This window comes from Pseudomonas sp. H3(2019), assembly GCF_007713465.1.
Lineage (GTDB): Bacteria > Pseudomonadota > Gammaproteobacteria > Pseudomonadales > Pseudomonadaceae > Aquipseudomonas.
This window is the reverse complement of sequence record NZ_VMSG01000009.1, coordinates 113405-207523: the sequence shown is the minus strand read 5'-3', so window position 1 is coordinate 207523 and position 94119 is coordinate 113405. Positions and strand designations below refer to the sequence as shown.

The window sequence follows — 94119 nt, the reverse complement described above, 5'->3', positions numbered from 1 at the left end:
AGGTTGATAATAAGGACGAGGCGCACCTCTCGCAGGTGCGAAGCTATACCGTTACAACTGCTGCGGTGGTGAAGCCGACAATTGGCGAAGTGAAGGACTCCGCAGGCGCGCCGGTCGGCAATCCCGGCACGACCACCCAAACGCCGTTGAAACTCACAGGCACGGTAGCGGCGGGGGAAGCGGTCAAGATTTATAACGGCTCGACTCCGCTGGGCGATGGCAAGTCGACGGGGGCCACCACGTGGGAGTTTGAAACGGGGACCTTGCCTCCAGAAAAGTATGTGTTCAAAGCCATAGAGCAGGATGGCGATGAGCTGGAATCAGACACCTGGACCGTTACCGTCGAAGCGCTGTCGACGGAAAACCCCGTCGTCAATTCAGTCAAGGAAATATCGGGTGCGGATGTTCCCCATGGCACCACAACCCTCACTCAGACGGTGAAGCTGAACATCAAGGCGGGCGCGAACGAAGAACTTGAGTTTTTTGTCAATGGCGTCTCAAAGGGTAAAGAAACTGCGGATGCGCAGGGTGATTTGGAGTACACGCTGACCGATCTGGATCTGGAAGAGCAGGATCTGACGGTGAAAGGCGTTGCCAGCGGATTGGTATCGGATACCTGGACGGTAATCAGAAAAACGGCCCCCTCCAACGGAACACTTGCCATCACCGCCTCCAAAGGCCCTCAACGCAAGGAAGTCCCTCGCGGAGGTGCTACCACATCTGACACCATCACCCTTCACGGTACAGCCGGATTTTCGAAGAACATCACAGCTTATGATGTCTTTACTCCGCTGGAGACGGTTGAGTCTGATCGAAACGGGTATTGGAGTATGTCCCTGAGCGGTTTAAAGGCGTATCGCTACTTTTTCGCGCTGAGTGCCCGCGACGCGCCGATGCTTTGGCCACTGGAGGTATTCGCGGTTGGAACACCGATTATCGAGCAGGTGACTGACCTTAAGGGTACGACACTCATCCCGCCTTACGACGAAACCTCCGGGCAGGCGTTTACGCTGCGAGGCTCGGGTACTGCGGGAGGGGAGATCAACGTCCATGAGCTTCTCAGCGACCAAATAATCAAGGCTATTAAGGTCAACGCGCAAGGTCAGTGGGAATGGACTGCACACATCGGTGCGGAGCCCAGGGAGTATCACTACGTAGCCTCAGCACCCGACGAAGTCGCGCGGAAGTCCAATCTCTATCGCGTGCGCAAGGTCGCGCCGGCGAAGTAATGGAGTATTGATCCGGTATGCGCTGACAACGGTCAGCGTATTGGCGCCGGGTGCCAGATGAACGTCAACGCCGCTGCTGATGTTGCGGCGACTCTTGCGAGATGGAGATTGCTCATGACTGCTCAAGTTACCGCTCCTCAAACACGCGCTCCTATCCCGGATCTCGACCCATTGACGGTCGAGCCGGTGTTGAATGACAGCGATCTGGACTCGATCAACACCTCCCTCCGGTTCAGGGCGCTGATACCTACGGAGAAACTGCTGCCGAGTGACAAGTTCTATGTCGAGATTGCGGGCGAACCCGGCACCCCGGACGGTGGACAGTACAAAAGCGAGCCGCTGTCACTAGGGTCGAGAAACCCCAGGATTGTGAATTTGAAGAAGGAGGTCGTTGCGTTCCTTCTGGGCAAAAAAATGATGGTGACGTACACGATCGTACGGGACAGTGAGGACGATAAAACCTCTGAGCCGCCACTGGAACTCAACGTGCTCCCTCTGCCAAAGAGTGAGTTGAAAGCAGCGCTGATCCGTGAGGCGGAGAACGACGGTAACGGGCCCGGACTGGACCTGACCGGCAGTTCCAATGACCTCACGCTGCGCTTGGGAATCTGGCCGCTGATTGCCGAAAAGCAACGATGCTGGGCTCGCCTGGAGGGCAAGAAAGCCGGCGATGTGGATCACCCGCTCACCGTGCTGCTATCGGAGCCAGTGGATGGGGCCTGGATCACTCGCGGTTACCGCGAGGTGAAAGTGCCTTATGACTATTTCAGGGCGTTACTCAATGGCTCGCCGTTGAAGGTCATTGTCAGGGTCGCGCTGAACCAGGAGGACGATGAGGATCAGGCGTTTGATTTCGAGGAGCGGGTCTATACCGTTAAAAACGTCGCCGAGGTAGTCAAACCGGCCATCACCCAGGTGACGGATTCCAAGGACAATCTCGTTGCCGACAAGGGCGAAACCACCGACACCACCCTGAAGCTGGAAGGCACTGCGGGGGAGGGTGCGACGGTGGAGATTTTCGTTGGAACCGACTCGAAGGGCACGGTCACCGCTGAAGGCGGGGTGTGGAAGCACGAGCTGACCGAACTGAGCCCGGGCACGCACGAGATCAAGGCGGTCGCCAGCGGACAGGACTCCAATACCTGGACCGTGAAGGTGAACGAGGACGCAGTGATATTGGCAATCACCGCAATGACGGACTCCAAGGGCGCTTCTATCGCCAATAATTGGGCGACTATCGATACGACGGTGAAACTCAAGGGCACGGTTGCCGAGGGGGGAGTAGTCGATGTTTATGATGGGGCTGCGCTGCTGGGCGAGGCCAGAACTATCGGTACCCAATGGGAGTTCGACGCGAGCGAATTAAGTGTCAAACGCTACGCCTTCAAAGCAAAAAAGCGCGATGGCAGCCAGCCAGAATCGGATATCTGGAGCGTTACAGTCGGTACTCCTTACATATCTACGGGAAGTACTCCCAATGGCGAGCGCTCTCCGACTGAAGCGGTTTCGCTTGCTGGCATTGCAAAGCCTGACCAAATGGTTGTGTTTTATTACCAAGGGAATGAGCTGACGAGAACTCAGGCTTCCCCCAATGGCGGTTGGGCTGTTCAAGTAACGTTGATCTCGATGTTCAATACCTTCACGGTGGGGGAGCCCGGAGGAGAGCTGCGGTCACCGTCATGGAGCATGTATTTTGATTTAAGACCGTAATATTTCAGGACGCAGCACATTCACGCTGACTAGGTAAGGTTGACGGTGTGACTGCTTAATTCCCGCTCAACCATGACGTATTAAAAAGCCCACTGAGGATCACTCCTCCAGTGGGCTTTGTTGTACCTGTCTGCCATCACTTACGGCGCAAACGGCATCACCCGCTTGTGATGGGTCTTGCGATACGTATCGCAGATGATCCTGAACGCTTCTTCACGCACCGGCTCACCGTGCAGGAATGCGTCGATCTCGGCATAGGTCACACCGTGGGACGCTTCATCCGGTTTGCCAGGCGACAGGTCTTCAAGGTCGGCGGTCGGCACCTTTTCCACCAGCGACTCCGGTGCGCCGAAGCTGCGGGCGATGGCCCGGACCTGGTTTTTCACCAGGCCGCTCAGCGGCGCGAGGTCGCAGGCGCCGTCACCGAACTTGGTGAAGAAACCCATCACCGCTTCTGCCGCGTGGTCGGTGCCGATCACCAGGCCGTGGGCGGCGCCGGCGATGGTGTATTGCGCGACCATGCGCATCCGCGCCTTGGTGTTGCCCAGCACGAAATCCACCGAGACTGCGTGCTTGCCTTCGAAGGCGGCGACTTCACTGGCCAGCGACTTGACCGCCGGGCCGATGTTCACGGTGTGGCGCTCATCCGGGGCGATGAAGTCCACGCAGGCCTGCGCATCGTGTTCATCGAACTGGGTTTCGTACGGCAAGCGTACGGCGATGAACTTGTAGCCCGCGTCACCGCTGCGCTCACGTAACTCGCGCATGGCCCGTTGGGCCAGAAGCCCGGCGGTCAACGAGTCGACGCCACCGCTGATGCCGAGCACCAGGGTCTTGAGCCCGGAATTGACCAGGCAATCCTGGATAAAGGTAATCCGCCGTGCGACTTCAGCCTCCAGGGCTGCCGGGTTTGCGAAGGGCGGTTGGACCTTGAGCTGTTCAGCAATCTCACGCTGTACGGCTTGCATGAATTCACTCCTTGCTTGATGTGCCAGAGAGGGCGGCAGGTACTTGAAACACATGTCGCAAATAGGCGACGAAATTCGGGTCTTTGCAGTGTGTCTTGCCGGCCTCATCGGAAATCTTGGCGACGGGCTGACCATTGCAGGCCGTCATTTTAAGCACGATGCTCATGGGTTCGACACCCGGAATATCGCAGGTCAGGTTGGTGCCAATACCGAAGCTGACATTGATCCGACCACGCAACGCGCGGAATATCTCCAGCGATTTTGGCAGCGTCAGGCTGTCGGAGAACACCAGCGTCTTGCTCATCGGCTCGATACCGAGCTTATGGTAGTGGGCGATGGCTTTTTCGGCCCAGGCAATCGGGTCCCCGGAGTCATGGCGCAAACCGTCGAAAAGCTTGGCGAAATACAGGTCGAAATCGCTCAGGAAGGCATCGGTGGTGATGCAGTCGGTCAGGGCGATCCCCAGCAGGCCGCGGTATTCGCGAACCCAGCAATCGAGGGCGGCGCTCTGGCTGTCGATCAGTCGCGGGCCGAGTTGCTGGTGAGCCATGATCCATTCGTGAGCCATGGTGCCGAGCGGCTTCATGCCCAGCTCGCGGGACAGGTGCACGTTGCTGGTGCCGACGAAACGTCCGGGGAAATCGTGCTTGAGCACGTTCACCACTTCTTCCTGCACGCGGAAGGAGAAGCGCCGGCGAGTGCCGAAATCCGCCACCTGCAGGTGCGAGAGCTCGTCGGCGCTGGCATTGGCGCTCAACCAGTCGAACTTGCGATAGAGCTGCTCGCGGACCTGTTCCATGACAATTTCACGGTAGCGATAGCGGTTGCGCACTTCGCTGACCACCGCCAGCAGCGGCACTTCGAACAGAATCACATGCAACCACGGCCCGCGCAGACGGATGAACAGCTCGCCGTTCTCGATGCCGGTGTGGATGTAACGCAGGTTGAAGCGGAACAACCCGAGAAAACGCAGGAAATCCGGCTTCAGGAAACTGATGCGCTCCAGAAAGCTCAACTGATCGTTGCTCAGGCTCAGTTCAGCCAGACGTTCGATCTGAAAACGAATCTCCGCCAGGTACGGGCGCAGGTCCTCGCTATTGCGGCAGCGGAACTCCCATTCGACTTCAACGTTGGGGTAGTTGTGCAGCACCGCCTGCATCATGGTCAGTTTGTAGAAGTCGGTGTCGAGCAGGTTCTGCACGATGCGATCGGCAAACACACTCTCGCTCATAACGGGAATCTCCAGGCTGGCCGCCGCTGACGGCAGCGACGTTTCAGCTGTTTCAATGAATGGGACTAGTGGCGCATATCGGTGGGCTGTATTGCCAGTGTTTTTTTGATCAGGGTTAAGCCGTTACACAGTCCGTAGCAGCTGGCGAAGCCTGCTGCTACGGGATCTTTGTTGTTCTTACGACAATGGGCTATCGATCTGCTCCAGCATCCACTTCACAAAATCGCGCACCTTTGGCACTTCCGCCGAATGTTCGGGGTAGGCCAGGTAATAGGCATCGTTGCTGGGCATTGCGTGCGGCCAGGGGATAACCAGTTTGCCGTCGGCCAATTCCTCTTCCACCAGGAACCGTGGCAACAGGGCGACGCCACAGCCGACTTGTGCGGCGCGGATGCACATATAAAAGGTTTCGAAACGCGGGCCGTGATAGCTGTGCTCGGTCTGGTAACCCTGACTGTCGAACCAATCGTGCCAGGCCTGAGGACGCGAGGCATTTTGCAGCAATACCAGATCGCTGAGTTGCGTTGGGTCAGTAAATGGCTGCTCCGGCAGGCTGCCCGGTGCGCAAACCGGCACCAGCTCTTCGCCAAACAGCTTCAGGCATTCGGTACCGGGCCGCGAACCCTGACCGAAATAGAACGCCAGGTCGCTGCGCCCTTGCAGCAGGTCGTCGGCTTCCTGCTCGTTACACAAGTCCAGATGAATATGCGGATGACGCAGGCGCCAGCCTTTCAGGCGTGGCACCAGCCAGCGAGCGCCAAAGGTTGAAGGCGTAGACACGCGCAGTACTTCGGTCTCACCGCCGTAGGAACGCAGGTAGTGGGTCGACATCTCGACTTGTGTGAGGATTTTTCGCACTTCAACCAGGTACAAATCCCCGGCCGGAGTCATTTGCAGGCGTCGGCGTACCCGGCGAAACAGCAGGTGCTGCAACAGCTCTTCGAGTTGCGCGACCTGTTTGCTCACGGCGCTCTGGGTCAGGTTCAGCTCTTCGGCGGCGCGGGTGAAGCTCAGGTGACGAGTGACCGCTTCGAAACACTGCAACGCGGTGATCGATGGCAAGTGGCGTTTATTCAGCATGGGTGGGCCCTTGTTCTTGTTGCAACGCTTTGCATGAATAAACGGAATGATATCTCGCTTAATCGTCGTTTGTTGGCAAGTCTCGGGGCGGCTACAACTATAGGCCTGAAGCCCCTTGTCAGCGGGCTGTGAATTTTCTGCTTTTCACGTTGAAGGAGTGACCCATGGTTGCCGCATTGCTTGATCGTTTGGGGGTGAACCCGGCCCTGTACCAGAACGGCAAACAGCCCGTGCATTCACCGATCGATGGCAGCCATATTGCCTCCGTGAACTGGGAAGGCGCCGCTGAAGTCGAGCAGCAGGTCAGTCGCGCAGAGCATGCGTTCGACCTGTGGCGCAAGGTTCCGGCACCGCGTCGTGGCGAACTGGTGCGTCAGTTCGGCGAAGTACTGCGCGAGTACAAGGCCGATTTGGGCGAGCTGGTGTCCTGGGAAGCCGGCAAGATCACTCAGGAAGGCCTGGGTGAAGTTCAGGAAATGATCGACATCTGCGACTTCGCCGTCGGTTTGTCCCGCCAGCTGTACGGTTTGACTATCGCCTCCGAGCGTCCGGGTCACCACATGCGTGAGTCCTGGCATCCGCTGGGCGTGGTCGGGGTGATCAGTGCGTTCAACTTCCCGGTTGCGGTCTGGGCCTGGAACACCACGCTGGCGCTGGTCTGCGGCAACTCGGTGATCTGGAAACCGTCGGAGAAAACCCCGCTCACTGCACTGGCCTGCCAGGCGCTGTTCGAGCGTGTATTGAAGAACTTCAGCGATGCACCGCAATACCTCAGCCAAGTGATCATCGGTGGCCGCGATGCCGGTGAAGCGCTGGTAGACGACCCGCGTGTGGCCTTGATCAGCGCCACCGGCAGCACCCGCATGGGCCGCGAAGTAGCGCCGAAAATCGCCGCACGCTTTGCTCGCAGCATTCTGGAACTGGGTGGCAACAACGCAATGATCCTCGGCCCAAGCGCCGACCTCGACATGGCTGTGCGGGCGATTCTGTTCAGCGCAGTCGGCACCGCCGGTCAGCGTTGCACCACCTTGCGTCGCCTGATCGCCCACGAGTCGGTCAAGGAAGAGATTGTCACCCGCCTCAAGGCCGCCTATTCCAAAGTGCGCATCGGCCATCCGCTGGAAGGCAATCTGGTCGGCCCGTTGATCGACAAACACAGCTTTGAAAACATGCAGGACGCGCTGGAACAAGCCTTGAGCGAAGGCGGCCGGGTGTTTGGCGGCAAGCGTCAGCTCGAAGACAAGTTCCCGAACGCCTACTACGTTTCGCCGGCCATCGTCGAAATGCCGGAGCAGAGCGATGTAGTGCGCAGCGAAACCTTCGCACCGATTCTGTACGTGGTTGGCTACAAGGACTTCGCCGAAGCATTGCGCCTGAACAACGCGGTGCCACAAGGCCTGTCGTCGTGCATCTTCACCACTGATGTGCGTGAGGCCGAGCAGTTCATGTCGGCGGTGGGCAGCGACTGCGGCATCGCCAACGTCAACATCGGCCCGAGCGGCGCGGAAATCGGCGGCGCCTTTGGCGGTGAGAAAGAAACCGGCGGTGGTCGCGAGTCCGGCTCCGATGCGTGGCGCGGTTACATGCGTCGCCAGACCAACACCGTCAACTACTCGCTGGAGTTGCCGCTGGCCCAAGGGATTACCTTCGACTAAGCCCCGGATGATTGTTCCCACGCGCAGCAAAGGAATGCAGCCCGTGACGCTCCGCGTCACATCAAGAGCGGACGCAGAGCGTCCGGTGAGGCATTCCCACGCAGAGCATGGGAACGATCAGGCTGCGTCGTTTTTGGTTGGGCTTACATTTTCGGAGTCTGGCGATGCCGTTACGCGAAGAATGCTTATGGGAAAAACTGACGCCGCAACGGCCTGACCGGGCGACGCTCAAGGGCGAGGTGACGGCGGACGTCTGCGTGATCGGCGCCGGTTTTACCGGTTTGTCAGCGGCGGTGCATTTGCTGGAACAGGGTAAAAGTGTCTGCGTGCTCGAGGCCAAGCGCTGCGGGCAGGGCGGTTCGGGGCGTAACGTCGGGTTGGTGAATGCCGGGATGTGGATTCCCCCGGACGAGATCGAAGCCGGGTTCGGCGAAGCGATCGGCAGCCAGCTCAATCGCATGCTCGGCGCGGCGCCTTCGCTGGTGTTCAGCCTGATCGACAAATACACCATCGATTGCCAGCTACGCCGCGAAGGCACGCTGCACATGGCGCACAACGCCCGTGGCGAAGCCGATCTGCGCAGTCGTGAAGAACAATGGAAGCGCCGCGGCGCGCCCGTGGAGTTGCTGACCGGTGCGGCGTGCGAGCAGGCCACCGGGACCAAAAAGATTGCCGCCGCGTTGCTCGACCGCCGTGCCGGCACGCTCAATCCGATGGCCTACACCAGCGGTCTGGCCAAGGCTGCTGCGGACCTGGGAGGGCAGCTCTTCGATCATTCAGCGGTGACCCGGCTTGAACGTCAGGGCCAACGCTGGTCGGTGCAAACCGACGCCGGTTCGGTCATGGCCGAGCAGGTGGTGATCGCTTCCAACGCCTACACCGAAGGCGACTGGACTGAACTGCGGCGCAGTTTTTTCCCCGGTTATTACTATCAGGTGGCATCAAAGCCGCTGACCGAAGAAGCCGCGCAACTGATCCTGCCCGGCGGCCAGGGTTCCTGGGACACCCGTCAGGTACTCAGCAGTATCCGTCGCGACAAAGACGGCCGGTTGTTGCTCGGCAGCCTGGGCAACGGCAATCAGAAACCCACCTGGTTCCTCAAGGCCTGGGCCGACCGGGTTCAGCAGCATTATTTCCCCTACCTCAAACCGGTGGACTGGGAATGCTCCTGGACCGGTTGCATTGCTTTTACCCCCGATCACTTGATGCGCTTGTTCGAGCCGGCGCCCGGTTTAGTGGCCGTCACCGGTTACAACGGCCGTGGTGTGACCACGGGCACGGTAGTCGGTAAAGCCTTTGCCGATTATTTGTGTAACGGAAATCCTCAGGCGCTACCGATTCCCTTCGCACCCATGCAGCCACTGGCCGGGGTGGGCCTGCGCAGTTGTCTGTACGAGGCCGGTTTTTCGCTCTATCACGCGGGCCAGTGCCTGCGGATTGTCATCTGATCAAGGAAATATGTTGCGCGAAGCGGCGCTTTTTGGCGCAGCGACTAGCCTGTAATGGTGCGGGTTTGTAGCAGTTGCGCACCAGCAGTGTGCAGTTCGGTGACGCACGTTGTTACAGGCTGGTTGCACGTCGTTTGGCGCCGCGGTTGCAATGATGGCGCGCTAGGGTTGCGCCTCAGAAAATAAATGGTTTCACCTTCCGCGGTTTAGACGGTTGCACGCCCAATGAAAAAGGGCTCGAAACAGTCGAAATAACAATAAAGCAGCGACTTTTTGAAGAATAAAAAACCGATGGCACGCCACTTGCTCTGCGCTTGTAGCTGAATCAAAGCTTCCGCTGAAGTTGCTGTGCTAACTAAAAAAACCTCAGGAGCACCATCACATGTCGCAGACGTTTTACAGGAAAGGTTTTCTGGCACTCGCAGTTGCTACTGCATTGGGTGTTTCTTCGTTTGTTCAGGCGGATGTCAAACTTGGTGTGGCAGGTCCGATGACCGGTCCTAGCGCTTCCTTCGGCTTGCAATACATGAAAGGCGCGCAAGCGGCGGCGGATGCAATCAACGCCAAGGGCGGCATCAACGGCGAAAAAATCGTACTGGTCCAGGGCGATGACGCCTGCGAACCGAAACAGGCTGTAGCCGTCGCGAACAAAATGGTCCAGGACAAGGTGATCGGCGTGGTCGGGCACTTCTGCTCGTCGTCGACTATCCCGGCTTCCGAGGTCTACTCCGACGCCGGCATCATCGCAATCACCCCGGGCTCTACCAACCCGACGGTCACCGAGCGCGGCCTGCCCGCCATGATGCGTATGTGCGGACGTGATGACCAGCAAGGTATCGTCGCGGGCAACTACATTGTCGACGTCCTGAAAGGCAAGAAAGTTGCCGTCATCAACGACAAGGACACCTACGGTAAAGGCCTGGCGGACGCAACGGCCAAGCAGCTGACCGCGCGTGGCGTGAAACCGGTTCTTGAAGAAGGCCTGACCCGCGGCGAGAAAGATTTCAGTGCCCTGATCACCAAGGTCCGTTCGGTAGGGGCTGATGTCCTTTACTTCGGTGGCCTGCACCCGGAAGCCGGTCCACTGGTGCACCAACTGCGTGAGCAAGGCCTGAAAGACGTCAAGTTCATGTCCGATGATGGCATCGTCACCGACGAAATGGTCACGACTGCCGGTGGTGCTCCTTACGTCGACGGCGTGTACATGACCTTCGGCGCTGACCCGCGCCTGATTCCAGACAGCAAGGCTGTCGTGGATACCTTCCGCAAATCCGGTTACGAGCCTGAAGGCTACACCCTGTACGCCTACGCCTCGGTGCAAGCCCTGGCTGCCGGCTTCAACGGCGCCAAGTCGAACAAAGGTGAAGAAGCCGCCAAATGGCTCAAGGCGCACCCGGTGGAAACCGTGATGGGCAAGAAGGAATGGGATAGCAAGGGCGACCTGAAAATCTCCGACTACGTGGTTTACCAGTGGGATGCCGCGGGCAAATACCACCAGCTGGACAAACAGAAGTGAGATAAGCGCACCGCCAGGTCCGGGCCTCTCGATATCCTTCGTGGGGCCCGGCTTGAGTCATGGGTTCTGCAACCATGCCGACCCGGTATTTTTCTTCTGAGCCACATGAACCTGGCCAGGTGCGCCTCACAAGGGCTCATCGACACCGGGTTCGCGGTGGCCTCTCGAGTTAGTGAGAGTGCATGATGGACGGTATTTTCCTGCAACAAGTTATCAACGGTTTGACCCTCGGATCGGTCTACGGCCTGATCGCCATCGGCTACACAATGGTCTACGGCATCATCGGCATGATCAACTTCGCCCACGGCGAGGTGTACATGATTTCCGCGTACCTGGCGGCAATCAGCCTGGCTCTGCTGTCCTGGTTCGGTGTCGAATCCTTTCCGCTGTTGATCCTCGGTACTCTGCTGTTCACGGTCTTCGTGACCGGTGTGTATGGCTGGGTCATCGAACGCATCGCTTATAAACCGCTACGCAACTCCACCCGACTGGCACCGCTGATCAGTGCTATCGGCGTTTCGCTGATCCTGCAGAACTACGCACAGATCGCTCAGGGCTCACGGCAACAGGGTATTCCTACGCTGCTGAGCGGTGGGCTGAGATTCGATATCGGTACGGGTTTCGTGCAGATCACCTACACCAAGATCTTTATTCTGGTCGCTGCGTTTATCGGGATGGCCCTGCTGACCTACATCATCAAATACACCAAGTTGGGGCGCATGTGTCGTGCCACCCAACAAGACCGCAAGATGGCCTCGATCCTCGGGATAAACACCGACCGGGTGATCTCCTACGTGTTCATTATCGGTGCGGCCATGGCTGCGCTGGCGGGTGTCTTGATCACGGTGAACTACGGCACCTTCGATTTCTACGCCGGCTTCGTGATCGGCATCAAGGCCTTCACCGCTGCGGTGCTCGGCGGGATTGGCTCGCTGCCTGGCGCCATGCTCGGCGGGATCATCCTCGGCGTTTCCGAGTCGCTGTTTTCCGGCGTGATCAACTCTGACTACAAGGACGTCTTCAGCTTCTCGCTGCTGGTACTGATCCTGATTTTCCGTCCTCAAGGCCTGTTGGGTCGCCCACTTGTGGCGAAGGTGTAAGCATGTCCGACACTAATAACAAACCTATCGATGTGAAAAAAAGCCTGATCGACACGGTTCTGGCCGGGTTGATTGCCCTGATTGTCTTCGGCCCGATCGTGGGCGTAGTGCTTGAAGGTTATAGCTACAATCTGCAACCGACGCGTGTGGCCTGGATGGTCGGGGCGGTGATGCTCGGGCGTCTTGCCTTGAGCCTGTTCATGCAGACGGCCAAGGGTGAGAAGGTTCAGCAACGCTTCGAAATCGTCGGCTCCGGCGTGCATGTGCTGGCACCTGATTTCAAGTCGCGGCTGCGCTTCATCATTCCGGCGTTGATCGTGATCGCTATCGTGTTCCCGGTCTTCGCCGACAAGTACCTGCTGACGGTGGTGATCCTGGGCTTGATCTACGTGTTACTGGGCCTTGGCCTGAATATCGTGGTCGGTCTGGCAGGTCTGCTCGACCTGGGTTATGTGGCGTTCTACGCCATCGGTGCGTATGGCCTGGCACTGGGTTATCACTACCTTGGCCTGGGCTTCTGGACCGTGTTGCCGCTGTCGGCACTCATGGCGGCGATGGCCGGATGCATCCTCGGCTTTCCGGTGTTGCGCATGCACGGTGACTATCTGGCCATCGTGACCCTGGGCTTCGGTGAAATCATTCGCCTGATACTGACCAACTGGCTGTCCTTCACGGGCGGGCCTAACGGCATGCCGGTGCCATCACCGTCGTTTTTCGGTATCGAGTTCACGCGTGTGGCGAAGGATGGCGGGATACCCTTCCATGAATTCTTCGGGACCGAATACAACCCGAACATCAAGTTCATGTTCATCTATGCCGTGTTGTTCCTCGTCGTGATGCTGGTGCTGTACATCAAGCATCGCCTGACCCGAATGCCGGTCGGGCGTGCCTGGGAGGCCTTGCGCGAAGATGAAATCGCCTGCCGCGCCATGGGCCTCAACCACGTACTGGTCAAGCTGTCGGCCTTTACCCTGGGGGCTTCCACAGCCGGTCTGGCGGGTGTGTTTTTCGCCAGCTATCAAGGTTTCGTCAACCCGACCTCGTTCACCTTCTTCGAGTCGGCGTTGATCCTTGCCATCGTCGTACTCGGCGGCATGGGCTCGACCGTCGGCGTGGTGATCGCCGCGTTCGTGCTGACCGTCGCCCCGGAACTGCTGCGTGGCTTCGCCGAATACCGCGTGTTGCTGTTCGGCATTCTCATGGTGTTGATGATGATCTGGAAACCGCGCGGCCTGATTCGTATCAGCCGTACCGGCGTGACCCCGCGTAAGGGTGCCTTGACTGAGAGGAGCGCGTCATGAGCGATGAAGTCATTCTCTCGGTAGAGAACCTGATGATGCACTTCGGCGGCATCAAAGCCCTGAGCGACGTCAGCCTGAAGGTCAAGCGTAACTCGATCTTCGCGTTGATCGGCCCCAACGGTGCGGGCAAGACCACGGTGTTCAACTGCCTGACCGGTTTCTACAAAGCCTCTGGCGGGCATATCGAACTGAACACCCGGGGTGTCAAAACCAACGTCATCAAGATGCTCGGGGAACCGTTCAAGGCGACCGATTTCGTTTCACCGAAACGCTTCGTCAATCGCCTGCACTACAAGATGTTCGGCGGTACGCACCTGATCAACCGCGCCGGCCTGGCGCGGACCTTCCAGAACATTCGCCTGTTCAGGGAAATGTCGGTGATCGAGAACCTGCTGGTGGCTCAGCACATGTGGGTCAACCGTAACCTGGTGTCCGGCATTCTCAACACCAAAGGCTACCGCAAGGCCGAAAGCGATGCCCTGGACCATGCCTTCTACTGGCTGGAGGTGGTCGATCTGGTGGACTGCGCCAACCGCCTGGCCGGTGAGCTGTCCTACGGTCAGCAGCGCCGCCTGGAAATCGCCCGGGCCATGTGCACCCGGCCCAAGATCATTTGCCTGGACGAACCGGCGGCGGGCCTCAACCCGCAGGAAACCGAAGCGCTCAGCGCGATGATTCGGCATCTGCGCGACGACCACGACATTACGGTGGTGCTGATTGAACACGACATGGGCATGGTAATGAGCATTTCCGACCACATCGTGGTGCTGGACCACGGCAACGTGATCGCCGAGGGTAACCCGCAAGCGATCCGCAACGATCCGAAAGTGATTGCCGCCTACCTGGGTGCTGATGAAGAGGAGCTGGTATGACTCAACCGATCCTCGAACTGAAAGCGATCGACGTGTTCTACGGGCCGATCCAGGCCCTGAAAAAGGTCTCGCTGCACATCAACGAAGGCGAAACCGTCAGCCTGATCGGTTCCAACGGTGCCGGCAAATCGACGCTGCTGATGTCGATCTTCGGTCAGCCACGCGCGGCTGGCGGGCAGATCGTTTATCGCGGCGTGGACATCACCCACAAGTCGTCGCACTACATCGCCTCCAACGGCATTGCCCAGTCGCCGGAAGGGCGGCGGGTGTTCCCTGACATGACCGTCGAGGAAAACCTGCTGATGGGCACGATCCCGATTGGCGACCAGTACGCTGCCGAGGACATGCAGCGCATGTTCGAGCTGTTTCCACGGCTCAAGGAGCGGCGCAATCAGCGGGCGATGACCATGTCCGGTGGCGAGCAGCAAATGCTCGCCATTGCCCGGGCATTGATGAGCCGGCCCAAATTGCTGTTGCTCGACGAGCCAAGCCTGGGGTTGGCGCCGATTGTGGTGAAACAGATCTTCGCTACCCTGCGCGAACTGGCGGGCACCGGCATGACCATCTTCCTGGTCGAGCAGAACGCCAACCACGCGCTCAAGCTGTCGGATCGGGCCTACGTGATGGTCAACGGTGAAATCCGCCTGAGCGGCACTGGCAAGGAGCTGCTGGTGAACGAAGAGGTGCGTAACGCGTATCTGGGCGGTCATTGACTCTGCTTGATGCTGCTGATCGTTCCCACGCTCTGCGTGGGAACGCCTCTCCGGATGCTCTGCGTCCGCTTTTGTGACGCAGAGCGTCACCGGCTACATTCCCACGCAGAGCGTGGGAACGAGAGCTTCCGGCCGCTATCCACAATCCAATCTGGGAATTGTGGAAAACAATATTCGCAACCTGTTAAAGCGCGACATAAAGCCGCTGCAAATAGCTGTTTTTCCACAGTTTTGACTTGTCCCCGTTTGCTGTGGAACTGGCTGTGGGTAACATGGGAGCAACTGCTTGAAGGCCTTTAACGGCATGGCTTGCAGGGTTGTGGTTGTTTTTTGATCAGGCATTTTTCAGCGGCCTTGAGTAAGCCTTGTCAACCTTTTTGTTGCCGCTGCCCGGCGGCTGAACAGTCGTTGCGCAGCCTGTGGATAAGTCTGTGGTTAAACTCTGGAAAGACTCGGCAAAGGGCCGTAATGACTGGCGTGTAGCCATCGTCTCGGTGACTGCTCGGTCGCACCGACCGACGCTGGCTACACTTGTCAGTGCCCAGGTCAAGCAAAAAACTTTCAGATCTGCCCGCAAAGCCTTGTAGATCGCGCGTCTCAAGGTTTGCACTTGCCCCCAAAGACTGTGGACGGGGCTGTGGATAAGGTGCGTGCAGTTGGCTACGAGCCAGAGCAGCCAAGGCCTGGCAGCAGTTGAGCGTTTTTTGTACAGCGAACATGACAGAGTTTTCATTTTCGCGGTTTTGGGTTCAGGTACTCTGCGCGCCTTGGCGCCCCCGAATGGGCGCTCGTCATTTGACGACATGGAGCCATTGCATGACCGATAGTCCCGCCTTTGCTCCTGTCGAGCCCGTCAGTCCGATGCGTCGGCTGCTCAAGCGAATGGGCTACGACCTGGCCGTGATGGATCTCGGCGGACGGGGACTGGCACTGATCGGCGGGCTGCTTTTACTGGCCTGGATCAGCTCCGGCATCTACAAGGTTCAGCCGGATGAACAGGGCATTGTGCTGCGCTTCGGGCGCTGGCAGCAGACCGCCGAATCCGGGCTGCACTATCACTTGCCCTATCCTGTCGAAACCGTCCTGTTACCCAAGATCACTCAGGTCAATCAGTTGCAACTGGGCACCAGTACCAGTGTGCAGAGCGCTGCGACCAATGGCGCGCGCGACAAGCAGATGCTCACCGGTGACGAAAACATCGTCGAAGCCGATTGCACGGTGTTTTGGCGAATCAAGGACGCGCGACTCTACCTGTTCAAAATCAGCGACCCGGAGCGCTCGGTGAAACTCGCGGCCGAAAGCGCGCTGCGCGAGGTGATTGGGCGTACGCCGATTCAGTCGGTGATGTCTGACAAGCGTGCGCAGATCGCCGATGAAACCCGCGACTTGCTGCAGCAATTGCTGGACCGCGAACAGGCGGGGATTCTCATCACCCAGGTGCAATTGCAACGGGTCGATCCGCCGCCGCAGGTGATCGATGCGTTCAACGATGTGCAGCGAGCCCGCGCCGACCAGGAGCGCGCCCGCAACGAAGCCGAAGCCTATGCCAATGACGTGATACCCCGTGCCCGTGGCGACGCGGCGCGTATCACTCAGGAAGCCGAAGCTTATCAGGCGCAGGTCGGCAACCTGGCCGAGGGCGAGGCCAAGCGGTTTCTCTCGGTCTACAACAGCTACGTGCAATCCAAAGACGTCACCGCCTGGCGGCTGTACATGGAGAGCATGGATGAAGTCCTGAAAAAAGCCTCCAAAGTCATCATCGATTCTTCCGGCAAGGGCATGTCCGGGGTGGTGCCGTACATGCCGCTGAGCGAGCCTGGCAAACCCCAGCAAAAGGACGCCCGACTATGAACCGCACCGTCAAATGGTTGGCCGCAGCGGTCGTCGCGATTGCGCTCTGGGCGTTGGCCGCGTCGGCCTATGTCGTCGATGAATCGCAACAGGCACTGATCATCCGCTTTGGTGCACCGATGGGCGTGGCCGGGGAGCCGGGGCTCAAGTTCAAGGTGCCGTTCAGCGACTCCATCGTGTTTTACGACAGCCGTCTGCAAACCCTGGCATCGCCGGCCGAGCAAGTGATTCTCGGCGATCAGAAGCGGATCGAGGTCGAGACCTATACGCGTTTTCGCATTAGCGACCCGCTGCGGTTTTATCAGGCTGTCGGGACCCTGGATCAAGCCAATGCTCAACTGACGCAAATGGTCAGCTCCTCGTTGCGCCGTGAGTTGGGTGAGATATCGCTGCGTTCGCTGTTGTCGCCGGCCCGTCAGCAGGAAGTCGCGATCATCGAGAAAGACGTGGCCGACAAGGCCCGCGCACTCGGCATCGAGGTGACGGAGGTGCGTCTGCATCGCGCTGATCTGCCGCTGGAGGCCAGTCAGGCGATTTACGACCGGATGAAGTCCGAGCGCCAGCGCGAAGCCAAGGAGCTGCGCGCGCAGGGCTTTGAATGGGCCCAGCAAATCCAGGCCAAGGCCGACCGAGATCGCACGGTGTTGCTGTCCGAAGTTCAGCGCCAGTCGGCAATCACTCATGGTGAGGCCGATGCAGCGGCTAACCAGATTCTTTCGGCGGCGTTCAGCAAAGACCCGGAATTCTACAAGTTGTACCGCTCGTTACAGACCTACCGTCAGGCGCTGTCTGACAGTCAGCCGATGTTGGTACTGACGCCTGATGCTGCGTTTCTCAAGCAGTTTCGGAACGGGCCGGCAACGACCAGCGGCAAGTAGCGACGGCCATGAGTGATCTGTGTGCAGGACACCGGCCTGAGCGGTTCGCTGGGATGATGTTCCGATGACGCCGTCTTTTGCCAGGAAACCGCTCGATGTTATTTGATGGTGCGCTGCATGCGCTGAGCATGGTCTTTGAGGTGTTCCTGCTGGACTTGATCCTGTCGGGCGACAACGCGTTGGTGATTGCCCTGGCCTGTCGCGGGCTGCCGCCGGATCAACTCAAGCGGGCTGTATTGATCGGCACCAGCGGCGCCATCGTTCTGCGGACGTTATTGACCACGCTGGCCGGCTGGTTACTGCTGGTGCCGTGGCTCAAGCTGATCGGCGCGCTGCTGTTGCTGGTGATCGCCATACGGCTGCTGACCGAGGAAGAGGCCGGCGAAGAGGGCGATTCGTCAGGCGGTTCGCCGCAGACGCTGGGCGGCGCAGTGGTCACGGTGCTGACCGCCGACCTGATCATGAGCATGGACAACGTGGTCGGTCTGGCGGCGGTGGCTCAGGGCAGTGTCTTTTATCTGGTGCTGGGCTTGCTGTTGAGCGTGCCGCTGCTGATGTTCGGCAGCCTGCAAATCACTCGGTTGCTACAGCGTCAGCCGGTGCTGGTGTCGATTGGTGCGGCACTGCTGGGCTATGTCGCGGGGGACATTGCGGTCTCTGATCCGGTGGTCGTGGGCTGGGTCAACAGCCAGTCGCCGGCGCTCAATCAAGTGGTGCCCTTGCTGTGTGCGGTGTATGTGGTCCTTCAGGCCCGAATCATTCTTCGGCAACGTGCGCGGTTGCCCAAACCTGCGGTCATGCAGCCGGTTGCACGGGAGGTCAGGTTTCAGCAACCGGTCAGCGAACCGGTTACGTTGCCTGTGGTGAAGCCCGAGGTGGTCCTGAGTGCATCGCCCGCGCCTGCAATTGAAGCGTCCAGTGATGAGCCACGGCGGCGCCTGTTCGGCGATTACAACGGGCTGGCGACGGTGTTGGCGGGGCTTGCCGGTATTTTCGTGATCAGTGCTGCGTTGTATAGCCTGGTGGGCGGATTGTCCGGTGGCCTGCTGCCCACGCCGCAAAAGGAGTATGCGTATGTCTGCACCGGGGCAAGCACCACCCTTTACTATCGACCCGGCGGCAGCACGATCCGGCTCGTCACGGGTGGCGGTGAGGCCACCGGTTACGTGAGGTACAAGACCATTCTCTGGCAAACCCCGCAGAGCGCCCTCAAGGACCTGCACCTGAGGCTCCCCGGCGAGATCGAGAAAACCAGCGCCACGGTCGTCACCCTCAATGGCGGCAGCTTCTCGCAGATCCAGTGTGCGCGCAGCCTGTGACGTAACCATCAATGACCCGGTTGCCGCTGTGCTCCGGGCCGGGCATGCTGCTGGTTGAGTTTTTATTCCAACGGCTGCGTATCAGCCCAAACCAGGAGAACACGATGTCCAACACCCTGTTTATTACCGGCGCGACGTCCGGTTTTGGTGAAGCCTGTGCCCGTCGTTTTGCCGAGGCCGGCTGGAAACTGGTGCTGACAGGCCGTCGTGAAGAGCGTCTGAATGCCCTGTGCGCCGAATTGTCGAAGCAGACCGAAGTCCATGGCCTGGTGCTGGACGTGCGTGACCGCAAGGCCATGGAGGAGGCGATCGCCAACCTGCCGCCGTCGTTTGCCAAGCTGCGCGGGCTGATCAACAACGCAGGCCTGGCCCTGGGTGTAGACCCGGCGCCCAAGTGTGACCTGGACGACTGGGAAACCATGGTCGACACCAACATCAAGGGCCTGATGTACAGCACTCGCCTGCTGCTGCCACGCTTGATCGCCCACGGTCGCGGTGCCGGGATCATCAACCTGGGTTCCATCGCCGGCAACTACCCGTACCCGGGCAGCCACGTGTATGGCGCGACCAAGGCGTTCGTCAAACAGTTCTCGCTGAACCTGCGCTGCGACCTGCAAGGCACCGGCGTACGGGTGAGCAACATCGAGCCGGGCCTGTGTGAAAGCGAGTTTTCGCTGGTGCGTTTTGGCGGTGACCAGGCGCGCTACGACGCCACTTACGCGGGCGCCGAGCCGATCCAGCCGCAGGACATCGCCGAGACGATTTTCTGGGTCCTCAATGCCCCGGCGCACATCAACATCAATCGTCTGGAATTGATGCCGGTGAGCCAGACCTGGGGCGGGTTTGCGATCGATCGCAGTAGCAAGGCGTAAGTGTAGCGAGGGGGCTTGTCGGAGCAGACTCAGCCGAAATATTCGGTGAGCCCGCGATAACAGGTCGCCAAATGGTATGGCGTGGTCGACGGCATGTCCGGGCGGCTGACCGCGCCATCCCTGTCCAGGCACTCGTACCAGCCACCGGCATGCAGGAAGCGCTGTTGCAAGGCGTTCAATTGACGCTCAATCAACGCCTCGCTGTCCGGATGCAAAGTCAGGGCGCGCAGGTATTCTGCCTGGGCCCAAATGCGCTGGGTCTCATCACGTGGTCGGCCGTCCAGTTCAAGGTCGAGCATGGCTCGCACTGCGCCCGTTTGCTGATTAACGCCCAATTGCTCGGTGAACGGGAATGCGCGGGTCAGCGAGGCGTGCAGTTTTGATCCGCGCAGCAACGCCGATGACTCCAGCAGGAAGAACCATTCGAATTGATGCCCCGGCTCAAACCAGTTATCCACAGCCCCCAGCGGTTTCTCCATCATCACCCCGTGCTGCGGGTCGATGAAGTGCTTTTGCATCGCCCCGCACAGTGCATTGAGCGCGGCCTCGACCGGGGCATCGTCGCGTACTGACAGCGTGGCGAGGAACGCTTCGGCCAGATGCATCAGCGGGTTCTGCAACGGCCCGGACTTGAGCGATGACCAGTTGCGGTCGAGGCTGGCTTCGTACAGACCGTCGTCTGTGGCGAAACGTTGAGCGACCACTTCCAGCGCGGCATTGAGCACCGATTCCACCAACGGCTCGCGAACCTTGGCCCAGTAATGGGCGCAGGCAAACAGAATGAAGGCGTGGGTGTAGAGGTCTTTACGCTGATCCAGCGGCGCGCCATGGGCGTCGATGCTGTAGAACCAGCCGCCGTGTTCGGCATCGTGGAAATGCCGTTGCAGGGAGCGAAACAGCGCAGCGGCGCGCTCTTCGGCAGCCGGTACGTCACCGATCAGGCTGGCGAACAGGTACAGCTGCCGCGCGCAGGCCATGGCCCGGTAGCGTTGTGGCGGCAATGGCCGGTGTTCGGCGTCCAGCGCTTCATACGGCAGCGCCATGTCTGAGTTCCAGCCGGGGCCTTGCCAGAGCGGCACGATCACGTCCTGGAAGTGCTGCTGCACAGTGGCGAACAGGGCGGTCAATTCAGGCTGGGAGGCGGAGCGGGGAGCATCGGGCATTGGCTGGCGTCGTCACGGCAGGAGTGTTTGCGCGACATGGTAGCAGAGAGTGGAGCATACGATCGTTCCCACGCAGAGCGTGGGAACGATCAGCATCAGGTGTCCGGTTTCAGCCGGCGAGCAACCAGACTCCGGTTGCCGCTGAAGCAGCGCCGGCCAACCGAACCAGCGGCGCAGCCGCCTGAGGCAATACGCGCACCAACGCATAACCGGCAGCATGCAGGGTTGCGGTCGCAGCGACGAAGCCAGCGGCATACGCCCAAGGGCTGGACATGTCCGGCAGCTCCAGGCCATGCGCCACGCCGTGGAACAAGGCAAACAGTGCTGTCGCGCCAATCGCCAGGCTCAACGGTGGACGCACCGCCAATGCCACCGCCAGGCCCAACGCGAGCACCGAAGCGGCAATCCCGCTTTCCAGCGCAGGCAGGTTCAAGCCCTCAAACCCGAGCATTCCGCCGATCAGCATGACGCCGACGAAGGTACACGGCAGCGCCCAGCGCGCGGCGCCCTTTTGTTGCGCGGCCCACAACCCCACGGCGAGCATCGCCAGCAAATGGTCGAGCCCGCCAATCGGATGGCTGATGCCGGCCAGCAAACCGTTGTCGCCATGGCCCGGGTGGGCGAAGGCCAGTGCGGGCGTGAGCAGCAGGGCTGCGGCGGCGAAGATGCGTTTGAGTGTCATGAGTAAGCTTCCTTGTTGATAACGCCTGTGGATAAGTTTCAGGCTGCGGTCAGCAGCCCCTGGCGTTCGATGAAGGCGATGATTTCCTCAAGGCCCTGGCCGGTTTTCTGATTGCTGAAGACGAACGGCTTGCCGCCGCGCATGCGTTGGGTGTCGCTGTCCATCATCGACAGCGATGCGCCTACCAGCGGCGCCAGGTCGATCTTGTTGATCACCAGCAGGTCGGATTTGCAGATCCCCGGTCCGCCCTTGCGCGGCAGCTTGTCGCCGGCCGAGACATCGATCACGTAGATCGTCAGGTCCGAGAGTTCCGGGCTGAAGGTCGCCGACAGGTTGTCGCCACCGGACTCCACCAGAATCAGATCGAGGCCGGGAAAGCGCCGGTTCAGTTGATCCACCGCTTCGAGGTTGATCGACGCATCTTCGCGGATCGCCGTGTGCGGGCAACCGCCGGTTTCCACGCCGATGATCCGCTCGGGGGCCAGGGCTTCGTTGCGTACCAGAAAGTCGGCGTCTTCGCGGGTGTAGATGTCGTTGGTGACCACTGCCAGGTTGTAGCGATCACGCAACGCCAGGCACAGGGCCAACGTCAGCGCGGTTTTGCCGGAACCGACCGGGCCGCCGATACCGACGCGCAGAGGTTGTGTGTTCATGTGATTCTCCAAAGTAACAGGCCCTAGGAACGGAACAGACGGCTGTACTGGCGCTCATGGGCCATGCACGCCAGAGACAGGCCGAAAGCGGCGCTGCCGTAGTGTTGAGGGTCAAGGCTTGAGGCGTTCTGCTGAGCCTGTTGCAGCAGCGGCAGCAGTTCGCTGGTGAGGCGTTGCGCGGCTTGCTGGCCCAGCGGCAGGGTTTTCATCAACACCGCCAATTGATTCTCCAGCCAGCTCCAGAGCCAGGCGGCGAGTGCGTCTTGCGGGCTGATCTGCCAGGCGCGGGCGGCCAGCGCCCAGCCGAGGGCCAGATGCGGTTCGCTGCGTTGTGCGAGAAAGCTGCGGGCGGCGTCATCCAGTTCCGGTAAGCCGTTGAGCAGTTGCTGCAGGGAATAGCCCATTTGCCGGCTTTCCTGATGCAGCTCACGGGTTTCCCGGCTGGCGCGGTGTTCCTCACAGCGTTGCAGCAACTGTGGCCAGTCTTCATTGGCGGCGGCGGTGCAATGGGCGAGCAACAGTGGCGCTTCGAAACGCGCCAGGTTGAGCAGCAACTGATCGCTGATCCAGCGTTTCGCGGATTCCGGGTCGCTTACGCGGCCGTTATCCACAGCCATTTCCAGGCCTTGGGAATAGCTGTAGCCGCCAATCGGCAATTGCGGGCTGGCCAGACGCAGCAGTGCCCAGGCCGGGTTCACGTGCGGATGCCGAATTGGTGCAGTTTCGGCGGATAGTTGAAGTCCTCGTCGCCGTGCCGTGAATGGTGATGGCCACCGCCATAGGCGCCGTGCTCCGGCTGGAACGGTGCTTCGATGTTTGCGGTCTGCGCGCCCAGCTGTTCGAGCATGGCTTTGAGCACGTAGTCGTCGAGCAGGCGCAACCAGCCGTCACCGACTTGCAGGGCAACATGGCGGTTGCCCAGGTGATAGGCGGCTCGGGTCAGTTCGAACGTGTTGGCGCAGGTGACGTGCAGCAGTTGCTCGGGGCGGGCACAGACGCGGACGATGCGGCCGTCTTCGGCCTCCAGGCATTCGCCGTCGTACAGCGGCGGCTGCCCGCGCTCCAAAAACAACCCGACGTCTTCACCTTCGGCACTGAAACAGCGCAGGCGACTTTTACTGCGTGCCTCGAAGTTCAGGTGCAACTCGGCGGCCCAGACGGGTTGAGGGTCGATTCTGCGATGAATCACCAGCATTGGGGGGCTTCCAGCAATAGACAATGCTCAGGCTAGAGCAAGGGGCTTGCCAATCGGACGAGACGTAGGAAAACCCTGTCAGAGCGTAGAAGATGTCTCTGAATGTTGCGGGATTTAGGGGGGGGCGCTGGGTGATATTGGTGCGTGGCACTCCGGCGCGCACCAAATTACAGCGCGGCTGATTGATCGTTCCCACGCTCTGCGTGGGAATGCCTCCGGTGACGCTCTGCGTCACGCCGTCAAAGGGACGCGGAGCGTCCCGGGCTGCATTCCCACGCGGGAGCGTGGGAACGATCAGCACTCTGCGTAGGAACGATTACTCTGTACTGCCCAACCCTTGCCAGTGTTTGAGACCGATAAAGATAAAGCGCAGTTGCTGAGTGATCTTCGCCTGTGGCGTCAGGTGCGCGGGCAAGGCTTCGGCGGGCGGGTCGATGATATCGGGGAGGGTGGCGAAAACGCTTTTGACGATCAGGTCGGCCATGACCGATAACCCGGAAAAATCGAGGTGTTGCAGTTTGGGCATCAAGGACAGGTCGGCGGCCAGGTCCGAGCTGATGTTTTCGCGCAGTTTGCCGATGGCCAGACGTACCGGCAGCGAGCCGCCATATTGTTCGCGCGCCAGAAACAGGAACTGCGAACGGTTGGCCGTGACCACATCAAGGAAAATTCGCACCGAGGCATCGATGATTCCGCCCATGACGAATTCATTGTGGCGCACCAGGCGAATGGTTTCGCGGAAGGTCTGGCCGACTTCGCTGACCAGTTCCAGCCCTAGCTGATCCATATCGGCAAAGTGCCGGTAGAAACCGGTCGGGACAATACCAGCGGTTTTCGCCACTTCACGCAGGCTCAGGCTGCCGAATCCTCGGCCGCATTCCATCAGGTGGCGGGCAGCGTCCATCAAGGCGTTGCGGGTCTGTTGTTTCTGTTCGGCGCGGGGCAGCATCAGGCGGCTGGCTTCTAATCAAGGACAGCGGCGCACTCTAGCAAATCAGCTTTGCTGGCGTCGAACTTGAGTAAAGGAAGGTGGGGCGGGGAGTGCGAGCTACATAAAGTCAAAGCCCGATCCAGGAGATCGGGCTTTTTTCCGGGCCAGCATGGCCTTAGCTCAGGCTAGCGTTGCGTTCGATCACACGGTCACCACCACCTTCAGCCAGGGTTTGGCCTTGTGGGGTGCGATCGGAGCCGTCGGAAGCCAGGGTCTGACCTTGTGGGGTGCGATCGGAGCCGTCAGCAGCCAGGGTCTGACCTTGTGGGGTGCGATCGGAGCCATCGGCAGCCAGGGTCTGACCTTGTGGAGTGCGGTCGGAGCCGTCAGAGGCAAGGATCTGGCCTTGTGGTGTCTTGTCGTAACCATCCTGAGTAATCAGGCCTTTTTCTTTCAGACGTTCGTTACCGTTGGCACCGTCGGCAACCGTTTGGCTATACGCCGAATGGCTGGATTTGACTTGCGGAGTTGCCTGATCGGCAGCTGGCAGGGCAAAAGCGCTGCTGGCTAACATCGAAAGGGTCAGGCTAAGCAGTAATTGGCGTTTCATGATGGGCTGCTCCTTGGGAGGGCTATAAAGTGGGTACGAAGCTAATGCTACTCTCGATAAGTCGATATAAAAGTTCATAAAGACAATGGTAATAATCAACGGAATTGATTGTTCGGCGGGAAGCCTCTAGATCGGACGTTTCCGGGGAACATTTTTGCACTGCGGTGGGTATTTTCGACTCACTTGCGCGACGGAAAAGTGCGAGGGCGGGTAACGGAAGCTGGCTGATCGGTCAATAAAATTGGTTTTTTATGCCCGAATGGAAGGGGTGTTAAACCTGCGAGCCATTTGTCAGTCGTAATCTCTATAATCCGCCGATTTCTGGCCTACCGTTTCATATGTGCGTCGCAGTTCGGGCGCTGAGTCGTAATCAGGAGCTCTGTGCAATGACGCGCACTCGTAAAATTCTGGCTTGGGTTGTTGGCAGTCTCGTGCTGCTGATGGCCCTGCTGGTGGTGATCATCGCGTTTTTCGACTGGAACCGGATCAAACCGCCGCTCAACACCAAAGTCTCCGAGGAACTGCACCGCCCCTTTGCCATCAACGGCAACCTGACGGTGGCCTGGAAACGTGAAGTCGATGAAGGCGGTTGGCGCGCCTGGGTGCCGTGGCCGCATGTGGTGGCCGAGGACTTGAGCCTGGGCAATCCGGACTGGTCGAAAAAGCCGCAAATGGTCAGTCTCAAACGCGTCGAGTTGCGGGTCTCGCCGTTGGCGCTATTGGCGCAGCGGGTAGTGATTCCGCGCGTTGACCTCACCGAACCCAATGCCGATCTGCAGCGCCTGGCCGATGGCCGCGCCAACTGGACCTTCAAGTTCGATCCGAAAGACCCGAACGCCGAACCGTCCCGCTGGGGGGTAGACATAGGAGCAATCGGCTTCGACAAGGGCCATGTCACGCTCGATGACCAGACCTTGAACACTCAGATCGACCTGCTGATCGACCTGCTGGGCAAGCCGATTCCGTTCAGCGACATCGTCGGTGATAAAGCCGCGAAGAAAGCCCTGGAGAAGGGTTCGGCGCCACAAGACTATGCGTTTGCGCTGAAGGTCAAAGGCCAGTTCCACGGTCAGAAGCTTGCGGGCGAAGGCAAGGTCGGTGGGTTGCTGGCATTGCAGGACGCGGCCAAGCCGTTCCCGTTGCACGCGCAGGTGAAGATTGCCGATACCAGCGTCGAGCTGGCCGGTACCCTGACCGACCCGCTGAACCTCGGTGCGCTGGACCTGCGACTGAAACTGGCCGGCACCAGCCTGGGCAACCTTTATCCGTTGACCGGCGTACCGCTGCCGGCTTCGCCGCCTTACACCACTGACGGTCACTTGATCGCCAACCTGCGCCAGTCGGACGGTGCGACGTTCCACTACGAGGCATTCAACGGCACCATTGGCAGTAGCGATATTCACGGCGACCTGACGTATGTCGCCAGCCAGCCACGGCCCAAGCTCAGTGGCACGGTGGTCTCCAATCAACTGTTGTTCGCCGACCTCGCGCCGTTGATCGGCGCCGACTCCAACGCCAAGCAAAAGGCCCGAGGCGGCGAAAGCAAGCAGCCAGCGGACAAGGTGTTGCCGGTCGAGGAGTTCCATACCGAGCGCTGGCGCGATATGGACGCCGATGTCGAATTCACCGGTAAACGCATCGTTCAAAGCGAAAAGCTGCCGTTTACCGATCTCTATACGCACCTGGTGCTCAACGATGGTCAGATCAGCCTGGAGCCGCTGCGCTTTGGCGTAGCGGGCGGCAAGCTCGATGCGCAGATCCGTCTGAACGGCCTTGCCACGCCGTTGGAAGGACGGGCGAAACTGACGGCGCGCGGCTTCAAACTCAAGCAGCTGTTCCCGGGCTTCGAGACGATGAAAACCAGCTTTGGGGAACTCAACGGTGACGCCGACCTCGCAGGTCATGGCAATTCGGTGGCGGCATTGCTGGGCAGCGCCAATGGCGATCTGAAGCTGTTGATGAATGATGGTGCGATCAGTCGTCAACTGATGGAGCTGGCCGGGTTGAACGTCGGCAATTATGTGGTCGGGAAAATCTTTGGCGACCAGGACGTGAAGATCAACTGCGCGGCGGCCGACTTCGACGTCAAGACCGGTCTGGCGACCTCCCGGCTGTTTGTGTTCGACACCGAGAACGCGATCGTCTACATCGACGGCACCGCGAACATGGCCAGTGAGCAGCTCGACCTGACCATCACGCCAGAGTCCAGGGGCGTGCGGCTGATCTCGTTGCGTTCGCCGCTGTATGTGCGTGGTAAGTTCATCAAGCCGGATACCGGCGTGAAGGGTGTGCCGCTGATGTTGCGGGGCGCGGGGATGGTGGCGCTGGGCGTGATTGCCGGTCCGGCGGCGGGGCTGCTGGCACTGGTGGCGCCGAGTGGTGGCGAGCCGAATCAGTGCGCCCCCTTGTTGGAGCAGATGAAGGCGGGTAAGGCGCCGAAGACCGTCAAGGGTTAAAGCAGGCACCGATAGCCGCTTTGAGCGCTAATGGAGTTCGAAGCGCCATTGATGCATTGCATGCCCTTGGCGCTTCAGTCTTTCATTTAGTGTATTGGTGCAGTTGGATTTATGTGAAAAAGGTGGGTGTCTACCGTGCTACCCAGCTTTCCAGTCACCTGGTTTCTGACGGTTTCGTACTTGTCTTCCAGCAGACTGGTAGACCACAAGAAGGTTTCAGGGTCGTCAAGAATGGTCCGTTGGGAAATCACTTGGTCAAGAATCGTGATGTCAACGGCGCTGTAGCTTTTGAATGAAATGTGAAGTGAAAGGGTTGTTTTGTTTTTACAGACGATTGTCAGGAGTGTGCTGATGGTAAAGGTTGTTCTTTCAGCAGCTACAGGATTGCCCGGGTTAGCGGATGGAACGTTTTCTCTTTGAATTTTGTTCAATATTGCCTTAACGATCGGGGAGTCGTCAGGCAGCTGTTTTATGATGGAAAATGCATTGCCAAGCTGTTGTAGTTGCTCTTCCCGTAGCGCACTGGATAAACCGATTTTTGCAAGAGTCAAAACACTCGAGGGTTCTTTTTTGATTCGGCGATTCCCAAAGCTGTTGAGCGACCAGAACAAGGTGCTGAGAGTCTTTTTATAGGAGGCAAACCACGTGTTTGGCGTGCTGTTGGCGACCAGTTGTGCCAGTAGGCTGGAATACAGAGTGTCTTTCTTGAACCTTTCGGAGTGTGAGCCGTAAAAAAGTGTAATGTTTCCATCGGCGACGTAAATGTCGGGGGGCATAGAGGTCATAAAAACTCCAGATAAATGAAGTGAAAGCGCATGAGCAGGAACAGAGGCCGTGAGTACTCACTGGCCCCGGTTTTTATCAGTTTGCTTGAGTGTGATTATTGAAAACCTGGAATGCCGTCCAGGAAGTCTTCGGCAGCCTGGCCAAGCTTCCTGAGAACGGAAGCACGTACTTGGTCATAGACATCCACGTTGAGATAAACGGCCGATGCTGCCGATTTTACAGCGGTGGATTGAGTGGTCGACTTCCACCAGAGGATGCCCCGTTTGCTTTCCCTGACATCCACGGATGTGCAGTTAAGAACCATCATTGGCGAGCCTTCGCGGGTTTGCCAGACGGGGGACATGTCAAACTTGGCCTCATAGCCAATTTTGGCACCGCGATTGTAGATACCGATCAGCCCCTGATCATTTTTGACGCCTTCCACGGCTTTGCCGGTGAGCGCCAGCAATTGAGGGGCGTTAGCGCCCACCAGGCCCTGAAGTATCTCAAAGGCTACGGCGTCCATGGTGAGTGCGGTTTTTCGGATAGTTACATTCTTGACTTGGGCCGCCTGAGTGATCCAGCCGAGTTTGGCAAGGCTCTCGGTGTAATACTTATACCACTCGTGCAGTTGCTTGATTGGGTCATACAGTTGTGATGCGGCGTTTTGAACTAGCAATTTACAGTTATCAACATCTTTACGGTTTTGCTCCGAGACGCCGGGCATGTAAATGTTCATCATCTCCGGACCGACCGTGCCGCTTTCTTTGTTTGGGTCGATCGGTGCGCTGAATGTTGCGCTTCGGGGGGTGAGCTTGTTCGATGCTGGTAAAGCAGGAAGTGTATCAAGAAATTCGAGGCGGTCTTCAATGTGCATGATTAGAGTCCTTGTTGTTTGATTGCAGACTTCTTGTCTGTGGTTTGAAATATAAACAACTGAGGTTTTAAGTCGAGCGTGCGTTTGTAACTCGATGATTGTTGTGGAGCGTTTATGTGGCTATTGGTTTAAGGTTTTGTTGTTTTTCTGAGGTGTATAAAAATTATCTTTCGTGATTCAGCTGCGATAAGACAGCGCTGTTGTTACTGATATTCGAGACGGTCCAGCATGTCGTCGGCGTGTTCGCTACTTAAGGTCCGAGTGATGGGTGTGAAGTAACGAGCCGGAAATGTCATAGACTGTTCGTGAAGGTGTCATCTTCGGTGGCGATGCTTGAGGCCGACGTCTTGCATCCCGCCTTGGGCCTTCTTATCGATTACAAGGATGTCCGCCCATGTCGCAAGAGACCGCCACGCGTTACCCCTTGGTGCTGGTCCCGGGAATGTTCGGCTTTATTCGCCTGCTGTTCTACCCCTACTGGTACGGGATCATCCCGGCACTGCGCCGGGGTGGGGCGACCGTGATTGCGGTACAGGTTTCACCGGTCAACTCCAACGAAGTGCGCGGTGAAGAGTTGTTGGTGCAAATCGATGAAATATTGCGCGAAACCGGAGCGGGAAAAGTCAATCTGATCGGCCACAGCCAAGGCTCGCTGACCGCCCGTTACGCTGCCGCCAAGCGCCCGGACCAGGTAGCCTCGGTGACCTCGGTAGCGGGGCCCAACCATGGCTCGGAGCTGGCGGACTACCTGCACAAACACTGTCCGCCCGACAGTGCGAAAGGCCGTGTGCTGAGCGCGTTGTTGCAACTGGTCGCGTGGTTGATGGGCCTGCTGGAAACCGGTTATCGCAGGCATAAATGGCCGGTGGATGTACAGGCCTCGCACAATTCGCTGACCAGCGAAGGGGTCGCGCTGTTCAATCAGCGTTATCCACAGGGATTGCCCGAGACTTGGGGCGGGCATGGGCCGGAGTTGGTCAATGGCGTGCGCTATTACTCGTGGTCCGGGACCTTGCAATCGGGCAAGACCGACCGTGGCGGCAACCTGTTCGACGGCACCAACCGCAGCTGTCGGTTGTTCGCCACCACCTTTGTTCGCGAGGTCGGGCATTGCGACGGCCTGGTCGGTCGCTACAGCTCGCACCTTGGCACGGTGATTGGCGATGAATACCCGCTGGATCACTTCGACATCGTCAACCAGACGCTGGGGCTGGTGGGCAAGGGCGCCGATCCGGTGCGGTTGTTTATCGAGCATGCGCAGCGGTTGAAGGCGGCGGGGGTGTAGTCGATAGACCGCGTGATCGCTCATCGCGAGCAAGCTTTGCTCCTACGGGGATCTGAGGCGCTCTTGTAGGAGCAAGGCTTGCCCGCGATGGCGTCAGATCAGGCGACGCTGACCTTGCGGCCCAACACCAAAGTCCAGCGCTCCGAAAGAATCACCCCACCCAATGTCAGCACCCCACCCACCAGGTGATACAGCGCAAGTTGCTCATGCAGCACCACCGCCGCAATCAATGCGGTAATCAGCGGCAGCAGGTTGAAGAACAGCGTGGTTCGGCTTGGCCCCAGACGCACCACCGCTTGCATCCACGCCAGTGGCGCGAGCATCGAGGCCAGCAGGCAGGCATAAAGCACCAGTGGAATGTTCTGCAAGGTCGGGCCGACTTTGGGCGAGGCCAGGAACAGCGGAAACAGCACCACCACCGCGACCAGCACCTGCAAATACAACAACACCAGCGGTGGTAGGCGCAGCTGCCATTTTTTCAGCAAGGTGCTGTAGACCGCATAGGCCAGGGTCGCGATCAGCATCAGCGCATCGCCCAGGTTGACCCCGTGTTCCAGCAGCGCGCCCAGACTGCCGGACGACACCACCACCAGCACGCCGGCAAACGACAGCACCGCACCGGCCAGCGCGCCGGCGGTCAGCCGTTGGCCGAGGCTGATAATGGCCATGGCCAGCGACATCAACGGCATCAGCGACAGGATGATGCCCATATTGGTGGCCGAGGTCAGCGTTGCGGCGAAGTAAGCCAGGCTTTGGTAGACCGCCATGCCGAGCACGCCGAGGACGAAAATCTTGCCCAGGTTCGGGCGAATCACCGCCCAATGGGTCATGACCGGTTTGAGCATGAACGGCGTGAACAGCATCCCGGCAAGCAGCCAGCGATAGAAACCGATCTCGGCGGGAAAGATCGCGCCGACCGCCAGTTTGTTGATCACGGTATTGCCGGCCCAGATGAAAATTGCCAGCAGGGGATAAGCGTATTGCATGGGAAAAACCAGAACGTTAATGAAGCGCAATTATCTGCCTGTCTGGATGCGCGCCTATACTGCGATCCAGACAATCTGCCCCTGATGACGGACAGCATGAACAGTAAACACATCGATCTGCTGGATTTCAGCGAACTGCCGTCCCCTGTGTACTTCCGCTATGCCGACTTCGATGCTCACCGCTTTGCCTCGGCTCACCGTCATCCGTGGGGCACGCTGGAGTATTCGGCCCACGGCGTATTGCACATGGACATCGGCGGCAGCCGCTTCATGTCGCCGCCGCAATACGCGGTGTGGGTGCCGCCGCACACCGAGCACAGTTTCTACAGCAACCAGCCGATTAACTACCGCGCTGTTTGCCTCGCGCCGCCACTGTGCCGCGATCTACCGCAGCAGGCCTGCACGCTGGCGATCAGTGACATTCTCAAGGCGATCCTCAAGGACTTCGCTGCCCGCGACGTAAAGATCCCCGAGCGCCCGGCCGACAAGCGCCTGGCCGAGGTACTGATCGATCAGCTTCAACAAGCGCCGGTGCATAACTGTTATTTGCCTTACGCCAGCAGCACCGGATTGCTCAGTGTGCTCGAAGCCTTGCAGGCATCGCCCGGCGACAACCGGCCATTGGTGCAGTGGGCGGAGCAGATCCACGTCAGCGAACGAACCCTGGCCCGGCAATGTGTTCGGGAACTGGGCATGAGTTTCGGTGAGTGGCGCCAACGCTTGCGTTTCCTCGCCTCGATCGAAGCACTGGACAGCCCGCGCAGCATTCAGGAGATCGCGTTCGATATGGGGTACAGCACGTCGTCGGCGTTTATCGCGATGTTTCAGCGTCAGGCCGGCTGCACGCCGGAGCAGTATCGACGGACCACGCTGGATAGTAGGTGAAGGTGTAACGGGCTTTGTCTACACTCCCCTCGAGGCCGCGCCCATCGGCGCGGTGACAAGGAGAAAACTCCATGAAGATGCTGCGTATCCCTTTGTTGATGATCGGTCTGCTGCTCTGTTCCCAGGGCTTTGCCGCTACGGCTCAACAGAACAAAATGACCACCTGCAATGCCGACGCCACCGCGAAAGCCCTCAAGGGTGATGAGCGCAAAACCTTTATGAGCACCTGCCTCAAAGCCGCGCCGGCAGCGGAAGCGGCCAAGCCCATGACCCCTCAACAAGAGAAGATGAAAACCTGCAACGCCACCGCCACCACCCAGGCGCTTAAAGGCGATGCGCGCAAAACCTTCATGAGCGATTGCCTGAAGAAAAAATAAGCTGCGCTCCCCCGTGCCCCTCTGTAGGAGCAAGGCTTGCCCGCGATAGGGTCACCGCGGTGGAACTGACAGACCGCGTCATCGTTCATCGCGAGCAAGCTTTGCTCCTACAGTGGTGAAGTCATCCGCTCGCTTCAATGTCGGAAGGCTGGCAGACTGCCAATCCTTTAACGCCGTTTGTTTTGAGGCTGTATGCCAACGTTTTCTCAGCGTCACGTGTTGCTGTTGGTCAGTTGGGTGATCATTTTTGGTGGGCTACTGCTGGTGATACCGCTGCGACTGTTGCCCAGTCTGCTGGCCGGGTTACTGGTGTTCGAACTGGTCAACATGCTCACCCCGCAGCTGCAACGGCTGATCGAAGGGCGGCGCGCACGCTGGCTGGCCGTGGCCTTGCTCGGTACGCTGGTGGTCAGCGTACTGGCGCTGATTTTTGCCGGTGCTATCAGTTTTCTGCTGCATGAAGCGGAAAACCCCGGCGCTTCCCTGGACAAATTCATGCTGGTGGTCGACAAGGCACGCGGTCAGTTGCCTCCGTTCATCGATGCTTATCTGCCGGCCAGCGCCGCCGAGTTTCGCGTGGCTATCGGCGAATGGTTGAGCAAGCACCTGAGCGATCTGCAACTGGTCGGCAAAGATGCCGCGCACATGTTTGTCACGTTGCTGATCGGCATGGTGCTGGGGGCGATCATCGCCTTGCAGCGCATCCCTGACCTGACCCAACGCAAACCCCTGGCGGCGGCACTGTTCGATCGTTTGCACCTGCTGGTTCAAGCGTTTCGCAATATCGTCTTTGCGCAGATCAAGATTTCCCTGCTCAACACTTTTTTTACCGGGATCTTCCTGGCGGTGATCCTGCCGCTGTTCGGGATCAAGCTGCCATTGACCAAAACCCTGATCGTGCTGACCTTCCTGCTGGGCTTGTTGCCGGTGATCGGCAACCTGATGTCCAACACGCTGATCACCATCGTCGGTTTGTCGCTGTCGATCTGGGTTGCGGTGGCGGCGCTGGGCTACCTGATCTTTATCCACAAGCTGGAATACTTCCTCAACGCGCGGATCGTCGGCGGGCAGATCAGTGCCAAGTCCTGGGAGTTGCTGCTGGCAATGCTGGTGTTCGAGGCCGCGTTCGGCCTGCCGGGGGTGGTGGCGGGGCCGATTTATTACGCGTATCTGAAGAGCGAGTTGAAGCTGATCGGGATGGTCTGATTCCGCAGATGTATTGCCTGGACTGACCTCATCGCGAGCAGGCTCGCTCCCACAGGGGAATGCGATTAACTGTGGGAGCGAGCCTGCTCGCGATTGGGGGCACCTCGGTTTCGGATCAGGCCTGAGTGCCGTAACGCTTCATGGCCTCGATCGCCAACCCGCTGCCGATGCTGCCGAAGATGTTCCCTTCCACATGCTGCGCATTCGGCAGCATCGCCGACACGCTGTTACGCAGCGCCGGAATCCCGCTCGAACCACCGGTGAAGAACACCGTATCCACCTGATCGACCCGCACATTGGCGTCGTTCAACAGCTGAGTGACGCTGTTGCGCACCCGCTCCAGCAGGTTGTCGATGGCCGACTCAAACAGTGCCCGGCTCAGCTCCACGCTCAAACCCGGCTCGATCCGGTCCAGCGGCACGTGGCGACTGTCGGCGTGGGTCAGCTGGATCTTGGTTTCTTCCACTTCCATCGCCAGCCAGTGCCCGGCGCGCTGGTCGATCAGCTTGAACAGGCGATCGATGCCGCCGGTGTCTTCGATGTCGTAACGCATGCTGCCCAGCGCCAGGGTCGACTTCTGCGAGTACACCGAGTTGATGGTGTGCCAGGTCGCCAGGTTCATGTGGTGGCTGGTGGGCATGTAGGCACCGCTCTTCATCCGGCTGCCATAGCCGAACAGCGGCATCAGGCCCTGCAGACTCAGTTGCTTGTCGAAATCGGTCCCGCCGATGTGCACGCCGCCCGTGGCGAGGATGTCGTCGTGACGGTCATCGTGGCCACGACGCTCAGGGGACAGCCGCACCAGAGAGAAGTCCGATGTACCACCGCCGATGTCGACGATCAGCACCAGCTCTTCCTTTTCGATGGTCGACTCATAGTCGAACGCTGCGGCAATCGGTTCGTACTGGAACGAAACGTCCTTGAAACCGATGGCGCGGGCTACGTCCACCAGGGTGTTTTCGGCTTCCTGGTCGGCCATTTCATCGTCATCGACGAAAAATACCGGACGCCCCAGCACCACTTCTTCGAATTCTCGACCGGCGGCGGTCTCGGCACGCTTCTTCAACTGGCCGATGAACAGCCCGAGCAAGTCCTTGAACGGCATTGCCGTGCCCAGGACGCTGGTATCGTGCTTGATCAGCTTGGAACCCAGCAGGCTTTTGAGCGAGCGCATCAAGCGGCCTTCGTAGCCTTCCAGGTACTCGTGCAGCGCCAGCCGGCCGTACACCGGGCGGCGTTCTTCCATGTTGAAGAAAACCACCGACGGCAGGGTGATTTTGTCGTCCTCCAGCGCGATCAGCGTTTCCATGCCAGGGCGCAGCCAGCCGACAGTGGAGTTGGACGTGCCGAAGTCGATACCGCAGGCACGGGCCGGAGATGCGTTTTTCATGTCTTTCGAGTTCCGGTTAAAAAACGGCCGCGCAGTGTATGTCAGAGCGGCGCAGAATCGAAGGCCGACTATCCGCTAAATTCAGGTCATCGCTCACTTGAAAGACTATCCTTGTTCCCCAAACTTACAGGCATGGCCTGGCAGCCACTCCGCGATCAAGTGATCCGCCCCGGCTGCCGATAAACTTCAGATGTGCTGCCCGATCACATTCTTGAGATCGGTCAAGCCTGCGACAGCCAATCAGTGCATGCTGTGTCTGGCTGCGTGATATCGATAACGGATGGTGATTCCCTCGATGGACTTCAAAGACTATTACAAGATTCTCGGTGTGGAGCCGACCGCTGACGATAAGGCGATCAAGGCCGCCTATCGCAAGCTGGCGCGCAAATACCACCCCGACGTCAGCAAGGAAAAGGACGCCGAGGCCAAGTTCAAGGACGCCTCGGAAGCCTATGAAGCGCTGAAAAGCGCCGACAAGCGCGCCGAATACGACGACTTGCGCAAATACGGCCAGCACGGCCAACCGTTCCAGGGCCCGCCGGGTTGGCAGCGGCGTGGCGGTGCGGGTGGCTTTGGCGGTGGTCAGGACAGTGGCGATTTTTCGGACTTCTTCAGTTCGATCTTCGGTAACCGTGGCCCGGGTTTCGGGGGTGGACAGTCTGGCCGCAGTGCCGGTCGTCGAGGACAAGACGTGGAAATGGAATTAGCGGTTTTTCTGGAAGAAACCCTGTCGACCGAATCGAAAAAAGTCAGCTTCCAGGTGCCGCAGTACAACGCCACCGGCCAGCATGTCAGCAACACCAGCAAAAGCCTGAACGTAAAAATCCCGGCCGGCGTGATCGACGGCGAGCGCATTCGGCTCAAGGGCCAGGGCGCACCGGGTGTTGGTGGCGGCGCCAATGGCGACCTGTACCTGACCATTCGTTTTGCGCCGCACCCCAAATTCGACGTTGAAGGCGAGAACCTGATCATCACCTTGCCGCTGGCCCCGTGGGAGCTGGCGCTGGGTGCAGAGGTCGCGGTGCCGACCCTGACCGGCAAGATCAACCTGAAAGTTCCAGCCGGCAGCCAGAACGGCCAGCGCATGCGCGCCAAAGGCCACGGCCTGCTGAACAAGGCCGGGCAACGCGGTTATCTGTTCGTGCAGCTCAAGGCGGTGATGCCCAAACATACCGACGATGACGTCAAAGCGCTGTGGCAGGAGCTGGCGAAGAAAGCCGCTTTTAATCCGCGGGAGCATTTTTGAGTCAAGAGAAGGAGTAGCCAATCATGAGCAACCCCCTGATCGTTCAACTGGACATGGCAGAATTCTGTGAGGCGACCGATTTACCGGACGTCTACGTGATCGAAATCGTCGAACACGGCATCCTCGAACCTCAGGGCGCGCAGCCCAAGGATTGGCGTTTCAACGACTACGAACTGGCGGTCGCCAAGCGCGCCGCCAAGTTACGGCGTGACCTGGATCTGGAGTGGGAAGGCGTCGCCCTGGCGCTCGACCTGCTTGAAGAAGTGCAGCAACTGCGTGCCGAAAACCGGATGCTCAGGCAGCGGTTGGGGCGGTTGGTGATTGAGTAGCTGCTTCGGTTATGAAACCTCGGTCAGCAAGGTGCGTAGCCGGTCGTGCAAATCGCCGGCACACTGCTTGAGTTCGTTGATGAAGGTCCGCTAAACCGTTTCACGTTGACACACTTTGTGATTTTTATTTGTTTGTGGTTCCGAGTACTGAAGGGTGTCGTCTACTAAACGGAACGCCCCCTCGTGAATGACCTCAGCTCCAATGCGCCCTTCTCCAATACACACTTCGGCGAAATCACCCAACTGATTGTTGCCGCTCGCCAGAGGGCAGTGCAGACGGTCAATACCGAATTGATCGAGTTGTATTGGCAGGTAGGAGCATATATCAGCCGCAAGATCGAAGCTGCAGAGTGGGGTGATGGGGTGGTCAGCCAGTTAGCGGATCATCTTGCTTTAACTCAGCCGGGGTTGCGTGGTTTTACCCGCCGTAATCTGTTTCGGATGCGGCAGTTTTACGAGGTTTACCGTGCTGAAGAGAAAGTGTCAGCACTGCTGACACAATTACCCTGGAGCCATAATCTGATCGTTCTCGGTCAGAGCAAGCAATCCGAAGAGCGCGAGTTTTACTTGCGTTTGGCGATTCAGGAGAAATGGTTAAGTCGAGAGCTGGAGCGCCAGATCAAATCAGCCTTGTTCGAGCGTTCGCTTACCCAGCCCGCAAAAGTCTCGGCAGTGCTGAGACAAACTCATCCTGAAGCGTTGAGTGTGTTCAAGGACGCCTATGTGGTCGAGTTCCTCGGTTTAGTGCAAGGGCATACCGAAGTCGATCTGCACACAGTGTAGTGGTCTAATTTCTACTCTCACCCATCGCCTGGAATGACCCTATTCAAGACGTAGCACTTCCCCATCCGGGCCGAGAGTGATTCGCTCCACCTATGGGGCGGCAGCTGCGCAATCGCATTCGCCCGCTGCGTTGGCAGCCGCATGAGGGTGTCCTTCAAAAGAGCGGGCGTCAGTGCTATGCGTGATTAACGGTTTTCTATCCTGGCGCCACCTTTTTCAGGTGAGGCCAGGCTGTACTCACCTTCATCACAATGACCCCCAACAGCAGCAAGCCGGTGAGCGTCATGGCGAGCCCTTCCAGCAAGATGTTTGCCGGTACCTTATCGGCCACGACGCCTGTCAGCATGACCGAAACAAGAAAGGCCGCGCCTGTGCCGGTATCCAGCAATGCAATCACACGGGCATAGAAATCCCCAGCAACCTGTTGATAGATGCGCAACAGGCTCAGGGTAATGACCAGCCCCTCCGCCAGCCCCGTCACAGCCACCAACGGCAATGCCAAACCGAGGCTGTCGACTTGCGATACAACCCAGATAGAGGCACATATCAGGGTCAGACTGATCAACATCCATGCGCCATATTGCTGCACGACACGGGACCATGACGATAAAGCAAGTCCAGCCAACATGCCGACACCATAGGCGCCGAATAGCAACCCGACATCGGCCGGTGGACGTTCCAGCACCTGGACCACATAGACAAGCGCAAGAATCTCAAAACTGCCAAGGGCCAGCATCACCAGCATACTGGCCGTCATGGGCAGTATCAGGCTGGCTCCATAGCGTGAAACCGCCGTGCGCAAATCGCGCCAGATACCTGCTTCATCGGCCTGCTCCCGCTTGACATGGGGCGAGGGCAACAACACACACAAGACACTGGCGATGAGCAGCAGCACGCCAATTACCACAACCGCCACCACATGCCCGTAGTGACTGGCCAGCACGCCAGCCAACAGCGTACCGATGGCCATCCCTGACATGCGCGCGGCCATGATGATGGCGTTGGCAGCGGGTAGCCGATCTGCCGAAACCAGGCTGGGTAATAAGGCACTGGCACCCGGCACGAAGAACCGGTTGCATGTCGCCGCCAGGGCAGCAATGGCAAGGATAGGGATAAGCTGCCCACGCATCGCCGGCAGCAAGAGTGCCAGGATGATGAACAGACGCGCCACACAGGCCCAGACCAGTACCCGTTTGAGATCGGTGCGATCGGCCACTGCACCGGCCCATGCGCCGAACAGCAGCATCGGGATCAACTCGCAAATGACCAGCAACATGATGTTGAACGCCGACTGGGTCAGATCGAATACCACGATCTGCAGCAGCACGATCAGCATCCAATCCGCCACCGAAATCACCCACTGCAGACCGGTCAAGAGCAAAAGACCGGTGTCATGCTTGTGTAGCAGCCGCTTCACCGCTGGTCTTCCACAGTCAGGTTTTCCAGCGCGAGCTTGTCCTGGTCGTGCTGGAGCACAAATCGATGCAGGAGCATGCGAAGCAGTCGTCCGAGCCACTTGGGATTGGCTTGCATCCAGGCGTAACAGGCTTGCAGGCGACAGCCCATTTCGACTTTGCCCTGCTCGTTGGAAATGCCAAAGTTAATGCTGCGCAATCCTTTGCCGATGGCGTGGCGAACGATCTGGTAGCCCATTGCGCGGTGGATGGACAGGCGACTCGTTGCCTCCAGATCCACGCCGCAATAGGTGGACTCCAGATGGTCGCCCAGAACAAAACAGAGGTCGAACGCATCAATACGTCCTTCCTTGCGCAGCAGCAACCACACCGCATGGTCGAGCTGGCTCATTTGCAGAAAGAAATCTTCGGTGACCATGATTTGGTCAGGCGAGTGATGTTTGCGATACAGCTGTAACCATAAGGCGTGCAAGCGCTGCGCTTCATCAATCGACAGTGCCTGACCCTCGCGAATTTCAAGACGGTAGCCTGCCTTTTCAAGCGATCGCATATCACGGCGTATGCTTTTGCGCTTGGGGTGCTGCTCCAGATACTGCTCAAAGTCTGTCCAGGGCAGCTCCAAATGCGCGCAGCTGTAGAGCTTGTCGAGCGTCTGCTTGTGGAGGTAGTCGGATGTCGGAAAATCCCGCCCGACGAACAATCGGACGCCGCGCTTGATTGAAGCCCGCTCCAGCGCAGTCACCAGACTATATCGCAGGCTTATGGAATTCGCAGTGACCGCTAACATCAGCGGCAACCCAGTATTGACCGGCGTTCCCAGGGTCGTGACGCGCAACGACATCCCATATGGCAGATGAATCCGCCATAGGGTGGCTACAGCAGCGCCGACCAGTTCACCGTTTGAAATGGCCAGCGCATAAAGGTACTGGCATTCCAGACCGCTGGCCTCCAGGGCAGCCATATACTCATGGCTGCAAAACTGATGAGGCTTGCACAGTTGATTCCAGGACGTTCGGTCAATCGTCGCAATCGAGTCCTTGATTTCAATATGTTCCGCCGCCCAAGTGGTGTCATTTGTGCAGGCCGGCAAGCCGATCCGCACCACCTGTTCCATGCGTGTCATATGCGACTTCCTGACCTAGCTCGCTGCCGCTAGCAGACGCTCGCCCAATCGACTGGATGAGTCATCGCAACCGAGCAGATTTTCCAGACTATGGGCGAACCTCTCGATTTCCGCGTCGGTGTGGTGCCGGTGCAGGATCAGCCGTATCAGTGCCTGATTGGGCTTGACCGCCGGATAGCGGAAGATCGGCACGCAGAAGCCTTGTTGGTCCAACTGCTCCCGAACTTGCTCGGCCTTGCTGTCCTTGCCGATCAACACGGAGGTGATGTAAGACGGTGTGCTATTGAGCTGCAGGCCACTGTCAAGCAATCGCATGCGAAACGCCAAGCTTCTGCGCAGGAAGTCATCCATGATGGAAGGGTCGCGCTTGAGGTGCTCGATGATGGATGCCGCTGCGTCTGCCGTTGGCGGTTGAATGGCTGCAGTGAAGATCGACGTTCCGCTCAGTACTTCAAAGGCGTCGATGTACTCCGCGTTGGCGCTGATCGCGCCGCCTTCCAGGCCTACTGATTTCGATAATGAGATCATGATGAAATCGGCGCGGCGAAGGTGCTGGAACTCTTCATGGAAATTGCGCTGCGGCTCGCCATACACCATGAAGCCATTGGCGTCGTCGATATAGCTCAGGGCATTGAATCGTTCACACAGATCCAGGATCGTACCGATAGGCGCCACACTCCCATCGGAGGAGTAGACACTTTCGAAAACCACAATGGCCTTTCGATCTCCGATATTTTGCAGAACACGCTCAAGGTCGGCCACATCGTTATGCTTGAACGACAGCAGCGATTCGCCGTACTTAAGGTGCCCGGCTGCTTTCCAGAGACTCCAGTGGCAATCACGGTCAAAGATCAGCACGGCATCGCGGTTGTCAATGCCGCTGCTGGGGGAGAAGTTGAACTTCGCCGTCATGGCATTGATGAAGCCAAGGTTGGCCAGCATGCCTGAGGCAAACGTGAGTGTTTTGTCTTTGCCATGATGCTCGCTGAGCAACGCTTCCAATCGGAAATGTGGCTCGCAGACACCCTGCGTTGCCCGCGACCCACCGGTGGAAAGCCCATAGCGCTTGACCGACTCACAGAACGCATCGAGCACTTGCGGGTCCTGTTGCCAGCCAAGGTAGTTGATCCCCGAGAAATTCACATACGGCAGGCCATTGCGCGTGATACGCGAACCAGACATTCCTTCCATAATGACCGGCTCGCGCAGGAACCCTTCGGACACCGACGACTCAACGAAGCGCTGAAAGCCCCAGCGATCTACATTTGGTGATATTTCCATATGTCCCCCCTCCATTCATCCTGACTGCCAACATTTGATAAATCTTGACAAATGACTAAAAATAAGATTGTCGATTCGTGTTCCAGTAGTAGCAGTTAGTCATCTCAACGATTTACCACCGCATTCAGAAGCGCAATGATCGTTGCACCGCAATATCAAGTAACGATCAACAATCCATCAAGATTGCATGAAGGAGTGACCTGTGAGTTTAGGACGAGTACTGATCGTCGAGGATGATTTCGATGGGGCTGAAGTACTGGAGGCCTATCTTGGCCGGGATGGATTCCAGACGCGACATGCAGCAGATGGTCATAAAGCCCTGGACTACCATGCGCGTTGGCGACCGGATCTGGTGCTGCTGGACATCATGTTGCCGGGACTCAGCGGCAACGAGGTTTTGACTGCCATTCGCCAACACTCAGCGACCCCAGTCATTATGGTGACTGCTGTTGGGCACGAACCCAGCCGCATCAACTCCCTGCTGTACGGTGCTGATGACTATGTGGTCAAACCCTACAACCCAGGGGAAGTGGTTGCTCGCGTGCATGCGGTGCTGCGGCGTTGGCGTGGGGGTGGCCAGGGGCAGTCGACCTTGCTACGACATAATCGCCTGGTCATTGATTTGAACGCGGCACTGGCGACCATTGAAATCAATGGCGCGAGTCAACCCCTGGAGTTGACTCGCACCGAGTTCAATCTACTGTCCATGATGATGGCAGCGCCATCGCGCATGTACACACGTGCCGAGCTGCTCGCCAACTGCCTGCCCGAAAGTGATGCGATGGAGCGAGTGGTCGATGCCCACCTGTACAACCTGCGACGCAAGCTGGAGCGTGCAGGCATTCACGATGTCGTTCTGACGGTGCGGGGGCTGGGGTATCGCTTCAGCAATCCGGCATGAGCACGGCAAAGAAAGGACTCTCCCGCCAACTCTGGTACTGGATCAGCCTGCGCATGACCGGCCTGGCACTGGCGGCCATACTGGTGGTGGGTGCTGGCATGTGGCTACGCTTCTTCTCATGGGAAACCAAGCTGCGAAACGCACTGCCCGAGGCCGTGCGCCAGGAACTCAAGGTCCTGGAAGTCGACCATGCCGCCAATGCCGAGCGCCTGCGTGAAATCTATGGGCAATACTTCTATGGTGATTACTTCACGCCAGAGGTCCTCCGGGCGGATCTGCTGTGGTTCAGCGGGCTGGCACTGATTGCGCTCCCCCTGATTATCGGCGGCGGCATCTGGGTCTCGTTGCGCCTGTCGCGCCAACTCAGCGCCGTTGCTATCTCGGCAATGCACATCGCTGGCGGAGACTTCCGGTCACGAGCAGGCAACGTGCGCGATGCACCCGCAGCGCTGCATAGCCTGATGGCCGATTTCAACCACATGGCTGAGCGCCTGGAGCGGCAGGAGCGGGAATTACAGGCATCCAGCGCCGCCATCGCCCACGAGCTGCGCACGCCCCTCACCGCTGCCAAGGGGCGGCTACAGGGTCTGATCGACGGCGTATTCGAGGCCTCACCACAACAGTTGGCCATGATCATGCGACAGCTTGATCAGCTCAATCGGCTCATTGAAGATCTGTACTTATTGTCGCTGGCCACAGCAGACCAGTTGCAGTTGATGCCCTCAAGCTTTGCGCTCAAGCCCCTGATGGAAGAGCGAATGGCTTGGGCGGCACCACGCTTGCAACAGCAACCGGTGAACATCGTCCTCGACTGTCCGGACGGTTTGATGTTGATCGCCGATCGCGACCGCTTAGGCCAGGTACTGTCTATCCTGCTCGACAATGCCCTGTGCTACGCAGCATCCGGGGGCTATCTGGCGCTGCGGGCCCGCAAGCGGCAAGACCGGTTGCTGCTCGACGTCGAGGATGCTGGCCCGGGCTTCGCACCGGAGCATATCGAGCGCTCGTGCGACCGCTTCTGGCGTGCCGAACATTCGCGCTCTCGCCATGCAGGCGGCAGCGGGCTGGGGCTGTCGGTGGCAGTAGCTATCTGCCAAGCCCATGGTGGCAAGCTGAGTGTCCATAATCGTGCCGAGGGCGGCGGTCGCATCCATATCGAGTTGCCTGGCTGATTCAAGGCAAAGGCTGCGCCAGCCTGAAAGCGGGCACAGGCAAAACCTGCCCCGCTGTCCTTGACGAAGTCTTCATCGTTTCTTGGCACGACCTTGTATCGAGGGCGGCTCACTACCGGGGTACTAAACCTCAAAGGATGAGCCGCCATGAGCAAGCCCGTTTCTCGATGCAAACACAAGCGACACATGACCAGCGCTGTCTCGGTCTTCATTGCCGGCAGCCTCTGCTTGCTGATGCCGCTGAAAAGCCAGGCCCAGCAGCAAGTCGCTGACGTATCCACCAGCTTGTTTGGCGAAAAAACCGAGGTCACGGTGGGACTGGGTGCCGCCTACACCCCCCGCTATCTGGGCGCAAAAGAATCGCGAGCCATGCTGGTGCCGACACTGAGTATTTATCGCGGCATTTTCTTTGCCGATTCCGTGCGCGGCCTTGGCGCGGAATACCTGACTCAGAGCGGGTTTTACTCCAGCGTGGCAATCGGCTACGACTTTGGCCGTACTGATGAAGACAGCGTTTGGCGTCCTGGCTCCAAGCGACTCCAGGGGATGGGTGAAGTCACAGGCGCGACCACTGCCACGTTTCTGCTGGCACAGGATCTGACCTCCTGGCTGTCGATCAAGGGTGAAGCAGAGCTGCGCGTTGCCGGTCATAAGCGTGGTAATCGTTACCAGTTGGGCCTGAAAAGCACCGTACTGGACACGGCGGGTGATGTGATTACCCTTGGCATGAACGTGCATGCCGGGGATAAGCGCTACAACCAAACCTACTTCGGGGTGAGCGATGCCCAGGCCCAGGCTTCCCGGTTCTCTCGCTTCGATGCCGAGTCCGGCGTCTATGCCTACTCGTTGTCAGCGGACTGGCAACATAATTTCAATAAGCAATGGGCGATGTTGGTCGGGGTGAATGTCATGGAGTTCCGCGAAGAGGTGGACAAAAGTCCTGTGGTGGAAGAAAAAACCGGCGTCACCAGTTTTGCCTCATTGCAGTATTCATTCTGAGGCGAATAGACATCCACAGTGCGCGCACGTAGAGAGCCCATCCCGGCACGGGGGCCGTGGTGCCGGAAACTGATTTGGTTGGCCTGTACCGTGGCGGCAGTCTTGTTATTGGTGGCGGGCGCTTGGCTGCTCATGAGCGAGCCGCCCGTTTCAGTGCTGACACCGCTACAGCCCCGAAAATAATCTCAGACGCTCAAGGCAAGGCTGCACCGTGGGCGTCTGTTCCGCAGACCGGCACTTTGGCCGCACTTGATGAAATCTTGATAGAACCTTGAAAGACGATTGACGCGTGAAGAGCACACTTCCCTCCATGCCTCCTATGGATCGGAAACTTCACATCATGTCACGACAGTGCAGTGCAGCATTTGTGATGGTGCTGCTATCAGGCTGCACTACGTTAATACCGCCGTATACAACACCCAACAACAGCACCTTGCCTGCGCATTACCAGCAAGGGAGCGGTAAAAGATTCGAGGATGGGGCACTGACCTCGGCGGCCGATAAAACCTGGCAGAGCTATTTTCCCGATCCTCATCTACAGGCTTTGATCCGCCAGGCGCTGCTTCACAACCACGACCTGCGCAGTGCCGCTTTGCGGGTTCGGCAAGCACAGGCCGCCTACCGCATCGAGCGCAGCTCCCTGGCGCCCACTGTTGCCCTGGGAGTCGATGCGCAACGCTCGCGCACGCCTGCGGATCTGTCGGAAATCGGTCAGACCTCGACTGGCAACGAATTCAAGGCAGGTGTGGGTATCAGCAGTTGGGAGATCGACTTCCGGGGGCGTATCGCCAGCCTGAACGAAGAAGCCTTGCAGCAATTCCTGGCGACCCAGGCCGGGCATCGGGCAGTAACGATCAGCCTGGTGGCGCAGGTGGCCGACGCCTGGATTGGCCTCCACGAGCTGGATGAGCGCCTGCGCCTGGCTAACGCCGCTCAGGCCAACCAGAGCGAATCGCTGCGCATCTTCACACATCGGTTTGAGATGGGGTCAGTGACCAAGCTGGAACTGACCCAGGTGCAGACGCTACTAACCCAGGCCGAGGCATTGGCGCTGCAACTGCAACAGCAACGCGACTTGCAATGCAATGCAGTGAATCTGCTGGTCGGACAGGTTGACCTCGTCGATGCCAACGACAGGCCTGTCGCCGATCAGACCCTGGTCCAGCCCCTGGATGCCGGCCTGCCATCCGACCTGCTGATCAACCGCCCGGACATCATCGCGGCAGAGCATCGCCTGCGCGCCGCCAACGCCCATATCGGCGCGGCCCGCGCGGCCTTCTTCCCGCGCATCAGCTTGACCGCTTTCGGCGGCCTGGCCAGCGCAGAACTGAGTGACTTATTCAACGCAAGCAGCCGTGCCTGGAACTTCGCACCAAGCCTGTCGTTGCCGGTCTTCGATGGGGGACTGAACCAGGCCAACCTGGATTTGGCGAATGTGCGCAAACACCTTGCCGTCGTTGAGTACGAGCAAATCATCCAGAGCGCCTTTCGCGACGTAGCGGATGCCCTGGCCAACCAGCACTGGCTGCAACAGCAATTATCAGTGCAGCAGCAAGCCGTCGAGATCCAGGAAGAACGCAGTCGGCTGGCGCGCTTGAGCCATGACCGTGGCCGGTCCAGTTTCCTGGAGGTGCTTGACGCCGAACGTGATCGTCTGCAGACCCAGCAACAAGTGGTACAAGCGCAACACGCACTGCTGCGCAACCGGGTGGTGCTGTATGCCGCACTGGGTGGCGGCTCACGGCATGTGCCGAGCGCCCCGTTACTCGATCAGCCGCCATCCACCCTGTTTTCAGATATCGCAGAGGAATAACCCAGCCATGAGCGCCCCCATCAAGAAGAAAATCACCGCAGTTGCCATCGTGGCGGCCATTGCCGGTGCAGCCTGGATCGGCTGGGACTGGTTCGATCAACGCGCCGTGCCGGACGGTCTGATGGTCAGCAATGGACGCATTGAAGCCACGGAGGTGGACGTGGCCGCCAAATTTGGCGGTCGCATCGAGCAGATCCTGGCCGATGAAGGCGACGAGGTGCAGGCTGGGCAGGTGTTGGCACACATGCATATCGATTCGCTGCTGGCCCAGATGCGCGAGGCCCAAGCGCAATTGCAACGGGCAGAACATGCCGTGAAGGCCACTCAGGCGCAGGCGAACATGCGCCGCAGCGAGCAGGCGGCCGCCGAGGCTGTCGTGGTTCAGCGCCATACGGAACTGAATGCCGCCCAGCGTCGGCTGGCGCGCACCGAGGTATTGGTCAAGGACGGCGCCACAACAGGCCAGGAGTTGGACGATGACCGCGCCAGCGTGGCGAATACCGGGGCCGCGCTCAATGCCGCGCGCGCGCAGGCTAACGCCGCCAGATCGGCCATCGAAGCCACCGACGCCGAAGTCACCGGCGCAACATCGAGCGTCGCGGCAGCGCAGGCCACGGTCGAGCGCATCCAGTCCGAGTTGGACGACAGCACTCTCAAGGCCCCGCGCACTGGCCGCGTGCAGTATCGCCTGGCCCAGCCCGGCGAAATGCTCGGCGATGGCGGCAAGGTGCTTAACCTGATCGACCTGTCAGATGTCTACATGAGCTTCTTCTTGCCCACCGAAGCCGCCGGGCAAGTGGCCCTGGGCAGTGAAGTGCGCATCGTGCTGGACACCGCGCCGAACTTGCCGATACCCGCCAAGGTCACCTTTGTCTCGCGCCAGGCCCAGTTCACCCCCAAATTCGTGGAGACCGCCAATGAGCGGCAGAAGCTGATGTTCCGGGTCAAGGCTCGGATCGACAAAGCATTGCTGCGCAAGTACCAGGATTACGTAAAGTCCGGCCTGCCCGGCGTTGCCTGGATCAGGACCGATCCACAGGCCCGATGGCCTGAAGCCTTACAGCTTAGGGACTTGCCATGAACAGCCTCGCTGAACCCGTGGTTCGCTTGCGGGACGTAAGCCTGCATTACGGCAAGACCCAGGCGCTGGCGGGCATCACCCAGGACATCCCCGGCGGTTGCATGGTAGGGCTGATCGGCCCGGATGGCGTAGGCAAGTCCAGTCTGCTGTCGTTGCTCTCCGGCGCGCGTCGGGTACAGCAAGGCACAGTAGAGGTGCTGGGCGCCGACATCGCCAGCAAGGCCCACCGCGACCAGATCTGCCCGCGTATTGCCTACATGCCCCAAGGCCTGGGCAAGAACCTGTACCCCACACTGTCAGTGGAGGAAAACCTGCAGTTCATCGCACGGTTGTTCAGTCAAAACGCCAGCGAACGGCGCCGACGCATCGACGATTTGACCCGTAGCACCGGCATGTATCCATTTCTTGCGCGACCCGCCGGGAAGCTTTCGGGAGGCATGAAGCAGAAACTGAGCCTGTGCTGCGCTCTGATCCATGATCCCGACCTGCTGATCCTCGACGAACCCACTACGGGTGTCGATCCGCTGGCGCGCGCGCAGTTCTGGGAACTGATCGCCCGTATCCGTCGCCAGCGAGTCGGCATGAGCGTGATCGTCGCCACCGCCTACATGGATGAAGCACAAGGCTTTGACTGGCTGGCAGTCATGGACGAAGGTCGGGTGCGGGCCACCGGCACGCCTGCCGAACTGCTGGCACGCACCAATTGCGATTCGTTGGAGTCGGCCTTCATCAGTTTGTTGCCGGACGAGAAAAAGCAAGACCACGAGCCTGTGGTCATTCCTCCCTTGCAGACCGACCCGGACGATATCGCCATCCAAGCCCAGGGACTGACAATGCGCTTTGGCGACTTCACGGCCGTGGATCACGTGAGCTTTCGCATCCGTCGCGGAGAAATCTTCGGGTTTCTCGGCTCCAACGGCTGCGGCAAGAGCACCACGATGAAAATGCTCACCGGCCTGCTACCCGCCAGCGAAGGCCGTGCCTGGCTGTTCGGCAAGGAGATCGACTCTCACGACCTTGCCACACGCAGTCGCGTAGGCTACATGTCGCAATCGTTCTCGCTCTATAACGAATTGACGGTAAAGCAGAACCTGGTCCTGCATGCCAAGCTATTCCATGTGCCCGCCACAGAGATCGACGCTCGCGTGCAGCAAATGGCCGGGCGTTTTGAATTGCTGGACGTCATGGATAGCCTGCCGCCCAGCATCCCCATGGGCATGCGCCAGCGCCTATCGCTGGCCGTGGCGATGGTTCACAAGCCCGAACTGCTTATTCTGGATGAGCCGACTTCGGGCGTCGATCCGGTGGCGCGCGACAAGTTCTGGCGCTTGTTGGTGCAACTGTCGCGGCGCGACCACGTGACCATCTTCATCTCCACCCACTTCATGAACGAGGCCGAGCGCTGCGACCGCATGTCGATGATGCATGCGGGCAAGGTACTCGACAGTGATGCACCGATGCAGTTGGTGGAAAAACGCGGTGCCGCCAGTCTGGAAGAGGCCTTTATCGGTTATCTGATCGAGGCCGATAACAATACCGCGCCTGTGCCGGATGAGAGCGCTCCCACACGGCACGGCACGGCCACAACAGCACCCGAACAGGCTCAGTCTTTCAGCCTGCAGCGTCTACTCAGCTACGCCTGGCGCGAGTCGCTGGAACTGCGGCGCGATCCGGTACGCGCCACACTGGCGCTACTGGGATCGCTGCTGCTGATGTTTGTTATCGGCTATGGCATCAGCACCGACGTCAATGACCTGCGCTACGCCGTGCTTGACCGTGATCAGACCGGCTTGAGCCATGACTACACCCTGGCGCTCTCCGGTTCGCCGTATTTTCTTGAGCGCCCGCCGTTGCACAGTTACGCAGAGCTGGACCGACGCATGCAGACCGGCGAACTGAGTCTGGTCATCGAGATCCCGTCCGGCTTTGCCCGCGACGCCACGCTGGGGCGCAACGCCCAGGTCGGTGCCTGGATCAACGGCGCCATGCCCAGCCGCGCCGAAACCGTGCAAGGCTATGTGCAGGGCATGCACCTGCTCTGGCTGACGCAAAAATCCCAGCAATTGAACGGCAAAACCTACACCAACCCGGTCGAAGTGCAGACGCGCTTTCGCTACAACCCGGACATCAAGAGCCTGCCCGCCATCGTCCCGGCGGTGGTGCCATTGCTGCTGTTGATGCTGCCGGCGATGCTGACCGCGCTAGCCGTGGTGCGCGAGAAGGAACTGGGCGCGATCATCAACTTCTACGTCACCCCTGTCACCCGCACCGAGTTCCTGCTTGGCAAGCAACTGCCCTATGTGGCGCTGGGAATGCTGAACTTCCTGTTGATGAGCGTGCTGGCGGTGACCGTACTGGATGTGCCCATGAAGGGCAGCTTTGCCACCCTGGCGCTGGCCACCCTGGTGTTTCTGGTGATCTCCACCAGCATGGGGCTGATCGCATCGGCCGTCACACGCAGTCAGATTGCCGCGATGTTCGCCGCGCTGATCGGCACGCTGGTGCCTGCCACCCAGTTCGCCGGGCTGACTACACCCGTTTCCTCGTTGGAGGGCATCGGCAAGCTGATCGGCGAAGTCTACCCGGCCACCCATATGTTTCTCATCAGCCGTGGCGTATTCGCGAAGGCTTTGGGGCTGGCTGATCTGCAGCAGTCCTTCATTGCCTTGTTGGTGGCCGTACCGCTGGTGATGGGTCTGTCGATTGCGATGTTGCACAAACAGGAGCGCTGAGATGAAACGCACTTTTTCCAACATCTGGCAACTGAGCGTCAAGGAGCTTCGCAGCCTGTGGCGCGATCCGGTCATGCTGCTGCTGATCGTCTTCAGCTTCACGGTGATGGTCTACACGGCCGCCTCGGCCATTCCAGACACCCTGAACAACGCACCGATCGCCTTCGTCGACGAAGATGATTCGCCCCTGTCGCAGCGCATCGCCACCGCTTTCTACCCACCTCAGTTCACGCAACCAGAGCACATCAGTGTTGCCGAGATGGACGCCGGTCTGGACTCCGGCCGCTATACCTTCGTGCTGCACATGCCGCCCAACCTGCAGCGCGATGTTCTGGCGGGTCGTCCCGCGCAGGTGCAGCTCAACGTCGATGCCACACGCATGGATCAAGCCTTCAGCGGCAGCGCCTATGTCGAGCAGATCGTCACCGATGAGGTCAAGACCTTCGTGCAGCGTTATCGCGGCAATTCGGCCCTGTCGGTGGAACTGGCGCTGCGCGCACGATTCAACCCGGCGTTGGACAAGACTTGGTTCAGCAGCCTGCTGCAGATCATCGACAACATCACCATGCTGGCGATCATTCTGACCGGAGCCGCGCTGATCCGCGAACGCGAGCACGGCACTATCGAACACCTGCTGGTGATGCCGGTCACCCCCACGCAGATCATGCTGGCCAAGGTCTTGGCGATGGGCACGGTGGTGCTGGTGGCGGCGGCGTTGTCGTTGCAGTTCGTGGTACGCGGGTTGCTCGCCGTACCCATCGAAGGCTCGGTCTGGCTGTTCCTGGTCGGCGCCGCGCTGAGCTTATTCGCCAACACCGCCCTGGGCATCTATCTCGCCACCGTGGCCCGCAGCATGCCGCAGTTCGGCCTGTTGCTGATGCTGGTGCTGTTGCCGTTGATCCTGCTCTCCGGCGGCGCCACTCCGCGCGAAAGCATGCCCACGCTGGTGCAGTACCTGATGCTGGCCGCGCCCACCACCCACTTGGTGCAGTTGGGAGAAGGCGTGCTGTACCGCGGCGCGGGGCTGGACGTCGTGTGGGTTCAACTTCTTGCGCTACTACTCATCGGCAGCGTGCTGTTCGCACTTTCGTTGCAGCGTTTTCGCCGGATGCTTGCGCAGATGGATGGAGGCTGATCGATGCCTGGCCCTTCATGGCGCCAATGTGTCATTGCTGGAGATTCAAGCGGCTAGCTCGGCATCCTACGCGATGCCTGCGTTCGGCCTGCGCGGTATTCCGCGTTAAACACCATTGGACAGAGAAATGCCTTATGGCCCCTGAATAGAGAGGCTATCAGTTGATTTCTCAGAATGGACAGGATTATTTCGGACATTAAAAAGCCGGCTTGTGGCCGGCTTCTCGGGGACGGGCTTGGTTTATTTTTGGTAAACCGTACCAGCCTTCAAAACGTACACCCGGATCTTGCGTCCGGCTGTGGGACTTGGCGAGAAAGTCATCTGCCTTGTCGGTGCGATCGGACGGGCGCTGGGCGGGTCGATGCAAATGTGGGGCGCAGCATACTGATTTTTTTGGGGAATTCCCAGCGTGAAGTGCTATCCAGAGCGTTGTGGTGCTTAAAAGGGCGACTCGGTTTCAACTGAACGGCACCGGTGGCCTCTGTTTGTTCAGCGTGGACCACCAGAAGACCCAGCCGAGGATTTCGATGTTTTGTTCTTCGATTTGTTTGGCGCTGAAGATTTCATCGGGATAGCCGCTGCTGTTGTGGCTGCGCAGTCGCAGGGCGCCGGAGGGGAGGCGGTGCAGGTATTTGATGCGCAGCATGCCGGCGTGTTCGAGGGCGTAGATCTGGCCGTCGACGACCTGGGTCAGGCTGCGGTCGATGGCGAGGGTCGAGCCGTCTTCGATTTTCTCCGACATGCTGTCGCCGACCATCGGCACGCAGATGGCCTGGGCCGGTTCGACTTCCAGGCTTTCAAGGTAGTGTCGCGGCAGGCGGATGAATTCGCCGGGTATTTCAGAGACCTGGGTATCGCTGGCACCGGGGGCCGTGGGGACTTCGTTATACAGCGGGATTTCTACATCGAGCGAATCGACGTTCACGGTGTACACGCCGCGGGTTTCTTGCGCGTCGAAAACGTTGCCGGTCTGATCCGTCAGTTGTCCCGAGCCTGGATGTCTTGGGCCCTCGCCGTTGAGCAGCCACAGGCTGTTCACACTTAACAAGCGGGCGATTTGTTCCATTCGCGGGTAGGGAACGCCGCGGATGTACCAGTTGTTCACGTGCTGGGGCTCGACGTTGCAGAATGCCGCGAATGCCGTCGGGGTGATGTTCACCTCTTTCAGGAGCGCTTTGAAGCGTGGGCCGCATTTGTGCTTTTTCATGAAAACGGAGTTTACGGGCCGGGGTGGCCGGATTAAATAAACAACCGGATCAATTTTCGCGGGAATATTCTGCTGTGGTGCAGGATATTGTTAGTTCATATTAAACGCATATAAACGTTAGACTTTGTTTCATTAAACACCCTGTTTAACCTGATGTTTTAACACTCATAAAAAAACCCCGGATAACCGGGGTTTCTTCAAGAGGTCAGTGGCGTTCAGCCAGCGCCGTCTCAGCCTTTATAGGCAGCAACCGACTTCATGATCGCGGCGCGAGCGGCGTCTGCGCCGTCCCAACCTTCGATCTTCACCCATTTGCCTTTTTCGAGATCTTTGTAATTCGCGAAGAAGTGCTCGATCTGCTGAATCAGCAGCGGTGGCAGGTCGGTGTATTCCTTCACGTCGACGTACAGCTGGGACAGCTTGTCGTGTGGAACAGCGATGACTTTGGCATCGCCGCCGCCGTCGTCGGTCATGTTCAGGATGCCGACTGGACGCGCGCGGATTACCGAACCTGGAGCAACCGGGTAAGGGGTCACAACCAGCACGTCGAGGGGATCACCGTCGTCTGCCAGGGTGTTCGGGATGTAACCGTAGTTGGCCGGGTAGAACATTGGGGTGGCCATGAAACGGTCAACGAACAGGCAATCGCTGTCTTTGTCGATTTCGTATTTGATCGGCGCATGGTTGGCCGGAATCTCGATCGCGACGTAGATGTCGTTCGGCAGGTCTTTGCCAGCCGGAATCTTGCTGTAGCTCATTGGGCGGTGCCCCCGTAAGTGGCCAAATGACTTGGCCGGATTGACCAAAAAGTGGCGGCGATTATAGGCATATTCCGTCGCCTGCGCCACGTACCAGAGGTCGTATAGACCCAGGCAGGACGCTAGTCGTGTGGCTGATAGCCCGGATGTGTGGCTTGCAGTTGCTCGAGCCTGGCCAGCGGGTCCTGGCGGTAAAACAGCTGCAGTTGCTGATAGACCTGTGGATAAGTGGCGTGCAACAGATCCGGGGCGCTGAAGAAGTATTCGCTGGTGACGGCGAAGAACTCGGCCGGGTTTTCCGCCGCGTAAGGGTCGATGGCGGTGTTGGCGTGCGGATGGCGATCCAGTTGGCGATTAAGGTCGTCGTAGGCGTGCTGCATGACTTTCGCCCACTCACTGACGCGCATGTCGCTGTGCAGCGGTGGCAAGCCGTTGGCATTGCCGTTGAGCATGTCGAGTTTGTGCGCGAGTTCGTGGATCACCAGGTTGTAGCCTTCCCAGCCCCCACTGGCCATCACGCCCGGCCAGGCCAGAATGATCGGCCCCTGTTGCCAGGCTTCGCCGCTGTGCTCGCCGTTCCATTCATGCTCGACGCCACTGGCATCGCGATGGCGCTGCGGGCTGAGGAAGTCGTCGGGGTAGAGCACGATTTCGTGGAAACCCTGATACCAGTTCAAATCGCCCAGGTGCAGTAACGGCAACTGCGCCTGAGCGGCGAGCAACAGGCGCTGTTCCTGGTGCAGTTCGACGCCGGGCAGGCAGGTCAGGTGTTTTTCTTGCAGAAAGAGCACGGCGGCTTCACGCAGCCAGCGGTCTTCGGCCTCGCTGAGGCCGTCGAGAAAACTCAGGTGTTGGCGCACCCGTTGCCAGGTTTCATCGGCAACGGGGTGTTTGGCCAGCGTGCGCTGGCGGCGCCAGGCGTTGAGGAACCCCATGGACGCTCAGCGCGACGCGGCTTTGGAGCTCGCGTTGGCCAGGCGGCTGCGGATCACGCCAATGATCATCGGCACCAGCGACAGCAGGATGATGCCCACTACCAGCAACGACAGGTTTTTCTTGATGAACGGCACGTTACCGAAGAAATAACCCAGGGTCACCAGGCCGCCGACCCAGAAGATGGTGCCGAGTACACTGAAGGCGAAGAAACGCGGGTAAGGCATTTTGCCTACGCCAGCGACGAACGGTGCGAAGGTCCGGATGATCGGCAGGAAGCGCGCCAGGGTCACGGTCTTGCCGCCATGCTTGTCATAGAAGTCATGGGTTTGTTGCAGGTAGTCGCGACGGAAGATCTTTGAGTTCGGATTGCTGAACAACTTTTCGCCGGCTGTTCGCCCGACAAGGTAGTTGGTGCTGTCACCGAGAATCGCCGCCAGCATCAGCAAGCCGCCCAGCAGCACCGGGTCCATGCCGCCACCGGCCGCTACCGCGCCAGCGATGAACAACAACGAATCGCCCGGCAGGAAAGGCATCACGACCAGGCCGGTTTCGCAGAAAATCACCATGAACAGGATGGCGTAGATCCATGGCCCGTAGTTGGTCACCAGCAAATCGAGGTAGACATCGAGATGCAGGATTAGGTCGATCGGGTTGAAATCCATGGTGGGCACCTGTGGTAACGACCCGACTCAGCAGGCCTGTGCGGATATTTTGGAAAAATGGCTACAGGGCTGTGGAGTTTTTCTTACAGTCCGTAAGGTTCGTGATTATACGGACTGAAAAGTGAAAAGCGTGTCGAGTTTGTAGCGAGGGATTTCCAAGTCGGATCGGTGGTTCGGTACTGAACTTTGTGGGAGCGAGCTTGCTCGCGATAGCATCGGCTCGGTATGACTGACACACCGAGGCGCCTGAATCGCGAGCAAGCTCTCTCCCAAAGTGTCCGACTCTGGCTCAGAGTTCTTCGCTGATCGGCAAGACGTAGTTCTTGAACTCGGTGTCTTCGCGAAACCCGATGGATTCGTAGGTTTTCTGCGCAATTTTGTTGTCGCTGCTGGTCGACACGCGCATGCGCACAGCCTGGGTTTCCTTGGCCATTTTCTTTGCGGTGCGCATCAGGTTGTCGGCAACCAGTTGGCGGCGGGCGTCTTCGGCGACGTAGATGTCGTTGAGGATCCACACGCGCTTGAGCGACAGGGACGAAAAGCTTGGGTACAGCTGACAAAAACCCAGCAGTTTGCTGTCGTCATCATCGGGCAGGGCCAGATAGATCACCGACTCCTTGCGCCGCAGACGCTTTTCCAGAAAGGCCCGGGACGAGTCTGGATAAGGCAACGAGCCATAAAACTCGCGGTACTTGACGAACAACGGCGTCAGAAGGTCCAGGTGCTCGAGGGTTGCTTGAGTAATCCGCATGCTAGGCCTCAACTTTCAAGTAGATAGGGCGGCAGTTTCCAGTGGATACGACGGCAATCGGTTCACTGCTCGGGCAGCCGTTCGTCGAACTCTGCCTGAAAGCGGAGCAAAAACGCAATTCCAATACGGGTCAGGCATCCGGCAGACTCAGTAGGAAATTTCCTGTCATATCAGCGTCATCTCTCGACCCGATAGTTTGGACCTGGGCTTCGTCTTTCAGGTTAACCCCCGACAACTGCCGTCGACAGGCCTCGCGCATCAAGTACAGCAAACGGTGTGCCGCCATGCCATAGCTCAAACCTTCAAGGCGGACATTGGAAATACAGTTGCGATAGGCGTCCGTCAGGCCGACCTTTGGATTATAGGTGAAATACAAGCCGAGACTGTCTGGCGAGCTGAGTCCAGGGCGTTCGCCGATCAGGATCACGATCATTTTTGCGCCAAGCAATTCGCCGATTTCGTCAGCCACGGCGACGCGACCCTGTTCCACCAGAATCACTGGCGACAACGACCAGCCTTCGGCCTCCGTCTGTTCTTCCATGCGCGCCAGAAACGGCAAGGTGTGTCGATGCACCGCCAGCGCTGACAAGCCGTCGGCCACGACGATCGCCAGATCAACGCCGCCCGGGTTGGCCAACGCGTATTCACGCAGCGTTTGTGCGGACTCATCACTCAATTTTCGCCCCAGGTCTGGCCGTTGCAGATAACTGTGGCGATCGTTGGCGGCGCTGTGCAGCAGCAGACTGTCGCGTCCGCGCTCGGCCAGTTGCTGGCTGAGCCCGACATGATCGAAGGGCAGGTGCACGGCATCGCGGGCCTCGGCGTGGGCGTACTGGAAATCCAGTTGCGCGCCGGTCGGCATACTGGTGCCGGTGCGACCCAGAGCGATGCGTGCCGGGGTCAGGCGGCGCAGTCCCAGCCAGGGGTTTTGCGGATCGACGGTTGGTTTATCCATCAGCAGATTACTCATCCCAGTTGCGCCATGGCCTGGCGGAAGGCCGGCGGCAGGTTGTTGCCGAAGTGCACCTTGCCGTCACCTTGGGTGAAAATGCCCATATTGGCCAGCCACCGCTCAAACTCGGGTGCCGGTTTCAGGCCCAGGGTCTGGCGTGCGTAGAGCGCGTCGTGGAACGACGTGGTCTGGTAGTTGAGCATGATGTCGTCGGAGCCGGGGATGCCCATGATGAAGTTGATCCCGGCCACGCCGAGCAGCGTCAGCAGGGTGTCCATGTCGTCCTGATCGGCTTCGGCGTGGTTGGTGTAACAGATATCGCAGCCCATCGGCACCCCGAGCAACTTGCCGCAGAAGTGATCTTCGAGGCCGGCGCGGATGATCTGTTTGCCGTTGTAGAGGTATTCCGGGCCGATGAAGCCGACCACGGTGTTTACCAGAAACGGCTTGAAGTGCCGTGCCACGGCGTAGGCGCGGGTTTCGCAGGTTTGCTGGTCGATGCCGTGATGGGCGTTGGCCGAGAGCGCGCTGCCCTGGCCGGTTTCGAAGTACATCAGGTTTTGCCCCAGGGTACCGCGACTGAGGCTCAAGCCTGCTTCATAACCTTCCTGCAGCACACTCAGGCTGATGCCGAAACTGGCATTGGCCGCTTCGGTGCCGGCAATCGACTGGAACACCAGATCCAGTGGCACGCCTCGATTGATCGCCTCGATGGAGGTGGTGACGTGGGTCAGCACGCAGGCTTGGGTCGGGATTTCGTAGCGCTGGATGACCGCGTCGAGCATTTCCAGCATCGCGCAGATCGAGGCGATGCTGTCGGTGGCCGGGTTGATGCCGATCATCGCGTCGCCGTTGCCGTAGAGCAGGCCGTCGAGAATGCTCGCGGCGATCCCGGCGGGTTCGTCAGTCGGATGGTTGGGTTGCAGACGGGTCGACAGGCGCCCGCGCAGGCCCATGGTGCCGCGAAACTGAGTCACCACGCGAATCTTTTGCGCCACCAGCACCAGGTCTTGCACGCGCATGATCTTCGACACGGCGGCGGCCATTTCCGGGGTCAGGCCAGGGGCCAGCGCGCGTAGGCTCTGCTCGTCGGCCGCATCGCTGAGCAGCCAGTCGCGAAAACCGCCAACGGTCAGGTGGCTGACAGTCTCAAAGGCGCGAGCATCGTGGGTGTCGATGATCAGCCGGGTGACTTCATCGGATTCGTACGGGATCAGTACTTCTTGCAGGAACTGCTTGAGCGGGATGTCAGCCAAGGTCATTTGCGCGGCGACCCGTTCGCCATCGTTCAGGGCGGCGACGCCGGCCAGAAAGTCTCCGGAGCGTGCCGGGCTGGCCTTGGCCATGACTTCCTTGAGGCTGTCGAAACGGTAGGTCCGGGCGCCGACGGTATGGGCAAATGCAGCCATGAGCGGTGTCCTCTTTATGTGTACAAGTCTTGATAACACTGACCATCCCTCGTGGGAGCGAGCTTGCTCGCGATAGCGGTCTGACATCCGGCACATGTGCTGAATGACACTCCGTATTCGCGAGCAAGCTCGCTCCCACACTGGGTCTCAGTGCACTTCAATAATGCAGGCGCCGGGCCATTCGCCCGGCGCAAGTGCACGTTAGATGCCGGTAAGCATCGCGTCCGCCGGGGCGTCGAAGCGCTGTTTGGCGGTCAATTGGAAGTAGATGAAGCCGGCCACCATGAAACCGAGGAAAATCATCCCGATCAGGGTGTTGAACCAGGCCATCGCCACCAGGCAGACCACTGCCAGGAACAGCGCGATGCCCGGCACGATCGGATAACCCGGGGCGCGGAAGGTGCGCTCCAGGTTCGGCTCGGTTTTGCGCAGTTTGAACAGACTGAGCATGCTGATGATGTACATCACGATAGCGCCGAACACCGACATGGTGATCATCGCGGCGGTCAGGGTCATGCCTTGCAGGTTGACCAGCCCATCGCTGTAGATCGCCGCGATGCCGATCACGCCGCCGGCCAGAATTGCCCGATGCGGGGTCTGGAAGCGCGAGAGCTTGGCCAGGCCGCGAGGCAGGTAGCCGGCGCGAGCGAGGGCGAAGAACTGTCGCGAGTAGCCGAGGATGATCCCGTGGAAGCTCGCCACCAGACCGAACAAACCGATCCACACCAGCATGTGCATCCAGCTGGAGTTGTTGCCGACCACGGCTTTCATGGCCTGAGGCAGCGGGTCGTTGATGTTCGCCAGTTGACGCCAGTCGCCCACACCGCCGGCCATGACCATCACGCCGATGGCCAGGAACACCAGGGTCAGGATGCCGCTGACGTAGGCCCGTGGAATGGTGCGTTTCGGGTCCTTGGCTTCTTCGGCAGCCATGGCCGCGCCTTCGATGGCGAGGAAAAACCAGATGGCAAAGGGGATCGCTGCAAAGATGCCGGGGATCGAGGCGACCGTGAACTCATTGGCGCCGGACCAGCCGTTGAGCACGAAATTGCTGAAGCTGAAGCCCGGTGCAACCACGCCCATGAACACCAGCAGTTCGGCTACCGCCAGAACGGTCACCACCAGTTCGAAGGTCGCGGCAATGCTGACGCCGAGGATGTTCAGGCCCATGAACACGAAGTAGGCGCCGATCGCGGCGAGTTTCGGGTCAAGATCCGGGTATTGCACGTTCAGGTAGGCGCCGATGGCCATCGCAATGGCCGGTGGCGCGAAGACGAACTCGATCAGCGTGGCGATCCCGGCGATCAAGCCGCCTTTCTCACCAAAGGCTCGTCGGCTGTAGGCAAAGGGCCCGCCAGCGTGGGGAATCGCAGTGGTGAGTTCGGTGAAACTGAAGATGAAACAGGTGTACATCGTCGCCACCATCAACGCGGTGACGAGGAACCCCAGGGTGCCTGCGGTGCCCCAGCCGTAACTCCAGCCGAAGTATTCGCCGGAAATCACCAGGCCGACGGCAATGCCCCAAAGGTGCAAGGTGCCGAGTGTGGGTTTGAGCGTTGTTGAAGAAGTCATAAGTCCTCTCTGTTTTTTATTGTTCGATCTGTTGGACTTTCGGGTGTGGCGGTTTGGGTGGATCGACGCTGTTCACGCAGCGGTTAATCTGTCGAGCAGGCACGCAAAGCCCGTGCCAGAGCGGCAGGGCAATGTAGGTTGTGTCAATGAAGGCGCCATCGTTGGCAAGCCATGCTCCTACAGGGGGGGGATTTGTAGGAGCAAGGCTTGCCCGCGATAGCCGTTACGCGATTTCGCGCGGAGTTAGAAGAAGCCCAGCGGATTGATGTCGTAGCTCACCAGCAGGTTTTTGGTTTGCTGGTAGTGGTCGAGCATCATTTTGTGGGTTTCACGGCCGACACCAGACTTCTTGTAACCACCGAACGCGGCGTGGGCTGGGTACAGGTGGTAGCAGTTGGTCCAGACACGACCGGCCTTGATCGCCCGGCCCATGCGGTAGGCGCGGTTGATGTCACGGGTCCAGAGACCGGCACCAAGGCCGAACTCGGTGTCGTTGGCAATCGCCAGGGCTTCGGCTTCGTCCTTGAAGGTGGTGATGCTCACCACCGGGCCAAAGATTTCTTCCTGGAACACGCGCATTTTGTTGGTGCCCTTGAGCAGGGTCGGCTGGATGTAATACCCGGTCGCCAGGTTGCCCTCGAGTTTTTCCACCTTGCCGCCGGTCAGCAACTCGGCACCTTCGCCTTTGGCGATTTCCAGGTAGGAGAGGATCTTGTCAAATTGCTGCTCGGATGCCTGGGCGCCGACCATGGTGTCGGTGTCCAGCGGGTCGCCACGTTTGATTTGCAGGACCTTCTTCATCACCACTTTCATGAAGTCGTCGTAGATCGACTCTTGCACCAGCGCGCGGGACGGGCAGGTGCAGACTTCGCCCTGGTTGAAGAACGCCAGCACCAGGCCTTCGGCAGCTTTCTCGATGAAGGTCGGTTCGGCTTGCATGATGTCGGCGAAGAAGATGTTCGGCGATTTGCCGCCCAGTTCCACGGTGGACGGAATAATGTTTTCGGCGGCGCATTTCATGATGTGCGAGCCGACCGGCGTCGAGCCGGTAAAGGCAATTTTGGCAATGCGTTTGCTGGTGGCCAGGGCTTCACCGGCTTCTTTGCCGAAACCTTGCACGACGTTCAGCACGCCGGGCGGCAGCAGGTCGCCGATCAGTTCCATCAGCACGGTAATACCCAGCGGGGTTTGCTCGGCGGGCTTGAGCACCACGCAGTTACCGGCGGCCAGTGCCGGGGCAAGTTTCCAGGCGGCCATCAGGATCGGGAAGTTCCACGGGATGATCTGCCCGACCACGCCCAGCGGTTCGTGAATGTGATAAGCCACGGTGTTGCCGTCGATTTCCGCGGCGCTGCCTTCCTGGGCGCGCAGGCAACCGGCGAAGTAGCGGAAGTGGTCAGCGGCCAGCGGGATGTCGGCGTTGAGGGTTTCACGCACGGCTTTGCCGTTGTCCCAGCTTTCGGTGATCGCCAGGACTTCGAGGTTTTGCTCGATGCGGTCAGCGATTTTCAGCAGCACCAGCGAGCGCGCCTGAGCAGACGTGCTGCCCCAGGCGTCGGCGGCTGCGTGGGCAGCGTCCAGGGCTTTTTCGATGTCTTCGGCCGTGGAGCGGGGGAATTCGGCAATCGGTTGGCCGTTGACCGGGGAGGTATTGGTGAAGTACTGACCTTTGACAGGCGCGACGAATTCGCCGCCGATGTAGTTGCCGTATTGACTCTTGAACGAAACGATAGCGCCTTCAGTACCTGGGTGAGCGTAACGCATGGTGAGTATCTCCTTGGCTTTTGTGCTTATAAGGGAGTACGCGCAGTAAGCGCTTGAGAAGCGTAGAGCAAAGGTCGGGCCAGTGCTTTGAAGTTCAGGTAAATCAAGGGCTTACGGCTTTTTCAAGGGGGTGGTGATACAGGGCCTGTGACAGATGCGGTACAGGCCTTGTGACAGTTTGTACCGCTTGTGGCACAACCTGTGACCTGGTGGTCAGGCCAGCATTGCAATGCGCTTGATGCTGGAGGATGCTGGGCGTCACCTCATGCAAGGCAGTTGAGCCCAGGGGAGAATAATAAAAAATGCACAGCAACCATTTGAGTCGCCATGCCCAGCAAGTCTTGACCGTGACCCAAGGCAAATCCCATTTGCAGGGGCCGGGCAGCGATCCGTCCATCGCCCGTTCCTGGCTGCGTTGTCTTGAGGATTATCACCTCGACCCGGCCCTGACCATGGCGCCGACGGTGCTTGAACACGGTCGTGTGCTGGAGAGTCGCGAGCGCTTGCAGCAAGTCCTGCAGATTGCCGGTGGCGAAATGACCAGCCTGCATCAACAACTTTCCGGTGCCGGCCACGCCGTGCTGTTGACCGACGCCCGCGGGGTGATTCTCAACTGTGTCACCGCGCCTGCCGAACGGAAGATTTTCGAGCGCGCCGGTCTGTGGCTTGGCGCTGACTGGAGCGAAGCCTGCGAAGGCACCAATGGCATCGGCACCTGCCTGGTGGAGCGGCAGTCGCTGACCATTCACCAGGATGAACACTTTCGCGGTCGCCACACCGGCCTGACCTGTTCGGCGAGCCCGGTGTTCGACCCGCACGGCGAACTGCTGGCGGTGCTCGACGTGTCGTCGGCGCGTCACGATGTCTCGCGTCAGAGTCAGTTCCACACCATGGCGCTGGTCAACCTCTCGGCGAAGATGATCGAGAGCTGCTACTTCCTGCGTTACTTCGACAATCAATGGCTGCTGCGCTTTCACTTGCAGGCCGAGTCGGTCGGGCTGTTCAGCGAAGGGCTGCTGGCGTTTAACGGCGAAGGGCGGATCAGCGCGGTCAATCAGAGCGCGTTGAACCTGCTGGGGCATATTCGTGGCGGGTTGCTGGGTAAGCCGGTCGAGGCGTTTTTCGATTGCTCGCTGGACGAACTGCTGGGGCGTGCGAGCGTTAATGCTAGCGCCAGTTGGCCATTACGCACCCGCGACGGGCGGGTGCTGTTTGCGCTGCTGCGCGGCCAGCCGCGCAGCATTCCGACCCCGGTGCTGCAACAGCCGGTCATTGCCGAGCGCCCGGCACTTTCGGGCATTTGCCTGGGGGATGAAGGGCTGCAGGCTGATTTTCGTAAAGCCTTGCGAGTCTTCGAGCGTGATGTGCCGCTGCTGATCAACGGTGAAACCGGCTCAGGTAAGGAGGCCTTCGCCAAGGCCGTGCACCAGGCCAGTCAGCGCGCCGACAAAGCCTTCGTCGCGCTCAACTGTGCGGCGATCCCGGAAAGCCTGATCGAGAGCGAACTGTTCGGCTATCGCGGCGGCAGTTTCACTGGCGCCCGCAAAGAGGGCATGCGCGGCAAGTTGCAGCAGGCCGATGGCGGCACGTTGTTTCTCGACGAGATCGGTGACATGCCGCTGGCGCTGCAAACCCGACTATTAAGGGTGCTGGAAGATCGGCAGGTGGTGCCCATCGGTGGTGAGCCGCTGCCGGTCAATGTGCGGATCATCAGTGCCACTCACCGGAATTTGCTCGAGCGGGTACAGGACGGCAGTTTCCGCGAAGACTTGTATTACCGCCTCAATGGCCTGGAAATCGCCTTGCCAGCGTTGCGCGAACGCAGCGACAAGTCGCAGTTGCTGGACTTTTTGCTGGCTGAAGAGTCGGGTGGGGAGGCGGTGCTGATTGACGCTGCGGCGCGACAGGCGCTGCTCGACTACGCCTGGCCGGGTAACGTGCGGCAATTGCGCAATGTGCTGCGGACCCTGGCGGCATTGTGCGATGACGGACGGATCGGGGTTGAGGATTTGCCGGTGATGATTCGGCAGGTCCGACCGGCTCCAGTGTTAGCGCAGGCGGACGAGGTGTCCGAATATCCGCTGGACGATGCCGAACGCCTGGCGTTGCTCAATGCCCTGGAGCAGCAGCGTTGGCACATGACCCATACCGCTGAACAACTGGGTGTCAGCCGCAACACCCTCTATAGAAAACTGCGCAAACACGGCATCGCCCGTTAAACCACGTCGCGACTATGCTCGTTCCCACGCGGAGCGTGGGAACGAGAGAGCAAAGCCAGCCCATCACCTAAAGAGTGCGATTTTCGGCCCTCTACGCTAACCTGCCTCGATGTTTACGAGGTTGACTATGCACATTCATATTCTGGGTATTTGCGGCACTTTCATGGGCTCGATGGCGGTTCTGGCCAAAGAGCTGGGCCATCATGTGACGGGCTCCGATGCCAACGTCTACCCGCCGATGAGTACGCAGTTGCAGGCGCAGGGCATCGAGCTGACGCAAGGCTATGATCCTTCCCAACTCGATCCGGCCCCGGATCTGGTGGTGATCGGCAATGCGATGTCGCGCGGCAACCCGGCGGTCGAATACGTACTGAACAAAGGCCTGCCGTACGTCTCCGGTCCGCAATGGCTGGCCGACCATGTGCTGCAAGGCCGCTGGGTGCTGGCGGTTGCCGGCACTCACGGTAAAACCACTACCAGCAGCATGCTCGCCTGGGTGCTGGAACACGCGGGCATGAGCCCGGGCTTTTTGATTGGCGGCGTGCCGCAGAACTTCTCGGTATCGGCGCGTCTGGGTGACACGCCGTTCTTCGTGATCGAAGCCGATGAATACGACAGCGCGTTCTTCGACAAGCGTTCGAAATTCGTTCACTACCGTCCGCGTACCGCGATCCTCAATAATCTTGAGTTCGATCACGCCGACATCTTCCCCGATCTGCCGGCCATCGAGCGACAGTTCCACCACTTGGTGCGGACCATCCCGAGTGAAGGCCTGGTGATTCACCCGACCACCGAACCTGCGTTGCAGCGCGTGATCGAAATGGGTTGCTGGACCCCGGTGCAAACCACCGGCGCAGGCGGGCAGTGGCAGGTCAAGTTGCTCAGCGAAGACGGCTCGAAGTTTGAAGTGATGTTCGAAGGCGTCGCCCAAGGCGTGGTCGAGTGGGACATGACCGGCCAGCACAACGTTGCCAATGCCCTGGCGACTCTGGCGGCCGCGCGGCATGTGGGCGTGGTTCCGGCGATGGGTATCGCCGCGTTGAGCGCGTTCAAGAGCGTCAAGCGTCGTATGGAAAAAGTCGCTGAAGTTCACGGCGTCACTATCTACGACGACTTCGCTCACCACCCGACCGCCATTGCGACCACCCTTGACGGTCTGCGCAAACGCATCGGCGACGCACCGTTGATCGCGATCATCGAACCGCGTTCCAACTCGATGAAGCTCGGCGCGCACCGTGACGGTTTGCCGGAAAGCGTGGTCGATGCCGATCAGGTGATCTGGTATGCACCGGCCAACCTCGGCTGGGACTTGCCCGCCGTTGCTGCGCTGTGCACCGTGCCATCTATGGTCTGCGACTCGCTGGACGGCATTATCGAGCAGGTGAAGCGCCAGGCCAAACCGGGCACCCACGTGGTGATCATGAGCAACGGCGGCTTCGGCGGCCTGCACGGCAAATTGGCTGAGGCGCTTAAATGAGTAACGGTCCGGATCGCATCACGCTGGCCATGACCGGCGCTTCCGGCGCCCAGTACGGCTTGCGCCTGCTCGATTGTCTGGTGCGCGAAGACCGCGAGGTGCACTTCCTGATTTCCAAGGCCGCGCAACTGGTGATGGCGACCGAGACCGACGTCACGCTGCCGCCGAAACCACAGATGATGCAGGCCTTCCTCACTGAATACACCGGCGCGGCTGCCGGGCAGATTCGGGTGTATGGCAAGGAAGACTGGATGTCGCCCGTGGCTTCGGGCTCCGGCTCGCCGGCCGCGATGGTGGTGGTGCCGTGTTCGACCGGGACCTTGTCGGCGATTGCCACAGGCGCCTGCAACAACCTGATCGAGCGCGCCGCCGACGTGACCTTGAAAGAGCGTCGGCAGTTGATTCTGGTGCCACGCGAGGCGCCGTATTCCAGTATTCACCTGGAAAACATGCTCAAGCTGTCAAACATGGGCGTGACCATTCTGCCGGCCTCGCCGGGTTTCTATCACCAGCCGCAGACCATCGATGATCTGGTGGACTTTGTCGTGGCGCGGATTCTCAATCTATTGAACATCCCGCAAGACATGCTGCCGCGTTGGGGCGAACACCATTTGAGCAGCGATGAATAAGCTATTGAGTCTTCTGCTCGCCCTGCAATTGGGCGGTTGTGCCACCGCACGCACATTGGATGCGGCCAAGCCCGGAGCGCCGGTGGTGTACTCGGGGATGCGCCTTGATCTGTACGCGCTGGACGGCGGTTGCTGCGCCAAGGATCGTTTTGGCGCCGAAGCACCGAGCTACCCCGGCATCGACCTGCCGGCCAGCGCGCTGCTCGACACGCTGCTGTTGCCGCTGTCGGTGTTGACGGTGCTGGGGGTAGGGCTTCAGGCGACGGGCGGGTTGTAGCGGAGCGCTGCCGCGCTCTATCGCGAGCAAGCTCGCTCCCACATTGGATCTTCAGTGAATGCAAATTATGTGAACGGCACCGATCAAGTGTGGGAGCGAGCTTGCTCGCGATGACGCCTGCCCAGTCACCGCCGATCTATTTGCCTAACTTGCGCAACTCATCCGACTCGACAATCCGCAAGCCATCCTGTTCTTCCAGCGCCAGGCGCCACATGGCGCGGGCCAGTTGGCAGGCTTCGATGCCGTGGTATTTGCCGGGAATCAGTTTGGACAGCGGGCCTGCCAGTTGTTCGGCGAGTCGCGGTTCAAGGCGATCTCCCAGTAGCAGGGAAGGTCGGCAGATAGTCAGTTGCGGCCAGTTCTGTGCGCGCAATGCGTATTCCATCTCGCCCTTGACCCGGTTGTAGAAAACCGAGGATCTGCGATCAGCCCCCAGGGCGCTGATCACGATCAAGTGTCGTGCGCCCATTTCCCGCGCGCGTTTGGCAAACGCCACCACCAGGTCCAGATCGACGGCGCGAAAGGCTTGTTCGGAGCCGGCCTGTTTGATCGTCGTGCCCAGGCAGCAGAAGGCAATGTCGACGCGGCCACTGAGTTGGGGGAGAAGCACCGCCGGATCGCCAACCGGGTTTTCCAAGTGAGGATGTTCCGCCAGTGGTCGGCGTGACGGTGCCAGTACGCGGCTGATGGTCGGCTCGTTGAGCAGCCGATCGAGTAAGTGTTCACCAGTCAGGCCGGTGGCTCCAGCGAGCAATACATGCTGAGGCGTCAAGTACATAATGTTTCCCCCTTGATACTGTTTCAGCTTAGTTGCTCTTTGCTTCCTTGCTGGTTAAAGCGGCACTTTGTAGTGCCTTGCGTGCTTGTTGCTTGCGCAGTAATTGCCAATGCGCCAACACCCCTTTAGGCGCCCAGATCTGTGGTTCCGATGCCTCGAAGTTATCTGCCAGTTCGCGCTCGGCGACCGTGGCCTTGGCCAGTTTGAATGCCTGCTCCAGATCGTCGGTCTGGTTCAGTGCCTGAACGAACAACGCGTCGCCGAAGTACGTGAAGTCAGCTTCCTCCGAGCAGCCGAACGACACCCGGTCGGCGCGCGAGGCGGTCATGATCAGTGTGCGTTCGTCTTTGAGTGCCGGGATAAAACCACCGGAGTAGCAGGCCGAAATCACGATGATCTTGTCGCGGTTTTTCAGCGGAGCGAGGACGGCGGCCAATTCGTCAGCCGGCAAATCGGCCAGTTCCATGCGCGGTTGGTCGAGCACCAGTTCGTGTTCGTGGGTGCCGTGGCTGGTCAGGTAGATGAACACCAGATCTTCCGGCCCGCTGCGTTCGGCCAGGGTCAGGGCGGCGCGGCGCAGGTTCTCGCGCGTGGCCATCGGCCGGTCGCCGAGGTGGTCGCGATGGTTGACCAGGCGAATCTGGCCGTAGGCGCCGAAGCGGCTGGCGAGCATGTTGCTGACGTAATCGGACTCGCGCAGAAACACGCTCTGCTTGCCGTCGCCGCCCACGGTCAGGGTGTACAGCTCGATCGCCGGGGTCGAGGCCGGCACATTGGCCAGCGCGTCTTCGAGCAGGCGCCCTTGCGCCAGTAACCCCAACTCGAGGGTGTCTGGCAGCAACTTGCCATTAGCATCGCGTACACGCTGGCCATTGATCCAGTCGCCGCTTTGCACGGTGCCATCCGTCAGCACCAGCGTGCCGTGCCCTTGATAGCTGTCGTTATTGAACTCGCCGATGTAGAAGCTGCCGTCCGCCAGATTCAAACGGCCTTGACCGGTGAAACGCCAATCACTGAATTGGCCGATGTAGTGGCTGTTGTCGGCGCCGATCAATTCGCCTTTTCCGTTCAGCGCGCCTTCCTTGAACTGGCCGACCCACACGTCGCCGTCGGCGTTCTCGTAGCGGCCTTTGCCGTTCAACTGATTCTGTTTGAAGCCACCGACGTAGCTGTCGCCCTCGGCACTGCTGAAGGTGCCGTTGCCTTCCAGCTGACCGTCGACAAAAGTACCGGTGAACTGGTTGCCGCTGGCATCGCCACGCTGGCCTTCACCGTTGGGTTTGCCGTTGGCGAACTGGCCCTGATACTGGCTGCCGTCTTCAAGCTCGAGACGGCCGAGGCCGGAATACTGATCGGCCTTGAACTCGCCACGGTAGGTCATGCCGTCTTCTTTGAGGGTGCCTTCACCGTCGCGCCGCCCGAGTTTGAAGCCGCCGGTGTAGCTGCTGCCGTTGGTGGTCAGCGTGCCCTGGCCATGGAACAGCCCCTGCTGGAACTCCCCGCGGTAAACCTCGCCGTTACTGCCGTGCCATTCGCCCTGACCGTGCCACTGGCCCTTGTCGAACTGACCGGCGTACCAGCTGCCGTTCGGGTAGTCGATCCGGCCCTGGCCTTGCAGCAACCCATTGACCAGATCACCCCGATAGCGGCCGCCATCAGGCAGGCGTGCGTCGGGCGGCAGCAGCGATTCGCCGTCACCACACGCGGTGAGCAACAGGGTCAGAGCAAGGGGTGCAAGTGAGCGCATAGCGGGATCCGGGCAATTAGGCGAGGGAGTATGCCGCAGCTATGTGTCTGATATATAGAGCTGTGCGAAACAGCGTAGGGCTGTTTCGCATCGGGTGAGGGTTAAACGAACGCCAGCGACAACGGTTCAGCGATGTACGCCGGTTTTTCCTGGCCTTCGATTTCCAGCGTGGCGGTGGCCTTGAGCAACCATTGGCCGGGTTTCTTTTCGGTAACGTCGCTCAGTTCGACCTTGAGCCGGACTCTGGAGTCGACCTTCACCGGTTGAATGAAACGCACGCTGTCCAGGCCGTAGTTGACGACCATCTTCAAGCCTTGCGGCAGGACCAGGATGTCTTCCATCAGTTTCGGGATCAGCGACAGCGACAGAAAACCGTGGGCGATGGTGCTGCCAAACGGGGTTTGTGCGGCTTTTACCGGGTCAACGTGGATGAACTGATAATCGCCTGTAGCTTCAGCGAACAGGTTGATGCGGTCCTGATCGATCGTGAGCCATTCGGAACGTCCGAGTTCCTTGCCGACATAATCTTTGAGCTCTGCAACGGGAACATAGGGCATTGAGACTCTCCTTGGGTTCATCGGATTTATAGTTTTTCGAATGGGGGGATTTGACCTCCCGGAAAACCACTTTAGATCAACATGACAATTGGCTCAGGTCAACTGACCATGCTTTTGGCGAATGCCGGTGCATAGCGTTGTCGTGCTTATAATGCTCGGCCCGCGTGTGGGGGACGAGTTTTGCTGGAGATGACGGATGTTGCTACGCGGCCTGACCTGGCTGGTGCTGTTTCAATTGCTCGGCACGGCCCTCAACCATTTGTTTTTGCCGGTGCTGCCAGGGCCGATTATCGGCCTGCTGTTGCTGCTGGGGTTCCTGGTCATTCGTGGCGAAGTGGCTGAGCCCCTGAGCCTGGCCGCCAGCAGCCTGCTGCGTTATTTGCCCTTGCTGCTGGTGCCGCCAGCGGTGGGCGTGATGGTGTACGCCGCCGATATTGCGGCGGACTTCTGGGCCATCGTCGGCGCACTGGTGTTGTCGCTGCTGCTGTCCATGGCCTTCGCCGGGGTCTTGATGCAACGGCTGGTCAAGCGCCACGCCGTGCGTTCGGAGGAGTCGTGATGATCTTCGACTGGCAGGGAGCGCTGGCGGCAGTGATTCATCACCCGTTGTTCGGTATCGGCGTTACGTTGGGCGCTTATCAACTGGTGCTGGCGGCGTTCGAGAAAACCCGCTGGATCTTTCTGCAGCCCGTACTGGTATCGATGCTGCTGGTGATCGGCGTGTTGCTCGCGTGTGGGTTGACGTATACCGAATACCGCAAAAGCACCGAGTTCCTCAGCATTCTGCTGGGGCCGGCGACCGTTGCACTGGCGGTGCCGCTCTACCTGAACCTGCGGCGGATTCGACAGCTGTTCTGGCCGATATTTACTACGCTGGTGATAGGTGGTGTGGTTGCCACCGGCATGGGCGTGCTGCTGGGTTGGTGGTTTGGCGCCGAGCACATGATCCTGATGACCATGGCGCCCAAATCGGTCACCTCGCCGATTGCCATGCTGGTGGCCGAGCAGATTGGCGGAGTGGCGGCGCTGGCGGCGGTGTTCGTGTTGATCACCGGAGTGATTGGCGCCATTTTCGGCCCGAGTCTGTTGAACCGGCTCGGTGTGCACAGCCCGGAAGCCCGCGGTATGGCGCTGGGCATGACCGCCCACGCAGTCGGGACTGCGGTGGCGATGCAGGAAAGTGAAGAGTGCGGCGCCTTCGCAGCGCTGGCGATGAGTCTGATGGGCGTGGCCACGGCGGTGTTCCTGCCGTTGGCGGTGTCGATGGTGGTGTAAGGAAATGTCTATGAGCTTGCCGCTTTTTCCGCTGAACACGGTGCTGTTTCCTGGCTGCATCCTCGACTTGCAGATTTTTGAGGCGCGCTATCTGGACATGATCAGCCGCTGCATGAAGCAGGGCGGTGGCTTCGGCGTGGTGTGCATCCTCGACGGCGAAGAAGTCGGCATCGCCCCGGAGGGCTACGCGCTGGTGGGATGCGAAGCGCTGATGACCGATTTCAAGCAGCAGGATAATGGTCTGCTGGGTATTCGGGTGCAGGGCGGGCGGCGCTTCCATGTTCTGCGCACCGAGACGCAGCGCGATCAGTTGACCGTCGCCGAGGTCGAGTGGCTGGAAGACGAGCCGGAACAACCGCTACAGGACGAAGACGCCGATCTGGTCGCACTGCTCAAGGCGTTGGCCGAACACCCGATGGTCGAAGCGTTGAACATGGGTACCGAAGCGACCGGGCAACAGTCACTGGCCAATCAATTGGCGTACCTGTTGCCGTTTTCTGAAGAGGACAAGATCGAACTGCTGCAACTCGACAACCCGCAGCAGCGCCTGGATGCGATTCAGGCATTGCTGGACGAGTTGCAGGGCGAGTTGTTTGCCTAATGCTTGTCAGTAGGCATACCGCTGCAATGTATGAGGCAAGTGCCACAGCGCGAAGAACCCGAACAATGCCAGCATTACCGGCAACACCGACCACCAGACCTTGGCCGGCATAGGGCTCAAGGGTGTCTGACGCTGGGTCACGGCCAGGCTGGCAGCACACACGCAAGCCGCCAACATCGCGCCGGCGGTTATATCGGTTGGCCAGTGTGCGCCGAGATAAACCCGCGACAGGGCAATGGCGGCTGCCGGCAAGCAACCGAGCAGCAACCAGGTCAGGCGCATGCGCTGCGGTTGGCCCCGGCCGGCCAGCACTGCGAGGGTCAGGAACAACGCAAACGAGCCTGACGCATGACCGCTGGGCATGCTGTAGCTGGTCAGTGGGTCGGTCAGTACTTCCGGGCGCATCCGGGCGAACAGGTTCTTGGTCCCGGTATTCGCCAGCGCGGTGACCAGCAGCGTGCTGCCGGCGAAGATCATGTGCCGCCATTGGCGTGTGATCAGTAGCAGGGTCGTCAGCGCCGCGCTGATCACCAGCATGTTTTTGAATTCGCCGATCAGGGTGAACATTACCGCGACTTCATCCAGCGCCGGGCTGCGGTGTTCTTGAACCAGCGTCATCAGGCCTTGGTCGAAGGCGCTCAAGTGCGGATAGCCTATGAACAGCCCGCCGAGTATCACCAGGCTGAGGCCGGTGATCAGTGCGGTGGCCTGGCGATGACCGCGCAAACTGCTGTTGATGCTCAGGCCCACCAATACCGCGATGCTACCGGCTATCAGACCGGCTTGAGGCCAGAAACCTTCCGGCAGCGGCAGGCGAATCGCCGCGCCCGTGGCCCAGCCCGGCAGCAGGTAGGCCACCGACCAGCCGGCCCCCGCCAGCAAACTGACAGCAAAGAAGCGCGGGAACGGCATGTCGAACATCCCGGCAACCATTGGCAGCATCGGGCGCAAAGGACCGATAAAGCGCCCGACCAATAAGCTCGCGATGCCATAGCGCTGGAAATAATTTTCGGCGCCGTTGATCCATTCCGGATGGTGACGCAGCCCTGGCAAGCGCCGAATGTTCTGGTGGAAGTGCCTGCCCAGGAAATACGACAGCAGATCGCCGAACAGGCCGCCAAGGAAACCCAGCAGCAGCGTTTCGCCCAGCGACAGCGCGCCGCTGCCGGCCAGTACCGTGATGGCAAACAGCAACACGATGCCGGGCACGATTAACCCGACAATTGCCAGGCACTCAACGCAGGCCACTATGAATACCGCCACCGCCAGCCATTGCGGATTCACCGTCAACCAGACGGTCAGGCTATCGAGCCATGGGCCCATACATACAACTCCATTTCATTTATTGGCCCCGAAGGCTGCGATCTTTTTAAGATCAAAAGATCGCAGCCTTCGGCAGCTCCTTCGGGGGATGGTGTTTCAGATCAGGAAATAATCGCGGTTTTCGACCTGGCCGCGTCGCAGGGGGTTCCGGGTGCAGTAAGGGGCGTAAGCGCTGTCGACGAAGCGGTACATCAGGTGCTCGTCACGACCATGAGGAATGCCCAGACGTGTGGTCTGAATAACATGCACGGGGTGTGTGCCGACGTCTTCGACAAGCAACACTTCATGATCGAAGCGCTTGGCATCCCAGATCGGTACTTTCAGACCCAGCGCCTTGCACAGCAAGGTCTGCCCGGCGCAGAGCTTCTGCGAGGGGCGCGGTCGACCGCAGGCGTCGGGATTGTTGAGCAGCATCTGCGCCAGGCTCGCCGGGCCGGAGAGTTCATCGACCCACGGGTAAGCCGATTTGATCAGCACCGCATTGCCCGGTCCGTGGGCGCTGAAGTTCAGCGAATCACCACCACGGGCGTAGTACATATAGATGTGGCCGCCATCCAGAAACAAAGCCTTACGCTTTTCTGTGTAGCCGAGGGAGGCGTGGCTGCCCTTTTCTTCGCAGTAATAGGCTTCGGTCTCGATAATCCGCGCCGAAAGCCACAGGTCACCGACTCGATGGCGGATCACTTTGCCCAGCAATTCACAGGCAAGCAACTGAGCATCACGGTTGAAAAAGCTGTCGGGCAGGGCTTTTGGCAGTTTCGCTGCGGTCAAAATAGACATGGCGGCCGAAGTGATCAGGTAAATATGACGGAATGATAACAACTGCGGACTTAATCGAGGCTGAACACTGCCCATTTCGACCATCCGCCCGTCACTGCTGTTAGTAGGAGCGTGTGACAGCTATAATCTGCCGCTTTCCTCTTTGCCAAGACCACAGAGACCATGACTGAGTCCGTTCTTGACTACATGACCCGTTTGGGTCGCGCTGCCCGCGACGCTTCCCGCGTGATCGGCCGTGCCAGTACCGGGCAGAAAAACCGCGCCCTGCTGGCTGCCGCCGACGCTTTGGATAACGCTCGCGCCGAGTTGACCGCCGCCAATGAGCTGGATCTGGCCGCAGGCCGGGCCAATGGGCTTGAGCCGGCCATGCTCGAACGTCTGGCCCTGACCCCCGCACGCATTGACGGCATGATCGTCGGTTTGCGTCAGGTGGCGGCGTTGCCCGACCCGGTCGGCTCGATCCGCGACATGAGTTACCGGCCGTCGGGTATTCAGGTCGGCAAGATGCGCGTGCCGCTGGGCGTGGTCGGGATCATCTATGAGTCACGGCCAAACGTGACCATCGATGCCGCGAGCCTGTGCCTGAAGTCGGGTAACGCAACCATCCTGCGCGGTGGTTCCGAGGCCATTCATTCCAACCGTGCGATTGCCGCCTGCATTCAGCGCGGCCTGGCTGAAGCCGGTTTGCCGCCGGCCGTGGTGCAAGTGGTCGAAACCACCGACCGTGCTGCCGTTGGTGCGCTGATCACCATGCCCGAGTACGTCGACGTGATCGTACCGCGCGGCGGCAAGGGCCTGATCGAACGGGTCAGCCGCGACGCTCGCGTGCCGGTGATCAAGCACCTGGACGGCATCTGCCACGTGTATGTCAGTGCCCACGCCGAGTTGCCGAAGGCCCAGCGCATTGCGTTCAACGCCAAGACTTACCGTTACGGTATCTGCGGCGCCATGGAAACCCTGTTGGTCGATCAAGCGATCGCCAAGGCATTCCTGCCGGCGATGGCCGAACAGTTCCGCGAAAAAGGCGTCGAACTGCGCGGTTGTGAACGCACCCGGGCGATCATCGACGTCGTGGCCGCGACCGAAGAAGACTGGAGCACCGAATACCTGGCGCCGATTCTGTCGATCCTGGTGGTCGATGGCCTGGACCAGGCGATCGAGCACATCAACCATTACGGCTCGCACCACACCGACTCGATCGTCAGCGAACACCAGGGTGAAGCCCGGCGTTTCGTGGCTGAAGTCGATTCGGCCTCGGTGATGATCAACACCCCGACGTGCTTTGCCGATGGCTTCGAATACGGATTGGGTGCCGAGATTGGCATTTCTACTGATAAGCTGCACGCCCGCGGCCCGGTGGGCCTCGAAGGTCTGACCTGCGAGAAGTACATCGTGGTCGGTGATGGCCAGTTGCGCGGCCAGGAGCCGGTCTGACTTGGGCGATCTCGGCCAGAGCGCCGCTGTGACCGCCGGCGAAACCGGCCCCCGACGCATTGGCGTCCTGGGCGGGACCTTCGATCCGGTGCACATCGGCCATTTGCGCAGCGCGCTGGAAGTCGCTGAAGCGCTGGCCCTTGATGAGTTGCGCCTGACGCCCAGCGCCAGGCCGCCGCATCGGGATACGCCGCAGGTTTCGGCGCAGGACCGTCTGGCGATGGTCGAGCGCGCGGTGGCCGGTATGACGCCGTTGGTGGTGGATGACCGCGAGCTCAAGCGCGACAAGCCGTCCTACACCATCGACACCCTGGAACTGATGCGCGCGGAACTCGCCGCTGATGACCAGTTGTTTCTACTTTTGGGCTGGGACGCATTTTGCGGCCTGCCCACTTGGCACCGCTGGGAAGAGTTGCTCCAGCATTGCCACATCCTGGTGCTGCAACGCCCGGATGCCGACAGCGAACCGCCGGATGCCTTGCGCAACCTGCTGGCAGCGCGCTCGGTGAGCGACCCGCTGGCCCTCAAAGGGTCGAGCGGACAGATTGCATTCGTCTGGCAGACGCCGCTCGCGGTATCCGCCACCCAGATCCGTCAACTGCTGGCCAGCGGTAAGTCGGTACGTTTCCTGGTGCCCGACGCGGTCCTGGCCTATATCGATGCGCACGGACTTTACCGTGCGTCGAACTGAAAAAGGCGCGCTTCAAGGCACGTGAACGCGTGTATCGAAGCGCCCGAACATACGAGCAAAACGAGTTTTATATGACTGACAAAGACGTAAGCAAAGTAAAGCGCAAGGGCACGTTCAAGAGCGCCCCGCTGCCAGTAGAAGCTCATACCGGCGTCGTACTTGCCGGCGAAGAGCTGGTCAAGGTTGCCGTAGCGGCCCTGGAAGACGTCAAGGCCCAGGACATTCAGGTGATCGACGTTCGTGATAAGCAGAGCATCACTGACTTCATGATCATCGCAACCGGTACTTCCAACCGTCAGATCGGCGCGATGCTGGATAAGGTCCGCGAGGCGGTCAAGGCCCAGGGCGTCAAGCCGCTGGGTGAAGAAGGCAAGGGCGACAGCGACTGGGTGCTGCTGGATATGGACGACGTCATCGTGCACATGATGACCGCCTCGGCTCGCCAGTTCTATGACCTGGAGCGCCTGTGGGCCGGTGCCGAGCAAAGCCGTTCGGCCAGCGCCGCGCATCACAGCCCGGAAAACCCTCATGAGCACTTCACCAAGCTCAACAAAGACCAGCAATAAGGGTTCGCTGTGCGACTGCGTCTGATCGCCGTCGGTTCACGCATGCCCAAGTGGGTGGAAGAAGGCTGGCATGAATATGCCAAGCGTCTTCCTTCCGAGCTGGCGCTGGAACTGGTGGAAATACCGCTCAACACCCGTGGCAAGAACGCTGACGTGGCGCGCTTCATTCGCCAGGAAGGCGAAGCCATGCTGGCCAAGGTCGGGCCGAACGAGCGCATCGTCACCCTCGAAGTTCACGGAAAACCCTGGAGCACCGAGCAACTGGCGGTCGAGCTGGACCGCTGGCGGCTGGATTCGCGCACGGTGAATTTCATGGTCGGCGGCCCCGAAGGGCTGGCGCCGGAAGTCTGTGCGCGGGCTGATCAGCGCTGGTCGCTGTCGCCACTGACCTTGCCGCACCCGCTGGTGCGGATTCTGATTGGTGAACAGTTGTATCGCGCCTGGACAGTGCTGTCCGGGCACCCTTACCACAAGTAGTTCAGCGCCCCCATGTCTCAGCCGATCCGCATCAAGGACCACGAGAAAGACGCCCGTCTGGTGCGCGGCCGGGTCGTGTTCGGGGCAATTGCGGTGGTCACGCTGATCGGCGTGCTGATTGCGCGGCTGTATTTCCTGCAAGTGATTCAGTACGAGTACCACTCGACACTGTCGGAAAACAACCGCGTTCACGTTCAGCCGATTCCGCCGACTCGCGGGTTGATCTATGACCGTAATGGCGTGGTGGTGGCCGATAACCGGCCCAGCTTCAGTCTGAGCATGACTCGCGAGCGCTCCGGTGACTGGAAGCAAGTGCTCGATGTGATCGTTGAAGTCCTGCAACTGACGCCTGAAGATCGGGCGGTCTTCGAAAAACGCATGAAGCAGGGGCGCCGACCGTTCGAGCCGGTGCCGATCCTGTTCGAGCTGACAGAAGAGCAGATCGCCCGGATCGCGGTGAATCAGTTCCGCCTGCCGGGCGTCGAAGTGGTTGCGCAACTGGTGCGTCATTATCCGCAGGGCGCGCACTTTGCGCATTCGGTCGGTTACATGGGGCGGATCAACGAGAAAGAGCTCAAGTCTCTGGATCCGGTGAGTTACAGCGGCACCCATCAAATTGGCAAAACCGGCATCGAGCGCTTCTACGAGCCGGAATTGCACGGTCAGGTCGGTTACGAAGAAGTCGAGACCAACGCCCGTGGCCGCGTATTGCGGGTGCTCAAGCGTACCGATCCGATCCCCGGCAAGGACATCGTCCTGAGCCTGGACATCAAGCTGCAGGAAGCCGCCGAAGCCGCATTGGGTGGGCGCCGTGGTGCGGTGGTGGCGCTGGACCCGAACACCGGCGAAGTGCTGGCAATGGTCAGTCAGCCGAGTTTTGACCCGAACCTGTTCGTGACCGGCATCAGCTTCAAGGCCTACGCCGAGTTGCGTGACTCGATCGACCGGCCACTGTTCAACCGCGTGCTGCGCGGCCTGTACCCGCCGGGTTCGACCATCAAGCCGGCCGTGGCAATTGCCGGGCTGGACTCTGGCGTCGTGACGGCCTCGACCCGGGTTTTCGACCCGGGTTACTACATGCTGCCCAACTACGATCACAAATACCGTAACTGGAACCGCACCGGCGACGGCTATGTGGATCTGGACACGGCGATCATGCGTTCCAACGACACCTACTTCTACGACCTGGCGCACAAGCTGGGGATCGATCGGTTGTCGGCGTACATGGGCAAGTTCGGTATCGGCCAGAAGGTCTCGCTGGACATGTTCGAAGAATCGCCGGGGCTGATGCCGTCTCGCGAATGGAAACGCGCGACCCGACGTCAGGCGTGGTTCCCGGGGGAAACGCTGATTCTGGGGATCGGCCAGGGCTACATGCAGTCCACCCCGTTGCAACTGGCCCAGGCCACCGCGCTGGTCGCCAACAAGGGCAAGTGGAACCGTCCGCACCTGGCCAAAACCATCGAGGGCGAGAAACCGGTAGACCCGAACCCGATGCCGGACATCGTGCTGCGTGATACGTCGGACTGGACCAAGGTCAACCATGGCATGCAGCAAGTGATGCACGGTGCCCGCGGCACTGCACGTAAAGCGGCGATCGGTTCGCAATACCGGATTGCCGGCAAGTCGGGTACCGCCCAGGTGGTCGCGATCAAACAGGGCGAGAAGTACGACCGCTCCAAGGTTCAGGAACGCCACCGCGACCACGCCCTGTTCGTCGGCTTTGCGCCGGCCGACAACCCGAAAATCACCGTGGCGGTGATGGTCGAGAACGGTGAGTCCGGCTCCGGTGTCGCGGCGCCCGTGGTGCGGCAAGTCATGGATGCCTGGCTCCTGGGCCCGGACGGCCGACTCAAACCCGAGTACGACAGCCCTATCAGCGCGGAGGCTACGGCCCGTGAAGAGTAATTTTGATCGCATCCTCTCCAGTGAGGATGTGATGCGTCGCCGCGCGACGCTGTTGCAGCGCATGCACATCGATGGCCCGTTGCTGATCCTGCTGCTGATCCTCGCGGCCGGCAGCCTGTTCGTGCTGTATTCGGCCAGTGGCAAGAGCTGGGACCTGCTGGCCAAACAAGCGACGTCGTTCGGGATCGGCCTGGTGTCGATGATCGTCATCGCCCAGTTCGAACCGCGCTTCATGGCGCGTTGGGTGCCGCTGGGCTATGTGCTCGGGGTGATCTTGCTGGTGGTGGTGGACGTGATGGGCCACAACGCCATGGGCGCCACGCGCTGGATCAACATTCCCGGGGTGATTCGCTTCCAGCCCTCGGAATTCATGAAGATCCTGATGCCGGCAACCATTGCCTGGTACCTGTCCAAGCGCACCTTGCCGCCGCAACTCAAGCACGTTGCCGTCAGTCTGTTCCTGATCGGGTTGCCGTTCATATTGATCGTCCGTCAGCCGGACCTCGGCACGTCGCTGCTGATTCTGGCCGGCGGTGCCTTCGTGCTGTTCATGGGTGGCCTGCGCTGGCGCTGGATCCTCAGCGTGGTCGCGGCAGCCGTGCCGGTGGCGGTCGGCATGTGGTTCTTCATCATGCACGACTACCAGAAGCAGCGGATCCTGACCTTCCTCGACCCGGAGAGCGATCCGCTCGGCACCGGCTGGAACATCATTCAGTCCAAGGCCGCCATCGGTTCCGGCGGCGTGTTTGGCAAAGGCTGGCTGCTGGGCACCCAGTCGCACCTGGACTTCCTGCCGGAAAGCCACACCGACTTCATCATTGCGGTGATGGGCGAAGAGTTCGGTCTGGTGGGCATTTGCGCCTTGCTGCTGATTTACCTGCTGTTGATTGGCCGTGGGCTGGTGATTACCGCCCAGGCGCAGACCCTGTTCGGCAAATTGCTCGCCGGCAGCCTGACCATGACGTTTTTTGTTTATGTTTTCGTCAACATCGGTATGGTCAGTGGCCTGTTGCCGGTGGTGGGGGTGCCGTTGCCGTTCATTAGCTACGGCGGAACTTCGCTGGTGACACTGCTGTCAGCGTTTGGGGTTTTGATGTCGATCCATACCCATCGTAAGTGGATCGCACAGGTTTGAATAAGGTGAAGATTTCAATGCAAGTAATGCGTGGCTGGGCGACCCGATACGCTCCGTGGGTCGGCCTGGTAAGCATCCTTGGTGCAGCGCAGGAAGCGCTGGCCGGCGATTATGAAGGCTCGCCCCAAGTGGCCGAATTCGTCGGTGAAATGACCCGCGACTATGGTTTTGCCGGTGAACAACTGATGGGCGTGTTCCGCGAGGCCGAGCGCAAACAATCGATTCTCGACGCGATCTCCCGACCGGCCGAGCGGGTCAAGCAATGGAAGGAATATCGCCCGATGTTCCTGACCGATGCGCGGATCGCCCGGGGCGTGGATTTCTGGCGTCAGCACGAAGCGGCGCTGGCCCGCGCCGAGCGGGAATACGGCGTGCCGGCGCAAGTTATTGTTTCGATCATAGGTGTTGAGACGTTTTTCGGTCGAAATACCGGCAATTATCGGGTGATCGACGCGTTGTCGACCCTCAGTTTCGACTACCCTCCACGTGCAGAATTCTTTCGTAAGGAATTGCGCGAGTTTTTGCTGCTGGCCCGCGAAGAGCAGGTCGACCCGCTGACGCTTAAAGGCTCGTACGCCGGCGCCATGGGCTTGCCGCAGTTCATGCCGAGCAGCTTTCGCGCCTATGCGGTGGATTTCGACGGTGATGGCCACATTAATATCTGGACCAACCCGGACGACGCCATCGGCAGCGTTGCCAGCTATTTCAAGCGTCACGGCTGGGAAGCGGGCGAACCGGTGGTCAGCCGGGCCGATGTGCGCGGCGATCAGGTCGACGACGGCTTGACCACCGGCATCGAACCGACGAAAACCGTCGGGGAGTTGCGGGCGTTGGGCTGGTCGAGTCATGATGCGCTGCGCGATGATATGCCGGTCACGGCTTTCAGGCTGGAAGGTGACAATGGCCCTGAATACTGGATGGGCCTGAAGAATTTTTACGCGATTACGCGTTATAACCGCAGCGTGATGTACGCCATGGCTGTACATCAGTTGTCTGAAATGCTGGTCCAAGCACGGGGCGTCAAGTAATGCTGGCATCGCCAATCCGCAAACCCCTGAGGCTGGTGGCTTTCGCCGCGTTGTCGTTGCTCGTGGTCAGCTGTTCGACCAGTCGTGCACCGCAACAGAAATACACGACCGCCGTACGTGCGACACCAGGCCTGGATATCAACCGTGCCCACAAAGACGGTGCGCCGTGGTGGGATGTGGATATTTCGCGGATTCCCGACGCTACGCCGACCCTGCACACCGGTCCGTACAAGGCCAACCCGTATACCGTGCTGGGCAAGACCTACTTTCCGCTGGCCGAATCCAAGCGTTATGTCGCTTCGGGCACGGCGTCCTGGTACGGCACCAAGTTTCACGGGCAGAACACCGCCAACGGCGAAGTGTATGACCTGTACGGCATGAGTGCCGCGCACAAGACCCTGCCGTTGCCCAGCTACGTTCGGGTGACCAACCTGGACAACAACAAGAGCGTGATTCTGCGGGTCAACGACCGTGGGCCGTTCTATTCGGACCGCATCATCGACTTGTCCTACGCCGCGGCCAAGAAACTCGGGTATGCCGAGATTGGTACCGCGCGGGTCAAGGTTGAAGGCATTGACCCGCAAGAGTGGTGGGCGGCAAAAGGCCGACCCGCACCGTTGATGCTCAACGAGCCGCAAGTCGCGCAAAATAGCGCACCGGTGATTACCGCGTCGGCCGGCACCGTCGAGCAATGGACGCCACCGCCGCAGCAACATGCCGCGGCCGTTGTGCCGGTGCAGATCGATGCAAAAAAAAACGCTTCTGTAACAGCCTCTGGCCAGTATCTGCAGGTGGGCGCGTTCGCCAACCCGGACGCTGCAGAACTCCTGAGATCGAAGTTGAGCGGGATGGTGAGCGCTCCGGTGTTCATCAGCTCGATCGTGCGCAACCAACAGACACTGCATCGGGTTCGCCTGGGGCCAATCGGCTCGCAGGGTGAAATCGCGCAAGTGCAAAACAGCGTGCGCCTGGCCAATCTCGGTTCGCCGAGCCTGGTGACGGCTGAATAAGCAATTTCTGATTCAAGGTTCGCTTGCGGTTTGGGGTGAACCTGAGTTGTTGGCTCGACGAACAATAAAAGCCCGGCAAGGGTTAGAGAGTAAGCAACTGAACACGCGACAATACTGAGGTTCCGATACGGAACCTGGGTTGTCTGATTAGTTTTGCCCGAAGGGCAGTTTCCATTAGCGATTTCGAGAGACGGATGAACATCACCACCTTTGCCAAACGCCTGTGCCTGCTAGTCCCGCTGCTCCTCTCGCCCGCCGCTTTTGCGGTCGAGATGATGCCATCGCCACCGCAACTGGCCGCTAAAGCCTACGTGCTCATGGACGCCAGCAGCGGCAACGTGCTGGTCGAAAACAACGGTGACCAGCGTCTGCCACCTGCCAGCCTGACCAAGCTGATGACGGCCTACATTGCGACCCTGGAAATCCGTCGCGGCCAGATCGGCGAAAACGATCCGGTCACCGTCAGCGAAAACGCCTGGCGCACCGGCGGTTCGCGGATGTTCATCAAGGTTGGCTCGCAGGTCACGGTCAGCGACCTGCTGCACGGCATCATCATCCAGTCGGGCAACGACGCCAGCGTCGCGCTCTCCGAGCACATCGCCGGCAGCGAAGACGCATTCGCCGACCTGATGAACAAGACTGTTGCCGACCTGGGCATGAACAACAGTCACTTCATGAACCCGACCGGTCTGCCAAACCCTGAGCACTATTCCACGGCTCACGACATGGCCATTCTGGCGCGTGCAATCATCCACGAAGACCCGGCTCACTATGCGATCTACTCGCAGAAAGAGTTCTTCTGGAACGGCATCAAGCAACCCAACCGCAACCTGCTGCTGTGGCGTGACAAGACCGTTGACGGTCTGAAAACCGGTCACACCGAAGAAGCCGGCTACTGCATGGTGTCCTCGGCGGTACGTGATGGCATGCGCCTGATCGCCGTGGTATTCGGCACCAACAGCGAAAGCGCTCGTGCTGCTGAAACCCAGAAGCTGCTGACCTATGGTTTCCGCTTCTTCGAAACCCAGACCTTCTATCAGAAAGGCGCCGAGCTGGCTCAGGCTCCAGTCTGGAAGGGCACCACCAACCAGGTCAAAGCCGGCCTGGCTGAAGACCTGACCATGACCCTGCCAAAAGGCCAGCTGAAAAAGCTCGCTGCCAGCATGACCATGAACCCGCAACTGGTCGCGCCGATCGCCAAGGGCGACGTGATTGGTAAAGTCGAAGTGAAACTGGACGACAAGGTCGTGCACAGCGCTGATCTGATCGCGCTGGACGCGGTCGACCAAGGTGGTATCTTCCGCCGCATGTGGGATAGCATCCGTCTATTCTTCTACGGCTTGTTCAACTGATAGTGTGCACCTGCATGGCCACGCGCTGATCCGGCGCGGGGCCATGCCGTCGCCACGGCTTACGCTTACGAGGCCGTTACGCCATGACCGATACCGAAGTAAAGGCACCCAAGATCGAATTCCCCAACGTTGACTACCCGGTTAAGGTGATCAGCGATACCGGTGTGGGCAACAAAGACAAGATCATCGAAATCGTCAAGAAGCACGCGACGATCAATCATGACCGTGTGGACGAACGCCAAAGCACCAATGGCAAGTACACGACGATTCAGTTACACATCGTCGCGACCGACCAGGACCAGCTGTACAACATCAACAGTGAACTGCGGGCCACAGGCTTCGTGCACATGGTGCTGTGATGTCCGAACCGCTGGGCTTTCGCGAGCTCGGCCAGCTGGCTTACGAGCCGGTCTGGCATGCCATGCAACGGTTTACCAACGAGCGCGGCAGCGACCGCGCCGACGAGATCTGGCTGGTCGAGCACCCACCGGTTTTTACCCAGGGGCAGGCCGGCAAGGCTGAGCATCTGCTGCTTCCCGGCGATATTCCGGTGGTGCAGGTCGACCGTGGCGGTCAAGTGACATACCACGGCCCGGGTCAGTTGGTGGCTTATCTGCTGCTGGATGTGCGCAAGCTGGGTTTCGGTGTGCGCGACCTGGTCAGCCGGATGGAGCAGTGCCTGATCGAGCTGCTGGCCAGCTACGGCGTCACCGCTGTGGCCAAGGCCGATGCGCCGGGCGTCTACGTCAACGGTGCAAAAATTGCTTCTCTGGGTCTGCGGATCCGCCACGGTTGCTCCTTTCATGGCCTGGCCTTGAACGTGGATATGGACCTGGAGCCGTTTCGCCGGATTAACCCCTGTGGATACGCCGGGCTGGCCATGACCCAGCTGCGCGATCACACCGGACCGATTGAATTTGCCGAGGTAAGTGCCCGGCTGCGTGCGCAGCTCGTCAAACACCTCGACTATGCTGAGCAGACGACCCTAACGGGCGGAATCGACTGATATGACTACTGCGCAAGACGCTGTGCAAACCATGATCCCGACGCTGGATGTTACCGAGCGCCCGGCCCCGCGTGCCAAAGTGGAAGCTGGCGTAAAGCTGCGCGGCGCCGAAAAGGTTGCGCGTATCCCGGTGAAGATCATTCCGACCACCGAATTGCCGAAAAAGCCTGACTGGATTCGCGTGCGCATCCCGGTTTCCCCGGAAGTCGACCGTATCAAGGCCCTGCTGCGTAAACACAAGCTGCACAGCGTCTGCGAAGAAGCTTCCTGCCCGAACCTCGGCGAATGCTTCTCCGGTGGCACCGCAACCTTCATGATCATGGGCGACATCTGTACCCGTCGCTGCCCGTTCTGCGACGTTGGCCACGGTCGTCCGAAGCCACTGGACGTCAACGAACCGGAAAGTCTGGCCATCGCCATCGCTGACCTGAAACTGAAGTACGTGGTGATCACCTCGGTAGACCGCGATGACCTGCGTGACGGCGGTGCCCAGCACTTCGCCGACTGCATCCGCGAAATCCGCAAACTGTCGCCGAACGTGCAGCTCGAGACCCTGGTCCCGGACTACCGTGGCCGGATGGACGTTGCACTGGCTATCACCGCCGCCGAGCCGCCTGATGTGTTCAACCACAACCTGGAAACCGTACCGCGCCTGTACAAGGCTGCGCGTCCTGGTTCGGACTATCAGTGGTCGCTGACCCTGCTGCAGAAGTTCAAGCAGATGATGCCGCACATTCCGACCAAGTCCGGCCTGATGCTGGGTCTGGGCGAAACCGACGAAGAAGTCATCGAAGTCATGAAGCGCATGCGCGAACACGACATCGACATGCTGACCCTGGGCCAGTACCTGCAACCGTCCCGCAGCCACTTGCCGGTGCAGCGTTTCGTGCACCCGGACACCTTCGCCTGGTTCGCCGAGGAAGGTTACAAGATGGGCTTCAAGAACGTCGCTTCCGGCCCGCTGGTACGTTCCTCGTACCACGCCGACGAGCAGGCGAAACTGGTCAAGGCCGAGTTGATGTCGTCCTGATCCACGATGCCCGCAAGGCGTATGCCTTGCGGGCATTTTTGTTCAAGGGTTGACTCGGTACCACGTCACACTCGGTTTTTTCCTGCACCCTGTGGGACGACTGAACCTCTTCTGTTTGTCCCCGTTCCTGACTACTGTGTGCTGAAGCATTCACACAGGGAGAATCACGGATGACCACTCGCTCGACCCTCATTATTTCTGAGCATGCTCCAGTCCCGGCGTTACCCGCTGAAGGGCTGATCGGCGTCATTGCGCCGGCGGGTCCCGCAGCTCTGGATACCGAAAGGGCCCTTCAATGGATGCGTGCACGCGGGTATTCGCTGCGAATTTTTCCGGGCGTTCTGGAAAGTGACGGCTACCTGGCCGGCAGTGACGACATTCGACTGAAGGATCTGCATGAGGCGTTTGCCGACACCGCCATTGATGCGATTCTCTGCCTGCGCGGCGGCTATGGCAGCCCGCGTCTGCTGGACCGGATCGACTTCGAGTTGCTGCGGCGCAATGCCAAGCCGTTTGTCGGCTATAGCGACATTACGGCTCTGCATCTGGCCATCAGCCGTTATGCGGGGTTTGTGACCTTTCACGGGCCGATGCTCAACGCCGACCTGTTGGGGAACAAGCAACAACCTACCGAGTCTTCGCTGTTCAGCCTGCTCAGAGGCCAGATGAGCGCCGGGAGCCTGTTGGCGCACCCGGTGGCCTACCCGTTGAGCACGATTGAGCCAGGCATCGCTCGTGGGCGTTTGCTGGGCGGTAATCTGTCGATGATTGCCGCGACCCTGGGCACGCCTTTCGAAATCGATGCCGACGGGATCATTCTGTTCATCGAGGACGTCAACGAGCCGTTGTATCGCATCGACCGGTTGCTGACTCATCTGCGCCTGGCCGGCAAGCTGAATAAGCTGCGCGGGGTGTTGGTCGGGGATGTGGCAGGCGTGGACAGCGATGCCTTGGCGCAGTTGCTCAAGCAAACCTTCGAGCCATTGCGCATTCCGGTGCTTGCCGGTTGGCGCAGCGGCCATTGCGACCCGAACCTGACGCTGCCCATGGGCGCGTTGGTGAGGCTGGATGCGGGGAGCAAGGAGTTGTGGCTGGAGCAGGATGTGGTGATCAGGCGTTAGATTGTGGTCGCCAGATAGTCAGTCTTCGCGAGCAGGCTCGCTCCCACATTCAACCGTATTTCCATGAAGAAACTCGGTCACCTGTGGGAGCGAGCCTGCTCGCGAAGGCGGCATCCGCCATACGGCTGATTAGCGGTTACGCAAACCTTCCAGCAACTTGTGCGTCGGGTAACCATCTGCCGGCCAGCCGAACGACTGCTGGGCGCTGCGAATGGCCTTGCGGGTGTTGGCGCCGATGATGCCGTCGGCGTTCCCTGCATCGTAGTTGCTGGCGCTCAGCAAATTCTGCAGTTCGATGCGCTCGGAGCGACTCAGGGGCAGGTCATCCTTCGGCCATTCGCCGTTGATCAGGCCCGCTCCGTTAAAGCGTTCAGACAACAGGTTCACCGCCAATGCGTAGGACGACGAGTTGTTGTACTTGAGGACCGCGCGGAAGTTGTCGAGGATCAGGAACGCCGGGCCACGATAACCGGCGGGCAGCAGCAGGGCGGCTGACAGCTGTTCGGAACCGGGCGGAACGACACCGCCATTGGGCAGCTTGATGCCCATTTGCATCCACTCGGAGATGCTTTTGCGAATCGCACCGTCAGCCAGCGAATAGTCGAAACCACTCGCCAGTTGCACTTCGAAGCCCCAAGGCTGGCCTTTCTGCCAGCCGGAGCTTTGCAGGTAATGGGCGGTGGATGCCAATGCATCGGTCGGGCTGCCCCAGATATCGCGGTGACCGGTGCCGTCAAAGTCGATCGCATGGGTGAGGTAGGTGGTCGGGATGAACTGGGTCTGGCCCATGGCGCCGGCCCAGGAGCCGAGCATCTTCTCGGGCGTGATATCACCCTGTTGCAGAATCTGTAGAGCGGCCAGCAATTGGGCGTGAGCAAAGTCTGGGCGCCGGCCTTCGTAGGCCAGGGTCGCCAGCGAACGGATCACCGATTTGTCGCCCTGGAAACTGCCGAAGTTGCTTTCCATGCCCCAGACCGCCACGAGTGCCTGGCGATCAACACCATAACGCTGCTCGATGGAGGTCAAGGTCTCGGCGTACTGGCTGAGCAATGCCTGGCCTTTGCGCACGCGCGCGGCGGAGAGCGCGCCATCGAGGTATTCCCACACCGGGCGGGTGAACTCCGGTTGGCTGCGGTCGGCGCGGATCACGCTCATGTCCGGCGTGACACCGGCAAAGGCGCGGTCGAACACATCCGGGCGAATACCGGCGGCGAGGGCATCCTTGCGAAAACCGGCTTCCCACTCCTCGAAGGTCTGGGTCGGCTGGATGTCGAGATTGTCGCCAGTCGGCACTACCGGAGGAATGATGGCCGGGGCGGTCGCAACGGGGGCGGTTTGAAGCGGTTGCGCGTCGGCAGCGGTGGGTTTTTCCGCGCAGGCGACAAGCAAAACAAGGCTGGAGGCAGCAATCAGTTGGCGCAGGTGCCAACGACGGGAAAGACAAAGGGGCATGCACAGGTCCAGATAAAACGAATCAGGTGCAGACCTTATCATGCCGAGGGGGAGCGAGGTGATGTTGAAACTTCATGCCGCCAGAAAGTAAGAAGCCTCCCAGCTTTTAGACTGGAAGGCTTCGCGGCGGTAGCTGCCTTTGCCCTTGCCGGGTTGTTCCTGACGGCTGCGGAACAATGGCTGGGCGACAATGGATTTGGCCTTGTTGGGCCGCTTGTGTTTGCTCATGGGCGGTTCTCTCGTTGAGTGGTTTTAGCGGGGCAAATCATCGGCCGAAGTTGGGGTTCTGTCTAGTCCCTGTGATGCGTAGGACCTTTCAGCCGTCATCGCGAGCAGGCTCGCTCCCACAAAGTTGACGCTATTCCTGTGGGAGCGAGCCTGCTCGCGATGGCCGTGATGCGGTCGAAAGACTTACTCGGCAGGCAACGCCAGGCGCTGGCCGGCCATCAACAGCGACAAGCGGCTCAGGCTCATCCACGGCGAGCCTGCCGCCTGGCCTTTGATTTGTGCGTCGATCCGCTGGGCATCGAGCAGCAGTTGCGCCCAGCGCTGCGCCGAATGGCGTTGCAGGGCTTTGCTCATCAGGGGTTTACGTTTGTCCCAGACAGGCGGTCGGGCCTGGCTGAAGGCCTTGTCCAGCGGCACACCCTGGCTGTATTGCAGCGACAGGTTGGCCAGTAGTCGAAGCTCTCGGGCCAGCGCCCAAAGAATTACCGGTGGTTCGACGCCTTCGCCGCGTAAACCTTCAAGCATGCGTAAGGCATGCGCCGCTTCACCGTTAAGAATGGCATCGGTCAGCCCGAAAACATCGAAGCGCGCGCTGTCGGCAACCGCGGCTTGCACCGTTTCGACCGTGATCTGGCCACCTTCGGCCATCAGCTTGAGCTTTTCGATTTCCTGAGCGGCCGCCAGCAGGTTGCCTTCCACTCGCGCGGCGATCAGTTCGACGGCGTCCTGGCTGGCGGCAAGCCCAGCCTGGGACAGGCGTTGACGAATCCACTGCGGCAACTGGTTGGTGTCCACCGGCCAGATCTGCACGAACTGGGTCTGCGGGCCTTCGACCAGCACCTTGCCCCACTTGGTTTTCTGCGCGCTACCGTCGAGCTTTGGCAGGCTGATCAGCAGCAAAGTGTCTTCGGCCGGACGCGAGCAGTACTCCATCAGTGCTGCTGCACCTTTGTCGCCCGGTTTGCCGGACGGCAAGCGCAACTCCAGCAGACGCTTTTCGGCGAACAACGACATGCTGGCGCCGGCTTGCAGTAGCGTACCCCAGTCGAAACTGGCGTCTGCGCTGAATACCTGGCGCTCGTCAAAACCTTGCTGGCGGGCAGCAGAACGGATGGCGTCGGCGGCTTCCTGACACAGCAGTGGGTCATCGCCACTGATGATGTAGACGGGCGCAAGGGCGCCTTGCAGGTGTTTGCCGAGCTGGGCGGGGGCTAGTTTCATAAGACAGGGCGAACGGGGCGCCGGAGCGCCCCGTACGACTTACTCGGTCGGCACTTGCATAGGTGACTGACGCGGAGTGTTCGCTTCAGCTTTACGGGCTGCTTCCAGCGCGTCGGCTTCCGCTTTGGCACGGTCATCGGCAGACTGTTGCAACTGATCAAGCTGAGCCGGGGTAAGCTGTTGCAGGCGCAGCATCATGCGTTGCACCAGGTCGCGACGCATTTCCTTGCGCACTTCGTTGGCTTCCTGATCGGAGCCAGTGATGTTGCTGCCGTCGTGCATGAAGACCTTCTGCACTTGCAGTTTGTCGTCGAGCAGGGACAGCTTGTTGTGGCCCACGATTTGATAGTTCAGCACGTTGGTCAGCTCATACTCGGCCGAATGGCCACCGCCGGAGTAGCTGAGGCTACGCTGGCTTTCCTGTTCGTTGGTCAATACCAGCTTGTAAGGTGCGCCGGCATAGACTTTGACGCCGCTGCTTTCAAGCACCTGACGCATCAGCGTCACGGTTTCGCCATACGAGTTGCGCGCGCTCAGGTCGAGTTCCTTGATCGCCAGTTCGGTGGTGCCGGTACCGCGCAGCTGGAAGCCGCAGGCGCTCAGCAAAACAGCGAGCCCCATCACTAGCAGATTGCGTTTGATCATCTTGTTGCTCCCCTTGAAACCATGTGGGCCGAGCGTGCGACCCGAAAGGTTCTGTTCGGCGCCAGGTATACGACCTTGCGCCTGATCCAATTAGCTAGCGACGATATTGACCAGTTTTCCGGGCACTACGATCACTTTACGAATAGTCAGGCCGTCGACAAAGCGCAGCACGTTTTCATTGGCCCGTGCGGCGGCTTCGACTTCTTCGCGGCTGGCACTGGCGGGCATTTCGATCTGGCCGCGCAGCTTGCCGTTGACCTGAATCACCAGTTGCAGGCTGTCTTGAACCAGCGCGCTGTCGTCCAGAACCGGCCAGCCGGCATCGATCACCGGATCGGCGTGACCCAGTCGATGCCACAGTTCATGGCTGATGTGCGGGGTGATCGGGGCCAGGAGCAGGGTCACGGTTTCCAGGCCTTCGTGAATCAGCGCGCGGTCCTGTTCGGTGCCTTGCGCGGCTTTTTCCAGCACGTTCATCAGCGTCATCACCTGGGCGATGGCGGTGTTGAATTTGTGGTTCTGGCCCACGTCGTGGCTGGCCTGTTTGATCGCCTGGTGGATCGAACGGCGAATGGCTTTCTGCTCGTCGTTCAAGGTGGCGACGTCCAGTTTGCCCGGAAGGCCCTGGGTGACGTGCGCTTGAGCGAGACGCCAGACGCGCTTGAGGAAGCGGTGCGAACCTTCTACGCCGGAGTCGGACCATTCCGCGCTCATGTCGGGTGGCGAGGCGAACATCATGAACAGGCGGCAAGTGTCTGCGCCGAACTGATCGATCATCGACTGTGGATCGACGCCGTTGTTCTTCGACTTGGCCATCTTCTCGGTCCCGCCGATTTCCACCGGCAAGCCGTCTGCGATCAACTTGGCGCTAATGACCTTGGCCTTGCTGTCGCGCTCGAGTACCACGTCCGCAGGGTTGAACCAGGTGTAAGCACCATTGGCTTCGCGACGATAATAAGTCTCGGCGATCACCATGCCCTGGGTCAGCAGGTTCTTGAACGGTTCGTTGGAGCTCACCAGACCTTCGTCACGCATCAGCTTGTGGAAGAAGCGCGCGTAGAGCAGGTGCAGGATCGCGTGTTCGATACCGCCGATGTATTGATCCACTGGCAGCCAGTGGTCGGCCGCGGATTTTTCTACCAGGCCACCTTGATAGTGCGGCGAGGCGTAGCGGGCGTAGTACCAGGACGACTCGACGAAAGTGTCCATGGTGTCGGTTTCACGCTTGGCAGGTGCGCCACATTTCGGGCACGTGCATTCGTAGAACTCGGGCATGCGCGCCAATGGCGAACCGGCGCCATCGGGTACGACGTCTTCCGGCAGCACGACAGGCAGTTGGTCTTCCGGCACCGGCACGTCACCGCAGGTATCGCAGTGGATGATCGGGATCGGGCAGCCCCAGTAACGCTGGCGGCTGATGCCCCAGTCGCGCAGGCGGAATTGGGTGCGCGAGGCACCGAGGCTTTTCTTGATCAGCGCCACTTCGATGGCATCGAACGCGCCCGCGAAGTCCAGGCCGTCGAACTCGCCGGAGTTGATCAGCGTGCCGTGTTCGCCGTAGGCGTCTTGCCATGGTGTCGGGTTGCTATCGCCGGAACTGGTGCGCACTACTGATTTAACCGGCAGGTTGTACTTGTGGGCGAATTCGAAATCGCGCTCGTCGTGGGCCGGAACCGCCATGACCGCACCATCGCCGTAGTGCATCAGCACGTAGTTGGCGACCCACACCGGCAGTTTTTCGCCGGTCAGCGGGTGCTCGACGAACAACGAGGTCGGCAGGCCTTTTTTCTCCTGGGTGGCAACGTCGGCTTCAGCCACGCTGCCGCCTTTGCATTCTGCGATGAACGCTTGCAGCTCAGGGTTGTTCTGCGCCGCCAGGGTCGCCAGGTGGTGCTCGGCAGCCACGGCAACGTAGGTCGCGCCCATCAGGGTATCCGGACGGGTGGTGAAGACTTTCAGTGCGCCCGTTTCGCCGATCGAGTCGACGTTGTACGGGAACTGCACTTCCATGCCGCGGGATTTGCCAATCCAGTTGCGCTGCATGGTTTTGACTTGCTCAGGCCAGCCCGGCAGGTCGTCGAGACTCTCCAGCAGTTCATCCGCGTAAGCGGTGATCTTGAAGTAGTACATCGGGATTTCGCGTTTTTCGATCAGCGCGCCGGAGCGCCAGCCGCGACCGTCGATCACCTGTTCGTTGGCCAGAACGGTCTGGTCGACCGGGTCCCAGTTCACGGTGCCGTTTTTACGGTAGATCACGCCTTTTTCGAACAGGCGAGTGAACAGCCATTGTTCCCAACGGTAGTAATCCGGCTTGCAGGTGGTGACTTCGCGCGACCAGTCGACCGCCAGGCCCAGGCTGCGCAGCTGGGATTTCATGTAGGCGATGTTTTCGTAGGTCCACTTGGCGGGCGCTACGTTGTTCTTCATTGCGGCGTTTTCCGCCGGCATGCCGAAAGCGTCCCAACCCATGGGTTGCAGGACGTTTTTGCCTTGCATGCGCTGATAGCGGGAGATCACGTCGCCAATGGTGTAGTTGCGCACGTGCCCCATGTGTAGCTTGCCGCTGGGGTAAGGGAACATCGACAGGCAGTAGAAAGTCTCCTTGCCTGGCTGTTCACTGACTTCAAAGGACTTTTGCTCGTCCCAGAACGACTGGGCAGCATTTTCGATTTCGCGGGGCTGATAGTGTTCGTGCATGGCTACTTTTGAACTGAATAGGGGTGGCCTAATCCTCTTCAATGCAACGCTGGACGCTGATGACGCCAAAAGTGGCGTTTTCGATGCCCAGCCGAGCTGGAAGTGGAGTTACAGGAAGCGCCGTAGCATACATGACCGCGCTCTACCGAGGGAAACCCTGATTACACGTGTAGGGCCGTTGGTCGCGGCACCTGAACGGTTTGCTAAGCGAAGCTAAGCTCTAGATGGGGAGTGAGTCTTATCTTCAATGAGGTGAGGGATGGTTGAGTCACAACGAAAAGTAACTAAGCCGCAGTTGTACGAAAAGTTGATAGAGCGCCTGGGGCTGGCCCTGGATGCCGCAAGGACAGCTGGCCGGTTACGCGATGAGCGTCCGGTGGAACTGGAACTTCGCGGGCTGAGCAGCGCAGAGTTCGAACTGATCATGGCTTATCTGGACCGTAGTGAGCATGAGGCGCAAGGATGCTTGTTATCAGAAGCAGCAGTGAAGCCTAAGGACGTTCCCCGTTCGGCGAAAATTATCTGGTTGCAAGACAAGCTCTCTCGCAGAGACGCGGTAAAGGTCCGGTCCCTGCTGGTCAAGTAAGTGATCAGGCAAATGTTTGTTGCCCCAAGCGGGCGCATGAAGTCGCCCATGATGGCTTTTTGATGAAAAGGCCTTCCATCTTAGTTGTCGCATTACTTCAATCCACTTAGGCTTCGGGCATCTCTGGAGGTGCCCGATGCCCTTTCGTTATTTCGTTAAACAACTGCTTCTGCCACCCGGTATTTTTTTGCTGTTGCTTGCGCTTGCCTGGTGGTTGCGCCGCTCAAGACCACGCCTTGCGGGGCTGTGTTTTGCCTTGGGGGCCGGTGGGTTCTGGTTGATGAGCTTGCCGGTCGTTGTCCAGTGGAGCGCCAAGGCCCTTGAGCGTGAAGCCCCGCTGGCCCGCAGCGAATGGGCGACGCTGGCCGAGCGCGCGGATGTGATTGTGGTGTTGGGAGCAGGGCGCGAACGCGGTGATCTTGCGTGGGGTGCCGATCAGCCGACCGGTGTGGCGCTGGAGCGTGAGCGTTACGCAGCGCGACTGGCCAAGGCGTCGGGTTTGCCGGTGTTGACCAGCGGTGGTTTGCATTACGGCACGCCGCCCACTGAAGCGAAGTTGATGGCTGATTCGTTACAGGATGATTTTGGTGTCACGGTTCGTTGGCAGGAAGGGCGTAGCCGCACCACCTGGGAAAACGCTCAATTCACTGCCGAGTTGCTGGAGCCTTTGGGGTTGAAGCGGGTCGTGGTAGTGACGCAAGCCTGGCATATGCCGCGCAGCGTCTGGAGTTTCGAGCAGGCGGGATTTACCGTGGTGCCGGCACCAGTGGGCTTTTTAGGCACCGATAATGCCGAACCGCTGGGCGGCTGGATGCCGACGTTCAAGTCGATCTGGCGATCGGGTCAGTTGTTGAATGAGGCCGTGGGGCAGATCGGGTATTCGATTTTTTATCGCTGAGAGTCAAAAGATTGATCGTTCCCATGCTCCTGCGTGGGAACGCTTCCCCGGACGCTCTGCGTCCGCTCTTGTGACGCGGAGCGTCACTGGCTGCATTCCCACGCAGAGCGTGGGAACGATCATGTGAGGTTAAACCGTCTTGGCGATCCGGCTGGCCAACAGTGCCCAGCCAAACAGCAGTGCGCAAAGGATGAGCAGTGGCCACGAGCGCCATTGCAGGTAAGGCGTCAGGTTGTGCATCGGCACCACGTCGCCGTAGAGAATGCCGCGTTCGAATTGCGGGATCTGCACGGTGATCTTGCCGAAGGGGTCGATCAACCCGGTGACACCGTTGTTGGTTGCGCGAATCATCCAGCGGCCAGCCTCAAGCGCCCGCATCTGCGCCATCTGCAGGTGTTGCAGCGGGCCGATGGAGGTGCCGAACCAGGTGTCGTTACTGATGGTCAGGAGCAAATCGCTGCGCGCCGAAAGGCTGGCGGCAAATTCCGGGTAGACCACTTCGTAACAGATGAACGGTGCGATCTGATAACCCTTGGCTTGCAACAACGGTTGATCAGCCGGGCCGCGGGCAAAATCCGACATCGGCAGATCGAAGAACGCAATCAAGCCGCGCAGCAGCTCTTGCAGCGGTACGTATTCGCCAAACGGCACCAGTTTCTGCTTGAGGTAAGTGCCATCGCCTTGGCCAACCACCGTGATGCCATTGTAGAAGCGTTTCTCGTGATGCACTTCCTGGCGGATCGGCA

Annotated in this window: 85 protein-coding genes and 2 pseudogenes (1 of these 87 running past the window's edge); 50 read left to right on the top strand and 37 right to left on the bottom strand. The window is 59.7% G+C overall.

The window, feature by feature from the left end:
* Together FPT12_RS27645 and FPT12_RS11945 are read left to right on the top strand one after the other, a co-directional pair.
* Positions 1–1229 (top strand): annotated as a pseudogene (locus tag FPT12_RS27645) (hypothetical protein); the annotation flags it as partial.
* Between the two features lie 114 nt (positions 1230–1343).
* Positions 1344–2939, top strand: coding sequence for a hypothetical protein (locus tag FPT12_RS11945; RefSeq protein WP_145016430.1), 1596 nt, complete (start codon positions 1344–1346; stop codon positions 2937–2939).
* Positions 2940–3079: 140 nt separating this feature from the next.
* On the opposite strand, the gene nadE is transcribed toward FPT12_RS11945, so the two are convergent.
* From nadE to FPT12_RS11930, 3 genes are all read right to left on the bottom strand, one after another.
* A complete protein-coding gene (gene nadE, locus FPT12_RS11940) occupies positions 3080–3907 on the bottom strand; it encodes an ammonia-dependent NAD(+) synthetase (protein WP_145016429.1) in 828 nt (275 codons plus the stop codon).
* A gap of 4 nt (positions 3908–3911) precedes the next feature.
* Positions 3912–5138, bottom strand: coding sequence for a nicotinate phosphoribosyltransferase (gene pncB, locus FPT12_RS11935; RefSeq protein WP_145016428.1), 1227 nt, complete (start codon positions 5136–5138; stop codon positions 3912–3914).
* A gap of 177 nt (positions 5139–5315) precedes the next feature.
* Positions 5316–6218: a LysR family transcriptional regulator gene (locus FPT12_RS11930; protein ID WP_145016427.1), complete on the bottom strand. Its 903-nt coding sequence runs from the start codon at positions 6216–6218 to the stop codon at positions 5316–5318.
* A gap of 164 nt (positions 6219–6382) precedes the next feature.
* Here FPT12_RS11930 and FPT12_RS11925 point away from each other — a divergent pair, with 164 nt between their 5' ends.
* The 11 genes from FPT12_RS11925 (at position 6383) to FPT12_RS11855 (ending at position 19743) form a co-directional block, all read left to right on the top strand.
* On the top strand, positions 6383–7873 hold the full coding sequence (locus FPT12_RS11925; protein WP_145016426.1) for an aldehyde dehydrogenase family protein: 1491 nt from the start codon (positions 6383–6385) through the stop codon (positions 7871–7873).
* Positions 7874–8037: 164 nt separating this feature from the next.
* On the top strand, positions 8038–9321 hold the full coding sequence (locus FPT12_RS11915) for an FAD-binding oxidoreductase (RefSeq protein ID WP_145016424.1): 1284 nt from the start codon (positions 8038–8040) through the stop codon (positions 9319–9321).
* Positions 9322–9703: 382 nt separating this feature from the next.
* On the top strand, positions 9704–10837 hold the full coding sequence (locus tag FPT12_RS11905) for a branched-chain amino acid ABC transporter substrate-binding protein (protein WP_145016423.1): 1134 nt from the start codon (positions 9704–9706) through the stop codon (positions 10835–10837).
* Positions 10838–11022: 185 nt separating this feature from the next.
* Positions 11023–11937 carry a branched-chain amino acid ABC transporter permease LivH gene (locus FPT12_RS11900; RefSeq protein ID WP_145016435.1) on the top strand — a complete coding sequence of 305 codons (915 nt, stop codon included), beginning with the start codon at positions 11023–11025 and terminating at the stop codon, positions 11935–11937.
* 2 nt (positions 11938–11939) lie between these two features.
* Entirely contained in the window at positions 11940–13238 is a 1299-nt protein-coding gene (livM, locus tag FPT12_RS11895) for a high-affinity branched-chain amino acid ABC transporter permease LivM (RefSeq protein ID WP_145016422.1), read from the top strand.
* Positions 13235–14110, top strand: a complete 876-nt coding sequence (locus tag FPT12_RS11890; RefSeq protein WP_019691548.1) for an ABC transporter ATP-binding protein — start codon at positions 13235–13237, stop codon at positions 14108–14110. The genes livM and FPT12_RS11890 overlap by 4 nt, the downstream gene beginning before the upstream one ends.
* A complete protein-coding gene (locus FPT12_RS11885) occupies positions 14107–14823 on the top strand; it encodes an ABC transporter ATP-binding protein (protein ID WP_145016421.1) in 717 nt (238 codons plus the stop codon). Before FPT12_RS11890 ends, FPT12_RS11885 begins: the two co-directional genes overlap by 4 nt.
* A gap of 816 nt (positions 14824–15639) precedes the next feature.
* Entirely contained in the window at positions 15640–16674 is a 1035-nt protein-coding gene (gene hflK, locus FPT12_RS11870; protein WP_145016419.1) for an FtsH protease activity modulator HflK, read from the top strand.
* Entirely contained in the window at positions 16671–17552 is an 882-nt protein-coding gene (gene hflC / locus FPT12_RS11865; protein WP_145016418.1) for a protease modulator HflC, read from the top strand. Before hflK ends, hflC begins: the two co-directional genes overlap by 4 nt.
* Positions 17553–17647: 95 nt before the next feature.
* Positions 17648–18871 (top strand): YjbE family putative metal transport protein, encoded by a 1224-nt coding sequence (locus FPT12_RS11860; RefSeq protein ID WP_145016417.1) that lies wholly within the window; start codon positions 17648–17650, stop codon positions 18869–18871.
* A gap of 104 nt (positions 18872–18975) precedes the next feature.
* Positions 18976–19743, top strand: a complete 768-nt coding sequence (locus FPT12_RS11855) for an SDR family oxidoreductase (protein ID WP_145016416.1) — start codon at positions 18976–18978, stop codon at positions 19741–19743.
* Positions 19744–19772: 29 nt separating this feature from the next.
* Here FPT12_RS11855 and FPT12_RS11850 read toward each other — a convergent pair whose 3' ends face one another.
* From FPT12_RS11850 to FPT12_RS11820, 7 genes are all read right to left on the bottom strand, one after another.
* A complete protein-coding gene (locus FPT12_RS11850; RefSeq protein WP_145016415.1) occupies positions 19773–20906 on the bottom strand; it encodes an AGE family epimerase/isomerase in 1134 nt (377 codons plus the stop codon).
* A gap of 109 nt (positions 20907–21015) precedes the next feature.
* A complete protein-coding gene (locus tag FPT12_RS11845) occupies positions 21016–21588 on the bottom strand; it encodes a HupE/UreJ family protein (protein ID WP_145016414.1) in 573 nt (190 codons plus the stop codon).
* 38 nt (positions 21589–21626) lie between these two features.
* A complete protein-coding gene (ureG, locus tag FPT12_RS11840; protein ID WP_054595395.1) occupies positions 21627–22241 on the bottom strand; it encodes an urease accessory protein UreG in 615 nt (204 codons plus the stop codon).
* Positions 22242–22264: 23 nt separating this feature from the next.
* Complete coding sequence (locus FPT12_RS11835) at positions 22265–22939, bottom strand: urease accessory protein UreF (protein ID WP_145016413.1); 675 nt, start codon at positions 22937–22939, stop codon at positions 22265–22267.
* Entirely contained in the window at positions 22936–23436 is a 501-nt protein-coding gene (gene ureE, locus FPT12_RS11830) for an urease accessory protein UreE (RefSeq protein WP_145016412.1), read from the bottom strand. The genes FPT12_RS11835 and ureE overlap by 4 nt, the downstream gene beginning before the upstream one ends.
* A 316-nt stretch (positions 23437–23752) precedes the next feature.
* On the bottom strand, positions 23753–24385 hold the full coding sequence (locus FPT12_RS11825; protein ID WP_145016411.1) for a TetR family transcriptional regulator: 633 nt from the start codon (positions 24383–24385) through the stop codon (positions 23753–23755).
* Positions 24386–24542: 157 nt separating this feature from the next.
* A complete protein-coding gene (locus FPT12_RS11820; RefSeq protein WP_145016410.1) occupies positions 24543–24977 on the bottom strand; it encodes a hypothetical protein in 435 nt (144 codons plus the stop codon).
* Positions 24978–25363: 386 nt separating this feature from the next.
* Between FPT12_RS11820 and FPT12_RS11815 the strand changes: the two genes are divergently transcribed.
* Positions 25364–27433 (top strand): AsmA family protein, encoded by a 2070-nt coding sequence (locus FPT12_RS11815; RefSeq protein ID WP_145016409.1) that lies wholly within the window; start codon positions 25364–25366, stop codon positions 27431–27433.
* An 86-nt stretch (positions 27434–27519) separates the two neighbouring features.
* On the opposite strand, the gene FPT12_RS11810 is transcribed toward FPT12_RS11815, so the two are convergent.
* Both FPT12_RS11810 and FPT12_RS11805 read right to left on the bottom strand, forming a co-directional pair.
* Positions 27520–28218, bottom strand: a complete 699-nt coding sequence (locus tag FPT12_RS11810; RefSeq protein ID WP_145016408.1) for a hypothetical protein — start codon at positions 28216–28218, stop codon at positions 27520–27522.
* A 95-nt stretch (positions 28219–28313) separates the two neighbouring features.
* Positions 28314–29075, bottom strand: a complete 762-nt coding sequence (locus FPT12_RS11805) for a hypothetical protein (protein WP_145016407.1) — start codon at positions 29073–29075, stop codon at positions 28314–28316.
* A 394-nt stretch (positions 29076–29469) separates the two neighbouring features.
* Here FPT12_RS11805 and FPT12_RS11800 point away from each other — a divergent pair, with 394 nt between their 5' ends.
* Positions 29470–30360, top strand: coding sequence for a triacylglycerol lipase (locus FPT12_RS11800; RefSeq protein ID WP_145016406.1), 891 nt, complete (start codon positions 29470–29472; stop codon positions 30358–30360).
* Between the two features lie 98 nt (positions 30361–30458).
* Here the strand turns inward: FPT12_RS11800 and FPT12_RS11795 are convergent, their stop codons facing one another.
* Positions 30459–31346, bottom strand: a complete 888-nt coding sequence (locus tag FPT12_RS11795) for a DMT family transporter (RefSeq protein ID WP_145016405.1) — start codon at positions 31344–31346, stop codon at positions 30459–30461.
* Between the two features lie 96 nt (positions 31347–31442).
* Here FPT12_RS11795 and FPT12_RS11790 point away from each other — a divergent pair, with 96 nt between their 5' ends.
* The 3 genes from FPT12_RS11790 to FPT12_RS11775 all read left to right on the top strand — a co-directional run bounded on the left by FPT12_RS11790 (position 31443) and on the right by FPT12_RS11775 (position 33814).
* Entirely contained in the window at positions 31443–32231 is a 789-nt protein-coding gene (locus FPT12_RS11790; protein ID WP_145016404.1) for a helix-turn-helix transcriptional regulator, read from the top strand.
* Between the two features lie 71 nt (positions 32232–32302).
* A complete protein-coding gene (locus tag FPT12_RS11785; RefSeq protein WP_123423734.1) occupies positions 32303–32608 on the top strand; it encodes a PsiF family protein in 306 nt (101 codons plus the stop codon).
* A 192-nt stretch (positions 32609–32800) separates the two neighbouring features.
* Positions 32801–33814 (top strand): AI-2E family transporter, encoded by a 1014-nt coding sequence (locus tag FPT12_RS11775; protein WP_054595406.1) that lies wholly within the window; start codon positions 32801–32803, stop codon positions 33812–33814.
* A gap of 115 nt (positions 33815–33929) precedes the next feature.
* Here the strand turns inward: FPT12_RS11775 and FPT12_RS11770 are convergent, their stop codons facing one another.
* Positions 33930–35204: an Hsp70 family protein gene (locus FPT12_RS11770; protein ID WP_145016403.1), complete on the bottom strand. Its 1275-nt coding sequence runs from the start codon at positions 35202–35204 to the stop codon at positions 33930–33932.
* A gap of 295 nt (positions 35205–35499) precedes the next feature.
* Here FPT12_RS11770 and FPT12_RS11765 point away from each other — a divergent pair, with 295 nt between their 5' ends.
* From FPT12_RS11765 to FPT12_RS11755, 3 genes and pseudogenes are all read left to right on the top strand, one after another.
* On the top strand, positions 35500–36450 hold the full coding sequence (locus FPT12_RS11765; RefSeq protein ID WP_145016402.1) for a DnaJ C-terminal domain-containing protein: 951 nt from the start codon (positions 35500–35502) through the stop codon (positions 36448–36450).
* Between the two features lie 23 nt (positions 36451–36473).
* Positions 36474–36779 carry a chaperone modulator CbpM gene (locus tag FPT12_RS11760; RefSeq protein WP_145016401.1) on the top strand — a complete coding sequence of 102 codons (306 nt, stop codon included), beginning with the start codon at positions 36474–36476 and terminating at the stop codon, positions 36777–36779.
* Positions 36780–37013: 234 nt separating this feature from the next.
* A pseudogene (locus tag FPT12_RS11755) lies at positions 37014–37553 on the top strand (DUF1016 N-terminal domain-containing protein); the annotation flags it as partial.
* A 205-nt stretch (positions 37554–37758) separates the two neighbouring features.
* On the opposite strand, the gene FPT12_RS11750 reads toward FPT12_RS11755, so the two are convergent.
* From FPT12_RS11750 to FPT12_RS11740, 3 genes are read right to left on the bottom strand one after another with little or no spacing between them, the layout of a single operon-like run.
* The gene (locus FPT12_RS11750; protein WP_256676707.1) at positions 37759–38919 is read right to left on the bottom strand and encodes an MFS transporter; all 1161 of its coding nucleotides are present in this window, start codon (positions 38917–38919) and stop codon (positions 37759–37761) included.
* Positions 38920–38975: 56 nt separating this feature from the next.
* Positions 38976–40100: a GNAT family N-acetyltransferase gene (locus FPT12_RS11745; RefSeq protein WP_145016399.1), complete on the bottom strand. Its 1125-nt coding sequence runs from the start codon at positions 40098–40100 to the stop codon at positions 38976–38978.
* A gap of 15 nt (positions 40101–40115) precedes the next feature.
* Positions 40116–41381 carry a pyridoxal phosphate-dependent aminotransferase family protein gene (locus tag FPT12_RS11740; protein ID WP_218570721.1) on the bottom strand — a complete coding sequence of 422 codons (1266 nt, stop codon included), beginning with the start codon at positions 41379–41381 and terminating at the stop codon, positions 40116–40118.
* Positions 41382–41583: 202 nt separating this feature from the next.
* Between FPT12_RS11740 and FPT12_RS11735 the strand changes: the two genes are divergently transcribed.
* The 7 genes from FPT12_RS11735 (at position 41584) to FPT12_RS11705 (ending at position 51214) form a co-directional block, all read left to right on the top strand.
* Positions 41584–42282: a response regulator gene (locus FPT12_RS11735; RefSeq protein WP_145016398.1), complete on the top strand. Its 699-nt coding sequence runs from the start codon at positions 41584–41586 to the stop codon at positions 42280–42282.
* The gene (locus FPT12_RS11730) at positions 42279–43454 is read left to right on the top strand and encodes a cell wall metabolism sensor histidine kinase WalK (protein ID WP_145016397.1); all 1176 of its coding nucleotides are present in this window, start codon (positions 42279–42281) and stop codon (positions 43452–43454) included. Before FPT12_RS11735 ends, FPT12_RS11730 begins: the two co-directional genes overlap by 4 nt.
* Positions 43455–43601: 147 nt before the next feature.
* Positions 43602–44453 carry a MipA/OmpV family protein gene (locus FPT12_RS11725; protein WP_145016396.1) on the top strand — a complete coding sequence of 284 codons (852 nt, stop codon included), beginning with the start codon at positions 43602–43604 and terminating at the stop codon, positions 44451–44453.
* Between the two features lie 370 nt (positions 44454–44823).
* Complete coding sequence (locus FPT12_RS11720; RefSeq protein ID WP_218570720.1) at positions 44824–46266, top strand: efflux transporter outer membrane subunit; 1443 nt, start codon at positions 44824–44826, stop codon at positions 46264–46266.
* A 7-nt stretch (positions 46267–46273) separates the two neighbouring features.
* Positions 46274–47347, top strand: a complete 1074-nt coding sequence (locus FPT12_RS11715) for an HlyD family secretion protein (protein WP_145016394.1) — start codon at positions 46274–46276, stop codon at positions 47345–47347.
* Entirely contained in the window at positions 47344–50079 is a 2736-nt protein-coding gene (rbbA, locus tag FPT12_RS11710) for a ribosome-associated ATPase/putative transporter RbbA (RefSeq protein WP_145016393.1), read from the top strand. The genes FPT12_RS11715 and rbbA overlap by 4 nt, the downstream gene beginning before the upstream one ends.
* Position 50080: 1 nt before the next feature.
* Positions 50081–51214 (top strand): ABC transporter permease, encoded by a 1134-nt coding sequence (locus FPT12_RS11705; RefSeq protein ID WP_145016392.1) that lies wholly within the window; start codon positions 50081–50083, stop codon positions 51212–51214.
* Between the two features lie 457 nt (positions 51215–51671).
* Here the strand turns inward: FPT12_RS11705 and FPT12_RS11700 are convergent, their stop codons facing one another.
* The 9 genes from FPT12_RS11700 to FPT12_RS11655 all read right to left on the bottom strand — a co-directional run bounded on the left by FPT12_RS11700 (position 51672) and on the right by FPT12_RS11655 (position 61225).
* Positions 51672–52421: a S24 family peptidase gene (locus FPT12_RS11700; RefSeq protein ID WP_145016391.1), complete on the bottom strand. Its 750-nt coding sequence runs from the start codon at positions 52419–52421 to the stop codon at positions 51672–51674.
* Between the two features lie 230 nt (positions 52422–52651).
* Positions 52652–53179: an inorganic diphosphatase gene (ppa, locus tag FPT12_RS11695; protein WP_123423475.1), complete on the bottom strand. Its 528-nt coding sequence runs from the start codon at positions 53177–53179 to the stop codon at positions 52652–52654.
* Positions 53180–53301: 122 nt separating this feature from the next.
* The gene (locus FPT12_RS11690; protein WP_145016390.1) at positions 53302–54114 is read right to left on the bottom strand and encodes a zinc-dependent peptidase; all 813 of its coding nucleotides are present in this window, start codon (positions 54112–54114) and stop codon (positions 53302–53304) included.
* Between the two features lie 6 nt (positions 54115–54120).
* On the bottom strand, positions 54121–54777 hold the full coding sequence (locus FPT12_RS11685; RefSeq protein ID WP_145016389.1) for a DedA family protein: 657 nt from the start codon (positions 54775–54777) through the stop codon (positions 54121–54123).
* Positions 54778–55066: 289 nt separating this feature from the next.
* Positions 55067–55528, bottom strand: a complete 462-nt coding sequence (locus FPT12_RS11680) for an N-acetyltransferase (protein WP_145016388.1) — start codon at positions 55526–55528, stop codon at positions 55067–55069.
* A 130-nt stretch (positions 55529–55658) separates the two neighbouring features.
* Positions 55659–56483 carry an ethanolamine ammonia-lyase subunit EutC gene (gene eutC, locus FPT12_RS11675; protein WP_145016433.1) on the bottom strand — a complete coding sequence of 275 codons (825 nt, stop codon included), beginning with the start codon at positions 56481–56483 and terminating at the stop codon, positions 55659–55661.
* A gap of 11 nt (positions 56484–56494) precedes the next feature.
* Positions 56495–57889 carry an ethanolamine ammonia-lyase subunit EutB gene (locus tag FPT12_RS11670; protein WP_145016387.1) on the bottom strand — a complete coding sequence of 465 codons (1395 nt, stop codon included), beginning with the start codon at positions 57887–57889 and terminating at the stop codon, positions 56495–56497.
* Positions 57890–58090: 201 nt separating this feature from the next.
* Positions 58091–59461: an ethanolamine permease gene (gene eat, locus FPT12_RS11660; RefSeq protein ID WP_145016386.1), complete on the bottom strand. Its 1371-nt coding sequence runs from the start codon at positions 59459–59461 to the stop codon at positions 58091–58093.
* A gap of 243 nt (positions 59462–59704) precedes the next feature.
* On the bottom strand, positions 59705–61225 hold the full coding sequence (locus FPT12_RS11655; protein WP_145016385.1) for an aldehyde dehydrogenase family protein: 1521 nt from the start codon (positions 61223–61225) through the stop codon (positions 59705–59707).
* Positions 61226–61527: 302 nt separating this feature from the next.
* Here FPT12_RS11655 and FPT12_RS11650 point away from each other — a divergent pair, with 302 nt between their 5' ends.
* The 4 genes from FPT12_RS11650 to FPT12_RS11635 all read left to right on the top strand — a co-directional run bounded on the left by FPT12_RS11650 (position 61528) and on the right by FPT12_RS11635 (position 65827).
* Entirely contained in the window at positions 61528–63444 is a 1917-nt protein-coding gene (locus FPT12_RS11650) for a sigma-54-dependent Fis family transcriptional regulator (protein ID WP_145016384.1), read from the top strand.
* Between the two features lie 127 nt (positions 63445–63571).
* Entirely contained in the window at positions 63572–64921 is a 1350-nt protein-coding gene (mpl, locus tag FPT12_RS11645) for a UDP-N-acetylmuramate:L-alanyl-gamma-D-glutamyl-meso-diaminopimelate ligase (protein WP_145016383.1), read from the top strand.
* Positions 64918–65550 carry a flavin prenyltransferase UbiX gene (gene ubiX / locus FPT12_RS11640; protein ID WP_019693823.1) on the top strand — a complete coding sequence of 211 codons (633 nt, stop codon included), beginning with the start codon at positions 64918–64920 and terminating at the stop codon, positions 65548–65550. The genes mpl and ubiX overlap by 4 nt, the downstream gene beginning before the upstream one ends.
* Positions 65543–65827, top strand: a complete 285-nt coding sequence (locus FPT12_RS11635) for a YceK/YidQ family lipoprotein (RefSeq protein WP_145016382.1) — start codon at positions 65543–65545, stop codon at positions 65825–65827. Before ubiX ends, FPT12_RS11635 begins: the two co-directional genes overlap by 8 nt.
* A gap of 136 nt (positions 65828–65963) precedes the next feature.
* Here the strand turns inward: FPT12_RS11635 and FPT12_RS11630 are convergent, their stop codons facing one another.
* From FPT12_RS11630 to FPT12_RS11620, 3 genes are all read right to left on the bottom strand, one after another.
* Positions 65964–66605, bottom strand: coding sequence for an oxidoreductase (locus FPT12_RS11630; protein ID WP_145016381.1), 642 nt, complete (start codon positions 66603–66605; stop codon positions 65964–65966).
* 28 nt (positions 66606–66633) lie between these two features.
* A complete protein-coding gene (locus FPT12_RS11625; protein ID WP_145016380.1) occupies positions 66634–68352 on the bottom strand; it encodes a C13 family peptidase in 1719 nt (572 codons plus the stop codon).
* Between the two features lie 101 nt (positions 68353–68453).
* Positions 68454–68909, bottom strand: coding sequence for a MaoC family dehydratase (locus FPT12_RS11620; protein ID WP_019693819.1), 456 nt, complete (start codon positions 68907–68909; stop codon positions 68454–68456).
* Positions 68910–69105: 196 nt separating this feature from the next.
* Between FPT12_RS11620 and FPT12_RS11615 the strand changes: the two genes are divergently transcribed.
* The 3 genes from FPT12_RS11615 to FPT12_RS11605 are packed head-to-tail and all read left to right on the top strand — an operon-like array spanning position 69106 to position 70785.
* Entirely contained in the window at positions 69106–69468 is a 363-nt protein-coding gene (locus FPT12_RS11615) for a CidA/LrgA family protein (RefSeq protein ID WP_145016379.1), read from the top strand.
* On the top strand, positions 69468–70184 hold the full coding sequence (locus tag FPT12_RS11610; RefSeq protein WP_145016378.1) for an LrgB family protein: 717 nt from the start codon (positions 69468–69470) through the stop codon (positions 70182–70184). Before FPT12_RS11615 ends, FPT12_RS11610 begins: the two co-directional genes overlap by 1 nt.
* A gap of 10 nt (positions 70185–70194) precedes the next feature.
* Positions 70195–70785, top strand: a complete 591-nt coding sequence (locus tag FPT12_RS11605; RefSeq protein WP_145016377.1) for an LON peptidase substrate-binding domain-containing protein — start codon at positions 70195–70197, stop codon at positions 70783–70785.
* A gap of 6 nt (positions 70786–70791) precedes the next feature.
* Here FPT12_RS11605 and FPT12_RS11600 read toward each other — a convergent pair whose 3' ends face one another.
* Both FPT12_RS11600 and FPT12_RS11595 read right to left on the bottom strand, forming a co-directional pair.
* Entirely contained in the window at positions 70792–72108 is a 1317-nt protein-coding gene (locus FPT12_RS11600; protein ID WP_145016376.1) for a bifunctional DedA family/phosphatase PAP2 family protein, read from the bottom strand.
* 96 nt (positions 72109–72204) lie between these two features.
* Positions 72205–72888, bottom strand: coding sequence for a DNA-3-methyladenine glycosylase (locus FPT12_RS11595; protein WP_145016375.1), 684 nt, complete (start codon positions 72886–72888; stop codon positions 72205–72207).
* Between the two features lie 162 nt (positions 72889–73050).
* On the opposite strand from FPT12_RS11595, the gene FPT12_RS11590 reads away from it, so the two are divergent.
* From FPT12_RS11590 to FPT12_RS11530, 13 genes are all read left to right on the top strand, one after another.
* Complete coding sequence (locus tag FPT12_RS11590; protein WP_145016374.1) at positions 73051–74322, top strand: glutamate-5-semialdehyde dehydrogenase; 1272 nt, start codon at positions 73051–73053, stop codon at positions 74320–74322.
* Positions 74291–75013: a nicotinate-nucleotide adenylyltransferase gene (gene nadD / locus FPT12_RS11585; protein ID WP_256676705.1), complete on the top strand. Its 723-nt coding sequence runs from the start codon at positions 74291–74293 to the stop codon at positions 75011–75013. The genes FPT12_RS11590 and nadD overlap by 32 nt, the downstream gene beginning before the upstream one ends.
* Before the next feature lie 71 nt (positions 75014–75084).
* Positions 75085–75579 (top strand): ribosome silencing factor, encoded by a 495-nt coding sequence (gene rsfS / locus FPT12_RS11580; protein ID WP_145016372.1) that lies wholly within the window; start codon positions 75085–75087, stop codon positions 75577–75579.
* A 9-nt stretch (positions 75580–75588) separates the two neighbouring features.
* Entirely contained in the window at positions 75589–76056 is a 468-nt protein-coding gene (rlmH, locus tag FPT12_RS11575) for a 23S rRNA (pseudouridine(1915)-N(3))-methyltransferase RlmH (RefSeq protein ID WP_003185785.1), read from the top strand.
* 12 nt (positions 76057–76068) lie between these two features.
* Positions 76069–77964: a penicillin-binding protein 2 gene (mrdA, locus tag FPT12_RS11570; protein WP_145016371.1), complete on the top strand. Its 1896-nt coding sequence runs from the start codon at positions 76069–76071 to the stop codon at positions 77962–77964.
* A gap of 31 nt (positions 77965–77995) precedes the next feature.
* Positions 77996–79099, top strand: a complete 1104-nt coding sequence (gene rodA / locus FPT12_RS11565) for a rod shape-determining protein RodA (protein ID WP_178098724.1) — start codon at positions 77996–77998, stop codon at positions 79097–79099.
* A gap of 17 nt (positions 79100–79116) precedes the next feature.
* Positions 79117–80127, top strand: a complete 1011-nt coding sequence (mltB, locus tag FPT12_RS11560; protein ID WP_054594207.1) for a lytic murein transglycosylase B — start codon at positions 79117–79119, stop codon at positions 80125–80127.
* Entirely contained in the window at positions 80127–81137 is a 1011-nt protein-coding gene (locus tag FPT12_RS11555) for a septal ring lytic transglycosylase RlpA family protein (RefSeq protein ID WP_145016369.1), read from the top strand. The genes mltB and FPT12_RS11555 overlap by 1 nt, the downstream gene beginning before the upstream one ends.
* A 194-nt stretch (positions 81138–81331) precedes the next feature.
* On the top strand, positions 81332–82489 hold the full coding sequence (locus FPT12_RS11550; protein WP_145016368.1) for a D-alanyl-D-alanine carboxypeptidase family protein: 1158 nt from the start codon (positions 81332–81334) through the stop codon (positions 82487–82489).
* A gap of 83 nt (positions 82490–82572) precedes the next feature.
* On the top strand, positions 82573–82848 hold the full coding sequence (locus FPT12_RS11545) for a DUF493 domain-containing protein (protein WP_003215438.1): 276 nt from the start codon (positions 82573–82575) through the stop codon (positions 82846–82848).
* The gene (gene lipB, locus FPT12_RS11540; RefSeq protein ID WP_054594204.1) at positions 82848–83495 is read left to right on the top strand and encodes a lipoyl(octanoyl) transferase LipB; all 648 of its coding nucleotides are present in this window, start codon (positions 82848–82850) and stop codon (positions 83493–83495) included. Before FPT12_RS11545 ends, lipB begins: the two co-directional genes overlap by 1 nt.
* Before the next feature lie 31 nt (positions 83496–83526).
* Positions 83527–84525: a lipoyl synthase gene (lipA, locus tag FPT12_RS11535; RefSeq protein ID WP_162491279.1), complete on the top strand. Its 999-nt coding sequence runs from the start codon at positions 83527–83529 to the stop codon at positions 84523–84525.
* 170 nt (positions 84526–84695) lie between these two features.
* Positions 84696–85646, top strand: a complete 951-nt coding sequence (locus FPT12_RS11530; RefSeq protein WP_145016367.1) for an LD-carboxypeptidase — start codon at positions 84696–84698, stop codon at positions 85644–85646.
* Positions 85647–85775: 129 nt separating this feature from the next.
* Here the strand turns inward: FPT12_RS11530 and FPT12_RS11525 are convergent, their stop codons facing one another.
* The 5 genes from FPT12_RS11525 to leuS all read right to left on the bottom strand — a co-directional run bounded on the left by FPT12_RS11525 (position 85776) and on the right by leuS (position 91889).
* Positions 85776–87098 (bottom strand): lytic murein transglycosylase, encoded by a 1323-nt coding sequence (locus FPT12_RS11525; protein ID WP_145016366.1) that lies wholly within the window; start codon positions 87096–87098, stop codon positions 85776–85778.
* Between the two features lie 72 nt (positions 87099–87170).
* Positions 87171–87326: an alternative ribosome rescue factor ArfA gene (arfA, locus tag FPT12_RS11520; RefSeq protein WP_019693801.1), complete on the bottom strand. Its 156-nt coding sequence runs from the start codon at positions 87324–87326 to the stop codon at positions 87171–87173.
* 183 nt (positions 87327–87509) lie between these two features.
* The gene (holA, locus tag FPT12_RS11515) at positions 87510–88547 is read right to left on the bottom strand and encodes a DNA polymerase III subunit delta (protein ID WP_145016365.1); all 1038 of its coding nucleotides are present in this window, start codon (positions 88545–88547) and stop codon (positions 87510–87512) included.
* Positions 88548–88586: 39 nt separating this feature from the next.
* Positions 88587–89192 carry an LPS assembly lipoprotein LptE gene (gene lptE / locus FPT12_RS11510; protein ID WP_145016364.1) on the bottom strand — a complete coding sequence of 202 codons (606 nt, stop codon included), beginning with the start codon at positions 89190–89192 and terminating at the stop codon, positions 88587–88589.
* Positions 89193–89282: 90 nt separating this feature from the next.
* Positions 89283–91889: a leucine--tRNA ligase gene (leuS, locus tag FPT12_RS11505; RefSeq protein ID WP_145016363.1), complete on the bottom strand. Its 2607-nt coding sequence runs from the start codon at positions 91887–91889 to the stop codon at positions 89283–89285.
* A 259-nt stretch (positions 91890–92148) separates the two neighbouring features.
* Between leuS and FPT12_RS11500 the strand changes: the two genes are divergently transcribed.
* Both FPT12_RS11500 and FPT12_RS11495 read left to right on the top strand, forming a co-directional pair.
* Positions 92149–92475 carry a hypothetical protein gene (locus FPT12_RS11500; RefSeq protein WP_145016362.1) on the top strand — a complete coding sequence of 109 codons (327 nt, stop codon included), beginning with the start codon at positions 92149–92151 and terminating at the stop codon, positions 92473–92475.
* 136 nt (positions 92476–92611) lie between these two features.
* Positions 92612–93373, top strand: a complete 762-nt coding sequence (locus FPT12_RS11495) for a YdcF family protein (protein WP_145016361.1) — start codon at positions 92612–92614, stop codon at positions 93371–93373.
* 129 nt (positions 93374–93502) lie between these two features.
* On the opposite strand, the gene lnt is transcribed toward FPT12_RS11495, so the two are convergent.
* A protein-coding gene (lnt, locus tag FPT12_RS11490; RefSeq protein WP_145016360.1) for an apolipoprotein N-acyltransferase crosses the window boundary here: on the bottom strand, positions 93503–94119 show its final stretch. Its footprint extends 907 nt past the window's final position; only the last 617 of its 1524 coding nucleotides appear in the window; the start codon falls outside the window, past its right edge — the gene reads right to left on this strand; its stop codon occupies positions 93503–93505.

Coding starts and splice junctions, on each gene's coding strand:
- FPT12_RS11855 (WP_145016416.1), top strand. CDS start 18,976: ATGTCCAACACCCTGTTTATTACCGGCGCGACGTCCGGTTTTGGTGAA.
- FPT12_RS11930 (WP_145016427.1), bottom strand. CDS start 6,218: ATGCTGAATAAACGCCACTTGCCATCGATCACCGCGTTGCAGTGTTTC.
- FPT12_RS11915 (WP_145016424.1), top strand. CDS start 8,038: ATGCCGTTACGCGAAGAATGCTTATGGGAAAAACTGACGCCGCAACGG.
- holA (WP_145016365.1), bottom strand. CDS start 88,547: ATGAAACTAGCCCCCGCCCAGCTCGGCAAACACCTGCAAGGCGCCCTT.
- mrdA (WP_145016371.1), top strand. CDS start 76,069: ATGTCTCAGCCGATCCGCATCAAGGACCACGAGAAAGACGCCCGTCTG.
- FPT12_RS11525 (WP_145016366.1), bottom strand. CDS start 87,098: ATGCCCCTTTGTCTTTCCCGTCGTTGGCACCTGCGCCAACTGATTGCT.
- eutC (WP_145016433.1), bottom strand. CDS start 56,483: ATGGATAAACCAACCGTCGATCCGCAAAACCCCTGGCTGGGACTGCGC.
- pncB (WP_145016428.1), bottom strand. CDS start 5,138: ATGAGCGAGAGTGTGTTTGCCGATCGCATCGTGCAGAACCTGCTCGAC.
- FPT12_RS11600 (WP_145016376.1), bottom strand. CDS start 72,108: ATGGGCCCATGGCTCGATAGCCTGACCGTCTGGTTGACGGTGAATCCG.
- ureE (WP_145016412.1), bottom strand. CDS start 23,436: ATGCTGGTGATTCATCGCAGAATCGACCCTCAACCCGTCTGGGCCGCC.
- FPT12_RS11890 (WP_019691548.1), top strand. CDS start 13,235: ATGAGCGATGAAGTCATTCTCTCGGTAGAGAACCTGATGATGCACTTC.
- FPT12_RS11795 (WP_145016405.1), bottom strand. CDS start 31,346: ATGCAATACGCTTATCCCCTGCTGGCAATTTTCATCTGGGCCGGCAAT.
- FPT12_RS11885 (WP_145016421.1), top strand. CDS start 14,107: ATGACTCAACCGATCCTCGAACTGAAAGCGATCGACGTGTTCTACGGG.
- hflK (WP_145016419.1), top strand. CDS start 15,640: ATGACCGATAGTCCCGCCTTTGCTCCTGTCGAGCCCGTCAGTCCGATG.
- FPT12_RS11650 (WP_145016384.1), top strand. CDS start 61,528: ATGCACAGCAACCATTTGAGTCGCCATGCCCAGCAAGTCTTGACCGTG.
- FPT12_RS11925 (WP_145016426.1), top strand. CDS start 6,383: ATGGTTGCCGCATTGCTTGATCGTTTGGGGGTGAACCCGGCCCTGTAC.
- FPT12_RS11705 (WP_145016392.1), top strand. CDS start 50,081: ATGAAACGCACTTTTTCCAACATCTGGCAACTGAGCGTCAAGGAGCTT.
- FPT12_RS11635 (WP_145016382.1), top strand. CDS start 65,543: ATGAATAAGCTATTGAGTCTTCTGCTCGCCCTGCAATTGGGCGGTTGT.
- FPT12_RS11680 (WP_145016388.1), bottom strand. CDS start 55,528: ATGCGGATTACTCAAGCAACCCTCGAGCACCTGGACCTTCTGACGCCG.
- FPT12_RS11625 (WP_145016380.1), bottom strand. CDS start 68,352: ATGCGCTCACTTGCACCCCTTGCTCTGACCCTGTTGCTCACCGCGTGT.
- FPT12_RS11810 (WP_145016408.1), bottom strand. CDS start 28,218: ATGACCTCTATGCCCCCCGACATTTACGTCGCCGATGGAAACATTACA.
- rodA (WP_178098724.1), top strand. CDS start 77,996: ATGCGTCGCCGCGCGACGCTGTTGCAGCGCATGCACATCGATGGCCCG.
- nadE (WP_145016429.1), bottom strand. CDS start 3,907: ATGCAAGCCGTACAGCGTGAGATTGCTGAACAGCTCAAGGTCCAACCG.
- FPT12_RS11685 (WP_145016389.1), bottom strand. CDS start 54,777: ATGGATTTCAACCCGATCGACCTAATCCTGCATCTCGATGTCTACCTC.
- FPT12_RS11900 (WP_145016435.1), top strand. CDS start 11,023: ATGGACGGTATTTTCCTGCAACAAGTTATCAACGGTTTGACCCTCGGA.
- mltB (WP_054594207.1), top strand. CDS start 79,117: ATGCAAGTAATGCGTGGCTGGGCGACCCGATACGCTCCGTGGGTCGGC.
- FPT12_RS11720 (WP_218570720.1), top strand. CDS start 44,824: ATGGTGCTGCTATCAGGCTGCACTACGTTAATACCGCCGTATACAACA.
- FPT12_RS11945 (WP_145016430.1), top strand. CDS start 1,344: ATGACTGCTCAAGTTACCGCTCCTCAAACACGCGCTCCTATCCCGGAT.
- FPT12_RS11605 (WP_145016377.1), top strand. CDS start 70,195: ATGAGCTTGCCGCTTTTTCCGCTGAACACGGTGCTGTTTCCTGGCTGC.
- FPT12_RS11850 (WP_145016415.1), bottom strand. CDS start 20,906: ATGCCCGATGCTCCCCGCTCCGCCTCCCAGCCTGAATTGACCGCCCTG.
- FPT12_RS11700 (WP_145016391.1), bottom strand. CDS start 52,421: ATGAAAAAGCACAAATGCGGCCCACGCTTCAAAGCGCTCCTGAAAGAG.
- FPT12_RS11760 (WP_145016401.1), top strand. CDS start 36,474: ATGAGCAACCCCCTGATCGTTCAACTGGACATGGCAGAATTCTGTGAG.
- lipB (WP_054594204.1), top strand. CDS start 82,848: ATGTCCGAACCGCTGGGCTTTCGCGAGCTCGGCCAGCTGGCTTACGAG.
- eat (WP_145016386.1), bottom strand. CDS start 59,461: ATGACTTCTTCAACAACGCTCAAACCCACACTCGGCACCTTGCACCTT.
- FPT12_RS11595 (WP_145016375.1), bottom strand. CDS start 72,888: ATGTCTATTTTGACCGCAGCGAAACTGCCAAAAGCCCTGCCCGACAGC.
- ppa (WP_123423475.1), bottom strand. CDS start 53,179: ATGAGCTACAGCAAGATTCCGGCTGGCAAAGACCTGCCGAACGACATC.
- FPT12_RS11820 (WP_145016410.1), bottom strand. CDS start 24,977: ATGAAACGCCAATTACTGCTTAGCCTGACCCTTTCGATGTTAGCCAGC.
- FPT12_RS11495 (WP_145016361.1), top strand. CDS start 92,612: ATGCCCTTTCGTTATTTCGTTAAACAACTGCTTCTGCCACCCGGTATT.
- FPT12_RS11730 (WP_145016397.1), top strand. CDS start 42,279: ATGAGCACGGCAAAGAAAGGACTCTCCCGCCAACTCTGGTACTGGATC.
- FPT12_RS11620 (WP_019693819.1), bottom strand. CDS start 68,909: ATGCCCTATGTTCCCGTTGCAGAGCTCAAAGATTATGTCGGCAAGGAA.
- FPT12_RS11765 (WP_145016402.1), top strand. CDS start 35,500: ATGGACTTCAAAGACTATTACAAGATTCTCGGTGTGGAGCCGACCGCT.
- livM (WP_145016422.1), top strand. CDS start 11,940: ATGTCCGACACTAATAACAAACCTATCGATGTGAAAAAAAGCCTGATC.
- FPT12_RS11815 (WP_145016409.1), top strand. CDS start 25,364: ATGACGCGCACTCGTAAAATTCTGGCTTGGGTTGTTGGCAGTCTCGTG.
- FPT12_RS11825 (WP_145016411.1), bottom strand. CDS start 24,385: ATGCTGCCCCGCGCCGAACAGAAACAACAGACCCGCAACGCCTTGATG.
- FPT12_RS11670 (WP_145016387.1), bottom strand. CDS start 57,889: ATGGCTGCATTTGCCCATACCGTCGGCGCCCGGACCTACCGTTTCGAC.
- FPT12_RS11610 (WP_145016378.1), top strand. CDS start 69,468: ATGATCTTCGACTGGCAGGGAGCGCTGGCGGCAGTGATTCATCACCCG.
- ubiX (WP_019693823.1), top strand. CDS start 64,918: ATGAGTAACGGTCCGGATCGCATCACGCTGGCCATGACCGGCGCTTCC.
- ureG (WP_054595395.1), bottom strand. CDS start 22,241: ATGAACACACAACCTCTGCGCGTCGGTATCGGCGGCCCGGTCGGTTCC.
- arfA (WP_019693801.1), bottom strand. CDS start 87,326: ATGAGCAAACACAAGCGGCCCAACAAGGCCAAATCCATTGTCGCCCAG.
- lipA (WP_162491279.1), top strand. CDS start 83,527: ATGATCCCGACGCTGGATGTTACCGAGCGCCCGGCCCCGCGTGCCAAA.
- FPT12_RS11775 (WP_054595406.1), top strand. CDS start 32,801: ATGCCAACGTTTTCTCAGCGTCACGTGTTGCTGTTGGTCAGTTGGGTG.
- FPT12_RS11860 (WP_145016417.1), top strand. CDS start 17,648: ATGTTATTTGATGGTGCGCTGCATGCGCTGAGCATGGTCTTTGAGGTG.
- FPT12_RS11550 (WP_145016368.1), top strand. CDS start 81,332: ATGAACATCACCACCTTTGCCAAACGCCTGTGCCTGCTAGTCCCGCTG.
- FPT12_RS11790 (WP_145016404.1), top strand. CDS start 31,443: ATGAACAGTAAACACATCGATCTGCTGGATTTCAGCGAACTGCCGTCC.
- rsfS (WP_145016372.1), top strand. CDS start 75,085: ATGACTGACAAAGACGTAAGCAAAGTAAAGCGCAAGGGCACGTTCAAG.
- FPT12_RS11630 (WP_145016381.1), bottom strand. CDS start 66,605: ATGTACTTGACGCCTCAGCATGTATTGCTCGCTGGAGCCACCGGCCTG.
- FPT12_RS11740 (WP_218570721.1), bottom strand. CDS start 41,381: ATGGAAATATCACCAAATGTAGATCGCTGGGGCTTTCAGCGCTTCGTT.
- FPT12_RS11715 (WP_145016394.1), top strand. CDS start 46,274: ATGAGCGCCCCCATCAAGAAGAAAATCACCGCAGTTGCCATCGTGGCG.
- FPT12_RS11690 (WP_145016390.1), bottom strand. CDS start 54,114: ATGGGGTTCCTCAACGCCTGGCGCCGCCAGCGCACGCTGGCCAAACAC.
- hflC (WP_145016418.1), top strand. CDS start 16,671: ATGAACCGCACCGTCAAATGGTTGGCCGCAGCGGTCGTCGCGATTGCG.
- FPT12_RS11800 (WP_145016406.1), top strand. CDS start 29,470: ATGTCGCAAGAGACCGCCACGCGTTACCCCTTGGTGCTGGTCCCGGGA.
- FPT12_RS11530 (WP_145016367.1), top strand. CDS start 84,696: ATGACCACTCGCTCGACCCTCATTATTTCTGAGCATGCTCCAGTCCCG.
- FPT12_RS11590 (WP_145016374.1), top strand. CDS start 73,051: ATGACTGAGTCCGTTCTTGACTACATGACCCGTTTGGGTCGCGCTGCC.
- FPT12_RS11545 (WP_003215438.1), top strand. CDS start 82,573: ATGACCGATACCGAAGTAAAGGCACCCAAGATCGAATTCCCCAACGTT.
- FPT12_RS11655 (WP_145016385.1), bottom strand. CDS start 61,225: ATGCGTTACGCTCACCCAGGTACTGAAGGCGCTATCGTTTCGTTCAAG.
- FPT12_RS11770 (WP_145016403.1), bottom strand. CDS start 35,204: ATGAAAAACGCATCTCCGGCCCGTGCCTGCGGTATCGACTTCGGCACG.
- leuS (WP_145016363.1), bottom strand. CDS start 91,889: ATGCACGAACACTATCAGCCCCGCGAAATCGAAAATGCTGCCCAGTCG.
- FPT12_RS11725 (WP_145016396.1), top strand. CDS start 43,602: ATGAGCAAGCCCGTTTCTCGATGCAAACACAAGCGACACATGACCAGC.
- FPT12_RS11555 (WP_145016369.1), top strand. CDS start 80,127: ATGCTGGCATCGCCAATCCGCAAACCCCTGAGGCTGGTGGCTTTCGCC.
- nadD (WP_256676705.1), top strand. CDS start 74,291: ATGGCCAGTTGCGCGGCCAGGAGCCGGTCTGACTTGGGCGATCTCGGC.
- FPT12_RS11805 (WP_145016407.1), bottom strand. CDS start 29,075: ATGCACATTGAAGACCGCCTCGAATTTCTTGATACACTTCCTGCTTTA.
- FPT12_RS11905 (WP_145016423.1), top strand. CDS start 9,704: ATGTCGCAGACGTTTTACAGGAAAGGTTTTCTGGCACTCGCAGTTGCT.
- lptE (WP_145016364.1), bottom strand. CDS start 89,192: ATGATCAAACGCAATCTGCTAGTGATGGGGCTCGCTGTTTTGCTGAGC.
- FPT12_RS11615 (WP_145016379.1), top strand. CDS start 69,106: ATGTTGCTACGCGGCCTGACCTGGCTGGTGCTGTTTCAATTGCTCGGC.
- FPT12_RS11785 (WP_123423734.1), top strand. CDS start 32,303: ATGAAGATGCTGCGTATCCCTTTGTTGATGATCGGTCTGCTGCTCTGT.
- rbbA (WP_145016393.1), top strand. CDS start 47,344: ATGAACAGCCTCGCTGAACCCGTGGTTCGCTTGCGGGACGTAAGCCTG.
- FPT12_RS11745 (WP_145016399.1), bottom strand. CDS start 40,100: ATGACACGCATGGAACAGGTGGTGCGGATCGGCTTGCCGGCCTGCACA.
- FPT12_RS11845 (WP_145016414.1), bottom strand. CDS start 21,588: ATGACACTCAAACGCATCTTCGCCGCCGCAGCCCTGCTGCTCACGCCC.
- FPT12_RS11500 (WP_145016362.1), top strand. CDS start 92,149: ATGGTTGAGTCACAACGAAAAGTAACTAAGCCGCAGTTGTACGAAAAG.
- mpl (WP_145016383.1), top strand. CDS start 63,572: ATGCACATTCATATTCTGGGTATTTGCGGCACTTTCATGGGCTCGATG.